The organism is Zhongshania antarctica (assembly GCF_014202945.1).
GTDB classification, from domain to species: Bacteria; Pseudomonadota; Gammaproteobacteria; order Pseudomonadales; family Spongiibacteraceae; genus Spongiibacter; species Spongiibacter antarcticus.
The window spans coordinates 1-115,343 of sequence record NZ_JACHHW010000005.1; the positions used below are offsets into that span (position 1 = coordinate 1).

The window sequence follows — 115,343 nt, forward strand, 5'->3', positions numbered from 1 at the left end:
CTGCATTTATGTAGGTCACTTGTTTCTGAAAATTGCTGTCGCAATCTCAACCAACAAGCACCCACACGAATTGTCTAATCTTGTCTTGTTAAATAACTCAAAACCGCCGGGGTTTTGATATCCGCTTAAGCTCTTGTCCTTAAGCGAGGAGGCGTATTATATACATCTCAGCCTCCGTAGCAAGTAGTTTTTTAAACTTTCTCACCACCTCAACCGCTTCGTTTTACTGCTTGCTCCACCTCGGTGAGGTCCGCGTCAGCTGTTGAGGAGGCGCATTATAGACGCGCAGCTTTAGGAGTCAACACACTTCTGCAATCATTTTGAAATACTTGCAAAGACGTACACTTAACGAACAAATCGGCTAAATATCATGCAGTTATCCGCAACAATTGATCACTTAAAGACCAGCATTTGATACTTCTTTTTACCGAGCTTAATAACGTAGTACTTATCAAACAGCGCATTAGCTGCTGCAAACACCGATTCGGCAGCCATATTGTCTTCCAAACCTACCGCCATAGCATTCACCTGAACCGCATTGCGACCTAGGGCGTCTTTAATTTGCTTACCTGCCCCCATACCGATATCAGCCAATAGCTGAGTAAGCGGCCGATCAAGCAGCTCACTTCTGTCTAATATAGCGGTAGGCAAACCATCTAATTGCAATTGCGCGAGGTCGCTGGCCGACAACTCTGCCAAATCACCCGAGAACAACGCTTCGGTTATACGCTGCGCGCCAGCCAACTCCTCATCACCATGGATCAGGCTCGTCATCTGCTCAGCAAGAATGCGCTGAGCACCGGGGCGACCCGCTTCCTTATCCGCCTGTTCTATTGCGTCAATCTCTGCGAGCGACAGAAAGGTAAAGTAACGCAAGAATTTATACACGTCGGCATCTGCCGTCCCCAACCAAAACTGGTAAAAGGCATAAGGAGAGGTTTTGGCCGGATCGAGCCATACGGTGCCTGATTCCGTTTTACCGAATTTGGTGCCGTCGGACTTCGTCACCAACGGCATGGTTAAACCATGAACTGCAACGCCGTGTTGACGACGAGTGAGGTCCACCCCCGCAATGATATTGCCCCATTGATCCGAGCCGCCCAACTGTAAGGTGCAACCATTACGCTTATACAGCTCGGAAAAATCCATGCCCTGCAATAAGGAGTAACTGAACTCCGTAAAGGAGATCCCGGAGCCCTCTCTATTAAGGCGCTGTTTAACCGACTCTTTGGCGATCATATTATTAATAGTAAAGTGCTTACCGATATCCCGCAAAAACTCCAGCGCCGACATTTGACCAAACCAATCTAGATTATTAGCTACTTCCGCCGCATTCTCGCCGCTGTCAAAATCGATAAAGCGCGACACCTGGCCTTTTAGCCTATCCGCCCAGTTAGCGACAATATCCGGCGTATTCAGCTGGCGCTCCTGAGCCTTAAAGCTTGGATCACCTATTAAGCCCGTAGCACCGCCCACCAAGGCGATCGGCTTATGGCCAGCCTGCTGGAAGCGTCGCAGCGCCAACAAAGGCACTAAGTGACCGATATGAAGACTATCCGCTGTTGGATCAAAGCCACAATAGAGGGTGCGCATCTCACTGGACAAATACTCTGACAGACCATTTTCACCCGTCATTTGCGCGACCAAGCCGCGCGCTTCTAATTCCGTGAGTAATTCTGCATTTACCGCTGTCATACCGTCGACCTTCATCAAAGGAAAAGCGCAAGCAACCTACACATAAGGCGCTTGCGACACCAAGAAACTGATTGAGAAGGCGGCAAGATACAACAACCAAACTGAAATGCAAACCGAGAAAGGCTGACAGGCCCGCGCCCACAAGCTAGAATCTACTTTAACTTTCGGTTAATACGAACTTTTGCAGCACTGTACATTTGTTATACTGAGCAAAAAATCACCAGCAAGGTATGAAGTAGCGAAACTATGCAGAACTGGATTCCCAAACGGCATGCCATGCGCAAATCACCCGCAGGCAAGTTTCCCCGTCGCCATTTAGCGCTGGCAGCATCGACACTTATTGCCCTAGGGTTAGCGCTACTCTTATTGCCGGGCGAAAATGCCGAAGCCAAGCGCACCGCCATCCCCCTCGACTTGGAACTCACACCAAGCAGAGTCAGCACCGCGCCTGAAGTAGCACCCGTTGTTACAGAACAAGCGTGGAAGGAAATCCCAGTTAAAAATGGCGACTCTCTCTCAGCCATATTTAGTCGCGCCGACCTCAGCCCCCAAGACCTCCACGAACTAGTGAGCAGCTCCGCCAAAGCCAAGGCCCTCAATAAAATTCGGCCGGGCCAAAAGCTGTCTTTCAAAATTAGCGACGACGGCCAACTTGAGGCAATGAGCTTCCAGATAGACAAGCTAAACAGTATTGTCTTTGAACGCGGTGTCACCGGCTTCACCACCACCAAGATGACCGAAACACCGGAAATTCGTCAACGCGTTGCCAGCGCCACGATCACGTCTTCCTTATATAGAGCCGCCCAAGATGCAGGCGTTAGCCAAGGCATTATCATGGAACTCGCCAATATTTTTGGTGGGGTTTTAGACTTTGTTTACGATGTACGCAAAGATGACTACTTTATTGTTATCTATGAAGAGCTGTACTTAAACGGCGAATTACTGAGTAGTGGCCAAATTCTCGCCGCGCAGTACTTTAACCGCGGTAAATCCTTTGAAGCCTACCGCTATATCAACAAGCAAGGCGAAGTCGACTACTTCTCCGAAGCGGGCGAAAGCATGCGCAAAGCCTTCTTGCGCGCCCCCCTGGATTTCACCCGCATCAGCTCGGGCTTCAACCCCAAACGCCTGCACCCGGTATTTAAAACCGTGCGCCCCCACCGAGGGGTTGATTACGCAGCCCCCCGAGGCACACCCGTGTACGCCGCCGGCGATGGCCGCGTCGCCGACGCAGGCTATTCAAAAGCCAATGGTAACTACGTGTTTATTAAGCACGGCGAAGCGTATATGACCAAATACTTGCACCTGCACAAACGGGCCGTCTCGAAAGGCGATCGCGTTCGGCAGCGGGAAACAATCGGCTGGGTTGGATCAACCGGTTACGCCACCGGCCCCCACTTACACTACGAATTTTTACTCAACGGCGTGCACCGCAATCCAGCGACTATCGTAAAACAATTGCCCGCGCCCAAAAAAGTGGCCGCTGGCGCCATGCCTGAATTCAAAGCGCAAATAGCTGGCATGCAGCTGCAACTCAGAACCTATGCGGCGCAGCGCAACTACACCGGCGTTGATGCAGGCTAATGAGCAAACACTACTATATTGGCCTCATGTCGGGCACCAGCCTAGATGCGATTGACGCCACATTAATCAGTAGCGATGAAGACCACATCGAGCTGGTGCACAGCATTTCGAGCGCATTACCGCTGGCTGTCAAAGCGCAAATACTTGAACTCTGTGACGGCACCAGCAAAGAAATTGAATTACTCGGCAGGCTTGATCGTGAATTGGGCAGCATTTTCGCGCAAGCCGCGCTCGATTTGTGCCAATCCGCAGGAATCTCTCCCTCAGCAATACGCGCCATTGGCAGCCATGGCCAAACCGTTCGTCACCGGCCACCCGACGAGCAGCGCGCTAGCGACATTGCGTTTACCCTGCAAATTGGAGACCCCAATACCATTGCTGAAATTTCGGGTATTACCACTGTTGCCGATTTCCGTCGCCGGGATATTGCCGCTGGCGGCCAGGGCGCTCCGCTAGTCCCCGCCTTTCACGTTGCCGCATTCGGCCAAGCAGGCATAGAGCGCTTGATTGTCAATATTGGCGGCATGGCGAACATTAGCCTACTAAAAGCCGATGGCAAGGTAATTGGTTTTGACACTGGCCCCGGCAATATTCTAATGGACAGCTGGATAATGCATTGCCAAGGCCATGCCTTTGATCGGGATGGCGCATGGGCGCAAAGCGGAAAACTGAATCAAGACCTCTTAGAGACCTTGCTACAAGACCCTTATTACGCGGTGCACGGCCCCAAAAGCACTGGCCGCGAACAATTTAATTTAGTGCAACTGCTTAACGCTCTGGAATCACTTCCACGCATACCGCCAGCAGATGTTCAGGCGACATTACTCGAACTCACTGCGCGCAGTATTTGTGACGCCATAGGCCGATGCAGCCAAAAGGATTCTGAGGTTTTTATTTGCGGGGGCGGCAGCGCCAACCATGCACTCTTCTCTCGAATTCAAGCGCTCTTAGCTGACCGTAAAGTGGCTACAACAGAAGCCTTAGAAATTCACCCAGACTGGGTAGAAGCTGCGGCCTTCGCCTGGCTGGCAAAACAGAATATTATGGGTTTAGCTGGCAATGTGCCCGCGGTGACGGGCGCCAAAGGACCGCGCATATTAGGCGCGGTGTATCCCGGCTAACGATACCGAGAAGTTAAACCGAGAACGAAGAGCCACAGCCGCAGGTTGTACTGGCATTGGGATTGCTAACTACAAAGCGCGAACCCTCTAAGCCTTCGGTATAATCTAGCTGAGCACCATCTATATACTGGTAGCTCAGAGGGTCAACCAGTACCACAACACCATCTCGCTCCACCAAGGTATCGTCTTCTTCAGCGAGTTCGTCAAAAGTAAAACCGTACTGAAAACCCGAGCAGCCACCACCGGTGACGAACACGCGTAACTTTAGATCGTCATTGGCCTCTTCAGCCACCAAATTTTTTACCTTCGCCACAGCCCGATCCGTCAAGGTCAGCACTGTGGGGGTAAATTGTTCAACTGCAGACATAGTCCACCTCACAAACCAACGACGCCGCTTGGCGTCGTAAATAGGGTGATTATCCAATTCCCGACTAAATCAGTCAAGAATTAACCACCACTACTTTCCTTGTAGCAGGCCCTAAGCCGGTTTTAAGGGAACCGCCTATGGCATCAAGGCCAAACCCTGTAAACCCATGGTTTCGGGTAAACCGAACATCAAGTTCATATTTTGAATAGCCTGCCCCGAAGCTCCTTTAACCAAATTATCGATCGCCGAGAGGACCACAAGCGTGTCCCTATTTTGAGGGCGATACAGCGCTATGCGGCACATATTACTACCACGCACCGTGCGCGTCTGAGGCGTGCTCCCCAGGTGCATCACATCAACAAAAGGTGCATCTGCGTAGCGCTTTTCAAACAAAAACTGTATTTCATCTAAGGGCACCGCTGGGTCGATCATCTCAGCATACATGGTGGCGTGAATACCCCGCACCTGAGGGAGCAGATGTGGCGTGAACGTTAAACCCACTGGCCCTTTCGCCGCGAGCGCCAATTCTTGTTCAATTTCAGGCAGGTGACGATGACCGCCAACCCCATAAGCCTTAAAACTCTCTGACAATTCCGTAAACAAATTATCGATCTTAGCCTGACGCCCAGCACCGCTAACCCCTGAGGCCGCACTGACAATTAAGCGACTAGGATCAACCAGCTTCTCTTCCAGTAGCGGAATGAGACCTAACTGCACCGCCGTGGGGTAGCAGCCAGGACAAGCAATTAACTTCGCGCTGCGGATTTTTTCAGCGTTGCGCTCGGGTAAGCCGTAAACTGCAGTGGCCAGAACATCGGGGCAAACATGCGTTTCGTGATACCACTTAGACCACAAGTCAGCATCAGTGATACGGAAGTCAGCGGACAAGTCGATAACACGAGTTCCCGCCGCCAGTAATTCCGGCACCATATTCATGGCAACATTGTGGGGCGTCGCAAAGAACACCACGTCGCACGTCGCAAGCAATTTCACATCTGGCGTCGAAAACCGCAGGTCCATCGCCCCGCGCAAACTGGGGAACAGCTCGTCAACCGACACACCCTCTTCCGCGCGCGAGGTAATCATCACCACTTCGGCCTCGGCATGCGTCGACAACAAACGCAGCAACTCCACGCCGGTATAACCCGTACCACCTACAATTCCGACTTTTAACACCTAAACTCTCCTTCATTCACCGAATATTATTTAGTGATTTGCACTTCTTCTACCTGCGCTGCTGGCAACGGCTCCGCTTTATCGCGAAGTAAATGCTCCCAGCCACGCAGCAAATCCTTAGCCAATACATGATAGACCGGTTCTGGCATAATTAATTTCGATACCGCCGTTGCCGTCAGCGCGCTCACCATTAGCGCCGGCAGTATATCGTGGTTATTGCCGGTCAACTCCAGCACAATCACAAAGGCTGTAATTGGCCGCTGTACAACACCTGCAAAGTAACTCGCCATGCCCACCAAAATCAATGACACCGCAGGCACCTGCGGGAACAGCGTACCCATTGCGGAACCTAACTCCGCCCCCGCCGCCAAGCTTGGCGAAAAAATCCCGCCGGGAATACCACTAAAATAGGTTAGCAAGGTTGCCAGCATTTTGCCGACAGCCGTGAGCCAGCTTGCCTCGTCCTCTCCCGCCAGTAGCGCCTTAGCTTCCACATAGCCACTACCCATGGTTAAACCGCCAGATAAAATGGCCATCACCGCGAGCACCAAACCGATGCAAAACGCGACCCGCAGCGGCCATTGCTGAACCAGCGGCGCAATGGCACGGTTACCCTGCACCAGCAGCACACTAAACAAACCGCCCATTAAACCGCAGGCCGCGCTTACACCGATAATATAGGGGTAATAAGCAAACGGCATGGCGGAAACTTCTGGCACGCCAAAGTAGCTGTAATGCCCAGCAAAGGCCAATACCACCACCCCCGACAGGATGATTGCCATGATAAAGGTACCCGTGGTACGCGCCTCCATCGACTGCTGCAACTCTTCAATGGCAAATACAATACCCGCCAAGGGCGCATTAAAGGCTGCCGACACGCCCGCCGCGCCGCCGGCAACGATCAAACTGCTTTCCACTTGCCGCTGCTTGAGTTTTGCCCAGCAGCCAAATTTATACATGATTGCCGCACCAACATGCACGCTTGGCCCCTCTCGCCCCACCGTCGCCCCAACCAACAAGCCGGCGCAGGTAAGCAAAACCTTTAGCGTTGCCACCCGCAGCGATAAGAATGGTCCTCGCAACCAGTGGTAGCTTTGCTTGTGGGCGAGTAACACCTGGGGAATACCGCTCCCCCGCGAAGCCTTCCCGCCTTTATTCATCACCCACACAATCCCGACCAAGCCCAGCGGCGTAATCAGCAAAAACAGGTAGGGGTTATAGGCAAACATAGTTTCAGTGAGGCCGTAGCTTTCTTCTGACAGCCAAGCAAAGCCCTGAATGACTAAGCCAACGGTTAAAGCGCCCAACCAAAAAACCCCACGGGTTTTCCAGTCTTCAACCGTACCGAGTTGACGACGAGTATGCCGATTGCCCAAAACCCACCACAGACGAAGCCTGCGAGCAGTTCGGGTGCGTTTCCTGTTGGTCGTCATAATATTAAGGGGCCTGTGCAGGCAGTAGCGCAAAAACCAACGCTCAGAATGAGATTCAGCACGAAAAAAACTTGCGGCGGGCCGCATTTGGCTAAGGGATATTGTATGCTAAATCACTTGGCACACCCAGCGCCGACACATGTAATTTTGCCACCCCAACAGGATGCCTCCGATGCTCTGGCTGAAGGCCTTTCATATCATTGCCGTTATCTGCTGGTTTGCCGGTATTTTTTACCTGCCCAGATTATTTGTTTACCACGCCATGAGCGAGGATCAAGCCACCCGCGATCAACTCAAGATCATGGAGCGTAAGCTCTATCGCTTTGTCACTCCCTTTGCCATTTTAACCGTGGTCTTTGGCGCACTCATGATTTATCAGCAGCCCAACTATTATCTCCAAGCTGGCTGGCTGCAGTTAAAACTGGTGTTTGTCGTCGGGCTGATCGCCTACCACCTGTATTGCGGTCACCTTGTTAAAGTCTTTGCCAGCGACCAAAATCAGCGCCGACATGTTTTTTATCGATGGTTTAACGAAGCACCAGTTTTCGCCTTGTTTGCCATTGTGCTACTCGCCGTGCTGAAACCCTTTTAAGCCAGCGCTCGGCGCGGGATAATAGCCTACCGATGTCGCCGAATTTCATTTATTTAATACAAGAAGCCTTTTTATGAGCAGCTCAGAACAGTTATTTGAAGTCGCACGCCAATTTATCCCCGGCGGTGTTAACAGCCCGGTCCGCGCCTTTAAAGCCGTCGGTGGTATCCCGCGCTTTATCGACCACGCCAAAGGCCCTTACCTTTTTGACGTCGACGGCAAAAAATACATCGACTACGTACTGTCATGGGGTCCAATGCTGCTCGGCCACGCCCACCCCGCCATCATTGCAAGAGTCACCGAGCAGTTACAAAAAGGCCTGAGTTTCGGCGCCCCCACTGAAATCGAAACCCAACTCGCCGCTAAAATTTGCGGCATCATGCCCGGCATGGACATGGTGCGCATGGTGAACTCCGGCACCGAAGCCACCATGAGCGCAATTCGTTTGGCACGGGGCTACACCGGCCGTGACAAAATTATAAAATTTGAAGGCTGCTACCACGGCCACTCAGACTCGCTGCTAATTAAAGCCGGTTCTGGCGCGCTAACCCTTGGCGTGCCCAGTTCGCCCGGCGTTCCGGCCGCATTGGCAGAGCACACTATTACCCTCACCTATAACGACATTGAGGGTGTGCAAGCTGCTTTCAAAGAATTCGGCGAGCAAATAGCCTGCATTATTGTGGAACCCGTCGCCGGCAATATGAACTGCGTGCCGCCGATTCCGGGCTTTTTAGAGTGCCTGCGCGAGTGCTGCGACAAAAGCGGCAGCGTGCTGATTATTGATGAGGTGATGACCGGTTTCCGCCTAGGCCTGCAAGGTGCCCAAGGTTATTACGGTGTGACCGCCGACATCACCTGCCTAGGCAAAGTTATTGGCGGTGGCATGCCAGTCGCAGCCTTTGGCGGCAAGCGTGAAATCATGAGCCATATCGCCCCCAGCGGGCCGGTGTACCAAGCGGGTACCTTGTCCGGCAACCCCGTCGCCATGGCGGCGGGCTTATGCATGTTAGAACACATCGAGAAAGCCGGGTTTTACGAGCCACTTTTCCAGCAAACCGACAAATTAATTAAGGGCCTGCGCGAACGCGCTTCGGCCGCTGGCATCGCCATGACCAGCAACCATGTGGGCACTATGTTTGGGATGTTTTTTACCGACGCCGAGCACGTCACTAATTATCAGCAAGTCATGGCCTGCGATATCGAGCGTTTTAATCGCTTTTTCCACGGCATGTTGGCAGGCGGCGTTTATCTGGCCCCTGCATCCTACGAGGCCGGCTTTTTATCCGCCGCTCACAGCGACCAAGATATTGCCGACACACTGAATATAGCCGAACGCGTTTTCGCCAACTTAAACTGAGAGCCAGCTATGAGTAAGTCACTCCACCGCGGCGCCTTCCCCGCCACTCGCATGCGGCGCCTGCGCGCCAATGATTTCTCGCGACGTTTAATGCGCGAAAACCAGCTTACTGTCAACGACCTAATCTACCCCATGTTTGTTTGCGAGGGCAGCAATGAGCGCCAAGCCGTCGGCTCCATGCCTGGCATTGAGCGTTTAAGCATCGACTTACTGGTCGCCGAAGCCAAGCAGCTAGCCGCGCTGGGCATTCCCGCAATTGCCCTGTTCCCCGTGGTTGGCGCCGACAAAAAGTCCTTATTCGCGGAAGAGGCATACAACCCCGACGGTTTGGCGCAGCGGGCCATCAAAGCCATTAAAGACGCCACACCAGAACTCGGCATTATCACTGACGTTGCCCTCGACCCCTACACTACCCACGGCCAAGACGGCATCATTGACGCCAGCGGTTATGTACTCAATGACCGCACCGTCGAAACCCTGTGCAAGCAGGCGGAAGCCCAGGCCAATGCCGGCGCCGATATCGTTGCCCCCTCGGACATGATGGACGGCCGCATCGGCGCCATTCGTCACACCCTTGAGAGCAACGGTCACATCAACACCTGCATACTGAGCTACGCCGCCAAATACGCCTCGGCCTATTACGGGCCCTTTCGTGACGCCGTCGGATCAGCAGGCAATCTCGGTAGTGGCAATAAATACAATTACCAAATGGACCCCGCCAATAGCGACGAAGCCCTGCACGAATGCGCGCTAGACCTTGCCGAAGGTGCTGACATGATTATGGTCAAACCCGGCATGCCCTACCTCGACATAATTCGCCGAGTAAAAGACGAGCTGGCAGTACCCACTTACGCCTACCAAGTGAGCGGCGAGTACGCCATGCACTGCGCAGCATTTCAAAATGGCTGGCTCGACAAAAACTCGGTCATGGCTGAGTCCTTACTCGCCTTTAAGCGCGCTGGCGCCGACGGCATTCTGACCTATTTCGCCAAGGACATGGCATTATTACTGAACAACTAGTATTTACCCTGTCACAGACAGGTACTATGGTTGGAACAACGCGAAATAATTAAAGTATTAAAAAAATACCAAGGGGAATAAATCATGCAAAAAAGACTTATCGCACTGGCCATACTTGCCGCTAGCGCTTCAGTAAGCAGCCAGGCCGATATTGTTGGCGCTACCGCCGGCGCCTATATGTGGAAGCAGAGCTGGGACGGTGATGTGAAAGCAGGTTCACAAAGCATTGATATGAATGACGACCTCGGCTACGACGACGAAACCGGCAAAAGTTTTTACGTTGCGCTAGAGCACCCCGTGCCCGTACTCCCAAATATCCGCCTGCAGCACACCGCCTTAGACATATCTGAAACAAACACCCTAAACCGCAGCTTTACATTTGACGGCAAAGGCTATGCCGCTACAAACACCGTCGACTCCACAACAGACCTAACTCACACTGACGGCACATTTTACTACGAAATCCTCGACAACTGGGTGAACCTAGACGTCGGTTTAACCGTGCGTATGTTCGACGGCGAGGTTCGTATTAAAAATCAAACCACTGGTGACGAGGGCTCTATCGAAATCGACGCGCCACTGCCCATGGCCTATGTAAACGCCCGTTTTGAATTGCCGCTAACCGGCCTCTACGCCTCAGCCCTTGGCAATGTTATTGCCTACGGCGACAACAAAGTCACCGACATGACCCTAGCCCTAGGCTATGAGCTTGGCATTTTGGGTCTTGAGCTGGGCTACCGCAATTTTGACGTTCAGCTAGAAGACGACAACGAAGAAGCCAATGTGACTGTTGACGGTTACTTCCTTGGCGTTGTGATCGACATCTAATACCGGCCGAGCACAACGACAAAGGGTGTAGCGCTGGCTGCACCCTTTTTTATTGGCCCCATTAAAATACCCGTCTAAGCAGTATATTATTGGTATTTGCGTCAACCAAATCAAATCAATCAGTTCGAGGAAAACCATTGAAGATCGCGGTCGCCATTATCAGCTTACTCTTTAGTGCGACCACCCTCGCCTGCGAATGTCTGTGGCAGGGGCCTTTTAAGACCGTTTATACCAACGCCGATCTCGTGGTTTATGGCGAAGTTGAACGCAGCCAAGGCAACGGCTTTGACTTAAACATCAAAGAAATTATTCAAGGCAATGACTACCGCGAGCAAATTCGAATTTGGGGTAAAAAAGACAATTTATGCCGCCCCGAGGCCAAAGAGTTCCCCCCCGGCAGTCAATGGATTATGGCGCTACAGCGCATCGACAACCCACCAGAGGACGCCTTCAATCCGTTCAAGGCCAATATCAGCTTTGGTCGCCAAGACGACTTTAGTCTGTCGAGCTGCGGAGTTTACTGGCTTCCGGTAAAAGAACAGCGAGTGTCTGGCAATATTCTTGATGGCTCACGCTGGCAATACCTCGACCCCAAGAAAACCCCGGTCATTATGGCGGTGTTTAAAGCGTGGTTACAAAAACTGCTGCCAGACGAGGCCATCACTGAAGCCGCTAGACCCCAAAGCGAGGCGCGCAAATTACTCAACGAGACGAAAATGTTTCTATGGGAAGACCAGCGCAACCTCCTTCCCGAACCGGAGCAAGAAAGCGACGAGCAATTCAGCCCAGTGCGGCCAGATCTTCGCTCGGGCTTAGAGACCCATGGTGCAACAGACAACACCGGCGAACAAAGCTCAGATCAGGCCGAGTAGCTCATCGAGCATTTTCAGCGACATGCCCCAGATCCGACGCTTTTCATAAAAATAACAGGGGAGAACCAGGTGTAATTTGCCCCGGCCCCACTCCATAGTCTCGCGATTACCGCTCGCCATCAAAAACCGCAGCGGCACCCACACGGCCTCAGCGACCTCATGGTTTGGCTCAATACTGACCGCTGTGTGCAAGCGAAAAACATAGGGGGTGACGACCATAGGCTGACGACCAGAATGCGGCCGACTAACGATGTCAGACAGTCGACCAATGCAGTGCCCAGCCTTGTCGAGATAAATACCGGTCTCTTCTTCGGTTTCGCGAATAGCGGTGCGCAAACCCGTCACGTCTTGACGATCCATGCGGCCGCCGGGAAACGCCATATGCCCAGACCACGGGTCGCCCTCGCGGTCAGCGCGTTTAATCATTAGCACTTCAATATGGTCGTCTAATTCACGTAATATCAGCGCCACGGCTGAACGCTTCACCCAGCGCCGCCACCAGCGCTGACGAGGTTTAAAACCATCTAATCGCGTTATTATTTGCTGCAGAGCAAGCGCTTCTTCGCTGCTTCTTTTCAAAGCCTACTCCTCTATTTTGCTGCACGAATCCTCGACCGCTAAGCCGCACTCAGTTAGGCAAACAGTATATGATACGCCAAGACCAACTCTGCTTTGCTCAATAACAACATTATGACTGACAACCGCACGCAAGACATCTGCAGCCGCAGCGATATCGAAATGTTGCTCAGGCACTTTTATGAGCAGGTACTCAGCGACAAGATAATTGGTTTTTATTTCACCGATATCATGCACTTTTCGCTAGAGCACCACCTACCGAAAGTCACTGATTTTTGGGTGCAGCAATTACTGTCGGAACGGGTTTATCACGGTGAATTATTTAAACGTCATCAGCAGCTACACCAGCAAGCAGCGTTGGGTCCACACCACTTTCACCGCTGGCTGCATTTACTCAACCTCAGTATTGACGCGCAATTCTGCGGCCCACGCTGCGACGCGATGAAACAGCGCGCCACTGCGATTGCCCAGTCTATGGCCACCGCCCTCGCCGAGCGTGCAGATAATGCCCCTGGCGAGCTAGGCGTGCAATTCTATGACAAGCCTCAGCCGTAAAGCTTACGCAAACGCGCCACGCCCTCAACCAAACGCGGCATGCCGGTGGTATAGGCAAAGCGCACATGCTCGTCAGCGCGATAGCGCCCAAAGTCCTCGCCTGGGGTAATAGCGATCCCGTGATCTTCAAGCAGTGAACGACAAAACTCTGGGCTCTTCATCTTAAAGCGTTTAATTCCGGCATAGAGGTATAAGGCCCCGTCCGGACAGTGGGGAATTTCAAACCCTAGGCTCCTGAGCTCCGGCAGCAAATAATCCCGGCGCCGAGCAAATTCATCGCGACGCTCGTTGAGAATAAGCCGCGTCTCGGGTTCAAACGCAGCCAGCGCCGCATGCTGAGCCATAGTCGACATAGAGATAAACAGATTCTGAGCTAACTTCTCCAGTTCGGGCACGGCCGCTTCCGGTGCAACCAGCCATCCCAAGCGCCAGCCAGTCATACCAAAGTACTTAGAAAAACTATTAATAACAAAAGCTTGGTCGGTAATAGACAAAATACTCGGCGCATCTACTCCATAATTCAGGCCATGGTAGATTTCATCAACAATTAAATAACCCTCTTTGCGCTCGCACAGGCTGTGCAAATCGCGCAACTGCGGCGCGGTGAGTATTTCTCCACTCGGATTGGCGGGTGAAGCCACCATAATGCCCTTGGTATTCGGCTGCCAGTGCTGCTCAGCTTTTTCGGCGCTGAGCTGAAAACGATCTTCTGGCCCCACTGGTACCAACTGCCCCTCCCCCTCAACCAAACGTAAAAAATGGCGATTACAGGGGTAACCGGGATCCGTCATCAACATGCCATCACCGGGGTTAATTAATAAACCCGCCAGCAGCAACAATGCGCCAGATGCCCCTGGGGTGATCATAATTCGCTCGGGAGCAATATCTAAGCCGTGATCCTGCTTGTAGTATTTGGCAATTGCTTGACGCAGCGCAGGAATACCCGCCGCCGGGGTATAACTCGTTTCCCCTCGGTCTAACGAGGCCTTGGCGGCGCGAATAATCGGCTCAGCGCTACTGAAATCAGGCTCGCCCGCCTCCATATGAATAATATCTCGCCCCGCAGCCGCCAATGCCTTAGCGCGGGTCAGCACCTCAACCACTCTAAACGGCTCAATATCAGCTAAACGACGCGCAAAGGATTTACTCACCTATACTCTTCCTATGACAAAAAATAGGAGTGTAACTTTATCCCTCGCGGCTTAACATCATCACAACAGCGTAATGAAATATTCAGATCACGCCTTAATCCGCAATTTCGTGTGGCGTAGCTGGCCCATATCTGGTAGTTTTGCCGATTTGGCGGCACAGCGTCGCCGCGCATGCCCGCGGTTTGCGGTTAACGGCTTGTAAAAAGAGGGCCAACCATGCCTGCACAGCAGAGTACAACTGAGAATTTGAAGACCTTCGTTCCTTATGTAGAAAAAAAGGGCGAAGAGTATATGAACGACAAGCAGAAGGAACACTTCCGCCAGATCCTGCTCAATTGGAAAGCAGAATTAATGGAAGAAGTGGATCGCACTGTGAGTCATATGAAGGACGAAGCGGCTAATTTTCCTGACCCTGCTGACCGTGCCACACAAGAAGAAGAGTTCAGCCTTGAGCTCCGAACACGTGACCGCGAACGCAAATTAATCAAGAAAATCGACTCGACCATCAATTTAATTGACGAAGACGATTACGGCTACTGCAATACCTGCGGCGTTGATATCGGTATCAAGCGGCTAGAAGCACGCCCTACGGCAACGCTATGCATAGACTGCAAGACCCTTGATGAAATCAAAGAACGCCAGGAACGCGGCTAAAACTGCTGGGCGGCCCGCCGCCCACAACACCCTGAATGTCATCCCCCTATAGCACGTATATGGGCCGGTTTGCGCCGTCGCCCAGCGGGCCACTGCATATCGGCTCACTCGTTACTGCACTGGCCAGCTATTTAGACGCTCGCGCCAATCGCGGCCAATGGCTGCTGCGTATGGAAGACATTGACCCACCTCGAGAGCAAGCGGGCGCCGCCCAGCAAATCATCAACAGCCTCGTTAGTCATGGCCTAATATGGGATGGTGACATCTTCTGGCAAAGCCAGCGCAGCGCAGCTTACGATACGTATCTGCAACAACTTCTCGACAACAACCTAGCTTATTACTGTAACTGCTCCCGTCGCCAGCTCGCTCCGAGTCAGGGACTACACATTGGTGCCTGCCGCCATCCGGGCAACCCCGGCAGCTCAGCTATTCGCCTGCGCACACCCAATGAAACAATCCATTTTGAAGATCGCATCCAAGGCAGCCAGCGTCGCGCCCAAGCGGACATCGGCGACCCCGTCTTAAAACGCAAAGACGGCCTCTATGCCTACCAGCTCGCCGTCGTGGTCGACGATGCCGAACAGGGGATTACCGATATCGTGCGCGGGGTAGATTTGCTCGATGCCAGTGCCTGGCAAATTCACCTACAAAAAGCCCTTGGTTTTAACGCGGCTCGCTACTGCCACATACCTGTCATTGTCGGCAACGATGGCCAAAAGCTTAGCAAGCAAAGTTTTGCCCCCGCGCTCGATGACAGCCGCGCCATCGACAATCTCCGCAGCGCACTACGCTATTTACAGCAAAGCTCGGCCCCCGACACCATCACGGATAGCGCTGCACTACTGGCCTGGGCCACCGCGCACTGGCGCCCCCAAGACATACCGGCCAGCAGACACATCGATGCTGTTTAACAACACAAAATAACCACCATGCGCAGCATTCTTTGCAGTTTCCGCGCACCTCCAGTAACATCATGCCGACAGTGAACGCGTCTCGGTCGCCATGCAAATTCAGTCTCCCCTGCTTTTATTATCAATTTTTGCTTTTGTGTATGCCCCAACGATGGGCCGCTGGCTCTATGAGGGCAGCAATCTTTGGTATCGCCACCATTTAATCTGGCTATTTATTATTGGCTTTGTGTTTATCAGCCTCCGTCAGCGACGCCACAATGACCTTTAGTATCAACACCCTATTTTTAATAGGGCTTAGCTATTTACTGCTACTTTTCGCCATCGCCTACGCTGCAGAACGTCATCTACTGCCGAGTAAAATCATCAACCATCCCGCCACCTATGTTCTGTCTCTGGGGATATACGCCAGTGGCTTTGCCATCTATGGCGCCGTGGGCTTTGCCAAGAATTACGGCTACAGCTTCCTGAATTATTATATCGGCCTGTCCGCGGCAATGATTTTATTGCCCATAATGCTTCTACCCATTCATCGCATATGCAAAAACTATCGACTGAACTCACTCGCCGACCTTCTTAGTTTTCGCTTCCGCAGTTCCTGGGTGGGCTCACTGGTCACACTTTTTACCGCTATCGCTATCTGGCCACTGCTCGCCATTCAAATACAAACCGTTTCGGAATCGACCCTTATATTGAGTTTAGGCCACGCGCTGAGCCAGGAAGACGATGGCTACCGAAGGCTTACCGCTCTTGGTTTTTGCGTGATTATCACGGCATTTACCATTTTATTTGGCTCGCGCAATCTTACCTCCAAAGATAGCCACCGAGGCTTACTCACTGCACTGGCCTTTGAATCGCTCGTTAAAATGTTTGCCCTGCTGCTGGTGGGTATTATCAGCACCTATGCCGTATTTGGCAGTTTTGGCGGTCTGCAAAGTTGGCTAGACAGTAGCCCCGATGTTTTGGCCTCGCTCAACAAGCCCCACGCCGCCGACAGCAATCGCTTGATGCTGATTATGTTTTTTGCCGCCGCCGTGTGCATGCCCCATATTTTTCATATGCTCTTTTCGGAAAATCCCAGCGCAAAAAATCTCGCCACCGCGAGCTGGGGCCTACCGCTATTCTTATTGATTATGAGCTTGCCAGTTTTACCCATCCTCTGGGCCGGAAGCGCTAGGGGCATTGCACTGCCAGCCGACTACTATGCGCTTGGCCTATCACTCGAAATCGGCAAGCCGTGGCTGTCGGTGCTGCTCTACTTAGGGGGCTTATCCGCCGCCAGTGGCGCCATCATTGTCACCACCTTGGCACTGGCCTCAATGAGTCTCAACCATCTCGTATTGCCGGTATTGCGCCCCAAAAACTCAAAAGGCCGCGATATCGATATATACCGCTGGCTACTCACCACTCGTCAACTGCTGATTTGCGTCATCATTCTTATTGGCTTTGTATTTTATGAACTAATCGGTGCATCGCAAAGCCTCAGCCGCTTAGCCATGACCTCAGCCAGCGGCTGCGTCCAGTTTCTGCCCGGCGTATTGGCCGTGCTGTACTGGCCTAAAGCGAATCGCAACGGGTTTATCAGCGGCTTATGTGCAGGCTTTAGCCTCTGGATAATAGGCATCATTTTGCCCATGTTTAGCGGTGTTCATCCCAGCTTTTTAGAGCACCTTTATTTATACCCCATTGAGCGAGATCAGTTCTGGGTAGTCATCACTGGATTATCGCTAGCCCTGAACGGCATTGTTTTCATTATCGTGTCGTTACTGAGCGAAACCTCCGCCGAAGAGCGCCGCGCCGCCGAAGCCTGCACTATCGGCGACCGCGCCGCCACGCAAGAATTCCAGCGCGCGCTCGACGAACTGCAAATGAATGAACAGGAAACCCGACCCTATGCTCTGCGCCGAATTAGAGACCGAATAGAAGTTAACCTATCCTCGCTAGTCGGCCCGTCCAGTGCTCGCCGGGTAATAGATCGCGCCCTGCCCTATACCGATAATGTCATGGGCGACAGCGAAGACATTACCTATATTGAAAAGCGACTCGAGAACTACCAGACCCACCTCACCGGCCTCGCCGCCGATTTAGATAGCCTGCGCCGCTACCACCGGCAAACCCTAGAAGACTTACCCATCGGCGTGTGCGCTCTTGGCCGCGACCAGGAAATACTGCTGTGGAATATGTCCATGGCCGACATTACTCACATCAACGCCAATACTGTCACTGGCTCCCGCTTAGCCGGGCTACCAGAACCTTGGTCAACGTGCCTGCAAGACTTTTTAGCCAGCAGCGATCTACACCGCAGCAAGTTCAGTGTCGAAACCGACGGTGGCCTGCGCTGGTTGAATTTACACCGCACCGAATCGCAGATGCTTGGCCGTGACGAATTAATTGTCGTCGTTGAAGACATCACCGACACCCAGTTACTGGAGCATGAGCTCACGCATCAAGAGCGCCTAGCCTCAATTGGCCGACTGGCCGCCGGAGTCGCCCACGAGATCGGCAACCCGGTTACTGGGATCGCCTGCCTGGCTCAAAATTTACGTTACGAAAGTGACAACGCCGACACGTTGGAAGCCGCCTCGCAAATCGTTAAGCAAACCCAGCGTATAAGTAGTATTGTGCATAGCTTGGTTAACTTCGCCCACACCGGACGCCAAGACCCGACCCAAGCTACTGAAGCGGTGTCTGTGCGCAACTGCGTCAGCGAAGCCGTGCAGCTGCTAAGTCTCGACCCCGAAGCCCGCCACATTCACTACAACAACAACTGCCCTGAGCATATTGTTGTGGCTGGCGACAATCAGCGCCTAATGCAGGTGTTCATCAATTTACTCTCCAATGCCCGCGATGCCAGCCCCGAGGACGGCATGATCACCGTGGATGCTGAAGCTGAACAAGATAGTGCCCACATTACAGTGACCGACCACGGCACCGGGATAGACGAGAAATTACAGAAGCAAATATTTGAACCATTCTTTACGACCAAAGAGCCAGGTAAAGGCACTGGCCTCGGCTTAGCGCTGGTGTATAACATTATCAGCGATCTTGGCGGCGATATTAGTATTGAAAGCCCGGTCACGGAATTTAGCCGATCCGGCACCCGATTTCACATCCACCTCAGACTGAACCACCCTGAGGTACTCTAGAAATAATTGGCTGATCGCGTTATGTTGTTCGGTTACACGTATCGACGCATTGCCCGTACCCAGCAACGGAGAGAATTATGCCCAGAATCCTTTTAGTCGAAGACGAAGACGTTATCCGTCTAGCACTGCGTCGCCTACTAGAACGCAATGACTATCAGGTGGACGAAGCCGATTCAGTTTCAAAGGCACTGAGCACCTATAAAGTTGACGATTACGACTTAATTATCAGCGACTTACGCCTACCTGGTGCCCCGGGAACAGACCTTATCAGTAAAACCGACGCACCCGTGTTGATTATGACCAGCTACGCCAGCCTCAAATCTGCGGTCGACTCCATGAAAAAAGGCGCTATCGACTATATTGCCAAGCCCTTTGACCACGACGAAATGCTAGAAACCGTCGAGCGCATCATTCTCAGCACCGCAAAAGAGAGCACCCCGGGCGATAAGCCAGAGCCCAGCAGCAGCCAGCGCAAACAGATCGCCGACGCTAACGGCATGATTGGCAGCTGCAAAGCTATGCAGCAACTCTACGATCACATTCGCCGCGCCGCGCCCACTGACGCCACCATCCTGGTACACGGCGAAACCGGCACCGGTAAAGAACTCGTGGCCAGAGCGATACACAACCAGAGCACCAGAGCGACGAAAGCTATCATCTGCGTGAACTGCGCCGCAATTCCAGAAACACTGATTGAGTCGGAGCTATTCGGTTATGAAAAAGGCGCTTTTACTGGCGCCAACGCCAGCCGCATTGGCCTAATTGAGGCCGCCGACGGCGGCACTTTATTCCTGGACGAAATTGGCGAATTGCCCCTTGAGGCCCAAGCTCGGCTTCTGCGCTTTATCCAAGAAGATGAAATTCGTCGCATTGGTTCCGTGGAGTCCAGCAAGGTCAATGTTCGTCTTATTTGCGCCACTCACCGCGACCTCAAGGAAATGGCTCACGCTGGGCGCTTCCGAGAAGACCTTTACTACCGCATTAATGTCATGAAACTCGAGCTACCGCCCTTAAGAGAGCGCGGCAAAGACATTCTTGAACTTGCCGAAGCGTTGCTAAAACACCGCTGCGAAAAAATGAAAAAGCCCCTAATGCACTTTAGCCCCAAGGCCATTCAAGCAATCACCACCTATATCTGGCCCGGCAATATCCGCGAACTGGAAAATGCCATCGAGCGCGCCGTAATCCTGTGCGATCGCAAAGAAATAGATAACGAATTACTCGATATCGACCTCGAACTTGTCGACATTGGCCAAATTAGAGGCCGCAGCAACGAATTTAACAATCGCCCCGGCAGTGTTAACAACAATGGCGCAATTGAGCGTAAAGATAACCGCAGCAAACCAAGCCGCGCCAATGACCCCAGCGAAGACTTATCCCTCGAGGACTACTTCCAGCGCTTTGTCCTCGAGCATCAAGACTCCATGAGCGAAACGGAGCTAGCCCAAAAGCTCGGTGTTAGCCGTAAATGCCTATGGGAGCGCCGCCAGCGATTGGGTATTCCGCGCAAAAAAGTGGCCGCCAGAAGCAACGCCTAAAAAGACATGGGCACCGTTACCCAATCCAACGGAATGTAACAAAGGGCGTTTACTAGGGTAACAAGTCGCAAATGTGTAAGGGGTTTCCACGACGAGGAAAATACCTAAGTGATTGAAATTAAAGGATTTTTAAAACATGGCACGGCATATGCTCTCTCTACGTACAAACAACAATAAGAAAACAAAATAATAATAAGAAAAGATAAACAATAATAATAATACAACAGCAAAGAGACCTGGGTGGGGAAGACAATGTTTTCCCCTTCTTCATTTTAAAAACCCCTAAATTACGAAAACCACCAAAAAATTCCTCCTCCGCATTTCCCGCACACACCAAAGCCCTGTGCTAGAATGCTGCCTTTATCATTAACGGCCGACCCTAAAACGCAATGACATCAAGCTCTGTTACCGGTCTGTGGAAAAAGCTAACCGGCAAATTCTCCAAATCCAGCCAAGGCGCCGCGCACCACGTGGCCATTATTCCTAGGGATCAACACACGGTATCGCGCAGACACATTAGCGAAGCTGCGCTAAAAGTCATCCGCAAACTAAACGACGAAGGTTTCGAGGCGTTTCTAGTCGGCGGCGGCGTCCGCGACCTGTTGCTCGGCGGCCAACCCAAAGATTTCGACATCGCCACCGATGCAACCCCCGAGCAGGTTCGCAATGCCTTTCGCAATAGCCGCATTATTGGTCGGCGTTTTCGTATCGTGCACGTCCGTTTTGGCAGGGAAATCATCGAGGTCACCACTTTCCGTGGCAACCACAGCGCCCCGGCTAGCAACCCGCAGCGCAACAAACATTCTGCGCAAACTGAATCGGGCATGCTCACCAGAGACAATGTTTACGGCTCAATCGACGACGATGCCGCGCGTCGCGACCTCACCATAAACGCCCTGTATTACTCCAGCCGCGACTTCTGCGTTTACGACTTTGTTGGCGGCCTAGACGACCTCAATAACAAACTCATTCGCATCATCGGCGACCCTGAAACTCGCTACCGCGAAGACCCGGTGCGGATGCTGCGCGTAGTGCGCTTTGCCGCCAAACTCGACTTTGATATTGAAAAGCACAGCGAAGCGCCCATCAAACGCCTTGCCCCACTGCTGAACGATATTGCCGCCGCCCGCATGTTTGACGAAGTCATCAAGCTTTTCATGTCCGGCCAGGGTCTGCACACTTACGCACTCATGCAGCGCTACGAGTTATTCGCCCCGCTTTTCCCCGCCACTCAAAAAATGCTTAGCCAACGCGAGCCAGCCGCCGAAGAAATTATCAAACAAGGCTTGATAAACACCGATGCTCGCATCGCTGACGGCAAGCCCGTCACCCCTGCGTTTATCTATGCGGTTATTTTGTGGCCGATGGTCAAACACCTGCACAAAGAAATCATGGATGCCGGCACACCGGAAATTGCCGCCCTACATCAGGCCGCGGAGCGGGTTCTTCACAAGCAACAACAGACCGTCGCCATTCCCAAACGTTTCTCGCTACCCATGCGCGACATCTGGGAACTTCAATGCCGCTTAACGCGGCGCTCCGGCAAGCGTCCCGAGCAACTCTTAGAACACCGCTATTTCCGAGCGGGCTTTGACTTCTTATTATTACGCGAGCAAGCGGGCGAAATTGAACCCGGACTCGGACAGTGGTGGCTGGCGTTCCAAGAGGCCCACGTCGATACCCGTGGCGCCATGCTTAGCCAGGTTCCGACCGGCGACAAACCACGAGCACCGCGGCGGCGACGCGGCCCTCGCAAACCAAGATGATCCGCTGCTATATCGCCCTTGGCAGCAACCTTGGCGAACCCCAGAAGCAAGTTCGCTCCGCGCTCAGCGCGCTAGCGGCGCTGCCTAACTCCGCGCTGGTGAACTGCTCACGACTCTACGGCTCCATCGCCGTCGGGCCGGGGCAGCAAAACGATTACGTGAACGCTGTTGCCGCACTCGACACCACGCTGACGGCAGCGCAATTACTGGCCGCCATGCAGCGTATCGAAGCCCAGCACCAGCGTCGCCGCGCCGAGCGGTGGGGACCACGCACACTAGACCTAGATCTGCTACTTTACGGCGAATCCCGCATCAACACTGACACCCTGTGTGTGCCCCATCCACGCATGCATCAGCGCGACTTTGTTTTGCGTCCACTGACCGATATCGCCCCCCAAAAACTGTTACAGTCCGAATTCGACGGCATCAATAGCGGCACATTCAAGGACACCGACGATCTGTGGGTTTTAAACGAAAATGACCAATCACAATCTGCTTAACGAACCCATTATCAATTTACGGCAGCCACCACGCTTCATTGCTGTGGAGGGACCAATTGGCGTAGGTAAAACCACATTAGCGCGGCGCCTAGCTGAATCCCTCAATTTCCACCAGCTATTAGAAAAAGCCGAAGACAACCCTTTTTTAGAGCGCTTCTATGCCAACCAGCGCCATGCCGCCTTGTCTGCCCAGCTATTCTTTTTGTTTCAACGGGCCCAACAGCTCAGCGATTTACGCCAGAGCGACCTCTTTGAACAAACCCACGTCGCTGATTTTATCTTTCAAAAAGACCCACTTTTCGCAAAAATAACATTAGATAGCAATGAGTTAGAACTTTACAACAAGGTTTACGAGCAAGTGCAAGTCGACATACCGACACCCGACTTAGTGATCTACCTGCAAGCACCCGTCAAGGTGCTGCGGGATCGCATTCAGCAGCGCGGCGTAAATTTTGAACGCAGCATCGACACCGATTACCTGGAAAAAATAAACGGCGCCTACAGCGAGTACTTCCACTCCTACCATGACTCACCACTGCTAATTATTAATGCCAGCGAGATCGACTTTGCCCACAACGACCAGCAATATGAACAATTATTGCAATATCTACTGGAAATACGCAGCGGTCGCCATTACTTTAACCCCACTTTTTTTTAAGCACCAATGAGGCGCGCCATGAGTAAGGTCAACATCCTCAGTTTGCTAGCCAAAAAGCAGAGCCAGCAAAAATTTGCCGTAGTCACCTGTTATGACGCGAGCTTTGCCAAATTGGTTGAAAACGCCGGTATCGACGCGATTTTAGTCGGCGATTCGCTGGGCATGGTTTTGCAGGGTCACGACTCAACGCTACCGGTGACGATCGCCGACATGGCCTACCACACCGCCTGCGTCAGTCGGGGTTGTAATCGCCCACTGATTATTAGCGACATGCCCTTTGGTAGCTACAACACCACCACGCAATGCCTCGATAACGCCACCACCCTAATGCGCGCCGGCGCACAAATGGTCAAACTCGAAGGCGGTGACTGGCTCTGCGAAAGTATTCGCCAGCTCAATCACGCCGGCATACCGGTCTGCGGCCACCTAGGCTTAACCCCCCAATCCGTCAATGTACTTGGTGGCTATCGGATACAGGGCCGCGATGACAACCAAGCCCAAGCGATACTGAAAGACGCTCTCGCCCTAGAGGCCGCGGGCGCCGCACTGCTGGTGCTGGAATGTGTGCCTCGCAAACTTGCCGCCGAGATCAGTCATGCACTGAAAATTCCCGTCATTGGCATTGGCGCGGGTAACGAGACCGATGCGCAAGTATTGGTCTTGCACGACCTGCTTGGCGTAACCGAGAAAACCGCCCGCTTTGTCCGCAATTTTGCTGAGGGCAGCAGTAGCATCGCCGATGCCTTAGGTCGGTATAATGACGCGGTGGCAGACGCCAGCTTCCCTGCCGATGAGCATAGTTTTGACTGATAGCAAAAAGGTGTAAACTGTTACCTCGGGGAACATTTTGCAAGGTAACAAAGTAATGAATTTTTTGTTACCAAAGCATTGAACGGCCATTCCGATTGGGGCATACTTGCCCGCCACTGACCCAACTGCTCAGATTGTGAGCAATCTTTCAGTTTTTAAAAGGCCTAAGGTCAGTGTTTTGGTCGCCAGCCCGCGGTGTGCGCGGACTGACTTCACAGCAAACTACCTTCGCAGTTAGCGAAGTATGAGATTGGGAAGTTAGGGGTATGAAAACGTATAGCACAGCCGCCTCCTTAAGGGCCGCCCTCAATGTAGGGAAACGCGCCGGTAAAACGGTCGCCTTTGTTCCTACAATGGGTAATTTGCATGAAGGCCACCTGCGCTTAGTTCGCCGGGCCCGGCAATATGCCGATATTGTGGTTGTCAGCATCTTCGTCAACCCGTTGCAGTTCGGTGCTAACGAAGACTTGAGCAACTACCCGCGCACTCTCGCCGCAGACAAAGAGAAATTGTTTGCTGAGGGCGCACAGTTTTTATTCCTCCCTCAGGTAGACGAAATCTACCCAGAGGGAATGGACAGCCACACCAAGGTATCGGTACCGGAGCTGTCTGAAGGGCATTGCGGTGCAAACCGACCCGGTCATTTCACCGGCGTTACCACCGTGGTGGCCAAGCTTTTCAATATTGTCCAGCCAGACACCGCGGTGTTTGGTGAAAAGGATTTCCAGCAGCTTAGCGTTATCCGTAAAATGGTTCGCGATTTGTGCATGCCTATCGACGTAGTTGGTGTTGCCACCGCCCGCGCCGCAGATGGCTTGGCACTTAGCTCTCGCAACGGCTACCTAAGCCCTGAGCAACGTCAAATTGCACCTATTTTACACCGTGTATTACAGGAGTGCCGCGAGGCAATTGCCTGTGGATACGACAGTTATTGCAAATTAGAGCAGCACGCCAGAACCAGCCTTATTCAAGCTGGCTTGGAAGCGGATTACTTCAATATTTGCGATGGTCGTACCCTGCGTCCGGTTACAGCGGACACCGAAGAAGTTGTTATTCTGGCGGCGGCCAAACTTGGCACCACCCGTCTGATTGACAACGTCACCCTGAACGTTAACTCCAGCACCGACTGGGGAATGTTGGCGGCTAATTAAGCCAGCGAAGACCGAAGAGAAAGGAACAGCGTTATGCAGTCCGTTATGCTGAAAGCGAAACTCCATAAAGCCTGCGTGACTCACGCAGTGCTAAATTATGAAGGCTCCTGCGCAATTGATGGCAAGCTACTCGATATGTCGGGTATCCGTGAATTTGAGCAAATTCAAATTTACAATGTCACCAATGGCGAGCGCTTCACCACTTATGCAATCCGTGGCGAAGACAACAGTGGCATTATCTCTATCAATGGCGCGGCGGCTCACAAGGCCAATGTCGACGACATTATTATTATCTGTGCCTACGCTAGCTACTCTGAGGTTGAACTCATCAACTTCAAGCCCCGCTTGATTTACATGAATCAAGACAATACGGTTAGTCACGCCAGCAACGCCATCCCCGTTCAAGTCGCCTAATACGCCGCGCGATTTTAGCCACAAGCCGAAACTCGCGCGAAAACTCCCCAAAGCCGCTTTTGCCATATCCATCCTGGCGCATGTCCTCGCGCCTGAAATTAAGTGCCTAAACGTCCGCGCCAAGACCCGACTTTAGTCGTAAGGGGCTTCAATCACTGCCGCCAAGCCGCTATTCTGCAAGATTGAAGCTAGCTATGCGACGTGCCCAAGCCGTCTAACGATAACAATCGCGCCATTGAGAGTTTTGCTATGAGTAAAGTCAACGTACACCCTGTACCCCCAAATTTCGCCGCGAACGCCCACATCAATCGTGAACAATACGAGACGATGTATGCGCAATCGCTGGCTGATCCAGACACCTTTTGGACAGAGCAAGCAAATACCTTTTTAAGCTGGGACAAAGAATGGCACACCGTCAACAACTATGACTTCCGCAAAGGCGAGGCCAGCTGGTTTGAGGGCGGCGAACTCAATGTCGCTTATAATTGCATAGATCGTCACTTAGCCACCCGCGCCGAACAAACCGCCATCATCTGGGAAGGCGACGACCCCAGCGAGTCTAAGCACATTAGTTACCGTGAACTTCATCAAGAAGTCTGCAAGCTTGCCAATGTATTGAAATCCCAGGGCATCACTAAGGGTGACCGAGTTTGCCTGTATATGCCCATGATTCCGGAAGCGGCCTACGCCATGCTGGCCTGCGCCCGCATTGGCGCTATTCACTCGGTAGTATTCGGCGGCTTTTCGCCAGAGGCCCTGAAAGATCGTATTCAGAACGCCGACTGTAAAATGCTCATCACCGCCGATGAAGGCTTGCGTAGCGGCAAAACCATTCCATTGAAAGCCAATGCCGACAAAGCACTTGCGCACTGCCCCAGCATTGAAAAATGCTTAGTCGTAAAACGCACTGGCGGCCAAGTTAATTGGCAGGATGACCGCGACCTCTGGTATCACGATGCAATGGCCAAAGCCAACGCCGACTGCCCCGCCGTCGCCATGGCCAGCGAAACCCCTCTCTTTATTTTGTATACCTCAGGCTCCACCGGCAAACCCAAGGGCGTCATGCACACCAGTGCCGGCTACTTGCTGCAGTCGGCCATGACCCATAAATATGTTTTCGACTACAAAGATGGTGACGTATTTTGGTGCACCGCTGATGTGGGGTGGATTACCGGCCACAGTTATATTGTCTACGGCCCACTGGCCAATGGTGCAACCACCCTGCTCTTTGAAGGCGTGCCCACCTACCCCGACGCCTCACGGTGCTGGCAGGTGGTAGACAAACATAAAGTAACCATCTTCTACACTGCACCCACCGCACTGCGCGCCTTAATGGGCGCCGGCGACGAATACGTGGAAGGTACCGATCGCTGTAGTTTGCGCTTGCTCGGCTCCGTGGGCGAACCCATAAACCCCGAAGCTTGGGAATGGTATCACCGCGTAGTTGGCGAACATCGCTGCCCTATCGTCGACACGTGGTGGCAAACCGAAACCGGCGCCATGATGCTAACACCGCTGCCCGGCGCCATTGATATGAAGCCCGGCTCAGCCACCAAACCGTTTTTCGGCGTGGAACCTGCCCTGCTCGGTAATGATGGCAATGAAATCAGCGGTGCAGGCGAAGGCCTATTGGTTATCAAGCGCTCTTGGCCTGGACAGATTCGCAGCGTCTACGGCGACCATCAGCGCCTGATCGAAACCTATTTCAGCACCCATCCCGGCTATTATTTTACCGGTGACGGCGCTCGTCGTGACGCCGACGGCGACTACTGGATCACCGGTCGGGTCGACGATGTACTGAATATTTCCGGCCATCGCATGGGCACCGCCGAAATTGAAAGCGCCCTGGTACTCCATGAAGCCGTTGCGGAAGCAGCCGTGGCGGGATACCCCCACGACATTAAAGGACAAGGCATTTATGCCTACGTCACTCTGATGCATGATGTTGAGGGTAGTGAAGCGTTACTAAAGGAATTAACGGCACTTTGCGTCAAGGAAATTGGCCCGATTGCCAAGCCAGATTTAGTGCAGTGGGCGCCGGGTTTACCCAAGACTCGCTCGGGCAAAATCATGCGCCGGATTTTGCGTAAGATCGCCGCCAATGAGCTAGACAGCCTCGGCGACACCTCAACGCTTGCCGACCCTTCGGTTGTCGATCAATTAATCGACAACCGCTTAAACCGCTAGCAAGCGGCCCCTAGGTGCGAGAAAGAGCCACACCTAGGGGTAACACTTAGCAAATAAACTCAGCCTCGCTCATATCCATTAGCGAATCCGCGCCAGCGAGCATGGCGGCCTTGTGACTCGCAGTTCTCGGTAGTAGACGCTGAAAGTAGAAACGCGCGGTCTTAAGCTTACTGCTATACAGCGGATCATTTGAACCGGCGTCCAGCTTTTGCTGCGCGACCTCGGCCATTTGTGCCCACAGGTACGCAAACGTTATATAGCCCGAGTACATGAGGTAATCCACCGAGGCTGCGCCCACTTCGTCGGCATTTGCCATCGCCTTTTCACCGACGGCCAGAGTCACTTCGCCCCACTCTTTATTCAACGCCGCCAATGGCGCAATAAACTCGGCCAGCGCAGCATTGTCTTCATTTGCCTTACAGTACTTATGAATAATCTTAGTGAAATTATTCAGTACAGCGCCACCGCTGCCCAACACTTTACGACCAATAAGATCGAGCGACTGGATACCCGTGGTGCCTTCATACACCGTAGATATACGATTATCCCGCGCAATGCGCTCCATACCGTTATCGCTGATATAACCGTGGCCACCATATACCTGCACGCCAAGGTAAGTAACCTCCTGAGAAGTTTCAGTACAAAACGCTTTAGCAATGGGCGTTAATAGCTCCAGCAGCTGAGTTGCTTCAGTCTTCTGTATATCACTGCCGAATTGAGTTAAGTCCACCTGCTGCGCCAACCAGTAAATCAACGCGCGCTGCCCCTCAACAAACGCTTTCTGGGTCAGTAGCATGCGGCGAACATCAGGGTGCACCATAATTGGATCAGCTGGGCCATCTGGGTTCTTTGGCCCGCTCAATGAACGCATCTGCAGCCGCTCACGAGCATAACTTAGCGCACCTTGATAAGAAATCTCGCCCATCGACAGCCCCTGCATTGCAGTACCTAGGCGAGCCGCGTTCATCAACTTAAACATGATTTCTAAACCACGATTCTCTTCACCCAAGAGTACCGCACGAGCGCCGTCATAATTCATAACGCAGGTCGCCGAGGCTTTTAGCCCCATTTTCTTTTCAATAGCACCGCAGCTAATATTGTTGAAATCGCCCATTGAGCCGTCTTCATTAACCCAGTACTTCGGCGCGATGAAAAGGGAGACACCTCTAGTGCCGGCTGGCGCACCTTCTACCCTAGCCAAAATCGCGTGGATGATATTATCGGTTAAATCTTGTTCACCGCCGGAGATAAAGATTTTGCTGCCTTGCAAAGTGTAGGTGCCATCATCATTTTTGACGGCCTTAGTGCGCAACAAACCAACATCGGAGCCGCAGTGCGCCTCGGTCAAACACATAGTGCCCGCCCACTCGCCAGTCAGTATTTTAGGTATAAAGCGTTGTTGCTGCGCCGCTGTTCCGCCATTAATTAAGCAGGTCACTGGCGCCAATGCCAGGCCACCATACATGGTGAACGCCCAGCAGGGCGCGCCGGCCATTTCGCCAATAACCGAGCCCAAAGACGATGGTAAACCCTGGCCACCGTGCTCGGCTGGAATACCGAGAGTTTGCCAGCCACCCTCGCCCCACTGTTTAAAAGCTTCCTTAAAGCCCACGGGCGTCGTCACTTTGCCATCGACTAATTTACAGCCCTGTTCGTCGGCGATTTCGGCCAGAGGGTTAACCACATTCTCAGCGAACTTTGCGCCTTCGCTGATAATCGCGTCCATTAAATCGACACCAAGCTCTTCGCATCCCTGTAAGCCGGCGTAGTGCTGCTCGCAGTTTAAAAACTCTTTAAGGACAAAATCAATATCGCGCAGGGGGGCTTTGTAGTCGACCATCACGAACCTCAGATACAGTGTTCAAATAAAATTCAGAACACCATAACAGCTTTGTGCTCAGGCTTTAGTGACATCGGAGGTCAATTGACGTGCAGATCATTCACCGCCAAAAATTATGGCCGCGAGGCAAGCCAGCAGTAAGCATAGGGCGGCAAGAGGATATCACCCGCCTCGGCGTGAATATCAATATCACTGAGCAGTTCGCGCCAGTGCTTATCCGCATCCAAGTTCAAACTACTCATAGACAGGGTTTGGGCGTAGGCGCTGATATTATAAATCGCCAACAAGCTTTGCCCAGCACCACCCTCGGCGTGCCTCTCTCGGCGCAAACCAAACACCTGGTCACCCAAATGCAAAGGGTACTGCGCGGCGTTGGGGTGGAAAGCAGGCTGCTTAGCGCGCAACTTAATTAGGTCTTTAAGCACGGCAAAAATCCGCGCGTGATGACTCGCCGTGGCGAGCTGCTCTTCTAAATCATCCGCCGACCATTGATGACGATTAATCGCGCGGTTGTGGCTGGTGTGCAAAATGCGATTCTCATCGTTTTCGGTTGCTAACAAACTGTGAATATAGAACGCCGGCACCCCTTGTACCGCTAGCATTAGCGCATGGGCGCAAATAAAACGCTGCTCTTGGTAACCATCCTCGCCATCGCTATCATCGATGCGGCGCCGCATGGCATCGAACAAACTGATGTTTATTTCATAAGGCCGGCTTTCACCATTGGCTAATGCCCGCCACGACACCCTACCGCCACTTTTTTGCATTATGCCCACCAACTCTTTAATTTCCTCATCGTCGAGCAAACCTTCCGCTGGGCGCAAGCCAATGCCGTCGTGAGAGGCTATGAAGTTAAAATAAGTGGTGCCGTCTTGGGCCGCGGGCATGCCCATCATCCACGTTTTTAAGGCGCGACTACTGCCAGTAACCAAGGTGTTAATTAATAGTGGCGGCAGCGAAAAGTTGTAAACCATATGGGCTTCATTGGCATTGCCGAAATAGGCCAGATTCTCGCGCAGTGGAATATTCGTTTCGGTAATGATAATTGCATCGGGCACGGCATGTTCAATTAAGCTACGCAGCAAGCGGACGGCCTCGTGGGTCTGCTCTAAATTCAAGCTACTGGTACCGGGAACTTTCCACAAGAACGCCACTGCGTCGAGGCGGAAAATTTTAACGCCCATATCGAGGTAATGACGGATAATTTTAATAAATTCCAGCAATACCTTGGGGTTTTCGAAGTTAAGGTCAACTTGATCGTGACTAAAAGTACACCAGACATGGCGTTTGCCATCGAGGGTTTGCACCTCGCTCAGCAAGGGGCTAGTACGGGGCCGTACTACCGCGCTTAAATCTACGCTGGGATCAACCTCCACAAAATAATCTTGGCCCGGATCGCGGCGCTGTTTAAAATTTTCAAACCACAGACTGCGACTGGAGCAGTGATTAATCACCAGGTCGGCCATTAAATCAAAGTCACGAGCAATGGCGCTGACATCCGGCCAATCGCCAAGTGAGGGATTCACCTCCACATAGTTAATCACCGAAAAACCATCGTCGGAGCTATAGGGATAAAAGGGCAATATATGAACGCCACTTACCACGCCCAGCAGTTCACGCCGAAGAAAATCATGCAAGGTATGCAGCGGCCACTCGCCGTCGCGCAGAATCGAGTCGCCATAGGTAATGACTAGCGCGTCATTCTCATCCCAGTGGTTTTTATGGGTCTCGGGCATGAAGCAGCGCTGGTCCAAAGCCATTGCCGCAATCATGTCGTCAATTAACCCCGCATTACCTAGGTGCGGATACAAAACCTCTACGTGGGCGGCAAGTTGATTGCGCAAATGTTGCGCGGGGCTTAATTCCGTCATTACTCTGCGAATTCCTCGTTGTCAGCCTCCACCGCGGCCAGCATGTCGGCCAACAAGGTCGGTTCAGCACTGCCCACCCGATTCCAGCTCGGTATAAACGGTGTTTCCATGGGATTTTCCAGAAACATATTGCCCGCCTTTACAATATTTTGAGCAAACAACTCAACCGCCTGCTCTTCCCGATGAAGGTCCAAATCAAGACCATTCATCACCGCGTCGGCCCGATAGCTGTCGACAAAATCCAAGGCCACCCGATAATAAGTCGCCTTAATAGTGCGAAAGGTTTCACTATTAAACACCACCCCATTAGTCGCCAATTTGCGGAAAATCGCCTTAGATATATCAATCGACATTTTTGACAAACCACTGCTGTCATCCGCTGCCGACAGGGATTGGTGTTTATGATCGTAAACATCGGCAATATCGACCTGGCACAGACGGTTAGTGGAGTAATTGCGGTACATCTCCGACAACACACCAATTTCCAAGCCCCAGTCACTGGGAATACGCAGATCATTTAACACATCCATGCGCATCGAAAATTCCCCCGACAGCGGGTAGCGATAACTGTCTAAATACTCGAGATAATCCGAGCCACCTAGAATTTTCTTTAAGGCGCGAATCAGCGGCGTCACCAACAAGCGGCTCACCCGACCATTAATTTTTCCGTCCGCGACCCGCGCGTAATAGCCCTTACAAAACTCGTAGTTAAAGGCCGGATTAGCCACCGGGTAAAATAATTGGGCGAGTAAGCGGCGGTCGTAGGTCAGAATATCGCAGTCGTGCAGGGCGATTGCCTCGGCGCGCCCCGACGCCTGGATAAAACCAAGGCAGTACCACACATTGCGGCCCTTGCCGGGCTCTTCCGGCGAAAGACCACGCTTTTGCAGGCGGGCATCAATGGCTTGCAGCCGCGGACCATCATTCCACAGCACTCGGTGACGCTGGGGTAGCCGACTAAAGAATTTTAAGGCGTAGCGATACTGAGCCTCATCGGCCTGATCCAAGCCAATAATAATTTCGTCGATGTAATCGACCTTGGCGATTTCATCAATAATAGCGGCCAACGCCGGGCCTTCTAATTCCGAAAACAGCGAGGGCAGCATCAAGGCCATTGGCCGTTGTTTAGAGAATTGTTTCAGCTCAGCCTCGATGTCACTCACGGGCCGATCAATCAAATTGTGTAAGGTGGTAATGATGCCGTTCTGGTAAAAATCGCCCATATTATTGCCTATATTATTTTGAAAACGTCAGGGTGCTAACGCGGCTTAATCGCCCGCACCCAATATGTCTATTAAGGCCTCGTTCCAACCCACCGGACCAAGACCTTCAGTAATGCGCAATTCTCCCTGTGGCGCCGTAATCTGCGGCGGTAAATGATGTGGCGAGCGCACCACCACAGCAATATCTGCTCGCTCTAGCATGGCAACATCGTTGCCACTGTCACCCAGCGCGATCAACCGAGGCGCAGGCCCTGTTGGGTATAAGCAAGAAGCCAGCCACGCCATCGCCTGGCCCTTATCTGCCGTGCCCATAATATGAATAAAACGGCCGCCTTTTAGGGCCTGCAAGCCTTCTGCGGCAAGCAGGCCAGCAAACTCCCGCCAGCGCTCATCAGTGTCGTCCCAATGAATAGGCTCCGAATACTCACGCTGCAGTGCCAATTCGGCCTCTATCAAACTTAGCCCGGTTATATTGCACAAAGTTGGTGCATCAAAATCCGCAAAGCCAGAAAACTGATAGCCGCCCTGTACCCGCCAAGCACGCAATAGTTTTAGGATCTCCTCACGTCGCGGCGCAAACTCCTTCACGCGCTGGCCATTGATTAAGCTCAAATCAATATCTGCCAGCAAATCACAGCCTGCCGGTACAACCACCGCAGCGCCATTTTCAATAATAAAGGGATAGGGGTTATTTAGCTGGGCGGCCAATTGATGAAGCTCAGCCTGGGTTTTGCTGGTATTGAGCACCCACACCACCCCGAGGTCGGCTAAGCGAGCAAGTGCTTGGGTCGCTGCACTAAAGGAGTAATTATCATGATCCAGCAGCGAGCCATCTAAATCGGTAAAAACCAGACTCTGACGAGCGTGATCATTGCCGCGCCGAGGGTAGTTCACCGCACGAATACGCCGATCTGCGGCCATCGTCATCACGCAATCCGCATGGAGAGGGAGGTCGTGCAGACACTGGCGAGTAATCCGCTCGTAGTGCTGGATAAAGCGTTCAATGTCCTCCGCATTCATTAAAGCTGGTGCGGCAGCCGCATCCACCGTCGCCGCCAGTTTTTGCTCCTGTTCAAGCCGCCAGCCCTGCACGCAGTCAAAGCTGGGCGCCGCCAGCATCAACAAATAATCTATTTTTGCAAAAAGGCGGCGATACTCCCCAGCAAGCGCGGCATTCACATAGGCCCGCCAAACCCCGTTGCGGTCTTCTTCCGCTTCAAGTGAGTTCACCGGTGTGGCCAAGGCAGATTCCTCGCTGGGCTCCGCCCCTAAACACCAACCCTCGAAAATAATTAGATTAACTGGACCGTCAATTCGCGGCCACGCGATGCGCTGAGCCCGATCGTCACAGCGCTTATCAAACCGCGGTAAATCCAAGCCCTGCCCCGACTTTAAGGCCAATAAGGCAGCCAAGGTTTGCTCGGCAAGCGGCACGTCATGACTGCCCGGCACACCGCGCGTGAGAAGTAATGGGTGCACATTCGCCGCCAAATCTTGGCGTTCAGCACGGCGTAAATAGAAGTCGTCTATCGACACCACAGCCACCGTCATGCGATGTTCTCGCTGCAGATACCATTGGAAGAAAGCGGCCAAGGTCGACTTGCCGCTGCCTTGGGCGCCGTGAATGCCCAATACACGCAAGTCACCCGCGCGAATACGCGGCAACACCTCATTAATGAAGGGGATAAAATAGGCGTGTATCTGCTGGCGATATTGCTCCGGCAAACGTTCTTGCAATAAAAACTCAGTCAAGTCGGCGCTCATATCCGGCAAATAAACCTCCTAAAGCCGTCGATGCTTAGGTCAAAAAAAATCGAGTATGTCGTTTAGGTATAGCACAGGCCTAAGCCTGTCCCGTTCCAAACACATCAATATTCATTAAGCAGGTTTCTTGCCAATAGACCGTTAGGTTCTAGCTTTGCGCGAAAGGGCGCCAATAAAACAAAATTACAGGCAAAAAAAAGAGGCCAATTGGCCTCTTTTTAAAACTCATGGCAAATCAGTGCTGATGACCACCGGCGCCGTGGACATGACCATGGCTGAGTTCTTCTTCACTGGCAACACGAACTTCTTCAATGCTGACGTCAAACTGCAATACCTGACCTGCTAAGGGGTGATTAGCGTCAACGGTAACAGATTCGTCATCAACGGCCTTAACAACAACAGTTTGCACTTGACCCTGCGCGCCTGAAGCTTGGAATTGCATGCCGACTTCGATTTGATCGACGCCTTGGAATGCTTCACGGGGTACCGCTTGAATCAATTCAGGATTCAGCTCACCGTAACCGTCTTCAGGCTGAACAGTGACTTTCATGGCATCGCCAATGGTTTTACCGGCCAGCTCGCGCTCTAAACCGGGGATAATACCGCCGTGACCATGCAGATAGGCCAGTGGCTCTTGACCTTTAGACGTATCAATCTCTACGCCAGCTTCGTCGGTCAGGGTGTAGTGAAAAGCCACTACGCAATCGTTAGCAATAATCATGGGAGCCTCCCGTTAAAATAAGCCGGCAAGCATGACAGTTTTGACCGGCAAGGTCACGCCGAGCAACCAATTTATTGCTTATTTGGCGAGATTCGACGACCAGCGGCCAATATTAGGGAAGTTATCTAACCCAACGCCGCGCTTATTTAAGCTCGACCAGAAATCTCTTCACCCACCTCGACAATACGACGGCGCAGCCAAATATGACCCGGATCATGCTGTAACAGGGGGCTCCACGCGAGCTTAAGCTCAATAGGTATTATCATAAACGGCGGTTTGCGCACGGCTAAACGCGGGTCATCCACGTACAAATTAGCCACTTGGGTCGGTAGGGTAGCAATTAAATCAGGGTGTTTCGCCAGTAATGCCGCTACCTGATAGTGACGGGTAAACACGCGAATTTGACGCTCGTGACCACACTCAGCCAATGCCTCGTCGACCCAACCCAGGCGCTGACTGTCGCGCTGGCTCATGCCGCGCCCAACCCCCATGCCCGTCTTACTAACCCAAATGTGCGGGGCGGCAAGAAAGGCGTCCATATCAAAGTTTCCTAGCGCTGAATTACCGCTGCTCATCAGGCAAGAAAAGCTATCGCGCCACACCGTAGCTTGGTGAAAAGACTGTGGCAGGCGGTCAAAGCGATTGATCGCCATGTCGATCTTGCCCTGCTCCAAGTCCTGAAAGGTCACGTCACTGGGAGTCAAAATATCTAAAGTGATATTCGGCGCCTCGTCGCGGAGCTTAAACAGCAGCGGCATCAACAGCGTGGACTCGGCGTAGTCGCTGGCCATAATCCGAAACACCCGGCTACTCTTAGTGACCTCAAAATCGGAGACCGGCAATACCGCCTGCTCCACCGCCGACAAAATAGTCCGCACCTGAGGCTGCAGCTCCAAAGCCCGCTCAGTCGGCGTCATACCCTCGCTGGTGCGCACCAGCAGCGGATCATTAAACAAATCCCGCAAGCGCCGCAGGCCATTACTCAAGGCTGGCTGGGTAATACCTAATTGCTCCGCCGCACGGGTAACATTCTTCTCTCGTAACAACACGTCGAGATAGACCAGCAGGTTTAGATCGATTCGCGATAGATTCATACTAAGAATAACTCCGCAGGGCTTTATAGTTTGGCGTGATTATGGGCGTTTTTAAGCTTTGCTACCAGCGGCAGCAAATTAGGTCTGGCGTCGGACGCCTGATGTCGGACGTAAAGGCCGCAATACCTTCGTCTGACGTCAGACTTCCGACACCCGACTTCGCAATAAAAAAGGCCCGGATAAATCCGGGCCAAGCCTCACTGACAGGAAAGGAATCGTTTAAAAACTTAAGCCTTAGCTTGAGCTTTGTATTCAATACGACGGCGATGGAGTACTGGTTCGGTGTAACCGCTAGGCTGTTCGCAGCCTTTAAAGACCAGTTCACAGGCAGCCTGGAAGGCCACGCTGTCGTCAAAGTTGGGCGCCATTGGCGTGTAGCTCGGGTCGCTGGCATTCTGCCGATCAACCACTGCAGCCATACGCTTGATGGTTTCCATAACTTGGGCTTCTGTACAAACGCCGTGATGTAACCAGTTGGCGATGTGTTGGCTGGAGATACGCAGGGTCGCGCGGTCTTCCATCAGGCCAACATCATTAATATCGGGCACTTTAGAGCAACCTACACCGGCGTCGATCCAGCGCACCACATAGCCGAGCATGCCCTGGGCGTTGTTATCCAATTCTTGCTGGATTTCTTCAGCGCTCCAATTGGGGTTCTGCGCAACCGGAATACTTAAAATATCATCCAGTGCAGCGCGCTGGCGGCTCGCCAACTGGGCTTGCACTGACTTCACGCTGACTTGGTGATAGTGCATAACATGCAAGGTAGCAGCCGTCGGTGAAGGCACCCACGCGCAGTTAGCGCCCGCCTGCGGATGGGCAATTTTAGCCTCCATCATCGCGGCCATTTCATCGGGCATGGCCCACATACCTTTGCCGATTTGGGCGCGACCACTCAGGCCACAGGCCAAACCGATATCAACGTTCCAATCTTCGTAGGCGCTAATCCACGCCTGCTTTTTCATGTCGGCCTTGCGCACAAACGGGCCGGCTTCCATGCTAGTGTGAATCTCGTCGCCGGTGCGATCCAAAAACCCGGTATTGATAAAGATGACTCGCTCAGGCACCGCAGCAATACAGGCCTTAAGGTTTACCGTCGTGCGGCGCTCCTCGTCCATAATGCCGATTTTCAAGGTGTTACGCGGCAGACCAAAGGCATCTTCAACCCGTGAGAAAAGCTCACCCGCAAAGGCCACTTCTTCAGGGCCGTGCATTTTGGGCTTAACAATGTAAACACTGCCTGTGCGAGAGTTGCGCAAGGAGCCTGTCTGCTTAAGATCGTGCATCGCCGCCAGCACAGTGACCATGGCATCCATAATCCCTTCTGGCACTTCAAAGCCATCGGCGTCAATAATCGCTTCGTTGGTCATCAAGTGACCGACGTTACGGACCAGCAGCAAGCTGCGGCCATGCAATACTTTTTCGCTACCGTCAGCAGCCGTAAAGACACGGTCGCCAACCAAGGTACGAACCAACTCTTTACCGCCTTTGTTGAGTTTTTCCTGAAGGTCGCCCTTCATTAACCCCAACCAATTGCGATAAACCTCAACTTTGTCGTCAGCGTCTACGGCGGCAACCGAGTCTTCGCAGTCTTGAATCGTGGTGAGCGCTGACTCCAGCACCAGATCTTTAACCCGCGCAGGGTCGTCCTTGCCAATAGGGTGCTGATCGTCTATTTGAATATCGATGTGCAGACCATTGTTCACCAGCAACACATTGCTGGGGCTGGCGGCATCACCGAGAAAGCCCACAAACTGCTCGGGCTTTTGCAAAGCGGCAACAGAACCATCTGCCATGCTAACGGCCAAGGCGCCATTTACGACGCTATAGAGTGTTGCGTCAGCGTGACTGCCTGTAACGAGCGGTGCGCTTTGATCTAAAAATTGACGAGCGTAAGCAATAACCTTCGCGCCGCGTGCGGGGTTGTAGCCCTTGCCCTTATCCGCGCCATCGGCTTCTGAAATAACATTGGTGCCATAAAGTGCATCATATAAGCTACCCCACCGCGCATTAGCAGCGTTCAGGGCGTAGCGAGCATTCATTACGGGCACAACAAGCTGAGGACCGGCCAAGCTGGCGATTTCCTCGTCAACATTCACGGTGCTAACCGCAAAATCAGCAGGCTCAGGAAGCAGGTAATTAATTTCAGTTAAAAAGGCTTTATACTTCGCCGCATCGAACTGACCGCGATTAGCGCGATGCCAGTCGTCAATTTGGGCTTGAATCTGCTCGCGCTTAGCCAGTAAGGCGCGATTTTTCGGGGCGAGGTCTTTGATCACCGCCGCCATGGCGTCCCAAAACTGCGTAGAACTAATGCCCGTGCCTGGAGCGACCTCCTCGTTGACCAAGCGATAAAGTACATCGGCAATCTGTAAGCCTGCGTGCTGCACCCTAGAATTGGCCTGCGAAGACATAATCACTCCTTAATAAATTAATACTTTCTGTTTAAGAATTAGCTGCGTGCAAATAACTCAAATGTAGACCGACATCCTAGCACTTGAGGATAATTCTGCAAATTTATCCATATTATCTTTACTATTCTTTTCGTGAATGTAAAAATTATATTGTGCAACTATAATGAGGAAATTCGGCGCATTCCCAAAAGCACTTCTATTATTGTGTAGCTATATAGCTGCTCATTGGCGATCAAGCAAACGTCATTCATTCATTCAATAAATAACCGACATAATATCTATAAATTAGAAAAATTTAACAGTCACGCGTAAACTAGCCAGCGTTAACCACCCAAACGCACAAAATAGGGACCACATATGTCAACTCTTCAAGCAGACATCCAGGCAGTTGCCTCACTTAAGGAACAAGCTGGCCACAGCTGGGACGGAATCAACCCCGAGTATGTAGCACGCATGCGCGCCCAGAACAAATTCAAAACGGGTCTAGACATAGCCAAATACACTGCCGACATCATGCGTGCAGACATGGCCGCGTTTGACAAAGACAAAACCAAATACACTCAGTCTCTGGGTTGCTGGCATGGTTTTATTGGCCAGCAGAAGATGATTTCTGTTAAGAAACACTTCAACGGCAAAACTGATCGCCGCTACTTGTACCTGTCTGGCTGGATGGTTGCCGCTCTGCGCTCTTCTTTCGGTCCCTTGCCTGACCAATCAATGCATGAAAAAACCGTTGTTGCCGACCTAGTACGCGAGCTCTACACCTTCCTGCGTCAAGCCGATGCACGTGAGCTGGGCGGCCTGTTCCGCGCTCTGGATACTGCTCGTGAAGCTGGCGACACCGCCGAAGAAGCCAAGATCCAAGATCAAATCGACAACCATGTTACTCACGTAGTACCTATCGTTGCTGACATCGACGCTGGTTTCGGTAACGCTGAAGCGACTTACCTGATGGCCAAGCAAATGATCGAAGCTGGCGCTTGCTGCCTGCAGATCGAAAACCAAGTTGCTGACGAAAAGCAGTGCGGTCACCAGGACGGCAAAGTAACCGTACCTCACGCCGACTTCCACAATAAGCTGCGCGCATTGCGTTACGCTTTCTTGGAGCTGGGTGTCGACAACGGCGTTATCGTTGCACGTACTGACTCTGAAGGTGCTGGCCTGACTAAAGAAATCGCGGTTGTTAAAGAGCCAGGCGATCAGGGCGACATTTACAACTCTTTCTTAGACGTTGAAGAAATCAATGTAGCTGACATGGCTGAAGGCGATGTTTGCTTCAACCGTAACGGCAAGCTCGTTCGTCCCAAGCGTTTGCCTTCTGGCCTGTACCAGTTCCGCGAAGGCACTGGCCACGAGCGTTGCGTATTCGACTGTATCGAAGCAATCAATGCCGGTGCTGACCTGCTGTGGATTGAAACTGCAGTGCCAACCGTTCACGAAATCAAAGGCATGATGGACGAAGTTCGTAAAGTTCACCCAGATGCGAAGCTGGTTTACAACAACTCGCCTTCTTTCAACTGGACACTGAACTTCCGTCAGCAAACGTTCGATACTTGGGCTGCTGAAGGTAAAGACGTATCTGCCTACGATCGTGCGAGCCTCATGTCAGCTGAATACGACGCAACTGAATTGGCTGCAGTTGCCGATGAGCGCATCAGAACTTTCCAGGCAGACACTGCCCGTGAAGCGAACGTATTCCACCACCTGATCACTCTGCCGACTTACCACACTGCAGCGTTGTCTACCGACAATCTCGCAAAAGAGTACTTCGGTGAGCAGGGCATGCTGGGTTATGTTGCTGGCGTACAGCGTAAAGAAATCCGTCAGGGTATCGCCTGTGTTAAGCACCAAAACATGTCTGGTTCAGACATGGGTGACGACCACAAAGAATACTACGCTGGCGAGCTTGCACTGAAAGCAGGCGGCGCGAAAAACACTTCTAACCAGTTCAGCTAAGTTGAACTAAGGTGTAAGTGACGTGCCCTGACGATTGCATACGCATAAGCAGGGCACCGTTCAGTGCAGTACAAAAAGGCGACCCTTGCAAAAGGTGTCGCCTTTTTTATGAATAGAATATGATTGTTACTCACTATTTCGGCAAAAGCAGCCAATGGCTTTAAACTCAGCATTCCAGCTCCTCGCCATCTCAAACTGACTAAGTGACTTCGAATATGACTGATACACCCACTTTCCTTAAAGACGCTAAAGACTTATTAGGCAGACAAGGCTTTGCGACAAGTAATGTCTGGTATCACGGCACTTCGTCGGCGCTAGTCGACTCCATCAAAACACAGGGCCTGAAGCGCTCCGGTGACAAAGTACTCAAGAATGCCGCAAAGCAAACCATGGCGACCATCGGCAATAGCTATACCGAATCGATTGAGCCGGTATTTTTGACTCAAAGCAAAGAGCTGGCATTTTATTGGGCGCAGCAAACGGTAAGAAACCGCAGTGTGCGCGTTGAGGGCAATGAGCACGCTGTCGTTTTTGCCGCAACCCTCTCAGAAGACCTAAACGCCAAAGTAAAGCCCGATGTCGGTGCCGCGAGTTTGCTGCTACTCAAAGAAGGCGAAGACTTTATGGCTTATTTGGCGGGTATTTATCAGGAAAATGGCTTCGGCATACCCGATATCGACCTGATGAAAGCGGATCGCATGGAGTACTTAACCGTACTGGGCATGGCCTATCTCAACGCCGATATTGCCCCTAATTGTCTCGACATGGTGAGCGAATAAATAAGCCTATTGCTTGACGGGAGACGGGAGACGCCAAAAAAGGCATAGTAGTTTTTCAAGCGTTCCGCTACCCCACCATCAACCACTGCAGGAGTTACTATGAATACGATATCCACCCCCGATCTCTGCGATGAACATGGCGACGACGTGCGCGTACTAGAGGCTAACTTCCGCCACTATGGCGGTAAACAGCACTTCTGGGGCGAAATTGTTACCATTAAATGCTTTGAAGACAACTCCAAAGTTGCCGACATGGTCAAAACACCGGGCCATAATCGCGTGCTCGTAGTCGATGGCGGCGCCTCACCGCGACGCTCATTACTCGGCGACAATCTTGCCCGCGCTGCAGCCGATAACGGCTGGCGCGGCATTGTAATCTACGGCTATCTGCGTGATGTGGAAGAACTGGCCAATATGCCCATTGGCATCATGGCACTTGGCAGCGTACCCCGCAAAACGGAAAAATTGGGCGACGGCCGCTGCAATATTGCGCTGGAATTTGGCGGCACTACACTATACCCAGGCGAGCACCTATACGCCGACCTGAGCGGCGCAATCATTTCAAACCAGCCACTGACAGACACGCTGTAATCTACTAGGCTGTGGCAATCAAATAAAAGGATAAAATAATGAAGCTAGGACTACTACTGGGCTACTCTGGCGCAAAGCTCTCTATCCCTATGGATACGGTTAAGCACGCCGAAACACTGGGCTTTGACTCGGTATGGACCGCCGAAGCCTACGGGTCTGACGCTGTTACCCCAGCCGCGTGGATTTTAGCGCAAACGACCAAAATTAAAGTCGGCACCGCCATTATGCAAATGCCGGCGCGCACCCCAGCCATGTGCGCCATGACCGCCATGAGCCTAGACCAACTCTCTGGCGGCCGCTTTATTGTCGGCCTCGGTGCATCAGGCCCCCAAGTCGTTGAAGGCTGGCACGGCGTGCCCTACGGTAAGCCGGTGACCCGCACCCGTGAATACATCCAAATTATGAAGGAGATTTTTGAGCGCAAGGGCCCGGTTACCTTCGACGGTAAAATGTATCAAATGCCTTATAATGGCCCCGGCGCTACCGGTCTTGGCAAGCCCCTGAAGTCTATACTTCACGGCGACCCGAGCATCCCGATTTACACCGCCTCAATTACCCCCGCTGGCGTGAGCGCATCCGCGGAAGTCGCCGACGGCGTATTCCCAGTGTGGATGAGCCCTGAAAAATACTCCGTACTAGAACCCAGCATCGACAAAGGGCTCGAAAAAAGCGGCCGCAAAAAAGCCGACTTTAATGTTGCGCCCTTTGTTGGCGTCATTATGGGCGACGACCTCGACGGCTGCCGCGTATTTATTAAAGACTTTCTCGCGCTTTACATTGGCGGCATGGGCGCCAAGGGCAAAAACTTTTACACTGATTACGCCACGCGTATGGGCTATGGCGATGCTGCTGAGAAAATCCAGGACCTTTATTTAGCGGGCAAAAAAGAGGAGGCTCGCGCCGCCGTACCCGATGCATTAGTGGACGAAGTCGCGCTAGTTGGCCCTGAAGCGAGAATTCGTGAACGCGCTAAAGACTGGAACGCCGCATCCAGCCGAGGCGAAGTCGATACCATGCTGCTGAATTGTCAGCAGCCAGAAGCCATGGAAATTTTGGCGGATTGCTTCCTTTAGCGGGAGACGCTTGATGGGAGACGGAAGACGCTAGGGCATTCGCTACGCTCATGTCGGATGTCGGAAAATATCAGCTCACGCACATAGTACGATTAAGCGTTGCTGTTGATTTTTCGCCTGACGCCTGACCTCCGACTTGGTTTTAGCGTCTCCCGTCCAGCATTCTGCCAAACTAGGCTTACCAGCAAACAGAAATAAACTCAGGAACCACACGCATGACCGCAGTTACCCGTCGCCTAGCCATGGCCATTCTCAATGGTTTCGATGCCTTTTTTGCCGAGTACAAAAACATTACCCTCGGCGCGCAAGCGCGTTTTGAAGGGGCCGACTGGCACGGCGCACAAAAGGCAATGCGCGATCGATTAGATTTGTGGAAGCAAAAGCGCCGAATCGTTGCCGAGGCTGCGTACACCATTACTGGCGGCAGTGTTGAAGATCGGGACAACTGGGAAATTGCCAAGCAGGAATACGCGGAGCTCATACAAAATCACGACAATTTTGAAATTGCGCAATCGTTTTTCAATTCCATTTATTGCTACATCTTCAAACATGAAAAAATCCGCGATGTGCATACCTTCGCCCTGACTTCAGTCGAACACTGCGCTCCAGTCTCAAGCGAGTCCATACTGCGCAGCTACCGCTTTGACGGTGATAATGCCGTCGATATCACCAAGTCAATGCTCATTGACTGCGAATTCAACATCCCCTGGGAAGATCTCGACCGCGACGTTGGCTTTATCATGAACGTCGTTAACCGCGAACTTATTCCCAAAATTCGAGATCGCAGCAAAGACATTTATGTCGAAACATTAGAGTCATTGTTTTTCCGCAACAAAGCCGCCTATTTGGTAGGCCGCATCGTCAGCGGCGACTTCAACATGCCCTTTGTACTGCCTATTTTACACAGCGAAAACAACTCTATATTCGTCGACACCGTACTCTCTGACCCCGATGACATCTCAATCTTATTTAGCTTTAGCCGAAGCTATTTTATGGTCGACACCTCGGTGCCATCATCGTACATCTCCTTCCTACACCGGCTAATGCCCCACAAGGAAATTTTTGAACTGTACATTGCCATAGGCATGCCCAAGCACGGTAAAACCGAGTTTTATCGCTTTGCTGTAAACGAGACTGCCAATAGTGAATCACCCTACATCATCGCACCGGGCATTAAGGGCATGGTCATGCTGGTATTTACCCGACCGGACTTTGGCTATGTATATAAGGTGATTAAAGATCGCTTTACGCCGCCCAAAGACATGAGCCAAGAGCACGTTCGCAAATGCTATAGCTTGGTAAAGCGCTGGGATCGCGGCGGGCGCATGGCTGACACACAAGAATTCAATAATTTGGCGTTTGATCGCCGCCGCTTTTCCGACGAGCTTATCGCCGAATTAGAAAAAGAGGCGCCCTCAAAAGTTAGCGTTAGCGGCAATGCGCTACTCCTAAAGCACGTGTACATCGAACGCAAAATGATTCCACTCAATCTTTACCTCAAAGACTGCAATGAACAACAGCTCGACAGCGTAATGGGCGAATACGGCAATGCCATAAAGCAATTGGCGGCAGGCAATATCTTCCCCGGTGATATGTTACTCAAAAACTTTGGCGTCACCCGCCACGGCCGCGTGGTGTTTTACGACTACGATGAAATTTGCCCTCTGACCGACTGCAACTTCCGCTCACTGCCCGAGCCGAAAAATGACGAGCAAGCCATGGCCAGCCAACCTTGGTACGAGGTCAAGCCAGAAGATGTATTCCCCGAGGAATTCCGTTTGTTTTTCTCTGGTAACCAGCGTGCTAAAAAGGTGTTTGATTCATTGCACAGCGACCTCTACGACCCCGCCTACTGGCGCGGTCTGCAGGAAACCATACGCAATGGTTACGTCGCCGACGTATTCCCTTACCGGAAAAAGCAGCGTTTCCAACAGCGGCCACATTAAACGGCAGCTAAGGGTGGCGACACATATTATAACGAGCAACAGCTTCTTGTGGCGGCACCCAAACCGGCGACGCCAGTCGATGAGCGACAGCAGCCTTGTCCAAGAACTTGTATTACCGGCCGTTGAACGCTAGCGAAAGGCTACTGCGGATGAGGAGCTGCAGAGATACGCATGATTCGTATAAAAACTAAAATATAATTATTGTAATGCCAGCATTAAATGCGACTTTCAACATAGCTTCTCGACTTCCGGTGCGCAGGACATATCGAGAAGGTATTTTGTAAACGTTTGGATTGAATCGCCATTGCTAGGCAAAAATGATTCAACAAAATAGTTAGTAGACTGCCCCTCATCAATCGACGCATAAAAACTACTGGTGATGTGTGTGAACTCGGCGTTCATCTCGTCACTACCAACAAAGATATTGTTGCAACCATGCACATTTGGCTCAACCCGCAAGGCATCACGCACGCCGTCGGCAGCAAAAGCCTCCCGCTCCAACCGTTCAAACGGCTCTGGGTCGGCAGCCTGCTGGGCCTGAAGACGCAGCCGCCAAACCAGACTCCTAACAACATCCTCCCAATTAAACATATACCGTTTTAGGCTGTCGTGCTGAGTGATCGACAGTAATAAATTTGGCCTGCCATCGAACAACGGCAATTCGACCGAAAAATACTCCAGATACAATTGCGATACTTTATTTACCGACAAAATATTAAGGTGTTGGTCTAACAAATACGCAGGGTAAGGGCTGTACATATCCAACACTTGCTGAATTGGCCACGGCAGCAATCCAAGTATATTCAAGTGATTTGAGGCGGCGCTAGATGCAGCAAAACCCGCCAATTGCAGGAGCATATCTTCTTGACTCACCGACAGTTCTAATACGTCAAAAATTCGCAGCAAGGTTTTACGACTAACACCCGCTTTATTGCACTCGACAAAACTGAGGTGGCGGCTCGATATACCGGCTCCGGCTGCAACAAGTTGCTGTGAATAATTACGCTGTTTTCGGCATTTGCGCAGTGATGCACCGAATAAAACATTACCCATATACTTAGACAAGACCTGTTCCGCATTACAATTTGGATTGAACTGTATCAATTATCTATCGGTATAAGTCGAATTACATTCCGCCTCAAAACAAATACTACCTTAAAGGTCAGCCCCCTTATTGGCGGCAGTATCCACTTAATGCTATCGTTATAGTAGCGTTTTTCAAGCTCATTCGAGAATAATCACCCCAAGCCAGAACACAAGTCATTATCGAATGAATAATGACATTTTAGATGCTCGCAACGCCTATCAAACCAATTCCTCGAGATACAATTACGACACTGACGCTTGCCCACCACAGCACAACGCCCATCAACTAACGTGCCATACCGTACGAAGCGACTATACTTCCTCTATATATCTGTATTTGACACCGCACTTTAACGCTATAAAGTATGACGGCTATTTTCTTAAGTTAGAGAAACGTGCCGCCTGGGGCGCCGAGGATACCTCCCATGAATAATAAAATGCTCACTATAATCGCCCTGATAAGCTTAACTGCTTGTGGTGGTAGCAGCTCACGTAGCGGCTCGGCCACAAGCCCTAATGAAAGTGGCACGAGTACCGATAAAGCGATTGTCCAAGTGATATCGAATCGACCAGATCTGGTTTCAGCTGGCGATGTGCTTGTCGAGGTGGTACTAGCTAGCCCTGAAGCGGCCGATGAGCTCGTATTACTCCGTAACAACATCGATGTAACCAGTGTGCTGCAAAGCACCGCGGACAAGCCCTTGCGCCTTTTAGGCGTGGTCGAGGGCTTAAGTGTCGGTGAAAATACCATCAGCGCCAATATCGGTAACAGCATCACCGTGGTGAACCACCCCTCGGGTGGGCCTGTGTTTACCGGGCCACACATCCAACCCTGGGAATGCCAAGAGGGCGCAACAGACGAGGATTGCAACCAAACCGCAACATACCAATGGCTGTATAAGTCGACCAATCCATTGCTAGCGGGCTTACAGCCATATGACCTTGAAAACCCACCGACCGATGTGGCTACCACCACAACCGATAACGGTGAAACTTTACCGTTTATAGTACGCCAGGAAATCGGTTATCAAGCGCGCGACCAATACACCATATTCACCTTACACAAGGCCGATGAAGGCTGGACACCAATACAACCCCAGTCACAGTGGAATCGCCGCCTACTCGTAACCCACGGCGGCAATTGCCGTGGCGATCACGACACCAGCTCAGCACGCACCGACGACTACGCGGGCACCATTCCCGGCAACCCAGCAATAGAACAGTCCTATATCACCGCGCTGAGCCTGGGTTGGTCGGTACTGTCCACCGCCCAACTCAACCTGGGTCACAACTGTAATTTGAGCTATCAGGCCGAATCGCTAATGATGGCCAAAGAGCGCTTTGTCGAACAATACGGTGAACTGCGCTACGCCGTGGGCACTGGCTGCTCTGGCGGCGCGATTACCCAGAATATGATTGCCAATGCCTACCCAGGCTTGTACCAAGGCTTATTGACTACCTGCACCTACCCCGACGTCATGAGTACCGCAACTCAGTTTGCTGACTACCACATTTTACTGAAGTACTTCGGCCTGAAGGCCGAAAATCCGGTGGCGCCAACCACCCGCGACGGAACAATATTTACGCCAAACCAGCAGAACGAGATTTACGGCCACCTAAACGGCATTGTGAATGCCTCACTTGCTGATTCGGCGCTATTTGGCGAAGCGGTAGAGCCGGCCTCAAACTGCGGCGGCATCACGCCCGAAGAACGTTTCAATAAAGACACAAACCCCGGGGGCGTGCGCTGCGATGTACTCACCTTTATGGAAAATATGATCGGCGCGCGCGAGCGCTTCCCGGCAGAAGACCCACTGCGCGACCATTGGTCAAAAATAGAACAGGACCTTGGCTATGGCTTTGCTGGATTCCCTCTGGGCAACGAAGGTGTGCAGTATGGCCTACTGCCCCTGCAACAGGGCATTATCAGCCCCGCCCAGTTTTTGGCACTGAACACCAATATAGGTGGCCTAGACCCAAGCCTCAACGTGACTCAGGCGCGCTTAAAGCCTGACTATCCGGCACTCCCCAACGCCTATCGCACTGGCATTTTAAATACCATTGTGAACATGGATACCGTACCCATTATTAATATGACTGGCCCCGATCCCGGCGCGGCGCACGACAGCGTGCACGGCTACTGGGTACGCTGGCGCCTTGAACGCGAGCTTGGCCACCGCGACAATTTTGTCCACTGGGGCGGCGCCACGGCCTTAATCGGTGACGCGAATTACATGAACCAATCACTTATTGCGATGGCATCTTGGCTAGACGCCATCGAAGCCGATACCAGCGCCACGCCACTGGCGCAAAAAATCATCATCAACAAACCGGCCGATGTCCAAGACCAATGCAACGGCGTGCCCGGCGTAATGTGCCCGGAAGCCGCTATGCTGGTATTTGGCACACCGCGCACCCAAGCGGGCGCCGACAAGTATGGCGACCAAGTGCAGTGCCAGCTCAAGCCCTTTAATCGCGCCGACAACTACGGTTTAGGCAACACGGTGTGGCAGGAAGAAGACTGGGCGGCGCTAGAGCAAACCTTCGCCACCGGCGTTTGTGACTGGTCTAAACGGCCACTGGAATGGCAGCGCACAGTTACGTGGCTGAATTATCAAGATGATAAGGGCGATGTGATTACCGGTGGTCAGCAAATGGCACCGGCCAAGTTTCCTGCCGGCTGGGCTAGCCCCGCGTTCAGCAAGACCTGGGAACCCACTTGGCAGCAACCCTAACGTAGGCAGTGCAATAGCGTAAAATAAAAACGGGCGAGATAGAAAACTATCTCGCCCGTCTTATCGGCTCCCATCGCGCGAGCCCTTTCTAGCAACATAGCACGTCGACTAAAACTGCAAACGCGCACTCACACCAATTTCATCAGTATCTAAGTCACCAATAAAACTTCTGCTAATGTTAGCCGCCAAAGAAAACTGAGGCACAACATACACCCGCACACCGGCACCCAATATTGCACCCGTGTCAGTACCGCCGAAGTCAGCATCTTGATGGGCCAAGCCACCCATTAAATTACCTTCAACATTATTAGTCAGCCATGTACGGCTCGTCACACTGCCGGTCAAGGTGTCGATATCAGCGTTATCCCACGCCGGATTTTTACTGTCTGACTCGGCAAAGCTGTAATCCAGCGCCAACACTAAATCGCTGCGCTCCGACATTTTCATAGGGTGCCCTACACCGATACTCACCGTGTCAAACTCAAGGTTTTTATTCACATCGAGATTACCCAGCGAACCACGAACGAAGATATTTCTATCCAGCGCCAGCGAACCGCCGCCATAAATGTAATCGGCATCAGTATTGTCTATATCGACATCAGAAAAGCCACCTTCTACATAGGTGTAGCTAAACTCTTTAGCATTAGCTTGCACTGATGCAATCGCCGCCACTAAACCAAGTCCCAAAAGCTGCTTCTTAGATATATTCATCACAATGTCTCTCCGTTGGATTGATGCAGATTTAGACTGGGCTTTGGCAAACAGTTCCTCGAAAGCAGCAACTTGTGCACTATGCACACTCGCGCAACTTTTCCAGCTATAACATGTCTGTGCGCACACTAGGCCCTTCTAAAAACACCAATGGGCAGAACTCAAGTGGTAATCATCGCCAATTTTGGGTAAGAGTAAAACGCTAGAAGAGTCGTCACTCCTGACGAGGCAGGAGCCTGACCGGAAAGTTACTGGCAAAGCGTCGAGGAAATCGATAGCTTTCGCCATCAACGGCGATGTAGCAAGCGGAAGATCGAGCAACAATAACTGAACCCGTACAGCGCCAATATTGCTCCCACTTCAATGCTCACAATAAAATATTAGCCATTTATGGCCCCAAATAAGGCCACACCTGTCTTGCAGCCCGAGCGCAAGCAATATACGATTCGTATACACATCGTATAATCAGAGTCTGTTATGGGTATCGTTAAAATAGGTGACGAGCTGCACGAAGAAATTCGCAAAGCCAGCTCAGTCATGGTTCGCTCTATCAACGCGCAAGCGGAATTTTGGATAAAAATAGGCATGCTCGCCGAGGCCAATCCAAGCATATCGTTTACCCAAATTATGCGCGAAGAAATGAAGCGTGCCGACGTTGAGCTAAAGGAAATAGTCGGTGGCTGAGCTAAGACTAAAAAGCACAGCCGAGCTACAGTTAATGCGCGAGTCTGGCCGGCTACTCGCGTGTGTATTTGGCTATCTCGACCGTCAGATTGATGTTGGCATATCCACCATGGACATTAACAACTTGGCGGAAAGGTATATTATTGAGCAGCTTAAAGCGCGCCCCGCCAGCAAGGGCCAATATGGCTATCAATACGCCCTCAACACCTCAGTAAATCATGTTGTTTGCCATGGCGTGCCCTCAGATAATCAAAAGTTGAAATCTGGCGACATCGTTAATGTGGACATCACCCTAGAGCAAGGCGGCTTTATTGCCGACTCTAGTAAAATGTATATGGTCGGCGAGGTAACACCGCTGGCGAAGCGCTTGGTGGATAAAACCTATGAAGCAATGTGGGCAGGAATACGAGCAGTAAAGCCAGCCGCGTCACTCGGCGATGTTGGCCACGCCATCCAACGCCATGCCGAGAAACACGGTTACAGCATTGTTCGAGAATACTGCGGTCACGGCATTGGCCGCGAAATGCACGAAGAACCGCAGGTTTTGCATTTTGGTCAGCCCGGCAAAGGCCTAGTCTTACGCGAAGGCATGACTTTCACCATCGAACCAATGCTTAACCAAGGAAAGGCGAAAGTTAAGCTGAAAAAAGATGGTTGGACAGTCGTAACAAGCGATAAAAAATTATCTGCCCAATGGGAGCACACCATCGCCGTGACATCGACCGGTTATGAAGTGCTTACACTTCGAGACGAAGAGCAGCTATAACATACCTCTGCGATCAAATTGCAAATTTTAAATTAAAGAGGCCAGAGTCCTTAAATCATGAATTGTGACTCTGACCTCAAAATCCTTAAACCTGTAAAATCACACTAATAAGCCCCCTCGCTATACACTAATTCATAGCTGTGACTGTATATTTCCAAGATATTACCAAACGGGTCTTCCATGTAAATCATGCGATAGGGCTTGCTGCCAGGATAATAGTAACGTGGTTTTGGCATACGCCTCTTACCGCCAGCCGCAACAATTCGCTCAGCTAATTCCTCTACATTCGGATCTTGAACACAAAAGTGGAACACGCCCGTTTTCCAGTACTCAAAATTATTGTCGGGGTTAATCTGCCCTTTAAATTCAAAAAGCTCAACACCAATACGATCACCGGTTGACAGATGAGCGATCCGAAACTTATCCCAGTTACTACCAAATACGTCGGTACACATCTCTCCAATCGGGCTGTCGTCTTCCACAACCTCAGTGGGCGCCATAATTAAATACCAGCCCATGACCTCGGTATAAAACTTAACGGCGGCCTCCAGGTTGGGAACCGATATGCCTATGTGCGAAAAATTGCGTGGGTAGGTGTTACTCATAATCTACTGACCTCTGATTGCTGTTGTAAGTAGATTACAAAGCAGGCAGTATTAAGTAAAATTATCATTATTAATTATTATGAGTACAAATCGTAATGATAAACCCCACATGGCTACGTACATTTTGCACGCTTGTAGAGATTGGCCACTTCACCCGTACCGCAGAAAGTCTGCACATGACCCAGTCAGGGGTGAGCCAACATGTGCGCAAGCTAGAAGCGCAATTAGGTCAACCACTGCTCATTCGACAAGGCAAAAGCTTCACGCTTAGCAGCACCGGTGATCGGCTCTACAAAGAGGGCCAGAAGCTTATTCTCTCGCTAAATGATCTCGAAAAACGACTAGGCCTAGACCCCAGCCACGAGGGCACCGTTAAACTCGCATCACCAGGCAGTGTAGGCTTAAAGCTCTACCCGCATTTATTACATCTACAAAAACGTCACCCAAAACTGGTCATCGAATATCGATTTGCTCCGAACAGCGAAATAGAAAAGTTGATTGCCGACCACAAAGTCGATATTGGTCTTATGACTTGCCTATCAAAACTCGGCGAGGTAAACCTCAAACCAATCGCAGAAGACGAACTCTTATTAGTTACGCCGCCGGCAATTATAGCGCCGAACTGGGGGCAACTACTGGCACTGGGATTTATCGATCACCCGGATGGTCCCCATCATGCAGCACAGTTGCTAAGTGCAAACTTTCCAGAGTTCCAAAATTCGAGCCAGCTTACAATCTCGGGTTTTTCAAACCAAATTAATCTCATTCTTGAACCCGTAAGCATGGGCCTTGGCTTTACGGTTTTACCAAGTCACGCAGTAGGCGCATTTAAAGACAGCAGTAAAATAAAAGCACATCGGCTCAGCAATAGAGTCAGTGAGACGCTGTACTTGGGGGTTCATGCAAATAGGTTTACGGAAAACAAAGTGAAGACCGTAATAAGCGAAATCAAAAAATGCCTCCAGGATAGATTGGAAGAAGAGAAAAAAGCTTAACTGACATAATCTGGCAAAGCCCAGCGCATGAACTAGAATCAAGATTAGCGCTCAGTGCAATCTTGCGGCACGCCATAATTAGCCACCGAAATGCGTTCAAATCGCTTGGCTTTGCAGTGGCCGACCACTCGATGCCAACCAGTAAAGGTCACAATATGGACAAAGACAAACGCAAAGGCGACGAACCAATTCCGTCTAATTTAAACACGCTACTGAATGACGCTCAGCGCGCAGGCTTACGCCAGCTTGAGAGTTTTGGCTGGCAACTTCAATTTGTTCGCCACCCCTTATTTCAGGAGCCGGTTGTGGTAGTAGTAAACCCCGAAGGGCGAGAGTTCGGAGTACTTGAGGACGATGGCCGCATCAACATGGAGGCGCACATCGCATTTCGCGAAAAAAACTAAAATACTAAGATCAGGCAATAAGGTAGCTATTTAAAAATAGATCCGCGCTCACGCTAAAGCATCATGACAAGCCAGTCATTATCCCCGGCAAAAGTGCGGAACGTGGATATGGAGGCTCAAGTTAATTTAGGTGGGCCATTTGGCGCTACGCTGGCGCGATATAAATAGACACGAGAGTGCAAACAGTCTTTTCATTGCCTTGGCAGAACTACCTCAAAAATGAATATGAGCAATTGCCTTAGCCATACTCAACATAAGCCGGGCGCCGCCATTAGCATCAATTTTTCAGAAATTGAACTATCTGCTCTGCCCTCAACAATCAAACCCCTTAGCACCTATACTGTGTCGCGATAAAATTCGAGAGGCACCTCCCAAAGAAGCCCTCCCGTTAAACCTCGTTCAGCAAAGGTAGAGATGCACGATTTTAAGATTTTCTCCTTACGCGCATCGGTAGCCATCCGCTTTTCTCACCACTTACCGGCACTCTGAAAAAGACGCTTATCGACTCACCTCTTCACACAAACACCTGAAAGCAATCCACCATTATAAGTCGAGTAAAAATGTTACCGGCCCATCATTTAGCAGGCTGATTTGCATATCAGCGCCAAACTTACCGCTGGCAACTTTACCATATTGTTGAGCCAGCTCACCCAAGGCGAAACGGTATAGCCCCTCAGCAACACCTGGCGCCGCCGCCGTTGAAAAGCCAGGCCGCAAGCCTTTTTTCGTCTCGGCCGCGAGGGTGAATTGCGAAACTAATAATACGCCACCACCAACATCCATAACTGATTGGTTCATTTTGCCATTACTATCAGAAAACACCCGATAATGAAGCAGACGCGTCATCATTTTAGTAACGGCCGCTTCGTCATCGTGTTTCTCCAGGCCTAAAAAAACTAAAAGCCCCTGCGCAATCTCCCCGACACACTCGCCCTCGACTTCCACTCGGGCAAATTTCACGCGCTGCAATAATGCTTTCATTTAGATCCAGACTTTGAATATTGGGTAATTAAATAAATTATACGCGTACGTTTGGATACCTGCCCTCGCAGGTTTAACAACAAACCGTGATGACTCGGCAGCCACACGAAGCATGGCTACGGTGTCGCTATTTGCGCGGCGAAAGCAAAGATCATTTTTTGCGTCTACCGTCTCCCGTCAAGCATTCAGCAGCCACAGGCAGGTCTTGCCTCTTGCCTCGTCAATAACTCAACTCACCACCACTGAGCAAGTCTGCAACATCATTACTGGCATGCACCAAGGCATCGGCAATACTCGGCTCGAAAGCCGAATGCCCCGCATCCCGAACAATATGCAACTCAGCGCTAGGCCAAAGCGCATGTAATTCTACGGCGCTTTCGAGCGGGCAAATCATATCGTAACGACCCTGCACAATGATGCCCGGAATCCTTTCAATACACGACATATTCGCCAAGATTTGATTATCAGTTAAAAAAGCCTGATTAACAAAATAATGGGTTTCTATGTGCGACATAGACACCGCCGTGTGTGAGTTCATCAAATGATCTTCGACATCGTGATTTGGCCGCAAGGTCGAGCAGCGCGCCTCCCAGAGTGACCACGCCTTGGCGGCGGCCATCCGTGCCAACTCATTCTCGCCATGGAGCACACGGTGGTAAGCTTCAATCCAATTTTCACCGTCGCGACGCGCTACCGCCTCACTAAAATCTCGCCAGTAATCGGGGAAGACCCGGCTAGCCCCGCCTTCGCTGTAAAACCACGCCAATTCCTTTGGGCGACACAGAAAAATGCCCCGCAAGATCATCGCAGCCACCCTCGCCGGATACGCCTGCGCATAGGCCAAACCGAGGGTTGAGCCCCAAGAGCCGCCAAATACCACCCACTTATCAACCGCCAGGAATTCGCGAATGCGCTCCATATCGGCGATCAAGGCTTGGGTGGTATTGTCTTGCAAGCAAGCATGAGGCTCAGAATGGCCACAGCCGCGCTGATCAAACAGAATGATGCGGTAGCGCTCGGGGTCAAAAAAGCTCCGCGCCTTGGGACTACAGCCAGCGCCGGGGCCGCCGTGAACGAAAATCACTGGGATACCGTCGGGGTTACCAGACTCTTCTATATACAGGATATGAGGGTCTTGAACCGGCAAACGATGTGTTTTATAGGGCTTTATATCTGGGAATAATGCGAGCATAGCGTCACAACCATATCCAATTAGTGCACTGGATTAGTGTAGCGCAGACAGCGACTTAACGCTTGAGGGGAAACTGGCGGCCTTGAACCGGCCGCCAGAGGACTAGCTTAGCGACTTACTTAGGAGCGCGTTTACGCTCATTTTCTTTCAGTAGCTTTTTACGCAAGCGGATGCTTTTCGGCGTTACTTCAACCAATTCATCGTCTTCGATGAATTCTAAAGCCTGCTCCAAAGTGTGCTTGATGTGCGGCGACAGAGTCAGTGCTTCATCAGTACCGGAGGCGCGAACGTTAGTCAGCTGCTTGGCACGAGTCGGGTTAACCACCAAGTCGTTGGCACGGTTGTGCAGACCAATGATCTGACCTTCATACACTTCAGCCGCGTGGCCCATAAACAAACGACCGCGATCCTGAAGGTTAAACAAACCGTAGCTCAGGGTTTTACCACCGACCATCGATACCATTACACCGTTCTGACGACCAGCTAATTCGCCGCCCTTCACTTCGCCGTAATGATCGAACACGGTGGTCATGATACCGCTGCCGGAAGTCATGGTCAGGAATTGGCCACGGAAACCGATCAAGCCTCGGGCAGGCGCGATAAACTCGAGTTTAACGCGACCTTTGCCATCGGGCTCCATATTGCTCATCTCGGCTTTACGCAGACCGAGTTCTTCCATGACCGAGCCCTGGTGCTGCTCTTCAACGTCGATTACCACGTGCTCAAAAGGCTCTTGAACCACGCCGTCAACGATCTTCTGAACAACTTCTGGGCGAGAAACACCCATTTCGAAACCTTCGCGACGCATAGTTTCGATCAGTACCGACAGGTGAAGCTCACCACGACCAGATACTTTGAATTTATCAGGAGTTTCGCCTGGCTCAACACGCAGAGCCACGTTGTGAATCAGCTCTTGGTCTAAGCGGTCACGAATATTACGCGAGGTAACGAACTTACCTTCTTTACCAGCAAACGGTGAATCGTTTACCTGGAAAGTCATGCTGACCGTTGGCTCGTCTACGCTCAATGGCGGCAGGGCTTCTGGGTGGCCTGGCGCACACAAGGTGTCAGAAATATTCAGGCCTTCAATACCGGTTACACAAACAATCTCACCGGCCTTGCCTTCAGGTACTTCAACACGCTCTAGACCGTAATAGCCCATAACGGTTAGCAATTTACATTTGCGGCTCTTACCGTCAGCACCAACCACAACCAGCTGGTCATTGGCTTTCATGGTACCGCGGGTAATACGACCAACACCGATAACGCCAACATAGCTGTTGTAGTCGAGGGCTGAGATTTGCATCTGCAGCGGACCATCAGCATCCACCTCTGGGGTTGGTACTTTGTCGACGATCATTTGGAACAAGGGCGTCATGTCTTCGGCCAGATCATTAAAATCTAAACCGGCAACACCATTAATTGCCGAAGCAAACATAATGGGGAAGTCTAACTGCTCGTCGGTAGCGCCAAGGCGGTCAAACAGATCAAAAACCTGATCCACAACCCAGTCTGGACGCGCGCCGGGGCGGTCAACTTTGTTAACGACTACAATCGGGTTTAAGCCTTGCTCAAACGCCTTTTGGGTTACAAAGCGAGTCTGTGGCATGGGGCCATCGACCGCGTCAACCAACAATAATACGCTGTCGACCATCGACAATACGCGTTCAACCTCACCACCGAAGTCAGCGTGCCCTGGTGTATCAACGATATTGATACGGTAGCCGTTCCACTCAATGGCGGTGTTTTTGGCAAGGATGGTAATACCGCGCTCTTTCTCCTGGTCGTTGGAGTCCATGATCCGCTCGGAATCTTGGTTACGGCGATCAAGGGTTCCCGATTGACTCAACAGTTTATCCACTAGCGTGGTTTTACCGTGGTCAACGTGGGCGATAATAGCGATATTGCGCAGCGTATCAATCATGGAGGGGCTTCGTTGTTGGATAAAATGGCCGCGCATTATACAACAAGCACACCCCTCTTAGCAGCAGGAAGTCACATATCTTCTTGGCAAAATATACTAATTAGCAATAAAAGAACAAAATCAACGTCTTGGGCATCCACCAGATACCCGCTACAATCAATCCACGTGTATTTTGCCCACTTCCCTACGGATAGCTCTGCAATGACCACAGCAAATGTGACCTGGAAAAGCCGCTGGACATTTATATTAGCCGCCACTGGTTCAGCAGTCGGCCTGGGTAATATTTGGAAATTCCCCTATATCACCGGCGAGTACGGTGGTGGCGCCTTTGTATTAGTCTATCTTGGCTGCATATTATTAATTGGCGTTCCGGTCATGATTGCGGAAATCATGGTCGGTCGCGCGGGGCGCAGCGACCCGGTGCACAGCATGAGCAAGCTCGGTCGGGAAGCCGGCAAGTCCTCGTACTGGGGCGCGGTGGGCGCCGTTGGCATTATTGCCGGCCTAATGATTATGATGTTTTACAGCGTTGTCGCGGGCTGGGCGCTAGAGTACGTCGCTCAGAGCATAACCGGCCTCTACAGCGACGCCTCGACCGACGAAATTGAAACCAACTTCAGCAACCTGCTTAGCGACAATACTCAACAGACCATCTGGCATAGCCTATTCACCCTCGTTACCGCGAGTGTCGTCGCTGGTGGCGTTACCAAGGGCATCGGTAAGGCTGTAGAGATTCTCATGCCAATTCTGTTTGGCTTTTTACTGCTACTGCTCGGTTATAGCTGGGTAAACGGTGATTTTAGTGCTGGCCTGCACTTTATGTTCGACACCGACTTCAGCAAATTAACCGGCGAAGCCATATTAGTAGCCATGGGCCATGCCTTTTTTACCCTCAGCTTAGGCATGGGCGCCATTATGGCCTACGGCGCTTATTTTCCGGGTAAAACCTCGATTGGCAAAACCGTACTGACCATTGCCGCCCTTGATACCGTTATTGCGCTGGTCGCTGGCATGGCCATGTTCCCGCTAGTCTTTGCCAATGGCCTCACCCCCGGCCAAGGCCCCGGCCTGATGTTTGTCACCCTACCCATTGCCTTTGCCAATATGAATGGCGGCCTGTTTTTTGGCACCATCTTTTTTAGCTTGGTGAGCATTGCCGCACTCAGCTCATCAATCTCGCTGATTGAGCCCGGCGTGGCCTGGCTAGAAAAATACGGTGTTAAGCGGTCGCTATCGACCTTTGGCTTGGCCGGCATTGCTTGGCTGGGCGGCTTAGCGAGCATTCACTACGGCGCAGTGTTTAATGCACTTGACTATATTACCGCCAATATCATGCTCCCCATTGGCGGCTTATTAATTGCCATCTTTGTCGGCTGGGTACTGCCAGCCAACATCACCGCGACCGAAGTCAATATGGGCGAAGGCCTTATATTCAAATGCTGGCGAATAGCGCTGCGCTATATCGCGCCAGCAGGTATTCTGCTGGTCTTTTTAAACAGCCTCAAACTCATCTAAACAGGAACTGATCTGTGCGCAACCCGCTTTTAAACATTTTTATTATTGCCAGCCTGATTTTATTTGGCGGCCTTTACTATTACAGCGGCCAAGTTGAAGAGCACTACAGCGAAAACGCTGAGCGTTATCTAAAAACGGCCCTTGTTAGTATTTCTAGCTGGCAGACAGAAGATTTAAAAGCGCAGCTCTCCGCCGCCACCCTCGCTCAGGTTGACGACCAACAGCTACGTAAATTATGTACGGAATACGCCCGCCTAGGTGAATTTCAACGTATGGGTGAGCTGCAGTTTTCACGTTTGAGCGGCGCGCTATCACTGTTTAGCGAGCCGCCGCGACTCAGCTACAGCAGCAATGTTCATTTCGAACACGGCAGCGCGGTCATGACCGCCACCTTAACCTTGGAAAACCAGCGCTTTAAACTTTACAACTTTAACCTGGGCAAACCCGAGCAGGCAGCAAGCCAATAAGCCCCACCTAGGGTACCAATAAGTGTGCCTGCAGATGGCCGCGAGCAGACTCTGGCAAGGGTATTGGTCGGTGCTCGCGATTGACACAAACCAGAGTTGACTCGCCATCAGCCACTAACTCGTTGCCATCTTCAGAATAAAGACACTGCTTTAAGCTGAAGCTGCTATTACCAATGCGCAGCACCCAAGCCTTGCCTCGCAACAGACCGGGATGATGCCACTCTTTGCGAAAATTCAAACCAACAGCAGCCATAATCAAGCCGAATTCATCTATTCCACCGCCCATGCCAAAACCAGCTTGCTCCAGCCATTCCACCCTAGATTCTTCGAGGTAGCGGAAATACTGAACATGGTTAATATGGCCCATGCTGTCTTGGTCGGCCCAACGCGGCTTAATCAATACGTCAAACAGGGGTTCAATATTTGCTTCGCTCATGACGGACGATACACCTTTACGTTTTCAAAGCCCTGCTCTACCAAATGCGAAGCATGGAGACGACTCATCACGCCTTTATCGCAAAACAGCATATAGGTGCGCGATTGGTCCAGCTGCGCGAAACGGCTGTGCAACTCGTAAAAAGGAATAGTCTGCACCTCGCTCGTCGACAGTTTCAGAGGCTTGCGATCAACCTCGTCTGGGTGACGAACATCCACAATAACCGCGTCAGGCAGTGGAATAGGTAAAGACTCGACGGCGGCTACGCTTAAATCTTCGTCGGCGAGCGCGTCGATATTAATGTAGTTGGCAGCCGCGATGGCGCGCTCCAGTACAGCAAAATCGAAATTGGCCTCTTGGGCGGCAATTTTTTCTGGCTTGGCGCGCGTAGTGGGCTTAACGGAAATCACACCGCAATACTCGGGCATATTCGCCGCAAACGCTTCCGTGCCGATTTTGGCCGCTATATTAATGATGTCCAGTTTGTCGGCGCAAATCAGCGGACGCAGCACTAAGGTATCAGTGACCTGATCGATTACCGAAAGGTTCTGCAAGGTCTGGCTAGAAACCTGCGCCACCGCCTCGCCGGTAACGAGCGCAGACACTTCCAACTGAGCCGCTACCTCCGAGGCTGCGCGCAGCATCATACGCTTGAGGATTACACCCATTTGCGAGTTCTCAACATTTTTCAGAATCTCGCCAACCACATCCTCAAAGGGCACACTCACAAACTTCACCCGATGGGAGGCGCCGTATTTAAGCCAAAGATACAAGGCGACTTCTTTTACCCCAACCTCGTGCTCGCGACCACCGAGATTAAAAAAGCAAAAATGGGTGCGCATACCGCGCTTCATGGTCATATAACTGGAAACGGTGGAATCGAAGCCCCCAGAAATCAAAGATACCACCGCATCAATAGTGCCCAGCGGAAACCCGCCCAAGCCCTCGATACGACGGTTAACGATATAAACTAGGTCTTGGCGCACTTCAATACGCACGGTTACATCCGGATTGTGCAAATCGACGCCCGCTGACTCAACGTGCTGATTCAGACCACCCCCAACATAGCGCTCAACTTCACTGGAATTAAAATCGTGGGTACCCACCCGCTTGCAGCGCACCACAAAGCTTTTACCACGCAAACTGTCGCCAATGGCAAGCCGAGTTTTCTCAAAAATATCGTGCACATCCACCAGTGGGTATTCCAGCACCTCAACAATGTGAGCGATACCTGGCGTATTACTGAGCACCGCCACAAAACCCGCCAAAACTTCAGGGTCGTTACTAGCAGTCTCTACGGTTATCCGGTCCCAATCGCGAATAATCTCCAAGTTGGGATCTAAAGGCAGCAGTAATTTGCGCAAATTATCGCGCAGCTGCTTGGTGAATTTCTTGCGAACAGGCTTACTCTTGATGATGATTTCAGGAAATAATTTAACGAGGAATTTCATTTAAAGAATCGCGACGATGAGGGGCCAAGCATTATACCCCCTCCACCTCTCAGGTGGCAGCCCAAGGATTTTGCGCCAAAATAGAGCCAAAATATAAGGAAGGCACCATGTTGGTGCGATTGTTTTGTTGCCATGCACTAGGTTTAAGCAAAAGAAGAGCAATCCACAGCAGCACTATGCAGTAAAGCAACTGAACCGGCATGTTTTTTGCTTTTTCAGTTCGCAGATTGCGCCGCTATGCTGCACAATACAATACGAATATAATCGATGACCCTTCGGCGATGCCGAACTCAAACTTACTCTCTCTATCTGGAGGACGAAAACAATGTCAGAGATCACTCTGCAGTTAATCGCCGAAAATGACGTGAAGTGGGCGGACATGCGCTTTACCGATACCAAGGGCAAAGAGCAACACGTCACCATTCCGGCCACTGAGGTCGATGTAAGCTTTTTTGAAGACGGCAAAATGTTTGACGGCTCATCCATTGCCGGCTGGAAGGGCATTAACGAATCCGACATGATCCTGATGCCTGATGACACCGCATCGGTTCTTGATCCCTTTACCGAAGAATCCACTATTATCATCCGCTGCAACATCGTAGAGCCATCTACCATGCAGGGTTATAACCGCGATCCACGCTCCATCGCCCAGCGCGCTGAAGACTATATGCGCGCCACTGGTATTGCCGACAACGCACTATTTGGCCCCGAGCCAGAATTCTTCGTGTTCGACGACGTAAAGTGGAAAGTCTCCATGGAAGGCGCGAGCTATGCGATCGCCTCTGACGAAGCGGCGTGGAAATCAGGCGACAATTTCGAAGAAGGCAACACGGGTCACCGTCCAGGCGTAAAAGGCGGCTACTTCCCAGTACCACCAGTCGACAGCCTGCACGACCTGCGTGGCGCGATGTGTAATGCCATGAGCGACATGGGCCTCACTATCGAAGTCCACCACCACGAAGTGGGTACTGCTGGTCAGTGCGAAATCGGCGTTGGCCCTAACACCTGCGTTAAAAAAGCTGACGAAGTACAGATCCTCAAGTACTGCGTACACAATGTAGCCCACGCCTACGGCAAAACGGCAACCTTTATGCCCAAGCCGATTGTTGGCGATAACGGCAGCGGCATGCACGTTCACATGTCACTCAGCAAAGACGGCACCAACCTGTTTGCTGGCGACGTTTACGGCGGCCTGTCTGAAACCGCACTGTTCTATATTGGCGGTATCATTAAGCACGCTCGCGCGATCAACGCCTTCACCAACGCCTCTACTAACTCGTATAAGCGTTTGGTTCCTGGCTTTGAAGCACCGGTAATGCTGGCCTACTCGGCCCGTAACCGCTCTGCGTCAATTCGTATTCCCTTCGTGCCGAACCCTAAAGCTCGCCGCGTTGAAGTGCGCTTCCCTGACCCCTCAGCCAACCCTTACCTCGCGTTTGCGGTAATGCTGATGGCTGGTCTTGACGGCATTCAAAACAAGATCCACCCCGGCGACGCAGCCGACAAAGATCTGTACGACCTGCCAGCAGAAGAAGCTGCAGCCATCCCAACCGTTGCCTCTAGCCTAGAGCAGGCTCTGCAGGCACTGGATGCGGATCGCTCGTTCTTAACTGCCGGCGGCGTTTTTGACGACGATACCATTGATGCTTATATCGCCCTTAAAGCTCAGGAAGTTGAGCGCCTAGCCATGACAACTCACCCTGTTGAGTTCGACATGTACTACAGCGTTTAAACCGCACTACGCTTAAAAAGCCCGCTTTATGCGGGCTTTTTTGTGCCTGTGCGCTTTTCTATATTTACGGCTGACGTGCAGCGCAAAGCTTGCACTCCAAAGCGCTTCACCACATCATAGAACCCTTAAACACCGAGGTGCTGTATGGCTCGCTACCTATTCCTACTTTGCTTCATGCTGCTTACCAGCCTTAGCTTTGCCACCGAAATTTACCGCTCTACCGACCAGTACGGCAATACCGTGTTTTCCGACAAAGCGCCAAAAAACAGCAGCCCTGTAGAACTCCCGCCCATCAACACCACCCCAGCGACCGAGGTCAGCGACACACCCCCTCGCCAGTCAACTAAACCCACGGCGGTTCACAGCAATCGAATCACCATTCAAAGCCCTGCCAATGGCGCCATTATTGCCAATGGTCGCATCCCCACGACCGTCCGGGCAGCGACCAAGGAAGCCGTAGACCCATCTCTTCGTATTGCCTTTGAACTAGACGGCAAGACCTTAAGCAGCTCCAGCAGCACCCAGCACACCATTCCCCGCCTCAGTCGCGGCCCACACCGCATCAGCGTTAGCCTTATTGACCAAAACAGCAAAACGCTTAGCAAGGATGCCGTCGACATTATGGTCTACCACCCAGGCAACTAAGCCCAAGTCACAAAAGCGCACCATTATAGTGCTTTATCACCTATACTGGGTGCAGGCGCGTCCAACAATGTTGCGCTCGGCAGCAACTACCACTGCACTATATTGGGACTTAGCTCCCACTATGACCAAGAAATCTGCCAATTTTACCTGAACACCCACCTCAACCCGCTTGGCCTAGAAATTGCTTCGAGCTAAAGCATAACGAACACACTGGCGACGCTATGCCCCCGAATAATATCCACCACCAAATCCTCGACAACTTGAAGACAGCCATTTTGTTGGTCGAGCCGAACCTGACCGTGAGCTATATCAACCCCGCGGCAGAATCGCTATTGGCGGTATCCGATCAGCGCATCCACGGTGAAGCAATTACCAAGCTATTTCACGAACAAGAAGACACCCTCGTCAAATTGCTCGACGCCATCAACAACTGCGAGGCCTATACCAAACGCGAGACCGTGCTCACCCTGCGCTCAGGCATTGAAATCACGGTAGATTACGCCGTTACCCCAGTTACCGAAAACCGTCGCACCTCTTTAATCATAGAATTACAGCCGCTAGATCGACTGATTAGAATCAGCCGCGAAGAAGGTTTATTGTCGTCACAGCAAAACAGTCAGGCCCTAATTCGCGGCATTGCTCACGAAGTTAAAAATCCACTTGGTGGCCTGCGTGGTGCAGCCCAACTGCTGGCTCGCGAACTCAGCGACCCCAAGCTCCACGACTACACCAATATCATTATTGAAGAAGCCGACCGCCTGCGTAATTTGGTCGACACCATGCTTGGCCCGCATCGCGCGCCAGAAAAGCAAATGACCAATATCCACGAAGTATTAGAACGCGTACGCCAGCTCGTCGAAGCTGAAAGCGAAGGTTATATCCGTATTATTCGCGACTACGACCCCAGTATTCCCGATATTCTCGGCGACCGCGAACAACTCATTCAGGCGTTCTTAAACGTCACCCGCAACGCCCAGCAAGCATTGCGCCAAAACAGCAACCAAGACAGCGATCCAACGATTATTATTCGCACCCGCACCCTGCGCCAGCTCACCATTGGCAGCCATCGTCATCGCTTGGTGTGCAGTGTCGACATCACGGATAACGGCCCCGGTATACCTCAAGACCTGCGCGCCTCCATTTTTCTGCCCATGGTCAGCGGCCGCGCCGAAGGCACAGGACTGGGCCTATCAATTGCACAATCCATACTTAATCATCATAACGGACTAATCGAGTGTAGCAGCGAGCCCGGTAACACCACCTTCTCTCTGCACATTCCGCTGGAGCAAGCCTCATGAGCCAAACCAATGCCGTCTGGATAGCTGACGACGATCGATCGATACGCTGGGTACTTGAAAAAGCCCTGAACCAAGCCGGTATCATTACCCGCTGTTTTGAAAATGGCGACGGTCTACTCAGTGAACTAGAATCTGAAGTCCCCGACGCCATCATTAGCGATATTCGCATGCCCGGTATCGATGGTCTTAAATTACTGTCGCGCATTACTGCCGCCCACCCCGGCTTGCCGGTGATTATTACCACCGCGCACTCCGACTTAGACAGCGCGGTGGCCTCTTACCAAGGTGGCGCCTTCGAATATTTACCCAAGCCCTTTGACGTTGACGACGCGGTTGCCACTACCCAGCGCGCATTGCAGCACGCCAACAAAAACCGAAATTTACTGCCCGAGCAGGCACCGCTGGAAACCACCGAAATCATCGGTGAAGCCCCCGCCATGCAAGAAGTATTTCGGGCCATTGGCCGCCTCGCCCAATCCAATATTACCGTGTTAATTAACGGTGAATCCGGCACGGGCAAAGAACTCGTCGCACAAGCGCTCCACCGCCACAGCCCTAGGGCAACCAAGCCTTTTATTGCGTTAAACATGGCGGCCATCCCCAAAGACCTAATGGAATCAGAACTCTTTGGTCATGAAAAAGGCGCGTTTACCGGTGCCAGCGCCCAGCGTCGCGGCCGCTTTGAACAAGCCAACGGCGGCACCCTGTTTTTAGATGAGATCGGCGACATGCCTGCCGACACCCAAACTCGCCTACTAAGGGTATTAGCTGACGGTGAGTTTTATCGCGTTGGCGGCCACACCCCAGTCAAAGTCGATGTGCGCATTATTGCAGCAACCCACCAGAATCTCGAAAAGCTGGTGAAGAGCAATCATTTCCGGGAAGACTTATTTCACCGCATCAATGTTATTCGTATCCACCTGCCCAAACTCTCTGAGCGCCGAGAAGATATACCCAAACTCATGCAGCACTTCTTTACCCGCGCCGGTAATGAGCTGAATGTTGAGCCCAAGCGCCTGCGCCCAGAAACCGAAGAATACCTCTGCCAAATGGAATGGCAGGGCAACGTTCGCCAGCTCGAAAACACCTGCCGCTGGCTAACGGTGATGGCCTCAGGCCGCGAGATTCACGTTAACGACCTCCCGCCAGAGTTACTCGAAAGGCCCCAAGGCGAAGCCGCCCCCGCCTCAAACTGGCAAGACAACCTCAAACGCTGGGCAGATCAAGAGCTCGTGCTGGGTCGTGAAAAACTGCTCGACCGCGCCGTACCCCAGTTTGAACGCATCATGATCGAAGCCGCCCTGCACCACACCCATGGCCGTCGTCGCGATGCAGCCAATCTACTCGGCTGGGGACGCAACACCCTGACTCGCAAGATTAAGGAATTGGGGATGGGCGGAGATGATGAGGATTAACCGACGCTAAATGCGTTACGGGAGACGGGAGACGCTTAAAATCAAAAGCCCGCACTGGCGTCGCTTTTGCGTTTACCGGACCCTAGCACCGGTTTGTACCGGCTTACATGGATACCTGCCTGCGCAGGTATGACTTCATAGCAATAGATATTTTTAATATCGTCGCCCCTGCGCAGGCAGGGGCCCATCTCAGCAACGGAGTACACGCCAGCACTGCGCTTACCATCTCTCATCAAGCGCCTCCCGCTTAGACCTGCGCCCCCGCAAAGCCCACTTGCCGCCACGCCTCGTAACTCACCAGCGCGACCGTATTCGACAAATTCAAGCTCCGGGCTTCGGCCATCATGGGGACGCGCAGGCAATGCTCTTGGCCTAAACTTTCTCGCACTGCGGGCGGTAAACCCGAGGTTTCTGAGCCAAACAACAGCACGTCCTCGGCTTGAAATTTAGCGTCCGCGTAATTGCGGGTGCCTTTGGTAGTGAGCGCAAATATCCGCCGCTCGCCCATCGCCGCTAAAAAGCTCGGGTAGTCGGCGTGGCGTGTTACCCGCGCTAGCTCGGCATAATCTAAGCCTGCCCTGCGCAATTTTTTCTCTTCCATGTCAAAGCCCAGCGGCTCGATGAGATGGAGGTGACAACCATTATTGGCCACCAGTCGAATTATATTGCCGGTATTAGGGGCGATGCGCGGTTCGTACAAAGCGATATGGAACATAGCTGGGCACCAGGAAAGCCAACAAGGCCTGACAATATAGGAGATAAAAAAATACCGCATACTGAGCTATCAGCAGGCGGTATTTCGGTCGGCGCTACAAACCTAGTGGGTGGTAGCAGCAGCGGTCTCGGCCTGACGCGCAGCCTGTGCCTCTTCAGCCTGGCGATAGAGCGCTTCAAAATTCACTGGCTGCAATGCCAGCGCGGGGAAGCCACCCTTAACCACGAGCGCATCGACTGCTTCACGCAAATACGGGAACAGCATATTTGGGCAGGCGATGCCTAATAACTGGCGCAACTGCTCGCCTTCAATGCCCTCGGCAACAAACAAACCGGCTTGGTGAATTTCAACCAAGAAGGCCGTTTCGTCATCTTCAAGCTTGGCGGTAATCGTCACCGTCAGAACAACTTCAAAGGTATTGTCGGCAACCGCTTTACTGCGCGTATTAAGATCAACCTGTATTTTTGGCTTCCACGCCTTGGTAAAAATCACCGGGCTAGCAGGAGATTCAAAAGACACATCTTTGGTGTAAATACGCTGTAGGGCAAATTTCGCTTGGACGGGCGTTTCTTCTGGCATTGTTTTCCGCTTCCTAAACTAATTTAAAGGGGTCATAAACGTATATAAGGCCTAAACCGAGTTTCACAAGGCGCTAATTGACTATTATTCCGTCACTGCGAGGCAATTAACGCATCTAACTTAGCGCTGCGCTCTAGGGCATACAGTTCGTCGCAGCCGCCAACATGGGTATCACCTACCCAAATTTGCGGCACCGTGCGCTGACCGCTGCGCTTGGCCAAATCGCTACGCAGATCATTGCGACCGTCGACCGGAATTTCATCGAAGGCAACGCCCTTGCTGCTCAACAACTGCTTGGCGCGAACACAAAAAGGACAAAATCGCGTTGTGTAAATTGTAACCTTGGCCATCTCTACCTCTTATAACATTTCCACTTACGCGAAAGACAGTAACGCAAATCACCGGCTAGCTTTATTTCTTCACCAAGGGCAATTGCATTATCTGCCACTCAGAGATTCCACCCTTAAGCCGGTTAACCTGAGTGTAACCGAGAGATCCTAGCTTTTTGCCTGCAGCGCTGGAGTGCTGGCCCATTTTGCACACTAAGACTAAGGGTTTGTCTTTTTCAGCGTGATCGGCGATCTCTTTCTCTAGCTTAGAGAACGGCAGGCTGACTGAATCCAAAATATGACCCTTGCTAAACTCGGCCTTGTCACGCAAATCGATCACGACGGCGCCTTGCTGATTTACCAAATTTACCACTTGCTGAGGCGTAAGCGCCTTACCTGCGCGGCGCTGCTCATGAAAACTCAGCAACAGCAGGCACGAAATTAATGCCGATATCAGTACCCACTGTTCAGCAACAAAGGGGATTAATTTATCCATGGAAACATCTCTTTATGCCATGTGCGCTGCACAATTCGCGAAAAAAGCGAGAGTATACACTGCCAAGCCGTAATTCTCACCCACCCCCGCATAGCCTCAACTGTGCTAAAAAGCTACAATGTGACGCTTATCTCCAGCGTCCAGAAGTGTAAATTTTATGGCCAACACCCTAGCAAAAAAACCAGTCGTACTTGTCATTCTCGACGGCTTTGGCTACCGCGAAGACCCTAAAGACAACGCCATCTTCCACGCCAACACCCCCAATTGGGACCGCCTCTGGCGTGACGCCCCCCACACCCTTATATCTGGCTCAGGCCTTGATGTTGGTCTACCTGATGGCCAAATGGGCAACTCCGAAGTGGGTCACATGAGTCTCGGCGCTGGCCGCGTGGTTTACCAGAGCATTACCCGCATCGACAAAGCCATTAGTGACGGCGACTTTTTCAGCAATCCGGTTTACACCCAAGCCGTAGACAAGGCCGTGCATGCCGGCAAAGCCGTGCATATTCTCGGCTTACTCTCAGCCGGTGGCGTACACAGCCATGAAAACCATATTCTGGCTATGATTGAACTCGCCGCCCAGCGCGGCGCCAAGCAGGTTTATGTCCATGCATTTCTTGACGGCCGCGACACCCCGCCGCGCAGCGCACTTGGCTCGCTCGAAAAGCTCGACACTAAATTTAAAGAGTTAGGCTGCGGTCGCACCGCGACAATGATTGGCCGCTACTTTGCGATGGACCGGGACAATCGCTGGGACAGGGTCGAGAAAGCCTACAACTTACTGACCAGCGCTGACGCTGACTATCGCTACGACACCACCAGCAGCGCGCTGCAGGCCGCCTATGAGCGCGACGAAAACGATGAGTTTGTCAGCGCCTCCATCATTCAGAGCGCCGGTGATGCCGACGCCAAAATCAGCGACGGTGACAGCGTCATTTTCATGAACTTCCGCGCCGACCGCGCTCGCGAAATAACCCGCGCCTTTGTCGACTCAGGTTTTGATGATTTTGAACGCAAAGTGCGCCCTGCACTCGGCGAATTTGTAATGACCACCGAATACGCCGACAGCATTCCAGCCGCGGTCGCCTACCCGCCCAGCACCATGCACAATAGCTTCGGCGAGGTCATGGAAAAGCAGGGTAAAACTCAGCTGCGCATAGCCGAAACCGAGAAATACGCCCACGTCACCTTCTTCTTTAGCGGTGGCCGCGAGGCACTCTATAAGGGTGAAGACCGTAAGCTGATCGCCTCGCCCGATGTCGCCACCTACGACTTAAAGCCCGAGATGAGTGCCCCAGAACTGACTGACAATCTGGTTGCGGCCATTCACAGTGGCAACTACGACACCATTATTTGCAACTACGCCAATGGCGATATGGTTGGCCACACCGGTGTATTTGAAGCCGCGGTAAAAGCCGTTGAAGCACTAGACACGTGTATTAAGCGGGTCACCGATGCGGTAGTAGAAGTTGGCGGTCACTGCCTAATCACCGCCGACCACGGCAACTGTGAACAAATGGTGGACTACGACGCCGGCCAAGCCCACACCCAGCACACCACCGAACTGGTGCCGTTAGTCTACGTTGGCAGTCATAAACAGCGCCTCTTGGAGCAAGGTGGCAAGCTTGCCGATATCGCCCCAACCATGCTGGCACTTATGGCGGTGGAACAGCCCGCAGAAATGACCGGCATCAACCTGCTTCAGAACGCTTGAAACTGCCAATGGCCTTGTTCACCCCCGTGAACCTTTGCCACGCCCTGCTGCTTGCCCTGCTTTTAACGGCTGGGCTTGCCGGCACGGCTGTGGCTGCCGATGGTGACGCCAACAAACAACAGCTGCGCGAGCTCAACCAAAAAATTGGCAAGCTTAAAAAATCTATTAGTAGCCAGCAGAGTGAACGCAGCAATGCAGCTAAAGCGCTGCAACGCATTGAAAAAGATATTGGCGTAACCGCGGCCAAACTCCATCGCACAAAAGAAAAATCTCAGCAGCAGCAGCGCAAACTAAACGAACTAGAAAATCGGCAGCGCCAATTGCGCAGCCAGCAGCAAAGCCAAAAAGCCCTTATCGCCGAGCATGTGCGCAATGCCTACGCACTGGGCAAAGAAAGCCAAATGAAAATGCTGCTCAATCAAGAAGATCCAGAAAAGCTCAGCCGCACCCTTACGTATTTTGACTATTTTAACCGCGCCCGCAGTGCCGAGTTGCGCAAATACCGCGACACCCTGACAGAGCTGGACACCATCAAACCCGCCATCAGTGCCGAGGCCGAAGCGCTCGCGCTTAGTCGACGGGAGCTTGAGCAACAACAACAAGCCTTGCTTGAACAAAAACAACGCCGCGCCAAGGCGCTAGCCGGTCTCGACAGTGAAATATCCAATAACACGAGTTCACTGACCAGCCTAGATAAGCAGCGCAAAGATCTTGAGAGCATACTGCAAGCAGTCGAGCGCGAAGTGACCAACATCGCCATGCCTGCTAACTACAAACCCTTTAAAGACCTGCGCGGCAAAATGCCCTGGCCAATAAATGGCAAACCGCTAAATCGCTACGGCGCCTCGCGCCAGGGCAGCGCGGTAACCTGGCAGGGCATACAGCTTAGCGGCCAGGAAGGCGATGCTGTGAAGGCTATTCACAATGGCCGAGTGGTCTTTGCCGATTGGTTGCGTGGCGCGGGGCTATTAATAATAGTCGACCACGGCGGTGACTATCTCAGCCTCTACGCCCACAATCAGAGCCTATTGCGCAGCGAGGGCGACTGGGTGCGCGGCGGCGAGGGCATTGCCACCGTCGGCAATAGCGGTGGTCAACGCCAAGCCGGGCTGTATTTTGAAATTCGCTACAAGGGCCGCCCTACCGACCCCCGCAGCTGGTGCCGCTAAGCCATCGGCAGCATTCGCCGGCAAAGCAAGATACAATAAGTTTCGTTTAAAGGACGCTCTGGGAATCCACGTATGCCTGATATGTTTCGCCACACCTTTTCTGCGCTGCTAATACTCATGCTCGCCGCACCAGCAGCCGTATTAGCCAGCGAGGACAACAACACCGAGCAAGCGGAGCAACTCGCAGAAGCCAACAGCCAAGGGCAGCTGCCCCTTCAGGCATTGCGCAATTTTGCCGATGTGTTTAACCAGATTCGGCTGAGCTATGTTGAAGAAATCGACGACAAAACCCTACTCGAAAATGCCATTCGCGGCATGCTCAGCGGCCTCGACCCCCACTCAGACTACCTCGACGCCAGCTCTTTTGAAGATCTTCAAAATCATACTACCGGTGAATTTGGTGGGCTGGGAATTGAAGTCGGCATGGAAAACGGTTTCATCAAAGTTGTTACCCCCATCGACGATACTCCCGCTGAACGCGCGGGCATTCAGCCCGGCGACTTAATTATTCAAATCGACAACAAGCCCATTAAAGGCATGAACCTGCAAGAAGCGGTGACCCTGATGCGCGGCCCAGCAGGCAGCAAAATCGTGCTCACCATTTTGCGCAACGGTGTAAACGCGCCCTTTGACGTCAAACTCAAGCGTGACGTTATTACCGTGGCCAGTGTGCGCGGCGAAATGCTCCAGCCCGGCTATGGCTATATTCGCATCTCCCAATTTCAGAGCCGCACCGGCCAGGATCTAAAAAAGCAGCTGGCTACCCTCAAAGCGGGTCGCGAGCCACTGAAGGGCTTAATCTTGGATTTACGCAACAACCCCGGCGGCTTGCTACAAGCCTCGGTGCAGGTTGTCGACGAATTTATCAATGATGGCTTAATTGTCTATACCGAGGGCCGCCTGCCCAATGCCTATAGCCGCTTTATGGCAAGCGCTAAAAATCCCGCTGACGATACCCCTATGGTGGTGCTAATTAATGGCGGCTCAGCGTCGGCCTCCGAAATTGTCGCTGGCGCTCTGCAAGATCACCGCCGCGCCATTATTGTCGGCACCCAAAGTTTCGGTAAGGGTTCAGTGCAAACCGTGTTGCCGCTCTCTGAAGACAGCGCTATTAAACTCACCACCGCCCGTTACTACACCCCTAGCGGAAGCTCTATTCAGGCGCAGGGAATTATTCCCGACATCGTGGTAGAGAAAGCGCGAATCGAAGCAGTGAATGCAGGCATTCAAGTAACCGAAGCCGACCTAGCGGGCCACCTTGGCCGTGGTGATGGCGCTGAGAGCGACGGTAAGAGCCGCAAAAAGGAAAAAAATGACGGCAATGAATTGGCCGCCAATGACAATCAGCTTTATGAAGCGCTGAATTTATTGAAAGGTTTATACATTATGTCGAGTGCCAAGAAGGCATTAGCGGAAGCGGAAGGCGTGACCCAGTAAGCGGCAGATATTTGCGACAAAAAACGGGCCAAACGGCCCGTTTTTTATAAGCGAACTTCTATTCCCCGCGCCGCCATATAAGCTTTGGCTTCCGGCACGGTGTACTCACCAAAGTGAAAAATACTGGCGGCCAATACGGCGTCGGCGCGGCCTTCGATAATCCCCTCAACCATGTGATCGAGATTACCCACCCCGCCAGAGGCAATCACCGGCACCGGCACGGCATCAGATATTGCCCGCGTCAAAGCCAAGTCGTATCCCGCTTTTGTGCCATCGCCATCCATGCTGGTTAACAGCACCTCACCGGCGCCGTTATTGACCATTTTTATCGCCCACTCCACCGCATTTATGCCGGTGGGCTTACGACCACCGTGGGTAAAGATCTCCCAGCGCGGGCGACCATCGGCTTCGTCGGCAACGCGTTTGGCGTCGATCGCAATAACAATGCACTGCGAACCGAAACGGTCAGCCGCCTCTTTAACAAAATCCGGGCGGTGAATGGCTGCCGAGTTAATGCCAACTTTGTCGGCACCGGCATTAAGCATGGCGCGAATATCTTTTATTTCGCGAATGCCACCGCCAACTGTCAGCGGTATAAATACCTCTGTCGCTATTTGCTCCACGATATGCGCGGTGGTTTCCCGGCCTTCATGGGTGGCGGTAATGTCGAGAAAAGTGATCTCGTCAGCGCCCTGCTCGTTGTAGCGCTTGGCCACCTCAACAGGGTCGCCAGCGTCGCGAATACCGACAAAGTTGACGCCTTTCACTACGCGACCTTTGTCGACATCGAGACAGGGAATAATACGTTTAGCCAAAGCCATGATGCTGTCCTGTTCGGGTCTATTTAGCCTTGCCGTCGCAATAGCTTTGGGCTTCGCGCAAGTCGAGTTGGCCTTCGTAAATCGCGCGGCCAGTGATCGCGCCGAGAATACCGGCATCCGCCACCGCTTGCAGCGCGCGGATATCATCCATATTCGTCACGCCGCCAGAGGCGATCACTGGTAAACCTGAGGCCTTGGCCATCGCAACAGTCGCGTCAATGTTCACGCCCTGCATCATGCCGTCGCGGGCGATGTCGGTATAAACAATAGAGTCGACGCCATCTTGCTCAAAGCGCTTTGCCAGTTCAGTGGCAAGCAAGGTCGAAACTTCTGCCCAACCATCAGTGGCGACCAAGCCGTCTTTGGCATCTAGGCCGACAATCACTGAACCAGGAAACGCCTTACACGCCTCTGCAACAAACTTAGGCTCTTTAACGGCCTTGGTGCCGATAATCACGTAATTCACACCGGCATCCAAATACTGCTCGATGGTATGCAAAGAGCGAATACCACCGCCAATTTGAATCGGCAAATTCGGGTAGGCCTTAGCAATGGCGCTAACCGCCTCGCCATTCATGGGCTTGCCTTCAAAGGCGCCATTAAGATCGACCAAATGCAGACGACGGCAGCCTTCTTTCACCCAGCGCGCAGCCATTTCAACGGGATCGCTACCGTAAACAGTTGCATCATCCATTTCGCCCTGACGCAGGCGCACGCAATGGCCGTCTTTTAAATCAATCGCGGGAATAATCAGCATAGTGAAACCTTAATATTAGTCAGTCACTGGGAAGAAGGCCGCAGGGCGATCCCAGTTCAAAAAATTGCTCAGTAAACGTAGGCCCATATCACCGCTTTTTTCAGGGTGAAACTGCACGGCAAATACATTTTCGCAGGCCAGTGCCGCGTGTACTTGCACGCCATAATCACAGCTACCCGCCACAAATTCTGGCGCATCGACGTAATAGCTATGCACAAAATAAAAGCGGCTGGCGTCGGGAATACCCGCCCACAACGGGTGTTCAATGGCCTGAACGACATTATTCCAGCCCATGTGCGGGACTTTAAGGCGGCCGCCGGTGCTGTCGCGCAGATCGCTACCAAAGAACTTAACCGCGCCCGGCAATACATCTAGGCATTCAACGCCACCATTCTCTTCGCTGTTTTCAAGTAAAGCCTGCATGCCCAAGCAAATACCCAGCAATGGCTTTTGCGCCGCCACTTCCTGAATCACTTCGTCTAAGCCACGGGATTTCAGCTCTGCCATGCAATCGCGAATCGCGCCGACCCCGGGGAAAATCACCCGATCAGCGCTTAAAATTGTTTCGGGGCAATCGGTGACCATGACCTTAACGCCATCGCCAACCTTCTCGAGGGCACTGGCCACCGAGTGCAAATTACCCATGCCGTAATCGATTACGGCAACGGAAGACTTACTCATATCGAAAAATCCTAAAGACTACCTTTGGTAGAAGGCGTAATACCCGCCATCCGCTCGTCGGCCTGCAAGGCCATGCGCAAGGCGCGGCCAAAGGCTTTAAACACGGTTTCGGCCTGATGGTGAGTGTTTTTACCGCGCAGGTTATCGATATGCAGCGTTACTTTGGCGTGATTCACAAAGCCGTGGAAAAACTCAGAGAACAGATCCACGTCAAAGCCACCCACACTGCCACGGGTGTAAGGCACATGGTATTCAAGTCCCGCGCGACCAGAGAAGTCGATCACTACTCGCGACAAAGCCTCGTCCAGCGGCACATAGGCGTGACCGTAGCGGTTAATGCCTTTTTTGTCGCCAACTGCCTCGGCAAAAGCCTGGCCCATGGTGATGCCAATGTCTTCAACGGTGTGATGAGCGTCAATATGTAAATCACCAACCGCGTGAACGTCTAGATCAATTAGACCGTGACGGGCGATTTGGTCCATCATATGATCAAGAAACGGCACACCCGTTTCAAAATGGGATTTACCAGTACCATCTAGATTGACGGTCACAGTAATCTGCGTCTCTAGGGTATTACGGCTGATCGTAGCTTTGCGCTCGTTCATCGACGCCTCATCGGTTATTTGCTTACAATGAGGTATTATAAAAAATCCCGAACCGTATTACACCAAGCAGAAGCGTCATAAATGCCCGTATACGCAGAAATCATCACTAAACCAGACCCGCAAGACAGCAATGATCTGGAAATCCTCTACCCCGGCACCAGCACCAAGCTGGTGGCGCAGGCGGCAGCAGGCAAAATAATCCTCTTTGGCGGCCGCTTTAATGGTCGCCTATTGTCGGCCTGCACTCTTACGCCGATATATGACGGAGATTATCAATTAGCCCAACTCTCGGTGCGCGAAGTTACCCGCCGACGAGGGGTCGCACGGCAATTAATCATTCAGGCCATGAAACAACTGCCCGATGACCTGCAGTCAATTTCCGCTGATTTACAGCACGCGCCGGAACTCATCAATCTGTTTTCAGAGCTGGGTTTCACCGCCACCCACAACTTTTGGCAGTGGCAACGCCCAACAGCATGAGCAAACAGCTGTTTAGCGAGCAATTGCTGCAATGGTTTGATATTGCCGGCCGCAAAGACCTGCCCTGGCAACAAGACATCAGCCCCTATCGGGTCTGGGTCTCAGAAATCATGCTGCAACAAACCCAGGTCAGCACCGTAATTCCTTATTACCTGAGGTTTATGGCGCGCTTCCCCGACATTGTCAGCCTTGCGCTCGCGCCTAATGATGAGGTCCTCGCGCTGTGGACGGGACTGGGTTACTACGCCCGCGCACGCAACCTGCACAAAGCCGCCAAAGTGATTTGTGAAGACTTTGGCGGGGTCTTTCCCAGCGACCCAGAGACCATCCAAACATTACCCGGTATTGGCCGCTCAACCGCCGCCGCAATCTACTCTATCGCCATTGGCGGCCGCGCGCCGATCCTCGATGGCAATGTAAAACGGGTACTCAGTCGCTATGCCGCCATCGATGGCTGGCCGGGAGTCAAAGATGTAGAAAGCCAATTGTGGCTACTCGCCGAAGACCTCACCCCCCAAAATCGCGTTGCCGATTATACCCAAGCGATCATGGATCTCGGCGCCACGCTCTGCACCCGCAGCAAGCCCAAATGCCCTGAGTGCCCAGTGCAATCTGGCTGCGCAGCCTACGCCGCAAGCACCCAGACCAATTACCCCGGCAAAAAACCAAAGAAAGTAACACCAGTCCGCGAGGTTCACCTGCTCATTATCGAAAACCCTGCAGGCGAAATTCTACTAGAACAACGCCCCAGCAGCGGCATTTGGGGGGGGCTGTGGAGCCTGCCCGAAGCTATCGACTTTGACGCTGCCGCCCATTACCTCGACAACACCCTCAATGCCAAAGGCCAAACCCAGGCCTGGCCAATTATGCGCCACACCTTTAGCCATTTTCATCTTGATATCACCCCGCTGCACGTCAAACTCAAGGCCGATATCAGCACGACCATGGAACCCCGCGAGATGCTCTGGTATAAGGGGCACAGCAATCAGCAAGTCGGCTTGGCGGCACCCGTCAAAAAACTGCTCGACGCCGTATTCAGCCAAGATTTACTAAGGAAACACAGCGCATGACCCGCACCGTATTCTGCAAAAAATATCAGCAAGACCTCGAAGGCCTCGACAAAGCGCCTTACCCCGGCCCAAAAGGCCAAGACATCTTCGAGAACGTCTCTAAAAAAGCCTGGGAAGAATGGCATGCCCACCAAACCATGCTCATTAACGAAAAGCACCTGAGCATGATGGACCCAGCCTCGCGTAAATTCCTTCAGGCCGAGATGGAAAAGTTCTTCTCCGGTGAAGAATACGAGAAAGCGGAAGGCTACGTACCCCCCAGCGAATAAGTCATTGTTTTTGGGGCTTGACTCGCAGATTAGGAACGGGTTTAATACGCGCCTTCTGAGAAGCAGCCAAAGCTCTCAAATATGCCCAGATAGCTCAGTCGGTAGAGCAGAGGATTGAAAATCCTCGTGTCGGCGGTTCGATTCCGTCTCTGGGCACCACTATTTTCCTGTTCAAAATCAACAATTTACTACCAATCGCAATCGGCTATACCCAATTAACGGGGGATGGCACTCATCAAACCCTGTTTATAAGCCCATCCCACCCAGCAATCAAAACATCGAACGAGATATTTAAGTATCCGTTTGAGTCACAAACAACCCGCACGAATATTGTCACAACGCTGGGTATTGCCTGAGCGGTCAGAGTAATCTCGTGCCGACAAATAGCGGAAACTCATTTTAATTGCCCCCTGAGGGCCCGCATCATCGATCAAGCGCTGATCTGCATCCTCATAACCTAGCTCGTCAGGCAATTTCAGCCAACGGTCAAACCACGCAACGCTGTAGTGCACAATTGCGGGTGCACCCCAACCATCCTCACAACCCCCGCTCGCCGGCTCAGGACACCAACTAGTTGATGGAAAGGTGGGGATGAGTGAGTAATCAAAATGCGTCGTGCCTTGAAACGTTAATGAATAAAACGGAATACCCTCTTGCTGCCACAACAACATGGCGAGGTTATGGCTCTCTGGATCAGGCGGGGAAGTGTAAAGCAGCGGTGCAAAACCATAGTCTGCACTGAAACTTAACGCAGGCACACGCGGACCGAACGCAGGCAAATCGCCGCCGGTCAAAGCCGACGACAACACGCCGTTCAACGGATCAGGGCCACCAATATTTGTCAGTGGCGCAAGCCCCTCTCCATCGGGTGTAACGAAACTATCCCAAGCGACCGCCACTTTCACAGGGTTTTCAATGTCAAGCTGCCCCGGCCAAGACTCCGCATCACGAGCACCGTAACCCTGCACGACAGAGACCCCAATGGCACCGGCCGAATGCCCTGCGATACCCAGGCGCTCTGAATCTTGATAATTCCAGAAGGGGTTAAAGTCGGTAACCGTCGTAGGATAGGTCCCTTTACAGGTGATGTTGTGAGGGTAGGGTGTACTAGGTGACGAACGAAAGAAGTCGATTGCATCAACTTGTCCTTCCCAGAACACGGCCAAGTTGGCATTACTACCCTGCTGACCATTTGGCGCTTGCTGATCTGAACGCCCTTGACCACGAGGGTCAAACGTTAAAACCACGTAACCGGCCCGCACCAACGGCTGCACCACAAACCAGTACGCGGCCTGCGGAGCTTGCACAGAGCCGTTAGTAATAACGATATTCGGTAGTTTGGCGTTTTCAGCAATATTCCTAGGCCGCCAGACTTGGCCACTTAAACGGGCACACTCGCGATCATAAAAGACCACCGGTACCACCTCGGCTTCGTCGGCATAAAATGGCGCGCCGTTTGCTCCCGTCGCGGCGGGATAACGAAAAGGATCAGCTGCACACTGCAGCCCCCCAGTAGTGCACAGCGGCAGCAACGCGGTATTAGCTGATTGAGGGCTCAACCAACTCGGATCGGAAACGCTGCGCGCCACCCATTCTTGGGTATTGGACAATGACTGTTCAGTAAAACGCTGCAAAAATACCGGATCGGCCTGTTCAAGCAGCGCTTCTGACGTTTTTGCAAAATTAGCCAGCTCACATTGAGTCCATTCCGCGCTCGGATACTCCGCAAGATCACAACTCCGGTCTAAATTCTGAGGTAGCGTAGCGACCGGAGCTGACGAGTCAGTACCTGTAGTCCGCTGCGGTGTCGATGAACCCGAGCGGCAAGCAACGAGGGCAAGGAGCGCTAACGCAAATATCACAGCAATTTTTAGTTTTGGCCTACTCACTACTCTCACATGACTATCTCAATTATTAAATTTTAAAAAGCCCTCAAGACTTCTCCAATTTCTTAAGTATCGCATACATCAAATCAGCTCATACGCGGCAAAGTCTACTTTTCCTCTATCAACGGCGCCAGTAATACCTAAGCGCTCCCAATTTAGCGTGGCAACAACTTTCGTTGCCAGATTTGAGTTTTGAACGACAACTACCACGCCAAATTCTCTGCCGCTCCGAGATAATGCTAAACGGCGGGTAAGCCCCGTTACGCGCAATACAATTGGTTAAACTTGGGTTGTTATACCCAACATTTCTGCAACTTGTTCACGCTTCAAATAGTCAGGCATAGCGAATTACTCCTAGCAAGTAGTTAAGCTAAACTAACGGTGGGCGAAAGAGGAACGGGGATGTGACAATACACCCGACAGCAGCGACGATGAACCCAAACTTAAAGAACGAAGAACGAACACTGCGCCCCGAATTAATACGAAGCCGCGACGTAGCCGCTAATGCGGCGCGTTAATGCCCGAATGCAGTGCATTCGCGCACCGCAAATAACAACCGGCAGAGACTTCTACCAGCCCTGCCGGTATTATTGACAAAGCGTCGCCCTATAATCATTACAATCGGCGACACATTATAAAAACCTGCCGTTCACAAACCTGCTAATTCAGGTAGAGAAAGAGACACCATCATGACCCGCCGCTTTCATACCGCCTTTGCCTTCTCTTTACTGTTAATACTGAGCGCCTGCACCCCCAGCCCAAATCAAGGCAGCGCCATTAGCAATACTAGCGGCGGCGCCGCCATTCCTGCCGAAGCTCAATGCTTAGCCAAAAGCCCATGGCTGGAATATGGCGAAGGTTTACAGGCTTCATCAGCTAGCAGTATTCCTACTGCAGCGGCCAATAGTGGCGTTAACTCCGTTCCGGCCTGCGACGGCAACAGCAACTTTTTATTTGGGGCTGCTAAGGCAGATATTACCGGCCCTGCCGGCGGCAAAATCCATATGGGCAACGAAAGCCCAGAAAACTACTCGGCTGGCATTTATATGCGCCAATACGCACGTAGTTTTGTGGTGGTCTCGCCCTGCAATAACAAACGTGTGGTGCTCGCAATTACCGACACTGGCATGTTGTTTGAGTCGGTTCGCAAAGCGGTACTTGACCTTATTGCTGCCGATCCTGAGTTAGCCCCGCTCTACAACCAAGAAAACATCATGATGAATGCGACCCACACGCATTCCACCCCTGGCGGCCAAGCTCACTTCACTGCCTTTAACGCCTTGCGTTTTGGTCATGACACACAAACTTTCGACATCACCGTAGCCGGTCTCTTTAAATCCATAAAAGACGCACATCAAAACCTTTTGACTAATCCCGACAGTGGCCAGATCCTTTTGAATCAGGGCGAACTGACTGGCGCCAATAAAAATCGTGCTATTCCGGCTTATATGCAAAACAGCGACGTCGAACGTGCGCTATATCTAGACAAAGATGGCAATGACGTTGATACCCCTCGTCTTATGACCTTGCTGAAATTCGTACAAAACGATGGCTATGAAATTGGAAGCATGAACTGGTTTGGCGTACACCCGACCTCCGATGCTATTTCTAGCTACGGCCTTGGCGCTATTCCTATCAGCGGTGACAACAAAGGTTATGCGGCTTACCTGTTTGAGCGTTTTAAAACAGCGCAAAACCCTAACTTTGTGTCGGCCTTTATGCAGGCTGAAGAAGGTGACTCGTTCACCCAAATGTGGTTTGACGACGATCAAAAACGTGCCGAACAAGATGCCGTATTGCCGCCCAACGAACCTAATGCGGTAACCGTCGCTAACGGTCAGAAACAACTTCTGAAAGCGCTCACACTTTACGCCAATGCAAGTGACGCCATTAACGGCCCCGTGGACTACCGTTTTGGCTATGTGCAAATGGACCAAGTCGAAGTTACCGACCAAGTGGTGCTTGAATCCTTGATTCACCCGGCCGAATTAGATGCCACGCCTAAGCGCACCTGCAACCCCGCTATGGGCGTGTCCTTTCCTGCGGCAGGTCACGGGGCACAGCCGGGTGAACAAGGCCAATTTACCGAAGCGGGCATTACCTGCTCTGACCCTGATGCGGCTCAGCTTGCCGCCGACGAATTTCGCGCCCTCACCAATGGCAATGTGCCCGCAAGTTTATTTGCCGCTACGGTTGGCTGTAATGCCGGTGTAGGGCCTGATTTATTGAACCTGAGCTGCCATGCCGAAAAACCAATTTTATTGATTTTTGGGCCGCCCTTAAATGCGTCAGCCACCGTCGTGCCGTTTCAATTATTCCGTATTGGTAATTTGGCCATTGTCGGCTTGCCTTGGGAAATAACCACCATGGCGGGTAGACGTATACGCCAAACCTTAATTGACGTTTTAAAAACCGATGGCGTTGATTACGTGGTGATTAATGGCCTCAGCAACGACTACGTCAGCTACCTCACCACGCGTGAAGAATATGCGCTGCAAATGTACGAATCGGCATCTAATCAGTTTGGCCCTTGGTCTTTAGCTGCGGTGCAACAAGAAACTCGTCGCTTGGCTTTAGATATGGTTAATGCGACCAGCACCGCTGCTGGCCCCACTCCGCCTGTAACTTCACCACAACTTTATCAAGTACAACCCAGCCAAGGCACCGACCAGCCCAATGGCAACGCCTTTGGTGATGCGCTATTACAACCGAATGAAAGCTACCAACCAGGTGACACCGTGCGTGTCGACTTCCAATCATCTGGCCCTAATAGCGACTTAAAAACCGATAGCAGTTTCTTATTTGTTGAACATAAAACGGCAACCGACAGCTGGGAAATTATTTACCGCGATGCCGACCCAGAGACTACTTACAACTGGCGTCCTGATAACCCAGCGCCTCAGTCCAGCCCGTCGTCATCACATATTGCAGAAATACTTTGGCGCATCCCACGCAACACCCAGCCCGGCACCTATCGCATTCGCTTTGAAGGCGTGGCTAACCAAGCGTTGTCACTAATGCCTTATGAAGGCAGTAGTAAGGAATTTGAAATTGCCGGGCCGGTCACCGACTGCCCTTAAGCGCGTTGCGTTAGCTTGTAGTTGTGCAGCCAAGCGTTGTAATTGGGTACGCTGGGCAAGTTATTAGGATGAAAACTCGGCCTATAATATTTGGCAATGCTCGGCAGCAGACGTAAAAAATCCCGCGGCGCAGGCCAAACATCCACACTAAACCTTGTGTGTGAAATTTCGCTGCAATTTGAAGCAATTATCGCTATTAATTGCAAGGTCGCATGCCCCTTCAAAGTTCGTAGGGGACAAGTCGCTCAATGACTTAAGGTGATAAGGACAGTTCAATTTCCGGAGCAATTGGCGAGTCAATTTAAGATGGAAATTAACAGATAATACTCTTCGCTATTACTTGCCGACCAATATAGCCTTACTTTTCAGGTTAGGATTGCACGGATAAGCGCGTTTATGATCTGCCGGCCTTTGTAAAAATCAGATTTTAGTGTAAATATTGTTAGGCGGCGCTGTTTTGTAACAGCGCAATAGTCATCGGCTTCCACACCCACCTTAAATGACAGCCATACACACAAGGATCTCGACCATATGGAAATGCTTTACTGTAGCCACTGCGAAAAAGAATTACCGTTTTTAGACGAGGTCGAATTTGGCATTATCTCACCCCTTCTGAGCGTTAACACGGCAACTCCGCCCAGTGCAGCTGATAATGGCGAGACTGCGCTTCTACAGCGTATACCCATAGATATTTTTGAAAGCATCACTGGTCATCGCCTGCTATGCAGGTCGGAAATACATCATCATCGACTTGCCGTTTACAGCGAGGAATGACCGGAATAGCGCCAAGTTGCAAAGTAAAAATCGCTATTGTTAATCCAGTCACACAAACGCAACAATCCTCAGATAGAATCTTCTGTTGTTTTTTGCCTTAAGAGCACTCGATATGGCTTTACGCCCTTCTTTTACGATACTTGCCTGCGCCGCGCTATTCATTAGCGCCTGCGGCGGCACATCAAGTACCACCACGCCTAAAGCAAGCGCGCCAGTCGTGGCGCAGTGCAATAACACCGAAAATTACAGCGAAGAAAATCCACCGCCTATTGAGCATGTCTTTGTAGTGGTACTGGAGAACAAAAGCTTTGACGAGATTTATGGCCCGGGCTCACCGGCAGTGTATTTACGCGAAACCTTAGTGCCCTCGGGCCAGCTACTAACGCATTTTTACGGCACCTCTCACGCGTCTACCGGCAATTACATTTCTATGATTGGTGGTCAGGCCCCGAATGCGGCGTCTCATGGCGACTGCGCGGTGTTTGCCCAGTGGACTGAGTTCAACCCCCTGCAACCCGTTTTGGAATATGGTCAAGCCAATGGCGTCGGCTGCGTTTACCCCGAGCGCTTCCCAACCTTAGTCGATGAGCTAGAGCTAAATAATGCGATTAACGGCAGCCAATATACGTGGCGCGGTTGGATGGAGGATATGGCACTGGAGCAAAGCGGACAAGTTCGCGCCCAAGGTCGTCCCGCCGACAATAGCTGCACTGGGCCAGCCTTAAACGACATAGACGGCACCAACGGCTCCGACACCACCGAGCAATACGCCGCGCGCCACAATCCGTTTTTGTTTTATCGCAGCATACTCGGCAACGCCGAAACGGCTGACGATTTTGCTCGCTGTGATCGCAATGTAGTAGACCTTCAGGTCGGATCGGCAATTCAAGGCGTTGCAGGCTTACAAACCGCACTGCTCAAACGTAATACCACACCCAACTACAATCTGATTGTGCCCGACAACTGCCATAACGGCCACGACAGTGGTCAACAGTGTACCGACACCAGCGGCGGCCCCGGTGGCTTGGCCGAAGCCGATCAGTTTTTACAAACCTGGATACCGCGAATAATGAATTCGCCTGCCTATAAAGAGGCAGGCATGATTGTGATTTTATTTGACGAGTCTAATTTTGGCACCGGCGGCGCTGAAGATTATGACGGCTGTTGCGGCATGGAACTGGACGGCGGCCTAAAACACCGAGGTGCCGACACCGGTCTCAATGGCCTGTTGGGACCCGGTGGCGGGCGTTTTGGCGCCGTGGTGTTATCGCCATTTACCAAAGCAAATACCGAAAACAGCACCCCCTATAACCACTATAGTTTTTTGCGAACTTTAGAGAATCTATTCGGCTTAGACAAGGTGCACATTGACCCCAACACCCCCGACACCGAAGCAGCCGTGCAAGCCAAGACCGCTGGCTATATTGGTTATGCTGGCCTGCCTACAGAAGAAGGTATGCACGCGTTTGGTAGCGATGTTTATAACTGCCAAAAATAGCAATACGCTGGACGGAAGACGCTAAGTCAAAAGCGCTAAAGATCAACCTTAAAACGTTTTTCTTTAGCGCTCCTCAGTTAGACAAGTGCATTGCGCCTGCCGTCACTCGTCTCTACAACGATTTCAAAAACCAAATTAATTTTTCGCGCTCTTCCTTAGAAAGCGAAGCCCACGCGTCTCGAGATACTTTAGCTTCGCCGCCGTGCCACATAATCGCTTCTTTAAAATTTCGCGCGCGGCCATCATGAAGAAAGCCAACGGCACTGCCACCAACTACCTTTGCTAAATGAATCCCCCAAAGCGGCGCCGTGCGCCACTCTCTACCTTGGGCGCTAAATTCATTCACACCGTCAGCCAATCCTTCGCCCATATCGTGTAATAACATATCGGTATACGGCCAGATTAGCTGCGCGCTTAATGATTGTCCGACGCCCTGCTCTGCAGTGCGCCATTGCGGACGATGACAAGCTGCGCAACCCAATTGGTGGAATAAGCGCTTCCCCGCCAAAACGTCTTCGCGGTCGTGCCATCGCCGGGCGGGAACCGCTAGATGCTGCGCGTAGAATATTAACGCAGTTTCCACGCTTTCACTTAACTCCGGATTTCCGGCCGATGGCAAGGCCAGACAGTCAGTTTGTGCCGCGCTGCATTGCGGATTTGGGTAAAGCCCAGAACTGATACCGATATCCTGACTAAACGCCAAAAGGCTTTGCTGACGTACAGTGGGTTGTCCGGCTTTCCAACCGAAGCGACCTATCACAATGGCCTGCGCCTCTTCACTCCAAACCCGATTTACTCGGCCAGAAATCCCGTCACCATCGCGATCATGACTATCTTCGCCTGCAGCTATATCCGCTTCGGCAATGCTCTCTAGCAGACCAAGCCCAATCATGGCAGGCGCCACGCGCAAGCTCAGCGCCGCACCATCTGCGAGTGGACCGTAATTCAATTGTGCCATGGTGATCTGTGGCTTGCGCAGACTCAGCGTCTCACCACCGGCCAATTGCAGCGACTGGTGGTGCCAATAAACTGCTGGCGCCGCCTCTGACGCGAGGCCCGGCAGTGCGCGGGTTTGAATTTGCGCGCCGTAAACAGGATCGGGTTCACCGCCGGCGATAGCGATGCGCAGCAATGACGAGTCGCCGAGTACTGCGCCGGGCGGATGACCACGACCATCGCGAATATGGCAGTCCTGACACGCAGCGGCATTAAACAGCGGCCCCAAACCGACGCGATTACTCCCCTTGGATAACGGAGGTAGCCACGGCGCTGTAAAAAACGCATTGCCCACCGCAAATAAGCTGCGCTGTTCAAAGGACAAATTCACCGCCGCTTGGGAGTAGGCATCGCGCGACAGCGACACGTCGGGATTTAATTTTTGAAACGTGGTCGCGCCGCCCGACAGTGCTTCATTTTTTTCTGGCTTACTAAAGTTAAGATCGCGAGAACACCCTGAAACGAAAACCACAAAGAAGATGACTGCAAACATCGATGGCACGAAAATAAATTTCATAGCGCTACCTGGGCGACACTCGCGGGACTGGTTAATGACAGGCCCAGTTCATTGCCCAATTTTTTTAGCAGACCCGCCTGTGCCTGCAATGCCATTATCGCACGCGTTAATAATTGATGACCCGCATCATTACCCGGCGCAATGAGTTGATCAATATACTGCTCGCCGCTATTGCCGGCGTCTAAAATTGCACGCATCGCCGCCTTGGTTTCGCTAAAGCCAGCGTCGATATCACGAGCCAATTCCGGATAATATTTACTCGCCAACGCTGCCAAAGAAGTCGATTGCAACCGAATACTGTTGCGTCCGTCGTAGCGACCATAATAAAAATTTTCAATTCCTAGCGCGTTATACCACAGCGAGTGGTGGGTATCGTCGCTAAAACAATCTTGCTCTTCCTCCGGTGAATTACTCATTAAGGCGACCTGCATACGCTCACCGGCAAGCTCCTCAGCAGACATTGCAAGCAAGCCAAACAATATTCTATTCAAGCCCTCATTAACATCGGCCTGCTGTAAGCGCGCACCCGCATTCCCATTGCCCGGCGCCCAATAGCCGCGCATATCGCGCAGCTGACTCAGAACATGCATACTTTGCGCTTGCAGAAACTCGCCGCGTTTACGACAAGGCGCTATTGTCGTTGCCAGGTGTTCGCCATTGCTGCACAGCGATGGGTCTTGCGAAAAATCAGTCCATGGCCGCTCACCCGCACCCGAGGCATAACCGTGTTTATCTTGCCCCCACAACATAAATTCTAATGCGTGATAGCCGGTGGCAATATTGCTTTCAATACCGCTAGCAGATTCGAGCATTTGCAATTGCTTATTAACGATATAATTTAGCGGCACCGAACGACCAGCAACAATAATGTGTTGCGCACCCATCAAATTCGCCCGGGCCCAATTGTTACTCGCCGACGCCTGATAATTCTCATCGACATAATCAATAAAACCTTCATCTAAGGGCCAGCTGTTAACCCCCTTCTCCCAGTCGTCGACAAACCAATTGCCGAAACGCAGCGCCTCCGACTGGGAATAGGGAACCCGCGCTTGACGCCAGGCCTGCCTCGCTTTGTCGAGGGACGTCTGCGAAGGAGATTTTTGTAAATCGCTTGCCGCAGCGTACAGTTCCTTGGCTGCCATATAGGCGTCGTCGTACACCGCATACGCTTGCTGGCGATATGCCGTCAATATTGCGCGTTTTTCATCCTCACTCGGCACTGGGCTGCACGCTGCGTTCAGTAACACCACAATTACAGCAAAAATAGAGCGCCAATGCGGCCAAGTTAAAATTGCGTTCACACGTTCCTCAGTACTATTTTCTTACGGTTTAGCGAATATGTTCGGGCGATCTCAGTTAACAAGCACAGGGTCAGGCGCAATTGTTCTTGCATTGTGCAGCATCAGCCGCCGATATTGCCTTGATATACTAAACCAATTTAACAGGTCTTCGCGTCGGCATGGCGCTAATGATGCCGACGTTTGCTTTTATATAATGTGGTGCGTGATTTTATCTGCTGCGATAAAAATCGAAGGGGGGACATGGCCTTTTCAGCCCAGCGCAAATGCTAGGCATTTCAAGCTTTCTCATTCAGCGACTGTTATTGCGTGTATTTACTGAGCATTTCAATTAGCTGATCCTTTCTAAACGGCTTCAATAAATAATCATTCATACCAGCTACTAGACAACGCTCACGATCACTCGCCAGCGCATTTGCGGTCATCGCAATAATGGGCAAATCGGCCAGCGCCGGATTAAGGCGAATATTTTCAGTCGCCACAATGCCATCCATTTCTGGCATTTGCATATCCATAAACACCAGATCAAATTGCTGCGCCTTCAAACACGACAAAGCCTCTAATCCATTTGCAGCAATGGTTGTTATACAGCCTATGCTTTCTAGCATGGTATTGATAACGTACTGGTTCACCTGGTTGTCTTCCACCAGCAAAACCCTGACATCAAAATCTACTGCCGACACCGCTTCTGTCACTGATGCCAGCGCGCGATGTTCGCTCGCATCAGCCCACTGCAGGGGCAGTAGCGCGGTAAATTCTGATCCTAGGCTCAGCTCACTTTTAACACTGAGGCTACCACCCATTAACTCGGCCAATTGGCGGCTAATCGTTAGCCCCAAACCACTGCCACCATAGCGCCGTGTAGTTGTACTGTCGGCTTGGGTAAATTTCTCAAACACTTTTGCAATATGCTCAGGACTCATACCAACACCGGAGTCTTGCACCACAAATCGAATTGGCCCGCCCTTATCGCCGTCGCAATGCAAAGACAAGGTCACAAAGCCCTCGCCAGTAAATTTCAGCGCGTTGCTAAGCAAGTTGTTCAGTATTTGTTTTAAACGGCCCTCGTCACCGTTCACATGTGCTGGCACATGACTGTCGCAATAGGCGGTAAGCTCGACGCCTTTTTCCGCAGCAAGGGCCTGAAAAGTGTCAACGGTGTCACGGATACAGGTATTTAAGTCAAATACCTTGCACTCAAGCTCGAGCTTGCCAGCCTCAATTCTGGAGAAGTCGAGGATATCGCTGATAACCGACAGCAAGGCCTGCGACGAGCGCTGCATGGTATCGAGGCGCTCGCGCTGCAAATCGTCAGCGGGAGACTCCCGCAGAATTTCCACCAAACTCATAATGCCGTTTAAAGGGGTGCGAATTTCATGGCTCATGGTGGCCAAAAATTCAGACTTCGCTAAATTGGCACTCACTGACTCGGCGTGGGCGTCACTTAATGATTGCTGATTCTGTTCCCGCTCAATTTCGCCGCCCAGCCAATGTGCCGCCAACTGCATGAGGTTCTTATGAATATCGGTGAACCGCGACACGGCTGACGAGGTATGACAAACCGTGCCAAATAGCTCGCCGTGTACGTAAATTGCGGCGCCAATATAACTCTCTACCCCCATGTGCTTACGGGCAGGGTGCTCTGCAAGGCCAGATTTACTTAAGTCGGGAATCAAACGCACCCGATTCGCCGATTCCACACACGCAGAACAGAGTGTGTTGTCGAATTTACTCACGGTGCCGGGCACCATTTTCGAGGCCGCTCCGGCGGTGAACAAGACCTTAATCATCTCCCCTTCAAGGGCGTTAATACGACCAAAATCGGTGCCGATAATATTATTCAGCAGAGCCAATAATTGCTGACACTTTTGCTCCAAGCTTAAATCAACTTGCCCCGATAAGCGGCTTAGTTTCTCTAATGCCAATTCGTAGGCCACTTGGTCGTTGAGATCGACTAACGTGCCAGCCATACGCAGCGGCGCCGCGCTCTCATCACGCTCAATGACCTTGCCACGCATTAGCACCCAGCTCGCTTCGCCGCTGGGCTTGCGGATATTTACCCGTGTTTCAAAAAGACTGTCGTCCGCACGAATATGGCTGAACATGCGCTTCTCAAGGGATTTAAAATCCTCATCGAGAATATTCGCCAACATAAACTCCGCCACACTTAGCCCGCAGTTAGCCGGGTAGGCAATAATGGCTTTGAACCCTGCATTACAATCAATAACGCCCTGCGGTATCTGCCATTCCCACAAGCCTAAATCTGCACTGTCTACCGCGTATTCATAAAACTCTCGAAGCCTCACTGTTTCGGCTCGCAGGGCTTCATTCGTCGCGCCCAACTCATCAGACATCAATGTTAGTGAGCGCTGACTGCGATCCGCCACAGAGTCATAATCGTCATACGCCGCCGCCACCAGCTCTAGCAGCTTCTCAATATCAACTGCGTCTCCAGTACTAGCGGCGCGCAATTGGCGCTGTAACAAACGGTGCCTAGACATAGCGATCTAGTCTTCCCAAATAGTGGTAATCGTCATAGTTTGATTATGCAGCTGGCAATTACCAGTAACGCCGTGAGGGGCAATTTCCCCATAAGAGTAAAAGCCCGTGATATTGGCCTCCGACGGCAGAACATCTTTCACCGCCTCAACTTCGTCGGCAACCATTTGCCCCATGAGTAATTTACGGCCAATACAGCTTACCAGTATGGCAAGGGTTTCTTTATGATCGCTACTTACCTGGGTCTGCTCTGCCGACTGTTCGGCGCCCCGGGCGAGCTGCGCGAAGCTAGCGCTCATTAACTTGGCGCTGTAGCCCTCTGGCACATCACCGGTAAAAATCAGGCTCTTACTCGCTTCGTCTACACCAACAATGGTGCGCACAACGTCTTGACTGGTCTGCCCCGGCGCCCAAATTGCCAAAGGGTATAACAGCGCACTCCTTGGCAAATTTGCCGCCTCGGCACCGAGATAATGCTTGTATAAATCCAGCGCAGGGGCGCCATCTAACTCGTAGAGTATATTCCCTTCAGAGCGGGTAATTCGGCGCGGCGGACCAAACACTTGCCAGCCGCCCATACTACCGCTACTGCAGTGCACACCGCTGCCATAAACCCCAAGGGCCAAAACCTGCAAAGCCCGCGGCGGGCCATCCAAACCCACATAGCTTTCGCCAAAGCCGGGACTGCCCCCAGCCAAGCCGCCCGTTAGCAATACGTCATCCGGTAGCACCTCAGCGAAACCGCGCACGAGCTCGCTACCGTTGACCTTTATACCATCGGATAACACAAACACCCATTTCAGGTCATCGCGCAGCAATTGGCTGGCAAGCTGAACGCCCGTATTATGATCTTCACCGGAACGTACCTTCGCACTGGCAATGCTGAACTCCGCTCGCTCAAAACGCAGCGCCACCCCAGAAATACTGCCATCCAATACTTCTGCATCATAAATCTCACCGCCACTGGAGCAGCCTATTTGACGAGCCTGCGGATAGCGTTCACGTAAAATTGCAGAGATATCATGATCACGAAGCGCGGTTGGGGCGGCAAAATAGATCACCAGCGCAGCATCAGACAATCCACTGTCACCGCGCCAGGACGTTTGCCACATGAACAACTCTGACTTCACTACCTAGCCCCTTATGTGGAATGTATTTATCGTCCATCGTAAACCGCCATTCAATATGACTGTATACGGTAATACCCATAACAACAAATTGGCGCGACGATAAATACCGCCCTCAGAAGGGCACAAAAAAAGGAGCCGCAGCTCCTTTTTAATGCAACCGTGGCCTCGTTTACATACCGGGAATCATCATAACCAGCAACGGGCCCGCTGGCAGCGTAGCGTTACAAGTTTGTACCGCGTCGATTTGGGCCGTTTAAAAAGGCAGACAGACCTCTCCTGCTTCTGCAGCAAAAGGCCAGCATGGGCTATCTGGCAATGCATCTGAACTACACGCGGCCACGTCATTGTCGCTCAAAAATTGCGCTAAGCATGCGTCAATCTCATTCGAGGCCCTGTGCGAACGGATCGCACAGCTGGCTGCCATTGTCGCCCAAATACGCTTGGCATTGGTCAAACAAAGCGCCCTGCAAAAATGCCGCGCAGGCTTGGGAATCTCCTGCGCAATCTTGCAGCCCCGCTAAATTTTCATTATTGACAATGTCGCCCACAAACGCGGCGCATTGTTCGGTTACGCCCTCGGCCGCCAAACTGGCGCAGAAATCATTGCCGCAGCTTTGCGCATCGAAACTGGTGGGCTGACAAGCACTAAAGGCTGCAGGCTTTGGTGTTACCGTAATCGTAACGCCATCGCTGTCACTTAAGTCAGCGTCGCTAATAACAAGGCTAAAAGTCAATGCAGTGACATCGTCCACGTCTGGCGCGGTAAAACTTGGCTGCACTGAATTTTGATTAGTTAAGGTAACGGTGGGACCGCCATCTTGACTCCAGGTATAGCTCAACTCATCACTGACATCTGGGTCGCTACTTGCGCTGCCGTCAAGGCGGACCACACTGCCGGACTCTACATTTTGATCTGGGCCAGCGTCAGCGACTGGCGGTTGATTGCTCTCGCCACCGGTTTCACCGCCGGTGCCCTCTTCCACCTTCACCAGTATCGATACCACTGCACTCGCGCTGGCGCCCTGATCGTCGCTAACCGTTAGCGTAAAATGCAGATTAACGCTCTCTGCTGGGCTTGGTGCAGTAAAACTCGCCACCGCCTGCCCGCCATTGACTATGCCCACTGGCTCACCGTCACCGGTTTGCAGCCAGCTATAGCTAATTTCGCCATCGGCGTCGCTGCTTGCGCTACCGTCTAAAATCACGGTGGCACCAGGACTCACAATCTGGTTATCACCTGCTACCGCAACCGGCTTTTGATTTATCGGCGCGCTGTCGTTGTCTAGCACCAGTACATTGACAATATCGCTACCCTGTCCGCCTTGATCATCGGTCACGGTAAAGCTGAAATACAATATAGTGTCGGCAACCACTTCTGGCGCCACAAAACTCGCCTCGACTTTGCCAGCATCAGTGATCTGCACGGGATTGCTTTTTGCTATGCCATTACGGTCAGTGTGCTGCCACTGCATGGCAATTATGCCACCCTCGTCATCGCCAGCGACGCCTGTCAGAACCACGGTTTCGCCTTCAACCAATGTTTGGTCGTCACCTGCCGACGCAACCGGCAAGCGATTAAGCGCAGCGCCCGAGGCGACCGCCGCTTCGGTTTCACTCAGCTCTTCGGTCGCCGCTGCAACGCTAACGATATTCGCCAGACCGCAGTTCGCACGCCCACGCGCCTGCTGCACCTCACAAATATACTTCACTGCAGGACTGTCTTCGCTCACAAATAAATCACTTACCGAAAATTGAATTTCGCTTGCGTATGTGGCTATCAACTGCGCCGCCTCTTCTGGAATGGCAATGCCATTAGCGGTATTGCGATCAACATCAAGGCTCTGCAAAAAACGCGCGGTATTAATAATAGCGGGGTATTTAGCGAGCACGTCATCGAAACTCATGCCCGCACTGTAATCGGCCCGCGCACCAGGGACTAAATCGAGTAGGGTTAGAATCGGCGCAGCTGCACTGCTGCCCACGCTCAAACCAGCAATACTAAAATTTACGATTTCCGCTTCACGATAAAGAAATCTGCCATCGATATCAGTAAAGCCACTATGGGTTCTCGTTGTCGCTTTAAGGCCCATCACCGGGCTGTCTATTAAACGACCACTACTGGCGTCGGCAAGCACTGTAGGGCTGTTGTTGGCCCGCCCAGATGATGAAGTAGAACTGCCACCACAGGCAGTGATAAAAACAGCCACGAGCAATATTGCCGGGGTCAAAATTCGCATAAAGAATCCTTACTTATTGTAAATATCGCCCGGCCACATGCGTGCGCCAAGAAATGAGTTCATGCTTTTAATTTAATAGAGAAGAATAACCGAGTTGACACTAACAGGAAAACCGATTGGGGTGGTAAATCACCCCATTTTACATTGCGGCGTATTAAACTTCCAAGCTACGCCAGTCTACTTTGAGTTCCTGCGCCCAGTTTTTAATGACTTTATCCACCTGTGGCGCGCGAGTTTTAGTCATTTCACCGGTTTTAGGGTTTTTAAAGCTCCGCAGTGGTCGTGGCGCCATTTTCTTACGAGCCTTTGCAGGCGCGGCGGCAGCACTGGTCTTTTTGATGCTTGGCGCGGCCTTTTTAACACCCGCTTTGCGGCCACGCTTTTTAGCTGGTGGGGTATCGGCGGCAGGTTCAACGGTTAATATAGCGACTAACTCTTCTGCACTTTGACCATATTTAGTCATGAGCGCCTGAAGCTCTGAGATGAATTTAAATTTTTGATCTAATGCTTTGTGCTCAGCTTGTAATTGCTTCTGCAGTTTTGCGATATCCATAAACACCTTTTCGATAAACATTAAAACACAAGGTCCAAACGGACCTTATTTTAACATACATAAAATAGGAATTTATAACGTAGAAATGCCGGAAATTATTAGCAATAAAAATAATATTTCGGGACGAGCAAGGAAGAAAACAATAAAGAGGGCAGCCAACTGGCTGCCCTCTAATACAGCTTATTTAATTTTTGGATTTAAACGGCCAGAGTCGTATTCCATATACATGGCTTCGAGACTCATGGGTTTAATTTTAGACGCATTACCCGCAGTGCCAAACGCTTCGTAACGAGCAATACAAATTGCCTTCATTTCTTTAATGGTTTCTTGCAAGTATTTGCGCGGATCAAATTCGCTAGGATTCTGCGCCAAGAAACGACGAATAGCGCCAGTGCTGGCCAAACGCAAATCAGTGTCGATATTGACTTTACGCACGCCGTACTTAATTCCTTCAGCAATTTGCTCTACCGGCACGCCGTAGGTCTCGGGAATTTCACCGCCAAACTCATTAATAATAGCCAACCAATCTTGGGGCACACTTGAGCTGCCGTGCATGACCAAATGGGTATCAGGAATACGTGCGTGGATCGCTTTTATACGATCAATTGCTAAAATATCGCCCGTGGGTGGACGGGTAAATTTATAGGCGCCGTGACTGGTGCCACAGGCAATGGCCAGCGCATCAACGCCAGTTTTAGCAACAAAGTCAGCGGCTTCTTCTGGGTCGGTTAGCATTTGATCGTGAGACAAAATACCCGCCGCGCCAACGCCATCTTCTTCACCAGCTTGCCCAGTTTCCAATGAGCCTAGGCAACCCAATTCGCCTTCAACTGACACGCCGCAGGCGTGAGCCATTTCGACTACGCGACGGGTAACGTCGACGTTGTAGTCATATTCAGCGGGGGTTTTACCGTCTTCAAGCAGCGAGCCGTCCATCATTACTGAGCTAAAGCCCAGCTGCATAGAGCGCTGGCAAATGGCGGGGCTGGTGCCGTGATCCTGATGCATAACCACCGGAATTTCGGGGAACTCTTCAATCGCCGCTAAAATCATATGGCGCAGAAAGGGCGCACCAGCATACTTACGCGCACCAGCAGAGGCCTGCATGATGACGGGGCTATTGGTTTCACGCGCCGCTTCCATAATCGCGCGGGTTTGCTCTAAGTTATTTACATTGAACGCCGGAACGCCGTAACCGTATTCGGCAGCGTGGTCCAGCATTTGGCGTAGACTGATAAGTGCCATGGTAATTTCCTTTAAAGTTTCTAATTGTTTGCTAGATGCCGGACGGGAGACGGGAGATGCAAAAGCACAGCGTCTTACGTCTCCCGTCCAGCGTCTCCCTTAAGCTTTTGCGCGTTCTTCTAGTACTGCTACTGCCGGCAATACCTTGCCTTCTACGTATTCCAAAAAGGCGCCGCCGCCGGTAGAGATGTAAGACACTTGATCGGCGATGCCAAATTTATCGACAGCGGCAAGGGTATCACCACCCCCGGCAATGGAGAAAGCCGACGACTCGGCAATTGCTCTGGCGATGTCTTCAGTGCCGTCGGCGAATTGATCGAACTCAAACACGCCAACGGGGCCATTCCAAATTATAGTGCCCGCTTGTTTCAGTATTTCAGCCAAGCATGCAGCAGAAACTGGGCCAATATCAAAAATCATATCGTCGTCGCCAACAAATTCAACGGGGCGCAGGGTAGCAGGCTCGTTCTCGTCAAACTTTTTGCCAGTCATCACATCGCTTGGTAGCGGGATATGACACTTTTCCATAAGGGCCTTAGCGCTGGGAATCAAGTCGTGTTCACACAGGGACTTGCCCACGTTAAAGCCTGCCGCCGCCAAGAAGGTATTGGCAATACCGCCACCAACAATCAATTGATCTACCTTGTCAGACAGGGTTTCTAGCACGGTGAGTTTGGTCGAGACTTTGGAGCCACCAACAATTGCCACAAAAGGCCGTGCAGGATTAGCCAGCGCGCGCTCTAGGTTTTCTAATTCGCTAGCCAGCAGTGGCCCAGCGCAGGCGACCGGCGCGTATTTGGCCACGCCGTGAGTAGACGCTTGGGCGCGGTGTGCGGTGCCAAAGGCGTCCATCACAAACACGTCGCAAAGCGCAGCATAGGCTTTAGACAAGGACTCTTCGTCTTTTTTCTCGCCCTTGTTAAAGCGCACATTTTCCAGCAGCGCAAGCTGGCCATTAGCCAAGCTCACGCCGTTTTGCCAATCGCTGAGCAGCGCTACATCTTGGCCTAAGGCCTCGCTTAAATAGTCGGCAACGGGCTTTAAAGAATACTGCTCTTCAAACTCGCCTTCGGTGGGGCGACCAAGATGAGACATAACAATGACCTGGGCACCTGCTGCCAAAGCCAATTTTAATGTTGGCAATGCGGCGCGCAAACGCGCATCGGAACTCACCACACCATCCTTGATTGGTACATTAAGATCTTCGCGAATCAGTACTCGCTTACCGCTGAGATCCACATCACTCATTTTGATGACTTTCATCTTTTGTTCCCTGCTCGTTTCGCCACGCCCTCGAAGGGCCTTACTGATAGTAAAATTTGCTGAGGCCGGTCACTTCAACCAGTGAGCCACCACATCTAACATCCGATTTGCATAGCCCCATTCATTGTCAAACCAACTGAAAATACTCACCAAATCACCCACTACTCGGGTTTGCCCCGCATCAACAATGGCCGAACGCGAGTCGTGGTTAAAGTCACATGAGGCCAATGGCTCATCGCTATACCCGAGGATTCCCGACAATCTTCCCTCAGCCGCCATACGCAATGCCGCGTTAACGTCGTTAACCGTTACGGCGGCCTCAAGACTCACCGTCATTTCCATCGCGGAGACATTGTGGGTGGGAATACGCACTGCCCGCGCCGCAAAGCAGCCATCTAACTCGGGAATAATACGACCAATACCCGCTGCCAAACCGGTGTCTACCGGAATCATCGACAAACCCGCCGCCCGCGTTTTGCGCAAATCGGTATGGTGATACGCGTCCAACACGGGCTGGTCGTTCATCGCAGAGTGAATAGTGGTAATACAGCCCGAACGCACCCCAAAGGCCTTATTCAGCACGTCGATAACCGGCACAATGCCATTGGTCGTACACGAGGCATTGGAGACAATACGCTGTTCAGGGTCCAACTCACTGTGGTTCAAACCATAAACAATCGTCGGTGTGCCTGCTTCGCCGGGTTGCGACAACAGCACATGACGCGCGCCCTGCACAATATGCGCCTCAAGGTCGTCGTAGCGACTCACCACCCCCGAGCACTCCAACACCACATCAACATTGTGACGGGTCCAGTCGAGCTTATTGATTTCTTCGTGGTGGCTTACCGCAATCACATCGTCGTTGACCAACAAACTGCCGTGACGGTATTCCACTTTACCCATAAAACGACCGTGGGTGCTGTCGTAGCGGGTGAGGTGGGCAATCGTTGCCAGGTCAGCCGGTTCATTAATGGCGACAATCTGCATGGTTTCACGCAGCGGTGATTCATATAGGGCGCGCAGTACGCAGCGCCCTATGCGGCCGTATCCGTTTATGGCCAGTCGCAGCATTAGCTCAAGCAATCCTCAACGGCTTCAACAACCGCTTCGGTGGTAATGCCAAAATACTCAAACAGAGCTTCGGCTGGAGCGGACTCACCAAAGCTGTCCATGCCAACAATACGACCATCCAGACCAACATATTTGTACCAGTAGTCGCGGTGTGCCGCTTCCACTGCCACCCGAGCGGGAATATGGCTAGGCAATACTGACTCGCGGTAATCGCCGTCTTGGCTGTCGAACACATCGGTCGAGGGCATGGAGACAACGCGAATCTTTTTGCCCTTAGCAGCGAGAGTCTGCTGAGCCGCCATCGCCAATTTCACTTCTGAACCGGTGGCAATAATGATGGCTTCAGCCTCGCCTTCGCAGTCGCTCAACACATAAGCGCCACGAGCGACATTGGCCAGTTGCTCGGCGTCACGCTGCTGGTGTGGCAATGCTTGGCGAGTAAAAATTAAGGCGCTAGGGCCGTCAACACGCTCAAGAGCAGACTTCCATGCTACTGCAGATTCAACCATGTCACAGGGCCGCCACAGTGACATATTCGGTGTACCGCGCAGGCTGGCGATTTGCTCAATGGGCTGGTGAGTCGGGCCGTCTTCGCCCAGACCGATGGAGTCGTGAGTGTAAACATGAATCACCCGCTGGCCCATAATGGCGGCCATGCGCACGGCGTTGCGGGCGTATTCCATAAACACGAGGAAAGTTGCGCCGTAATTGATGAAACCACCGTGCAAGGCAATACCGTTCATCATTGCCGACATACCAAACTCGCGAACACCGTAGTGCAGGTAGTTGCCGCTGGCGTCTTTAGCGCTAATTGGCTTGGCGCCGCTCCACATGGTTAGGTTAGAGCCGGCCAAATCGGCTGAACCGCCCAGAATTTCAGGCAACATTGCACCGTAGGCTTCAATGCACAGTTGCGAGGCTTTGCGGGTAGCCACTTCTTTGGCGTCGGCCTGACACTGGGCAATAAAAGCAGTGGCCTTTTCGGCAAAGTCGGCGGGCAAATCACCCTTAACACGACGGCTAAGATCCGCGGCCAACTCTGGGTATTCAGCTGCATACTTAGCAAAGGCTTCGTCCCAAGCCGCTTCTGCCGCTTTGCCCTTTTCCTGAGCATTCCAACCTTCGTAAATTTCTTCAGGAATCTCGAAGGGGCCGTGGGCCCAACCGAGGCTTTCGCGAGTCAGGGCAATTTCGGCATCGCCTAGCGGTGCGCCGTGGCACTCTTCTTTACCTTGTTTGTTTGGCGAGCCTTTACCGATCACAGTTTTACAGCAGATCAAGGTAGGCTTGTCACTTTCATCGCGGGCAGCATCAATTGCGCGGGCGATCTCTGCGCTATTGTGACCGTCAACATCGGCAATAACATGCCAGCCGTAGGCTTCAAAACGCGCAGGGGTATCGTCGGTAAACCAACCCTCTACTTCGCCGTCGATAGAAATACCGTTGTCGTCATAAAAGGCGATCAGCTTGCCCAAACCGAGCGTCCCGGCCAGCGAGCACACTTCGTGACTGATACCTTCCATCATGCAGCCATCACCCATAAAGGTGTAGGTGTAATGGTCAACAATATTGTGGCCGTCGCGGTTAAACTGCGCCGCCAGAACCTTCTCAGCGACAGCCATGCCCACGGCATTAGCCAAGCCCTGACCTAAGGGGCCAGTGGTGGTTTCTACACCGGGGGTGTAACCGTATTCTGGGTGGCCGGGGGTGCGGCTGTGTAATTGACGGAATTGCTGTAAATCTTCAATGGCCAGATCGTAGCCGCTGAGGTGCAGCAGCGAGTAAATCAGCATAGAGCCGTGACCGTTAGACAGCACAAAGCGGTCGCGGTTAGCCCACTCAGGGTTATTTGGGTTGTGCTGTAAATAGTCGCGCCACAGAACTTCGGCGATATCTGCCATACCCATTGGAGCACCGGGGTGGCCGGACTTGGCTTTTTGAACGGCATCCATACTTAAGGCGCGAATGGCATTGGCGAGATCACTACGTGAGGGCATCGGTGGCTCCTAGATCTGAGTGGTGACTTAAGCGCTAACTTAAGCGGCTATATAAAGAGGCGGTATTTTCCCCTACCGGCGCCCAGACAGCAAATGGCAGAACCGTAAAAATGGCCATTTTACTTGCACCGCGAGCAGCTGACGGCGAAAATCATCGGCTCAAGGAACGATTCAGGTCGCAAACCCCATGTTTAACAATATATTGATGGTATGCATCGGCAATATTTGCCGCAGCCCCACCGCCGAATACCTGCTCAAACACAAGCTCGCTCACAAACCCGGCCTGACCATACACTCGGCCGGACTCGGCGCCCTGGTCGACAAGCCGATAGACCCAAGCGCGGGTCAATTGCTCAGCGCCAATGGTGTCGACGCCAGCGGTCATGCGGCACGGCAAGTTACCGCCGAGCTGTTATTAAAAGCAGATTTAATTCTGGTGATGGAACAACGCCATATCAAAGGCATTACCGAACTCGCCCCTCAAGTCAGCGGCAAGACCTTTTTGCTGGGCAAATGGTCGCAAAACCAGGCCGTGCCCGACCCCTACCGCAAGAGCATGGAAGCCTTTGAACACGTTTACGGTCAAATTGACCAATTTACCAACGATTGGCTGAAGTATCTTTAAACAAGCCTGACGCCAAAGAAACCTATATCAATATATTTTGATATAGATTAAAAGCCTGCTACACTGCGCGGCATGAACACTGCCAGCCAACCACTCACCGCGATTTCTGCGAGCAACGACCAGCTACTGCAACTCTGCAAAGCCGGTAGCGATATGTTGCGCCTGCAGGTTTTGCGGGTACTGAGTCGCGACGCCTACTCGGTCCAGGAGCTTTGCCACATTCTCGATTGCCGGCAGTCCGGCATGAGCCACCACCTTAAAACCCTGACTTCCGCGGGTTTAATTACCAAGCGCCGCGAAGGCAATAGCCTGTTTTATCGCCGCAGTTACGCCCCCGCTCTCGCCGATTTAGCGCCGCTACACGACGCCTTACACAGCAGCGCCGATCTCATTCAATTGGATCTTGATCAGCAGCACCGCTTAGAGCAGGTCTACGCCGAGCGCGCCGAACGTTGCCAAGCTTTTTTTGCCGAGCACGCCAGTGAATTTGGCGAGCAGCAAGAGCAAATGGTCGCCTTTAATGTCTACGGACACAGCTGCATGGAATTACTGCGCAGCAGCCAGAACCAAGGCGGTGAGCTCGCCATTGAGATTGGCCCTGGCGAAGGCGCATTTTTAGCGGAATTGTCGCCTTATTACACCAAGGTCGTCGCGGTAGACAATGCCCAAGCGATGCTGAATCGCGCCGGAGAATTTGTAAACCAACAGGCGCTGGAAAACGTAGAGCTGGTGTTAGGCGACAGCCGCAGCGAGCAGCTACAGCCAAATAGCGCTGACTGCGTGGTGTGCAATATGGTCTTACACCATGTACCGTCACCCGCCGACATCTTTAAAGACGCCGCCCGCTTACTAAAACCCGGCGGCCTTTTTTGCGTTAGTGATTTATGTCGCCACGATCAAAGCTGGGCCAGAGAAGCCTGCGGCGACATGTGGCTAGGTTTTGAACCCGATGATTTAAGTGAGTGGGCAGCGGCCAGCGGATTACAAGACGGCGCCGCGGCCTATTTAGCCCAGCTCAATGGCTTTCGCGTACAGGTTCGGCAATTTATTAAAGCCGAGCCTTACACCTTACCTACCCCGAACCCCAGCGCCTGAAATCGCGTCGGTAATTAGCAGAGGACTTTTGCAACCATGTCTGAATACAGTATTTTCACCTCGGAGTCGGTGTCTGAAGGACATCCCGATAAAATGGCCGACCAGATTTCTGACGCCGTACTCGACGCGATTATCGCCCGCGACAAACACGCCCGCGTTGCCGTAGAAACACTGGTTAAAACCGGCATGGCGATTGTTGCCGGTGAAGTCACGACCTCGTGCTACGTCGACCTAGAAGACATTATTCGCGACGTGATCACTGGCATTGGCTACAACAGCTCAGACGTTGGTTTTGACGGCGCCAGCTGCGCGGTATTAAACGCCATCGGCAAGCAGTCAGTTGACATCAACCAAGGTGTCGACCGCGCCCGCCCAGAAGATCAAGGCGCTGGCGACCAAGGCTTAATGTTCGGCTACGCCACCAATGAAACCCCGTCGCTGATGCCTGCGCCGCTGTTTTACTCTCACCGTTTGGTAGAGCGTCAGGCTTACTTGCGCAAAAACGGCGTGTTGTCTTGGTTACGCCCAGACGCTAAAAGTCAGGTTACTCTGCGCTATGAAAATGGCCTACCTGTCGCGGTAGATGCCGTTGTACTGTCTACTCAGCACAACCCTGAGATCTCGCAAAAAGACCTGCAAGAAGCGGTGCGTGAAGAAATCATTAAAAATGTCATTCCAGCCGAATTACTTCACGCTGGCACCCAATACCACATTAACCCAACGGGCAAATTCGTCATTGGCGGCCCCGTTGGTGACTGCGGCCTGACTGGCCGTAAAATCATCGTAGACACCTACGGCGGCATGGCGCGTCACGGTGGCGGCGCGTTCTCAGGCAAAGACCCCTCAAAGGTTGACCGCAGCGCGGCGTATGCAGGCCGTTATGTTGCTAAGAATATTGTTGCCGCAGGTCTTGCCGACCGCTGCGAAATTCAAGTGAGCTACGCCATTGGCGTTGCCGAGCCCACCTCAATTTCCATCAACACCTTTGGCACCGGCAAAGTCAGCGACGCCAAATTGGTAGCCGCGGTGCGCGAAGTATTCGACCTGCGCCCCTACGGCATCACCAAAATGCTGGACCTGGCTCACCCCATGTACCAACCCACTGCCGCCTACGGCCACTTCGGCCGCGACCCTTATGAGCTGACCTATAACTTTAAAGAAAATGGCGAGCAGAAATCTGAGACTGCGACCGCGTTTAGCTGGGAGAAGACGGATCGGGCTGAAGCCTTGAAAGCAGCTTTATAGCGCGGGAGAGGCTGGACGGGAGACGGTATACGCAAAAGCCTAAACCCCGCTCAAAACTATTTGGAGGGTTGCCATGGAGCGGCGACATATACGAATGGATGTTTGGCAGGACGCTGTCGCACTGGTTCATCATGTTTATGAATTCAGTGCAGCGTTTCCGCAAGATGAACGATTCGGGCTTATCAGCCAGATGCGACGCTCGGCCATTAGTGTTCCGAGCAATATCGCAGAAGGCGCCGCCCGAGGATCAGATAAAGATTTTTTGCGTTTTTTATATATTGCGAGAGGTTCTCTAGCAGAACTAGAAACTCAAATAATTATAGCCACACAATTAGGCTATATAAACGAGCAAGAAAATTGGCAACCAGCGCTTGAACGCGTTTTCGCGAAACTGGCTGCATTAATTAACCGACTTCGGGCGAGTACCGAGTGAGCGCATTTGCGTCTCCCGTCTCCCGTCCAGCATTTAGCTTATAGAGGTATACACCATGAGCAACACCTTCACCGACTACAAAGTCGCCGACATCTCCCTTGCCGCTTGGGGCCGTAAAGAACTGAGCATCGCCGAGGGCGAAATGCCTGCACTCATGGCCATGCGCTCTAAATACGGCGCTGACAAGCCTCTGGCTGGCGCCAAGATTTTGGGCTGTATTCACATGACAATTCAAACTGGGGTTTTGATTGAAACCTTAATTGAACTCGGCGCCGAAGTGCGTTGGTCGTCGTGCAATATTTTCTCTACTCAAGATCACGCCGCTGCTGCCATTGCCGCTGCTGGAATTCCGGTATTTGCTTGGAAGGGCGAAACTGAAGAAGAGTATGAGTGGTGCCTTGAGCAAACCATTTTAAAAGATGGCCAGCCTTGGGAAGCCAATATGGTGCTGGACGACGGCGGTGACTTAACCGGCCTGCTTCACCAGAAATACCCACAGATGATGGATCGTATTCACGGCATCACAGAAGAGACCACCACGGGTGTTCACCGCCTGCAAGAGATGATGGCCAAAGGCGAACTAAAAGTACCCGCCATCAACGTTAACGATTCTGTAACCAAGTCAAAGAACGACAACAAATACGGCTGCCGTCACAGCCTAAACGACGCGATCAAGCGCGGCACCGATCACCTGCTGTCTGGTAAGAAAGCACTGGTTATTGGCTACGGCGATGTGGGCAAAGGCTCTGCAGCATCATTACGCCAAGAAGGCATGATTGTAAAAATCAGCGAAATCGATCCTATCTGCGCGATGCAGGCCTGCATGGACGGCTACGAAGTGGTTTCGCCTTACAACAATGGCATAAACGATGGCAGCGAAAACTGCGTTAACACCTTAGTGCTGGGCAATACCGACCTGCTGGTTACCACTACTGGCAACGTCAATGTGTGCGACTCCAATATGCTTAAAGCCCTGAAGAACGGCTGCGTAGTCTGCAACATCGGTCACTTCGACAATGAGATCGACACTGCCTTTATGCGTAAGAACTGGGAGTGGGAAGAAGTTAAACCACAGGTACACTTGGTTTACCGCAACAAGGCTGCTAACGACCATTTAATTCTGCTGTCAGAAGGTCGCTTGGTTAACCTTGGCAACGCAACGGGTCACCCCAGCCGTATCATGGATGGCTCATTTGCCAACCAAGTGCTCGCGCAGATTCACCTGTATGCGCTGCGTTTCGCCGACTTAGCACCAGAGCAAAAAGCCGCTGCGATTACCGTAGAAGTGCTACCCAAGAAGTTGGACGAAGAAGTTGCCGCCCACATGGTTGCTGGCTTCGGTGGCGTACTGACTCAGCTCAGCAAGACCCAAGCAGACTATATCGGCGTGCCAGTTGAAGGACCGTTTAAGCCTGAGAGTTATAAATACTAAGAACGAAAGACGCTTTACGGGAGACGGTATACGCAAAATTTTAGCGTCTCCCATCTCCCGTCTAGCATCTAGCCGAGCGGCTTTAACAAATACGGAAGACGCGACGCTTCCAACACACTATCGGAATACACAATGGCTAACCGCTACAGCTTTGAATTCTTCCCCCCCAAAACCGAAGTCGGTCGGGCGAAGTTAAAAGACACCCGCAGCCAGTTGGCGGCCTTGAATCCTGAATTTTTCTCAGTGACTTACGGTGCCGGCGGCTCGACCCGCGACAATACCCGCGATATCGTTTTAGAGACGAAAAAAGCCGGTTTGTCTGTTGCCCCGCACCTGTCCTTTGGTGGCGATGAAGAATCTGAAATCCTCACGCTGCTCAATGACTACAAAGCGGCAGGCATAGATCGCATCGTTGCCCTGCGCGGCGACATTCCCTCTGGTATGGGCGCAACACGCCAAGTCTACGCAAAAGAGCTGGTGGAGTTTATCCGCAAGCACACTGGTGACCACTTTCAATTGGAAGTGGCGGCGTATCCAGAGACGCACCCCGATGCCAAAAATCATCAGGCTGACATTCATTTTCTAAAAGCAAAATTGGATGCCGGTGCCAATAGCGCCATCACCCAATATTTCTTTAACGCCGATGCGTATTTTTACTTCTTAGAAGACTGTGAAAAAGCAGGCATCGACAAGCCGATTTACCCTGGCATTATGCCCATCACTAATTTTAGCAATTTAGCGCGCTTCTCCCGCAACTGCGGCGCTGAAATTCCGCGCTGGCTAGCACAAAAATTAGAAGGCTATGGCGACGACCAGCAAAGCATCGTTGAATTTGGCGCTGAGTTTGTTAGCGAGCTATGCCATATTCTAATGGAAGGCGGCGCGCCGGGAATTCATTTTTACAGCATGAATCAGGTAGAGCCGATAAAGAGTATTGCTGAAGCGGTGATGAGCTCGCATCCTGCTGGTTAACGCTTGATGCTGGACGGGAGATGGGAGATGCAAGGGCATTCGCTACGCTCATATGGATACCTGCCTACGCAGGTATGACGCTGTTGATTTCGTCACTCCTGCGAAGGCAGGGGTCCATCCCCGCAACGGAGTGGGTAGCGAACTTTGCATCTCCCATCTCCCATCTCCCGTCAAGCGTCTCCCGCCCTTAATCATCCCGTTTCTTCTGATACCGCCGATCATTCAACCGCCGATGCACGCCCTTGCGCAGCGAGTGAAAGCTGTTTTCCAGTACATCCACGCCAACTAAGACCCCCACTACCACGAACGCTATTAGCAGTGCGGGGCCATATTTATCCAGGCCGATCATTACGCCAATGGCCGCTAGCACCCAAATCGCCGCTGCGGAGGTGACCCCCAAGACCATGCCGTCGCGGGACAAAATCACGCCCGCGCCAAGAAAGCCTATTCCGGTAATCACCTGGCCAATAACCCGCGACGGATCCGTAACGCCATTACCAACCGACACCGACATAGCAATAAAAACATAGGTACCTAAGCAGATTAAGGCCGCCGTGCGAATACCAATTGGTTTACCACGGATCTGTCGTTCTAAACCAATAATCGCCCCAGCGACAATGGTGGTGAGTACGCCCGGCCATTTTAACGGTGCAATAGAGAACAAACTTAAATCTGCAAATTCTAAAGCCATTTTTTATACCTAAAGAAAACCAGCAAGCCACCAGCCAAGGCCACTAAAATGCCAATAAAAATAGCAAAGGCATAATGATTCTCGGCACCCGGAATGCCACCCACGTTGATACCAAGCAAGCCGGTGGCAAATCCCAGCGGCAAAAATATTGCCGACACAATCGACAACACATACATGCGGCTGTTGGACTCTTCCGAAATCTGATTCACCAGCTCCTCTTGGCTGACTGCAGCGCGCTCGCGAATACTGTCCAGAGTTTCAATATATTGCGCTAGGCGGTCGCCCACTTCTCTTACCCGCAGGCGCTGAGCGTCGCCAAACCAGGGCAGGCGTTCAGTCTGCACCCAGTTCAGGGCCTCGCGCTGAGGCGCCAAATAGCGCCGCAGCGCAATAGACTGCCGACGCACTTGGCCTAACTCACTACGCAATTTTGCTCTACCACTGCTCAGTAGTGACTCCTCTAACTCATCGACTTTGTCCTCTGCATTGTCGATTGGCCCAGCCATACGCCGCACTAAACGATCACACAATACCGCAACAAACTCGGCGCTGGTTTCAGGGCCTTCGCCTTCTTTAAAACTGCGAACGATATCGTCCATCGACAACAGGCGGCGCTTGCGCGAGCTTATGATACGGTGCTCATCAACACACAGGCGAATCGACACCATGTCTTCAGGGTCGGCTTCTGGGTTTAAATTCACACCGCGCAGCGCCATAAGCAAGCCGCCATTGTGGGAGGTCGCCCGTGGTCGGGTGTCTTCAGCGACCAGTGCGGCGATCGCGATGTCATCTAAGCCGCTGTGTTCTTCTAGCCATTTCAGCGTGCCGGGCTTGCTGTAGTCAAAATGCAGCCACAGCAAGCCTTGGCCCGGCTGCCATACGTCAATTTCTGCATGGCTCATCGGCCTAGCGCCACCTTTGCCATCCAGTAACATCCCGTAAACTAAAAAGTCATCCATACTGGGTATCTCATTATTCGCTCTTGTCATCGATAATCGCACAACAGGTCACCGCCTCACAATGCGGCTGTCATAAATGTCGCACAGCAATAGTGCAATAAAAATAACACTACAAGGATAGCTCATGAAAATTGGTGTTTGCCTTCCCTATATGCAGCGCGGAATTCGTCGCCAAGATTTTAAAGACTGGTGTCGCATCATTGACCAAGGCCCATTCCACAGCCTGTCTTGCGGTGAACGTATTACCGGCCACAGCTATGAGATGCGCAATATCCTTGCCTTTGCCGCGGCATCTACCGAGCGCGTTAGAATTATTCCGGCGCTTTACGTACTGCCGATGCACAGCGCCGTGCAGGCTGCCAAAGAAATCGCCACCCTCGACATTCTCTCTGAAGGCCGAGTCACCCTCACCGTGGGCGTTGGTGGCCGCGAGAAAGACTACGAAGCCCTTGGCGCGAGTATGGCAAACCGCTTTCAACGCATGGACGATCAAATCGCCACGATGAAGAAAATCTGGCGCGGTGAATTATTAGAGGGGTTTGAAGAAATCGGCCCCACCCCAATTCAGGCCGGCGGCCCACCGATTTTAGTTGGCGCCATGGGCCCGAAAAGTATTCAGCGGGTATCGAAATGGGCAGATGGACTCTACGGCTTTGCAATGGATGGCAATGCGGATCTCATCAACCACTTTTTCACCTCTGCCGACACGGCTTGGGCAAACTCTGAACGCGAACAAAAGCCTTATCGGCTTGGCGGTTTTTGGTATTCCCTAGCCGACGGCGCCCAAGGAAATCTTGAGCAATACGTTTTCGATTATTTAAAAACCTTTGGCGAAGCGGAGGCCCGCAAGGTCGCCAAAACAATGACCATGCATGACCCTATGGCCATTAAAGATGGCATTGCGGCCATCGAGGCCCTTGGCTGCGATGAAATTCAGCTCGTGCCAGCAACGGCCGACGTTGCTGAGGTAGATCGCTTGGCGAATATGCTGGCCGGGCGATAAATGGCCGGACGGAAGGCGTGCACCTCCACGCCGGCGCGTTATTTCGCATTAAGCGGCTGGGAATAGCCGCTTCGTTGCTGAGATAGACTCCTGCCTTCGCAGGAGTGACAAAAGTAATACTCTGCCGCGCTTAAATGGATAGCGGTCTGCGCAGGTATGACCCAAGTAAATTACACTGCCGTGCAGACCCCGCTCCCACAAAAACTCCCGCGTCGCCCCTGCGGAGGCACGGGCCCATCCCAGCGGCGAAGTCGGCATCACTCTGCACTTAAGACAAACTAATACACCAAGACAGACCACTACACGGCCCACCCCATTAGACATTCCGCAAAAGCAATACGCTGCCACGCGTAAACAGATAGCGGTCTGCGCAGGTATGACCCAAGTAAATTACACTGCAGTGCCGATCACGCTCCCACAAAGACTCAGGCGTCGCCCCTGCGGAGGCAGGGGCCCATCCCAGCAACGAAGTCGGTATCACTCTGCACTTAAAACAAACCAATACATCAAGGCCGACCACTAAACGGCCCACCCTATTAGACATTCCGCAAAAGCAATACTCTGCCACGCTTAAAAGGATAGCGGTCTGCGCAGGTATGACCCAAATAAATTACACTGCCGTGCAGAGCCCGCTCCCACAAAAACTCCCGCGTCGCCCCTGCGGAGGCAAGGGCCCATCCCAGCAACGAAGTCGGTATTGCTCTGCACTTTAGACACGCTAATAGACCAAGGCTGCTCTTGTGTGTCTCCCGCCAAGCCTTCGGCGGGTCACATCATATCTCGCTCCACATCCCGCAACCGCCGCGAGTAGCTGCGGCAGTGTTTCCACAGCCAATCTTCCTTTGCCCGACGCGCCTTTTTCATTGCCGCACCACTGGCGTAGCCTTTTAGCTTTTTACCCGCACCCAAGGCCTGCTCTAAACGAACAACTTCAATTTTCTTGGCTCGGCATGCTTGCCAGTCCGCGGCCTCTGCTGGCGCAGCAATAGTTAACACCGCGCTCAACAGCGCAATGGGGTATTTCATGGCGACCTCCTTGTCGACCTTGAACGGTTTCAAAACCAGAGCCTATACGTTAAAACACTGCTACAGGTCATGCAAACACGGCTTAACTGTCTTAACGGGTCCGCCAGTGGCATAATAGATCGCTGATGCCCGCTACCGGAATTTCTTGCATGAGCAGAACAGCCCTCCCCGAATTTCTTTCCAACGCCGCTGTCCCCACTGAACTTCAGTCTGTCATTCTTGGCCTTGCCGACGTCAGCGTCACCATTAGCCAAGCTTTAGCAAAAGGCGCATTGGCCGGTGTGCTCGGCGCTGCCGGTGCAGAAAACGTACAGGGCGAAGACCAAAAGAAGCTCGACGTTATCGCCAATGATTTGATTAAAGATGCCCTGGCGGCCTTACCTGCGGTTCGCGGCCTAGCCTCAGAAGAAGAGCCCGATGTGCTTGCCTGCCACACCGATGGCCAATACCTCGTCACCTTTGACCCGCTGGATGGCTCTTCTAATATCGACATTAATAGCATGGTCGGCACCATATTCTCGGTACTGCCCCACACCGGCAGCGCGGCCGTTACCGAGCAAGATTTTTTGCAGCCGGGCCGCCAACAAGCCGCCGCAGGTTATATCTTGTACGGGCCCTCGGTCATGCTGGTATTGAGTACTGGCAATGGCGTGGCCATGTTTACCCTAGACCAAGATCAAAACCGCTATCTGCTCACCGAAGCTGACATCAACATTCCGGTCGAGGCCAAAGAATTTTCTATCAATATGTCTAACCAGCGCCACTGGGTTGCTGGCATGCAGCACTACATTAGCGACCTGCTCCTCGGTAAAGAAGGCCCACGGGGCAAAGACTTTAATATGCGCTGGGTGGCTGCGATGGTGGCAGATGTTCACCGCATTCTGTGTCGGGGTGGTTTATTCACCTACCCCTGGGACAGCCGCAAACCAGAGCAAGCCGGTAAATTACGCCTAATGTACGAAGCCAATCCCATGGGCTTTTTGGTTGAACAGGCGGGCGGTGAAGTGTGGACACCTGAAGGCAAAATTCTCGACATTCAACCCGAGCATATTCATCAACGGGTTCCGGTTATTCTCGGCGCGGCAAGCGAAGTTAAAATTTGCGTTGACTACCACCAGCGCTGAGCTTTTTCAGCGCATCTAACGAGATTTACCACCATGCTCAGTTACCGTCACGGCTTTCACGCCGGCAATCATGCCGACGTGTTAAAACACCTAGTGCAGGTATTGTGCTTAGACTATTTACAGCAAAAGCCCACGGCGGTGTCTTATATCGACACCCATGCTGGTGCGGGCTTTTATCATTTTGCCAGCGCATTTAGCGCGCAAAATCGCGAGTTCGATAGCGGCATCGCCAAGCTCCGCAGTGCGGCCGCTGGCCAAGATTTTCCCGCGCCGTTACAGCGCTATCTCGACGTCATCAACGCCTGCTGCAAAGACGAGGCCGAAGGCTACCCCGGCTCCCCCGCTATCGCACTGCAATTACTGCGCGAGCAAGACAAAGCCCATTTATTTGAGCTGCACCCCAACGACCACGAAAATCTGCGCAAGCGCTTTCACCACAGCGCCCGCATCAACGACTCTGATGGCTTTGCCGGCCTAAAGGCCCTGCTACCGCCACCCAGCAAGCGCGCGCTAGTCTTAATTGACCCGCCGTATGAAGACAAAAACGACTATCGCAATGTCATTACTGCGCTCAAAGACAGCCAGCGCCGTTTCCCCAACGGGGTGTACGCGCTGTGGTACCCACTGATACCGCGCGATGAATCCACGGATTTAGGCCGGCGTTTAAAGGCACTATCACCCAAGAATTACCTCCACGTAAAACTGACAGTACAGGCGCCAGCAGGCGAGCACGGCATGTTTGGCAGCGCGATGTTTGTCATTAACCCACCGTGGCAACTGGCCACCCAGCTCGCAGAAGTGATGCCGATTCTCGAACAGCTACTTGGCAACGGTGAGCACAGTCAATTTGAACTAAATTCAGCGACCCCGTAATACTCGCCTGAAAACCCCAGCTAATTTTTGCGCCCATGCCCGCCGAAACAGGCTAAAAGTTATTACCCTATAACTTTTAGCCTCAATTGCTATACAGTTCACAGACCGCAATTGCCCCACGCTCTATAACTTATAAAAAATGAAACAAGGTTATTCCCTATGACTAAAACGAATTTTCTGCAGGCAACGGCAGCGGTATTGAGCTGCGCCATACTCGCCGCATGTGGCGGCAGCAGCACAAGTAGCACCCGAAGCAGCCCGCCAGCAAATGGCGCGAGTAATAGCGACCCGGCGTTAACAACAGACATCGCCACCTTGAACGCGGGTCTCGTTTGCGGCGAACTGAGTCACCCCGCCACCGAGGTGGTATTGCTAGTGCACGGCACCTTCACCCACGGCGAAGAGCAATACAACTGGAGCTACAAGCCATTATTGGAAGAACGCGGTTACGACGTTTGTATCGTCACCTACCCAGATCGCGGCCTTAACGATTTACAAACCTCCGTTGAATATATTGTGAATGCTGTGCGGCAAATTCACGCCGATACCGGCCGTAAAATTGACATGATCGGTCACAGCCAGGGTGGCTTACATCCACGCTGGGCGGTGACCTGGTGGCCCAGTTTACGCCCCATGGTAGATGACATTGTCAGCTTGGCGGCGCCCCATCACGGCACCCAAATGTCGCCCTCAGTCCTGACTGGCGCCCTGCCCCTACCCCTGCCCGCGGCGGCCTTCCAAATGGCTCAAGACTCGGCATTTATCACCGCCTTAAACAGCGGCGACGAAACACCGGGGAATATAGATTACAGCAATATTTATACAATGATGGATGAGCTAGTACAGCCCTATGAACCGGAGCCAACTGCCGCTCTGGACTTTGGCATGAGCAACCCCAGAGTCAGCAACACCCTGATTCAAGATGTGTGTACGGGGCGAATCGTCGACCACATAACCATTGGCCTCAGCGACCGCTTTACCTTTGAATTAACCTTAGATGCACTGAGCAATACAGGCCCGGCCAATGTTGAGCGCGCCGGTGGGGCCGAGCTATGCGGGCTCCTGCCACTACCAGATCAAGCGATCTCCGCAACACTGTTAGAAGATTTTGCCAGCGTCTTTGGTAGCGAACCGGCGCAGGGCTTCCCCGATGCTCAACTAGTAACCGAAGAACCGCCACTGCGGAGCTATGCAACAAAGCCCATACCGCGATAGTTATATAGAATTGGGCAGCGAACGGACAAAAGGCTATTCGCTGCGCTTACATGGATCCCTGCCTGCGCAGGGATGACAACAATCAATCATTCGTCACTCCTGCCAAGGTATGACGCTGTTGATTTCGTCACTCCTGCGAAGGCCGAGCACCGTCCCTGCAAAGGCAGTGGTCCATCCCCGCGCCAGAGTAAACACTCAAAGCTCATACCGACTACCTGACCAAACACCAAAGGCATTCGCTACGCTCATATGGATCCCTGCCTGCGCAGGGATGGCACCAATCAATCATTCGTCACTCCTGCGCAGGCCGAGCACCGCCCCTGCAAAGGCAGGGGTCTATTTCAACGACAGAGTGCGGATCAAGACTCAGCGATAAAGCTCTTGTGCTACGCATTCAGCACCACGACCTCCGATATTTTACGTTTTGTGGCCCCTTCATTACTGCGCGACCTCAAAACGTCTTGCGCACTTCCACGCCGTAAAAGCGTGGTTCACCTAATACTCGCGCAAAGGTGCCAAGCGATTCACCCGTCGCCACCGCGCCAATATCGTAGCGCTCATCCGTTAGGTTTTTAACATAGGCGGCAATGCTCAGGTCGTCATTTATATTGGTCCAGCTCAGACGCGCATCAAGCAATATATAATCATCGGCATAGACGGCACCGGGATTTGTTTTAGTCACTTCCCAAGAACCGTCATCAAAGCCCATATAGGTCTCGCCCTTATAGCTAAGGTCGAAGCGCGGAACAATTAAGCCAATATCGCTAACGATGGTGTATTGCACACCCAAGGAGGCAGACTGACGGGGCGACACGGCAAACTCTTCATCGCTGCGATCCAACACCACCTTTTCGCCGCTGACGGCCAGTGGCGTTAACGCGACATCGTCAAACTCCAAGAACTTATAGTTATTATTACTGTAGGTTAGCGACACCAACATTTCCGGGCTGGGCAGCCATAAAATCTCAATCTCGCCACCTTCAATCATCGACTTGCCGGCATTCTGGGAGGTCACCACTAAGCTATTGGCCGAGTCCAAACCCACGGTGATTAGCTGCATATTTTCAAAAGTCATTGAATACAGGGCAACGTTTACGCGCAGTGAATGCTCAAGTGCATCGATCTTAAAGCCAATCTCCCTGTTTTCCAGTGCCTCAGGCTCCACCACTAACAAGCCATCTACGCCGCTGGGCTCGTGAAAGCCGGATTTAAAACCATTGCTCCACGTAGCGTATGCCATACCCGAGCTAATAAAACTGCCGTCTAACCAAGCATCAGGCACCAACCAAGAACCCGAGGCCATCGGTGTAAACTCTTTAAAAGTACTATCCATATAATCTCGAACCGGCGCCCCCAGAGGTGAGCCAACTTCGCCACTGACCGATGCCTTCAAAATATCGTTAGCCAGACTGATCGGATCTTCCGCCCAAACGCCTAAATAGGTAAGTAAACCCATAGCGGGATCTAGGGTAACGAAACGTGGATCGGCGCTCACGATATCAGTGACTGCCGCCAGGTCTGAGGTGCGGGTAATCAGTTCCGACTGCCGATCTTCCTCGGTATAGCGCCCACCGAGGGTCAGTTCAAAATGCTCATTTATGTGCCATGTCGCTTGGGTAAATATGGCGAGCGTCTCACCGTCAATATCGAAATCTTGCAATGTGTCTAAGGGCACTAATGCGCCGACAATTGGCGGCGCACTGCCGCCCGGCGGAATCAGTGACGCGTCGGGTACACGGCCCGCCGCAAGCTGGGCAAGATTGATCGCGTCGACACCCACTAGCGGACTACTCAACAAATAGCGCTCAGATTTAAACTCGTCTTGCCAGAACACACCCGTGGCATATTCCACGGCGCCATCAAAAAATTGACCGTTTAATTGCAACTCTAGGGTTAAGGACTCTTGGTCGGCATCATCCAAGACAATGCCACGCAAAAAGGCCTCTGGGCCGCCTTCGTCAGCCGTCTGCTGAGGTCCCTTTTTAATGGCATCGCGGTACCCAAGAATCGTTTTCAAACTGTGATTCTCATTCAGCTCCCAATTCAGGGTCGCGCCAAACATCAAGGTATCTTGATGTTTGATTTGCCGCTGCGTTGACCCTTGATTGGTCACTAAATCTGGCAGGCTGTCGCGATCATTGGCCTTGCAGTTATCTTGATAAGCGCTGGGATTACTGGGGTCAGTATCGCCCGGCCACAATATGCCCAAGCCGTTGATGAACAAGGCGTCTTCATTAATAACCGAGCAATGATACGACGGAAACCGCTCACGCGTTTTACCCAAAAACGTCATGGTGTCTAAGGTAATTGCGTCGGAAGCCAACCAGCGAGTTTGGAATATTGCCGAGAGCCGATCTACCGATTGGTTGTTCGACGAGGACGGATCACGCAAAAAACCATCGCGGCGATGACTGGCCAGCGCCAGCCGCGTTAAGAACTCATCACTGACCGGCATATCCAGCGCCGCGCGAACTCGCTGTTCGCCGTAATTTCCCAAGGCGCCCTCAACATAACCACCGGGCTCCTCACCCGGCTTAATTAAGGTGAACACCAGCGCGCCGCCGGTATTGTTTTTACCAAACAACGTACCTTGAGGGCCACGCAGCACCTGCACACTTTCAATATCGATGGTGTCTAAAAGCTGGCCGTCAGGGCGGGGAATAAAAATACCGTCGAGGTAAACACTAACCGAGGGATCAAATCGTGCCATTGGCGCTCGCTGGCCAATACCGCGAATAAAAATCTGCGGCGCGGTGCTGTCATTTATCTGCAAACTCGGCACTGACTTGCTCAGCTCCGACGTGCTTAAAATGCCCTGCGCGCGCAAATCGTCGCCGCTGATAGCCGTCACCGCCACCGGTGTTTCTTGAATATTTTCAGCGCGCTTTCGCGCCGTAACAAGCACTTCTTCGAGTGCAGAAGATAAGCTCCTTTTTTCGCCAACTACTTCCGCCGCATGCGGCGATGACGAAAATGCGGTGACCGCCAGGCCCAATAACACCCCACGCGAAACGTGATCCATGGCCATAAACTTACCCTCGGATTCTCTGACGAACCCATTTTATTATTTGGAATGACACGAATTTACAGACATGTAGCGTAGCGACATAA

99 protein-coding genes and 1 tRNA gene are annotated in these 115,343 nt (G+C 52.1%); 55 read left to right on the forward strand and 45 right to left on the reverse strand.

Going from position 1 to position 115,343, the window contains the following annotated elements; genetic code table 11:
* Positions 1–393: 393 nt before the first annotated feature.
* The gene (gene tyrS, locus HNQ57_RS09285; RefSeq protein WP_184462449.1) at positions 394–1,695 is read right to left on the reverse strand and encodes a tyrosine--tRNA ligase; all 1,302 of its coding nucleotides are present in this window, start codon (positions 1,693–1,695) and stop codon (positions 394–396) included.
* 246 nt (positions 1,696–1,941) lie between these two features.
* On the opposite strand from tyrS, the gene HNQ57_RS09290 reads away from it, so the two are divergent.
* A complete protein-coding gene (locus HNQ57_RS09290) occupies positions 1,942–3,279 on the forward strand; it encodes a peptidoglycan DD-metalloendopeptidase family protein (protein WP_184462450.1) in 1,338 nt (445 codons plus the stop codon).
* Positions 3,279–4,400 (forward strand): anhydro-N-acetylmuramic acid kinase, encoded by a 1,122-nt coding sequence (locus HNQ57_RS09295; protein WP_184462451.1) that lies wholly within the window; start codon positions 3,279–3,281, stop codon positions 4,398–4,400. Before HNQ57_RS09290 ends, HNQ57_RS09295 begins: the two co-directional genes overlap by 1 nt.
* Before the next feature lie 13 nt (positions 4,401–4,413).
* Here the strand turns inward: HNQ57_RS09295 and erpA are convergent, their stop codons facing one another.
* The 3 genes from erpA to HNQ57_RS09310 all read right to left on the reverse strand — a co-directional run bounded on the left by erpA (position 4,414) and on the right by HNQ57_RS09310 (position 7,376).
* Positions 4,414–4,767, reverse strand: coding sequence for an iron-sulfur cluster insertion protein ErpA (erpA, locus tag HNQ57_RS09300; protein ID WP_008251315.1), 354 nt, complete (start codon positions 4,765–4,767; stop codon positions 4,414–4,416).
* A 135-nt stretch (positions 4,768–4,902) separates the two neighbouring features.
* Positions 4,903–5,943, reverse strand: coding sequence for an N-acetyl-gamma-glutamyl-phosphate reductase (argC, locus tag HNQ57_RS09305; protein ID WP_184462452.1), 1,041 nt, complete (start codon positions 5,941–5,943; stop codon positions 4,903–4,905).
* A gap of 26 nt (positions 5,944–5,969) precedes the next feature.
* Positions 5,970–7,376, reverse strand: coding sequence for a chloride channel protein (locus HNQ57_RS09310; RefSeq protein WP_226968304.1), 1,407 nt, complete (start codon positions 7,374–7,376; stop codon positions 5,970–5,972).
* 172 nt (positions 7,377–7,548) lie between these two features.
* Here HNQ57_RS09310 and hemJ point away from each other — a divergent pair, with 172 nt between their 5' ends.
* From hemJ to HNQ57_RS09335, 5 genes are all read left to right on the forward strand, one after another.
* Positions 7,549–7,968 carry a protoporphyrinogen oxidase HemJ gene (hemJ, locus tag HNQ57_RS09315; RefSeq protein WP_184462453.1) on the forward strand — a complete coding sequence of 140 codons (420 nt, stop codon included), beginning with the start codon at positions 7,549–7,551 and terminating at the stop codon, positions 7,966–7,968.
* A 73-nt stretch (positions 7,969–8,041) separates the two neighbouring features.
* Positions 8,042–9,325 carry a glutamate-1-semialdehyde 2,1-aminomutase gene (hemL, locus tag HNQ57_RS09320; protein WP_184462454.1) on the forward strand — a complete coding sequence of 428 codons (1,284 nt, stop codon included), beginning with the start codon at positions 8,042–8,044 and terminating at the stop codon, positions 9,323–9,325.
* A 9-nt stretch (positions 9,326–9,334) separates the two neighbouring features.
* The gene (gene hemB, locus HNQ57_RS09325; protein ID WP_184462455.1) at positions 9,335–10,345 is read left to right on the forward strand and encodes a porphobilinogen synthase; all 1,011 of its coding nucleotides are present in this window, start codon (positions 9,335–9,337) and stop codon (positions 10,343–10,345) included.
* An 84-nt stretch (positions 10,346–10,429) separates the two neighbouring features.
* The gene (locus HNQ57_RS09330) at positions 10,430–11,173 is read left to right on the forward strand and encodes a TIGR04219 family outer membrane beta-barrel protein (RefSeq protein WP_184462456.1); all 744 of its coding nucleotides are present in this window, start codon (positions 10,430–10,432) and stop codon (positions 11,171–11,173) included.
* A 137-nt stretch (positions 11,174–11,310) separates the two neighbouring features.
* Entirely contained in the window at positions 11,311–12,045 is a 735-nt protein-coding gene (locus tag HNQ57_RS09335) for a hypothetical protein (protein ID WP_184462457.1), read from the forward strand.
* On the opposite strand, the gene HNQ57_RS09340 is transcribed toward HNQ57_RS09335, so the two are convergent.
* A complete protein-coding gene (locus tag HNQ57_RS09340; RefSeq protein WP_184462458.1) occupies positions 12,028–12,624 on the reverse strand; it encodes an NUDIX hydrolase in 597 nt (198 codons plus the stop codon). The two genes, HNQ57_RS09335 and HNQ57_RS09340, sit on opposite strands and share 18 nt — an antisense overlap.
* 111 nt (positions 12,625–12,735) lie before the next feature.
* Here HNQ57_RS09340 and HNQ57_RS09345 point away from each other — a divergent pair, with 111 nt between their 5' ends.
* Entirely contained in the window at positions 12,736–13,176 is a 441-nt protein-coding gene (locus tag HNQ57_RS09345; protein ID WP_184462459.1) for a group III truncated hemoglobin, read from the forward strand.
* Here HNQ57_RS09345 and HNQ57_RS09350 read toward each other — a convergent pair.
* Positions 13,167–14,327 carry a pyridoxal phosphate-dependent aminotransferase gene (locus HNQ57_RS09350; protein ID WP_184462460.1) on the reverse strand — a complete coding sequence of 387 codons (1,161 nt, stop codon included), beginning with the start codon at positions 14,325–14,327 and terminating at the stop codon, positions 13,167–13,169. The genes HNQ57_RS09345 and HNQ57_RS09350 overlap by 10 nt on opposite strands.
* Before the next feature lie 216 nt (positions 14,328–14,543).
* Here HNQ57_RS09350 and dksA point away from each other — a divergent pair, with 216 nt between their 5' ends.
* The 11 genes from dksA to acs all read left to right on the forward strand — a co-directional run bounded on the left by dksA (position 14,544) and on the right by acs (position 28,059).
* Positions 14,544–14,981 carry an RNA polymerase-binding protein DksA gene (dksA, locus tag HNQ57_RS09355; protein ID WP_184462461.1) on the forward strand — a complete coding sequence of 146 codons (438 nt, stop codon included), beginning with the start codon at positions 14,544–14,546 and terminating at the stop codon, positions 14,979–14,981.
* Positions 14,982–15,016: 35 nt separating this feature from the next.
* Positions 15,017–15,892: a tRNA glutamyl-Q(34) synthetase GluQRS gene (gene gluQRS, locus HNQ57_RS09360; protein ID WP_226968305.1), complete on the forward strand. Its 876-nt coding sequence runs from the start codon at positions 15,017–15,019 to the stop codon at positions 15,890–15,892.
* Positions 15,893–16,149: 257 nt separating this feature from the next.
* Positions 16,150–19,035, forward strand: a complete 2,886-nt coding sequence (locus tag HNQ57_RS09365) for a sensor histidine kinase (protein ID WP_184462462.1) — start codon at positions 16,150–16,152, stop codon at positions 19,033–19,035.
* 77 nt (positions 19,036–19,112) lie between these two features.
* Positions 19,113–20,573, forward strand: coding sequence for a sigma-54-dependent transcriptional regulator (locus tag HNQ57_RS09370; RefSeq protein WP_184462463.1), 1,461 nt, complete (start codon positions 19,113–19,115; stop codon positions 20,571–20,573).
* 389 nt (positions 20,574–20,962) lie between these two features.
* On the forward strand, positions 20,963–22,339 hold the full coding sequence (pcnB, locus tag HNQ57_RS09375; RefSeq protein ID WP_184462464.1) for a polynucleotide adenylyltransferase PcnB: 1,377 nt from the start codon (positions 20,963–20,965) through the stop codon (positions 22,337–22,339).
* The gene (gene folK / locus HNQ57_RS09380; protein ID WP_184462465.1) at positions 22,336–22,839 is read left to right on the forward strand and encodes a 2-amino-4-hydroxy-6-hydroxymethyldihydropteridine diphosphokinase; all 504 of its coding nucleotides are present in this window, start codon (positions 22,336–22,338) and stop codon (positions 22,837–22,839) included. Before pcnB ends, folK begins: the two co-directional genes overlap by 4 nt.
* Positions 22,817–23,497, forward strand: a complete 681-nt coding sequence (locus HNQ57_RS09385; RefSeq protein WP_184462466.1) for a deoxynucleoside kinase — start codon at positions 22,817–22,819, stop codon at positions 23,495–23,497. Before folK ends, HNQ57_RS09385 begins: the two co-directional genes overlap by 23 nt.
* Before the next feature lie 18 nt (positions 23,498–23,515).
* Positions 23,516–24,307, forward strand: a complete 792-nt coding sequence (gene panB, locus HNQ57_RS09390) for a 3-methyl-2-oxobutanoate hydroxymethyltransferase (protein WP_184462467.1) — start codon at positions 23,516–23,518, stop codon at positions 24,305–24,307.
* Positions 24,308–24,573: 266 nt separating this feature from the next.
* On the forward strand, positions 24,574–25,458 hold the full coding sequence (gene panC, locus HNQ57_RS09395; RefSeq protein ID WP_184462468.1) for a pantoate--beta-alanine ligase: 885 nt from the start codon (positions 24,574–24,576) through the stop codon (positions 25,456–25,458).
* Positions 25,459–25,491: 33 nt separating this feature from the next.
* On the forward strand, positions 25,492–25,872 hold the full coding sequence (gene panD / locus HNQ57_RS09400; RefSeq protein ID WP_008251283.1) for an aspartate 1-decarboxylase: 381 nt from the start codon (positions 25,492–25,494) through the stop codon (positions 25,870–25,872).
* Positions 25,873–26,121: 249 nt separating this feature from the next.
* Positions 26,122–28,059 carry an acetate--CoA ligase gene (acs, locus tag HNQ57_RS09405; RefSeq protein WP_184462469.1) on the forward strand — a complete coding sequence of 646 codons (1,938 nt, stop codon included), beginning with the start codon at positions 26,122–26,124 and terminating at the stop codon, positions 28,057–28,059.
* Between the two features lie 46 nt (positions 28,060–28,105).
* Here acs and HNQ57_RS09410 read toward each other — a convergent pair whose 3' ends face one another.
* From HNQ57_RS09410 to HNQ57_RS09440, 7 genes are all read right to left on the reverse strand, one after another.
* A complete protein-coding gene (locus HNQ57_RS09410) occupies positions 28,106–29,899 on the reverse strand; it encodes an acyl-CoA dehydrogenase C-terminal domain-containing protein (protein WP_184462470.1) in 1,794 nt (597 codons plus the stop codon).
* Between the two features lie 113 nt (positions 29,900–30,012).
* A complete protein-coding gene (locus HNQ57_RS09415; protein ID WP_184462471.1) occupies positions 30,013–31,770 on the reverse strand; it encodes an alpha-amylase family glycosyl hydrolase in 1,758 nt (585 codons plus the stop codon).
* Positions 31,770–32,993: a glycosyltransferase family protein gene (locus HNQ57_RS09420; protein ID WP_184462472.1), complete on the reverse strand. Its 1,224-nt coding sequence runs from the start codon at positions 32,991–32,993 to the stop codon at positions 31,770–31,772. The genes HNQ57_RS09415 and HNQ57_RS09420 overlap by 1 nt, the downstream gene beginning before the upstream one ends.
* A gap of 45 nt (positions 32,994–33,038) precedes the next feature.
* Positions 33,039–34,757 (reverse strand): HAD hydrolase family protein, encoded by a 1,719-nt coding sequence (locus HNQ57_RS09425; RefSeq protein ID WP_226968313.1) that lies wholly within the window; start codon positions 34,755–34,757, stop codon positions 33,039–33,041.
* 235 nt (positions 34,758–34,992) lie between these two features.
* A complete protein-coding gene (locus HNQ57_RS09430; RefSeq protein ID WP_184462474.1) occupies positions 34,993–35,478 on the reverse strand; it encodes an FKBP-type peptidyl-prolyl cis-trans isomerase in 486 nt (161 codons plus the stop codon).
* Between the two features lie 146 nt (positions 35,479–35,624).
* Positions 35,625–36,572 carry a LysR family transcriptional regulator gene (locus tag HNQ57_RS09435; RefSeq protein ID WP_008251265.1) on the reverse strand — a complete coding sequence of 316 codons (948 nt, stop codon included), beginning with the start codon at positions 36,570–36,572 and terminating at the stop codon, positions 35,625–35,627.
* A gap of 227 nt (positions 36,573–36,799) precedes the next feature.
* A complete protein-coding gene (locus tag HNQ57_RS09440) occupies positions 36,800–38,986 on the reverse strand; it encodes a malate synthase G (protein ID WP_184462475.1) in 2,187 nt (728 codons plus the stop codon).
* A 357-nt stretch (positions 38,987–39,343) separates the two neighbouring features.
* Here HNQ57_RS09440 and HNQ57_RS09445 point away from each other — a divergent pair, with 357 nt between their 5' ends.
* The 5 genes from HNQ57_RS09445 (at position 39,344) to aceK (ending at position 45,331) form a co-directional block, all read left to right on the forward strand.
* Positions 39,344–40,942: an isocitrate lyase gene (locus tag HNQ57_RS09445; RefSeq protein WP_184462476.1), complete on the forward strand. Its 1,599-nt coding sequence runs from the start codon at positions 39,344–39,346 to the stop codon at positions 40,940–40,942.
* A 215-nt stretch (positions 40,943–41,157) separates the two neighbouring features.
* Positions 41,158–41,721 (forward strand): hypothetical protein, encoded by a 564-nt coding sequence (locus HNQ57_RS09450; RefSeq protein ID WP_184462477.1) that lies wholly within the window; start codon positions 41,158–41,160, stop codon positions 41,719–41,721.
* Between the two features lie 99 nt (positions 41,722–41,820).
* On the forward strand, positions 41,821–42,312 hold the full coding sequence (gene rraA, locus HNQ57_RS09455) for a ribonuclease E activity regulator RraA (protein WP_184462478.1): 492 nt from the start codon (positions 41,821–41,823) through the stop codon (positions 42,310–42,312).
* Between the two features lie 38 nt (positions 42,313–42,350).
* Positions 42,351–43,385 carry an LLM class F420-dependent oxidoreductase gene (locus HNQ57_RS09460; protein ID WP_184462479.1) on the forward strand — a complete coding sequence of 345 codons (1,035 nt, stop codon included), beginning with the start codon at positions 42,351–42,353 and terminating at the stop codon, positions 43,383–43,385.
* A 215-nt stretch (positions 43,386–43,600) separates the two neighbouring features.
* Complete coding sequence (aceK, locus tag HNQ57_RS09465) at positions 43,601–45,331, forward strand: bifunctional isocitrate dehydrogenase kinase/phosphatase (protein ID WP_184462480.1); 1,731 nt, start codon at positions 43,601–43,603, stop codon at positions 45,329–45,331.
* Between the two features lie 228 nt (positions 45,332–45,559).
* Here aceK and HNQ57_RS09470 read toward each other — a convergent pair whose 3' ends face one another.
* The gene (locus HNQ57_RS09470) at positions 45,560–46,396 is read right to left on the reverse strand and encodes a helix-turn-helix domain-containing protein (RefSeq protein ID WP_184462481.1); all 837 of its coding nucleotides are present in this window, start codon (positions 46,394–46,396) and stop codon (positions 45,560–45,562) included.
* 446 nt (positions 46,397–46,842) lie between these two features.
* Here HNQ57_RS09470 and HNQ57_RS09475 point away from each other — a divergent pair, with 446 nt between their 5' ends.
* Complete coding sequence (locus tag HNQ57_RS09475; RefSeq protein WP_184462482.1) at positions 46,843–49,152, forward strand: DUF6351 family protein; 2,310 nt, start codon at positions 46,843–46,845, stop codon at positions 49,150–49,152.
* A 108-nt stretch (positions 49,153–49,260) separates the two neighbouring features.
* Here the strand turns inward: HNQ57_RS09475 and HNQ57_RS09480 are convergent, their stop codons facing one another.
* Positions 49,261–49,863 carry an outer membrane beta-barrel protein gene (locus HNQ57_RS09480; protein ID WP_184462483.1) on the reverse strand — a complete coding sequence of 201 codons (603 nt, stop codon included), beginning with the start codon at positions 49,861–49,863 and terminating at the stop codon, positions 49,261–49,263.
* A gap of 477 nt (positions 49,864–50,340) precedes the next feature.
* Here HNQ57_RS09480 and HNQ57_RS09485 point away from each other — a divergent pair, with 477 nt between their 5' ends.
* Entirely contained in the window at positions 50,341–50,547 is a 207-nt protein-coding gene (locus HNQ57_RS09485) for a ParD-like family protein (protein ID WP_184462484.1), read from the forward strand.
* Positions 50,540–51,313 carry a type I methionyl aminopeptidase gene (gene map / locus HNQ57_RS09490; protein WP_184462485.1) on the forward strand — a complete coding sequence of 258 codons (774 nt, stop codon included), beginning with the start codon at positions 50,540–50,542 and terminating at the stop codon, positions 51,311–51,313. Before HNQ57_RS09485 ends, map begins: the two co-directional genes overlap by 8 nt.
* A gap of 104 nt (positions 51,314–51,417) precedes the next feature.
* On the opposite strand, the gene HNQ57_RS09495 is transcribed toward map, so the two are convergent.
* A complete protein-coding gene (locus tag HNQ57_RS09495) occupies positions 51,418–51,918 on the reverse strand; it encodes a lactoylglutathione lyase family protein (protein ID WP_184462486.1) in 501 nt (166 codons plus the stop codon).
* 95 nt (positions 51,919–52,013) lie between these two features.
* On the opposite strand from HNQ57_RS09495, the gene HNQ57_RS09500 reads away from it, so the two are divergent.
* Together HNQ57_RS09500 and HNQ57_RS09505 are read left to right on the forward strand one after the other, a co-directional pair.
* Positions 52,014–52,913, forward strand: coding sequence for a LysR family transcriptional regulator (locus tag HNQ57_RS09500; RefSeq protein WP_184462487.1), 900 nt, complete (start codon positions 52,014–52,016; stop codon positions 52,911–52,913).
* A 155-nt stretch (positions 52,914–53,068) separates the two neighbouring features.
* A complete protein-coding gene (locus tag HNQ57_RS09505) occupies positions 53,069–53,317 on the forward strand; it encodes a hypothetical protein (RefSeq protein WP_184462488.1) in 249 nt (82 codons plus the stop codon).
* Positions 53,318–53,860: 543 nt separating this feature from the next.
* Here the strand turns inward: HNQ57_RS09505 and dtd are convergent.
* The 3 genes from dtd to typA all read right to left on the reverse strand — a co-directional run bounded on the left by dtd (position 53,861) and on the right by typA (position 57,414).
* Entirely contained in the window at positions 53,861–54,298 is a 438-nt protein-coding gene (gene dtd / locus HNQ57_RS09510; protein WP_184462489.1) for a D-aminoacyl-tRNA deacylase, read from the reverse strand.
* Positions 54,299–54,518: 220 nt separating this feature from the next.
* Positions 54,519–55,490, reverse strand: coding sequence for a prolyl aminopeptidase (gene pip / locus HNQ57_RS09515; RefSeq protein ID WP_184462490.1), 972 nt, complete (start codon positions 55,488–55,490; stop codon positions 54,519–54,521).
* A gap of 115 nt (positions 55,491–55,605) precedes the next feature.
* Complete coding sequence (typA, locus tag HNQ57_RS09520; RefSeq protein WP_184462491.1) at positions 55,606–57,414, reverse strand: translational GTPase TypA; 1,809 nt, start codon at positions 57,412–57,414, stop codon at positions 55,606–55,608.
* Positions 57,415–57,615: 201 nt separating this feature from the next.
* Here typA and HNQ57_RS09525 point away from each other — a divergent pair, with 201 nt between their 5' ends.
* Positions 57,616–58,929 carry a sodium-dependent transporter gene (locus HNQ57_RS09525; RefSeq protein ID WP_184462492.1) on the forward strand — a complete coding sequence of 438 codons (1,314 nt, stop codon included), beginning with the start codon at positions 57,616–57,618 and terminating at the stop codon, positions 58,927–58,929.
* Between the two features lie 14 nt (positions 58,930–58,943).
* A complete protein-coding gene (locus tag HNQ57_RS09530; RefSeq protein WP_184462493.1) occupies positions 58,944–59,396 on the forward strand; it encodes a hypothetical protein in 453 nt (150 codons plus the stop codon).
* Between the two features lie 7 nt (positions 59,397–59,403).
* Here the strand turns inward: HNQ57_RS09530 and HNQ57_RS09535 are convergent, their stop codons facing one another.
* Positions 59,404–59,832 carry an acyl-CoA thioesterase gene (locus HNQ57_RS09535; protein ID WP_184462494.1) on the reverse strand — a complete coding sequence of 143 codons (429 nt, stop codon included), beginning with the start codon at positions 59,830–59,832 and terminating at the stop codon, positions 59,404–59,406.
* Positions 59,829–61,283 carry a tRNA uracil 4-sulfurtransferase ThiI gene (thiI, locus tag HNQ57_RS09540; RefSeq protein ID WP_184462495.1) on the reverse strand — a complete coding sequence of 485 codons (1,455 nt, stop codon included), beginning with the start codon at positions 61,281–61,283 and terminating at the stop codon, positions 59,829–59,831. Before thiI ends, HNQ57_RS09535 begins: the two co-directional genes overlap by 4 nt.
* Positions 61,284–61,608: 325 nt before the next feature.
* Between thiI and glnA the strand changes: the two genes are divergently transcribed.
* The 4 genes from glnA to ntrC all read left to right on the forward strand — a co-directional run bounded on the left by glnA (position 61,609) and on the right by ntrC (position 66,373).
* Positions 61,609–63,015 carry a glutamate--ammonia ligase gene (gene glnA, locus HNQ57_RS09545; RefSeq protein WP_184462496.1) on the forward strand — a complete coding sequence of 469 codons (1,407 nt, stop codon included), beginning with the start codon at positions 61,609–61,611 and terminating at the stop codon, positions 63,013–63,015.
* Between the two features lie 144 nt (positions 63,016–63,159).
* Complete coding sequence (locus tag HNQ57_RS09550; RefSeq protein ID WP_184462497.1) at positions 63,160–63,660, forward strand: DUF4124 domain-containing protein; 501 nt, start codon at positions 63,160–63,162, stop codon at positions 63,658–63,660.
* Between the two features lie 221 nt (positions 63,661–63,881).
* Complete coding sequence (gene glnL / locus HNQ57_RS09555) at positions 63,882–64,958, forward strand: nitrogen regulation protein NR(II) (RefSeq protein WP_184462498.1); 1,077 nt, start codon at positions 63,882–63,884, stop codon at positions 64,956–64,958.
* Positions 64,955–66,373 carry a nitrogen regulation protein NR(I) gene (ntrC, locus tag HNQ57_RS09560; RefSeq protein ID WP_184462499.1) on the forward strand — a complete coding sequence of 473 codons (1,419 nt, stop codon included), beginning with the start codon at positions 64,955–64,957 and terminating at the stop codon, positions 66,371–66,373. The genes glnL and ntrC overlap by 4 nt, the downstream gene beginning before the upstream one ends.
* 41 nt (positions 66,374–66,414) lie before the next feature.
* Here ntrC and HNQ57_RS09565 read toward each other — a convergent pair whose 3' ends face one another.
* From HNQ57_RS09565 to HNQ57_RS09585, 5 genes are all read right to left on the reverse strand, one after another.
* The gene (locus tag HNQ57_RS09565; protein WP_184462500.1) at positions 66,415–66,606 is read right to left on the reverse strand and encodes a hypothetical protein; all 192 of its coding nucleotides are present in this window, start codon (positions 66,604–66,606) and stop codon (positions 66,415–66,417) included.
* Between the two features lie 14 nt (positions 66,607–66,620).
* Positions 66,621–67,088: a tRNA (cytidine(34)-2'-O)-methyltransferase gene (locus tag HNQ57_RS09570; protein WP_184462501.1), complete on the reverse strand. Its 468-nt coding sequence runs from the start codon at positions 67,086–67,088 to the stop codon at positions 66,621–66,623.
* A gap of 102 nt (positions 67,089–67,190) precedes the next feature.
* Entirely contained in the window at positions 67,191–67,667 is a 477-nt protein-coding gene (gene secB / locus HNQ57_RS09575; protein WP_184462502.1) for a protein-export chaperone SecB, read from the reverse strand.
* Positions 67,668–67,759: 92 nt separating this feature from the next.
* The gene (grxC, locus tag HNQ57_RS09580; RefSeq protein WP_184462503.1) at positions 67,760–68,017 is read right to left on the reverse strand and encodes a glutaredoxin 3; all 258 of its coding nucleotides are present in this window, start codon (positions 68,015–68,017) and stop codon (positions 67,760–67,762) included.
* 61 nt (positions 68,018–68,078) lie between these two features.
* On the reverse strand, positions 68,079–68,492 hold the full coding sequence (locus HNQ57_RS09585; RefSeq protein WP_184462504.1) for a rhodanese-like domain-containing protein: 414 nt from the start codon (positions 68,490–68,492) through the stop codon (positions 68,079–68,081).
* A gap of 157 nt (positions 68,493–68,649) precedes the next feature.
* Here HNQ57_RS09585 and gpmM point away from each other — a divergent pair, with 157 nt between their 5' ends.
* The 3 genes from gpmM to HNQ57_RS09600 all read left to right on the forward strand — a co-directional run bounded on the left by gpmM (position 68,650) and on the right by HNQ57_RS09600 (position 72,812).
* Positions 68,650–70,206: a 2,3-bisphosphoglycerate-independent phosphoglycerate mutase gene (gpmM, locus tag HNQ57_RS09590; protein WP_184462505.1), complete on the forward strand. Its 1,557-nt coding sequence runs from the start codon at positions 68,650–68,652 to the stop codon at positions 70,204–70,206.
* A gap of 8 nt (positions 70,207–70,214) precedes the next feature.
* Positions 70,215–71,375, forward strand: coding sequence for a murein hydrolase activator EnvC family protein (locus tag HNQ57_RS09595; RefSeq protein WP_184462506.1), 1,161 nt, complete (start codon positions 70,215–70,217; stop codon positions 71,373–71,375).
* 72 nt (positions 71,376–71,447) lie between these two features.
* Positions 71,448–72,812, forward strand: a complete 1,365-nt coding sequence (locus HNQ57_RS09600; RefSeq protein ID WP_184462507.1) for a S41 family peptidase — start codon at positions 71,448–71,450, stop codon at positions 72,810–72,812.
* Positions 72,813–72,856: 44 nt separating this feature from the next.
* Here the strand turns inward: HNQ57_RS09600 and hisF are convergent, their stop codons facing one another.
* From hisF to hisB, 4 genes are read right to left on the reverse strand one after another with little or no spacing between them, the layout of a single operon-like run.
* Positions 72,857–73,633: an imidazole glycerol phosphate synthase subunit HisF gene (gene hisF / locus HNQ57_RS09605; protein ID WP_184462508.1), complete on the reverse strand. Its 777-nt coding sequence runs from the start codon at positions 73,631–73,633 to the stop codon at positions 72,857–72,859.
* Positions 73,634–73,652: 19 nt separating this feature from the next.
* The gene (hisA, locus tag HNQ57_RS09610) at positions 73,653–74,390 is read right to left on the reverse strand and encodes a 1-(5-phosphoribosyl)-5-[(5-phosphoribosylamino)methylideneamino]imidazole-4-carboxamide isomerase (RefSeq protein ID WP_062382741.1); all 738 of its coding nucleotides are present in this window, start codon (positions 74,388–74,390) and stop codon (positions 73,653–73,655) included.
* Positions 74,391–74,405: 15 nt separating this feature from the next.
* Entirely contained in the window at positions 74,406–75,071 is a 666-nt protein-coding gene (gene hisH, locus HNQ57_RS09615) for an imidazole glycerol phosphate synthase subunit HisH (RefSeq protein ID WP_184462509.1), read from the reverse strand.
* A gap of 11 nt (positions 75,072–75,082) precedes the next feature.
* Positions 75,083–75,676 (reverse strand): imidazoleglycerol-phosphate dehydratase HisB, encoded by a 594-nt coding sequence (hisB, locus tag HNQ57_RS09620; protein ID WP_184462510.1) that lies wholly within the window; start codon positions 75,674–75,676, stop codon positions 75,083–75,085.
* A gap of 81 nt (positions 75,677–75,757) precedes the next feature.
* Here hisB and HNQ57_RS09625 point away from each other — a divergent pair, with 81 nt between their 5' ends.
* The 4 genes from HNQ57_RS09625 to HNQ57_RS09640 all read left to right on the forward strand — a co-directional run bounded on the left by HNQ57_RS09625 (position 75,758) and on the right by HNQ57_RS09640 (position 77,654).
* Positions 75,758–76,156, forward strand: a complete 399-nt coding sequence (locus HNQ57_RS09625; protein ID WP_184462511.1) for an acetyl-CoA sensor PanZ family protein — start codon at positions 75,758–75,760, stop codon at positions 76,154–76,156.
* Entirely contained in the window at positions 76,153–77,226 is a 1,074-nt protein-coding gene (gene mutY, locus HNQ57_RS09630; RefSeq protein WP_184462512.1) for an A/G-specific adenine glycosylase, read from the forward strand. The genes HNQ57_RS09625 and mutY overlap by 4 nt, the downstream gene beginning before the upstream one ends.
* Positions 77,223–77,495 carry an oxidative damage protection protein gene (locus HNQ57_RS09635; protein ID WP_184462513.1) on the forward strand — a complete coding sequence of 91 codons (273 nt, stop codon included), beginning with the start codon at positions 77,223–77,225 and terminating at the stop codon, positions 77,493–77,495. The genes mutY and HNQ57_RS09635 overlap by 4 nt, the downstream gene beginning before the upstream one ends.
* Before the next feature lie 83 nt (positions 77,496–77,578).
* Positions 77,579–77,654, forward strand: a tRNA-Phe gene (locus tag HNQ57_RS09640).
* Between the two features lie 149 nt (positions 77,655–77,803).
* Here HNQ57_RS09640 and HNQ57_RS09645 read toward each other — a convergent pair.
* Positions 77,804–79,384 carry an alpha/beta hydrolase family protein gene (locus tag HNQ57_RS09645; protein WP_184462514.1) on the reverse strand — a complete coding sequence of 527 codons (1,581 nt, stop codon included), beginning with the start codon at positions 79,382–79,384 and terminating at the stop codon, positions 77,804–77,806.
* Between the two features lie 686 nt (positions 79,385–80,070).
* Between HNQ57_RS09645 and HNQ57_RS09650 the strand changes: the two genes are divergently transcribed.
* From HNQ57_RS09650 to HNQ57_RS09660, 3 genes are all read left to right on the forward strand, one after another.
* Positions 80,071–82,461 (forward strand): neutral/alkaline non-lysosomal ceramidase N-terminal domain-containing protein, encoded by a 2,391-nt coding sequence (locus HNQ57_RS09650; protein ID WP_184462515.1) that lies wholly within the window; start codon positions 80,071–80,073, stop codon positions 82,459–82,461.
* A 531-nt stretch (positions 82,462–82,992) separates the two neighbouring features.
* Complete coding sequence (locus HNQ57_RS09655) at positions 82,993–83,235, forward strand: hypothetical protein (protein WP_184462516.1); 243 nt, start codon at positions 82,993–82,995, stop codon at positions 83,233–83,235.
* Positions 83,236–83,347: 112 nt separating this feature from the next.
* Positions 83,348–84,733 (forward strand): alkaline phosphatase family protein, encoded by a 1,386-nt coding sequence (locus HNQ57_RS09660; protein WP_184462517.1) that lies wholly within the window; start codon positions 83,348–83,350, stop codon positions 84,731–84,733.
* Positions 84,734–84,845: 112 nt separating this feature from the next.
* On the opposite strand, the gene HNQ57_RS09665 is transcribed toward HNQ57_RS09660, so the two are convergent.
* The 10 genes from HNQ57_RS09665 to tkt form a co-directional block, all read right to left on the reverse strand.
* The gene (locus HNQ57_RS09665) at positions 84,846–86,246 is read right to left on the reverse strand and encodes a di-heme oxidoreductase family protein (RefSeq protein ID WP_184462518.1); all 1,401 of its coding nucleotides are present in this window, start codon (positions 86,244–86,246) and stop codon (positions 84,846–84,848) included.
* On the reverse strand, positions 86,243–87,547 hold the full coding sequence (locus HNQ57_RS09670; RefSeq protein ID WP_184462519.1) for an imelysin family protein: 1,305 nt from the start codon (positions 87,545–87,547) through the stop codon (positions 86,243–86,245). Before HNQ57_RS09670 ends, HNQ57_RS09665 begins: the two co-directional genes overlap by 4 nt.
* Positions 87,548–87,846: 299 nt before the next feature.
* Positions 87,847–90,045: a hybrid sensor histidine kinase/response regulator gene (locus HNQ57_RS09675; RefSeq protein WP_184462520.1), complete on the reverse strand. Its 2,199-nt coding sequence runs from the start codon at positions 90,043–90,045 to the stop codon at positions 87,847–87,849.
* Positions 90,046–90,051: 6 nt separating this feature from the next.
* Complete coding sequence (locus HNQ57_RS09680) at positions 90,052–91,155, reverse strand: FIST signal transduction protein (RefSeq protein ID WP_184462521.1); 1,104 nt, start codon at positions 91,153–91,155, stop codon at positions 90,052–90,054.
* Positions 91,156–91,553: 398 nt separating this feature from the next.
* Positions 91,554–93,410: a PKD domain-containing protein gene (locus HNQ57_RS09685; protein ID WP_184462522.1), complete on the reverse strand. Its 1,857-nt coding sequence runs from the start codon at positions 93,408–93,410 to the stop codon at positions 91,554–91,556.
* A gap of 154 nt (positions 93,411–93,564) precedes the next feature.
* Entirely contained in the window at positions 93,565–93,984 is a 420-nt protein-coding gene (locus tag HNQ57_RS09690; RefSeq protein WP_184462523.1) for a hypothetical protein, read from the reverse strand.
* Positions 93,985–94,143: 159 nt separating this feature from the next.
* Positions 94,144–95,208 (reverse strand): class II fructose-bisphosphate aldolase, encoded by a 1,065-nt coding sequence (fba, locus tag HNQ57_RS09695; RefSeq protein ID WP_184462524.1) that lies wholly within the window; start codon positions 95,206–95,208, stop codon positions 94,144–94,146.
* 99 nt (positions 95,209–95,307) lie between these two features.
* Complete coding sequence (locus HNQ57_RS09700; RefSeq protein WP_184462525.1) at positions 95,308–96,471, reverse strand: phosphoglycerate kinase; 1,164 nt, start codon at positions 96,469–96,471, stop codon at positions 95,308–95,310.
* A gap of 69 nt (positions 96,472–96,540) precedes the next feature.
* A complete protein-coding gene (locus tag HNQ57_RS09705; RefSeq protein ID WP_184462526.1) occupies positions 96,541–97,542 on the reverse strand; it encodes a type I glyceraldehyde-3-phosphate dehydrogenase in 1,002 nt (333 codons plus the stop codon).
* Entirely contained in the window at positions 97,542–99,539 is a 1,998-nt protein-coding gene (gene tkt / locus HNQ57_RS09710) for a transketolase (RefSeq protein ID WP_184462527.1), read from the reverse strand. Before tkt ends, HNQ57_RS09705 begins: the two co-directional genes overlap by 1 nt.
* Positions 99,540–99,726: 187 nt before the next feature.
* On the opposite strand from tkt, the gene HNQ57_RS09715 reads away from it, so the two are divergent.
* The 6 genes from HNQ57_RS09715 to metF all read left to right on the forward strand — a co-directional run bounded on the left by HNQ57_RS09715 (position 99,727) and on the right by metF (position 105,341).
* A complete protein-coding gene (locus HNQ57_RS09715; protein WP_184462528.1) occupies positions 99,727–100,164 on the forward strand; it encodes a low molecular weight protein-tyrosine-phosphatase in 438 nt (145 codons plus the stop codon).
* A gap of 72 nt (positions 100,165–100,236) precedes the next feature.
* Positions 100,237–101,259, forward strand: a complete 1,023-nt coding sequence (locus tag HNQ57_RS09720) for an ArsR/SmtB family transcription factor (protein ID WP_184462529.1) — start codon at positions 100,237–100,239, stop codon at positions 101,257–101,259.
* 36 nt (positions 101,260–101,295) lie between these two features.
* Positions 101,296–102,504, forward strand: coding sequence for a methionine adenosyltransferase (gene metK / locus HNQ57_RS09725; RefSeq protein ID WP_184462530.1), 1,209 nt, complete (start codon positions 101,296–101,298; stop codon positions 102,502–102,504).
* A 94-nt stretch (positions 102,505–102,598) separates the two neighbouring features.
* On the forward strand, positions 102,599–102,937 hold the full coding sequence (locus tag HNQ57_RS09730) for a four helix bundle protein (protein ID WP_184462531.1): 339 nt from the start codon (positions 102,599–102,601) through the stop codon (positions 102,935–102,937).
* 55 nt (positions 102,938–102,992) lie between these two features.
* Positions 102,993–104,369, forward strand: a complete 1,377-nt coding sequence (ahcY, locus tag HNQ57_RS09735; protein WP_184462532.1) for an adenosylhomocysteinase — start codon at positions 102,993–102,995, stop codon at positions 104,367–104,369.
* 132 nt (positions 104,370–104,501) lie between these two features.
* On the forward strand, positions 104,502–105,341 hold the full coding sequence (gene metF / locus HNQ57_RS09740; RefSeq protein WP_184462533.1) for a methylenetetrahydrofolate reductase [NAD(P)H]: 840 nt from the start codon (positions 104,502–104,504) through the stop codon (positions 105,339–105,341).
* 187 nt (positions 105,342–105,528) lie between these two features.
* Here the strand turns inward: metF and HNQ57_RS09745 are convergent, their stop codons facing one another.
* Positions 105,529–106,032 (reverse strand): MgtC/SapB family protein, encoded by a 504-nt coding sequence (locus tag HNQ57_RS09745; RefSeq protein WP_184462534.1) that lies wholly within the window; start codon positions 106,030–106,032, stop codon positions 105,529–105,531.
* Complete coding sequence (locus HNQ57_RS09750; RefSeq protein ID WP_184462535.1) at positions 106,023–106,991, reverse strand: zinc transporter ZntB; 969 nt, start codon at positions 106,989–106,991, stop codon at positions 106,023–106,025. The genes HNQ57_RS09745 and HNQ57_RS09750 overlap by 10 nt, the downstream gene beginning before the upstream one ends.
* Before the next feature lie 124 nt (positions 106,992–107,115).
* Between HNQ57_RS09750 and HNQ57_RS09755 the strand changes: the two genes are divergently transcribed.
* Complete coding sequence (locus HNQ57_RS09755) at positions 107,116–107,994, forward strand: LLM class flavin-dependent oxidoreductase (protein ID WP_184462536.1); 879 nt, start codon at positions 107,116–107,118, stop codon at positions 107,992–107,994.
* 768 nt (positions 107,995–108,762) lie between these two features.
* Here HNQ57_RS09755 and HNQ57_RS09760 read toward each other — a convergent pair.
* Positions 108,763–109,020: a hypothetical protein gene (locus HNQ57_RS09760; protein ID WP_184462537.1), complete on the reverse strand. Its 258-nt coding sequence runs from the start codon at positions 109,018–109,020 to the stop codon at positions 108,763–108,765.
* 149 nt (positions 109,021–109,169) lie between these two features.
* Here HNQ57_RS09760 and HNQ57_RS09765 point away from each other — a divergent pair, with 149 nt between their 5' ends.
* The 3 genes from HNQ57_RS09765 to HNQ57_RS09775 all read left to right on the forward strand — a co-directional run bounded on the left by HNQ57_RS09765 (position 109,170) and on the right by HNQ57_RS09775 (position 112,232).
* Positions 109,170–110,144, forward strand: coding sequence for a class 1 fructose-bisphosphatase (locus HNQ57_RS09765; RefSeq protein ID WP_184462538.1), 975 nt, complete (start codon positions 109,170–109,172; stop codon positions 110,142–110,144).
* A gap of 33 nt (positions 110,145–110,177) precedes the next feature.
* Positions 110,178–111,017: a 23S rRNA (adenine(2030)-N(6))-methyltransferase RlmJ gene (locus HNQ57_RS09770; RefSeq protein WP_184462539.1), complete on the forward strand. Its 840-nt coding sequence runs from the start codon at positions 110,178–110,180 to the stop codon at positions 111,015–111,017.
* Between the two features lie 159 nt (positions 111,018–111,176).
* Positions 111,177–112,232, forward strand: coding sequence for an esterase/lipase family protein (locus tag HNQ57_RS09775; RefSeq protein WP_184462540.1), 1,056 nt, complete (start codon positions 111,177–111,179; stop codon positions 112,230–112,232).
* A 451-nt stretch (positions 112,233–112,683) separates the two neighbouring features.
* On the opposite strand, the gene HNQ57_RS09780 is transcribed toward HNQ57_RS09775, so the two are convergent.
* The gene (locus tag HNQ57_RS09780) at positions 112,684–115,260 is read right to left on the reverse strand and encodes a TonB-dependent receptor (protein ID WP_184462541.1); all 2,577 of its coding nucleotides are present in this window, start codon (positions 115,258–115,260) and stop codon (positions 112,684–112,686) included.
* Between the last annotated feature and the right edge of the window lie 83 nt (positions 115,261–115,343).

Bases quoted from the DNA above. Each gene is read 5' to 3' on its own strand.
- hisB (WP_184462510.1), bottom strand. From the start codon at position 75,676: ATGAACGAGCGCAAAGCTACGATCAGCCGTAATACCCTAGAGACGCAG.
- HNQ57_RS09410 (WP_184462470.1), bottom strand. From the start codon at position 29,899: ATGGTCGACTACAAAGCCCCCCTGCGCGATATTGATTTTGTCCTTAAA.
- HNQ57_RS09430 (WP_184462474.1), bottom strand. From the start codon at position 35,478: ATGATTATTGCTAACGATTGCGTAGTGGCTTTTCACTACACCCTGACC.
- folK (WP_184462465.1), top strand. From the start codon at position 22,336: ATGATCCGCTGCTATATCGCCCTTGGCAGCAACCTTGGCGAACCCCAG.
- HNQ57_RS09705 (WP_184462526.1), bottom strand. From the start codon at position 97,542: ATGCTGCGACTGGCCATAAACGGATACGGCCGCATAGGGCGCTGCGTA.
- HNQ57_RS09685 (WP_184462522.1), bottom strand. From the start codon at position 93,410: ATGCGAATTTTGACCCCGGCAATATTGCTCGTGGCTGTTTTTATCACT.
- hemB (WP_184462455.1), top strand. From the start codon at position 9,335: ATGAGTAAGTCACTCCACCGCGGCGCCTTCCCCGCCACTCGCATGCGG.
- metK (WP_184462530.1), top strand. From the start codon at position 101,296: ATGTCTGAATACAGTATTTTCACCTCGGAGTCGGTGTCTGAAGGACAT.
- HNQ57_RS09345 (WP_184462459.1), top strand. From the start codon at position 12,736: ATGACTGACAACCGCACGCAAGACATCTGCAGCCGCAGCGATATCGAA.
- erpA (WP_008251315.1), bottom strand. From the start codon at position 4,767: ATGTCTGCAGTTGAACAATTTACCCCCACAGTGCTGACCTTGACGGAT.
- secB (WP_184462502.1), bottom strand. From the start codon at position 67,667: ATGCCAGAAGAAACGCCCGTCCAAGCGAAATTTGCCCTACAGCGTATT.
- HNQ57_RS09425 (WP_226968313.1), bottom strand. From the start codon at position 34,757: ATGAGCGCCGACTTGACTGAGTTTTTATTGCAAGAACGTTTGCCGGAG.
- hisH (WP_184462509.1), bottom strand. From the start codon at position 75,071: ATGAGTAAGTCTTCCGTTGCCGTAATCGATTACGGCATGGGTAATTTG.
- typA (WP_184462491.1), bottom strand. From the start codon at position 57,414: ATGATTGATACGCTGCGCAATATCGCTATTATCGCCCACGTTGACCAC.
- HNQ57_RS09765 (WP_184462538.1), top strand. From the start codon at position 109,170: ATGAGCAGAACAGCCCTCCCCGAATTTCTTTCCAACGCCGCTGTCCCC.
- HNQ57_RS09460 (WP_184462479.1), top strand. From the start codon at position 42,351: ATGAAGCTAGGACTACTACTGGGCTACTCTGGCGCAAAGCTCTCTATC.
- gpmM (WP_184462505.1), top strand. From the start codon at position 68,650: ATGGCCAACACCCTAGCAAAAAAACCAGTCGTACTTGTCATTCTCGAC.
- acs (WP_184462469.1), top strand. From the start codon at position 26,122: ATGAGTAAAGTCAACGTACACCCTGTACCCCCAAATTTCGCCGCGAAC.
- ntrC (WP_184462499.1), top strand. From the start codon at position 64,955: ATGAGCCAAACCAATGCCGTCTGGATAGCTGACGACGATCGATCGATA.
- gluQRS (WP_226968305.1), top strand. From the start codon at position 15,017: ATGTCATCCCCCTATAGCACGTATATGGGCCGGTTTGCGCCGTCGCCC.
- glnA (WP_184462496.1), top strand. From the start codon at position 61,609: ATGTCAGAGATCACTCTGCAGTTAATCGCCGAAAATGACGTGAAGTGG.
- HNQ57_RS09415 (WP_184462471.1), bottom strand. From the start codon at position 31,770: ATGACGGAATTAAGCCCCGCGCAACATTTGCGCAATCAACTTGCCGCC.
- dtd (WP_184462489.1), bottom strand. From the start codon at position 54,298: ATGAAAGCATTATTGCAGCGCGTGAAATTTGCCCGAGTGGAAGTCGAG.
- HNQ57_RS09635 (WP_184462513.1), top strand. From the start codon at position 77,223: ATGACCCGCACCGTATTCTGCAAAAAATATCAGCAAGACCTCGAAGGC.
- HNQ57_RS09650 (WP_184462515.1), top strand. From the start codon at position 80,071: ATGACCCGCCGCTTTCATACCGCCTTTGCCTTCTCTTTACTGTTAATA.
- HNQ57_RS09730 (WP_184462531.1), top strand. From the start codon at position 102,599: ATGGATGTTTGGCAGGACGCTGTCGCACTGGTTCATCATGTTTATGAA.
- rraA (WP_184462478.1), top strand. From the start codon at position 41,821: ATGAATACGATATCCACCCCCGATCTCTGCGATGAACATGGCGACGAC.
- panB (WP_184462467.1), top strand. From the start codon at position 23,516: ATGAGTAAGGTCAACATCCTCAGTTTGCTAGCCAAAAAGCAGAGCCAG.
- HNQ57_RS09365 (WP_184462462.1), top strand. From the start codon at position 16,150: ATGACCTTTAGTATCAACACCCTATTTTTAATAGGGCTTAGCTATTTA.
- HNQ57_RS09500 (WP_184462487.1), top strand. From the start codon at position 52,014: ATGATAAACCCCACATGGCTACGTACATTTTGCACGCTTGTAGAGATT.
- dksA (WP_184462461.1), top strand. From the start codon at position 14,544: ATGCCTGCACAGCAGAGTACAACTGAGAATTTGAAGACCTTCGTTCCT.
- HNQ57_RS09495 (WP_184462486.1), bottom strand. From the start codon at position 51,918: ATGAGTAACACCTACCCACGCAATTTTTCGCACATAGGCATATCGGTT.
- hemJ (WP_184462453.1), top strand. From the start codon at position 7,549: ATGCTCTGGCTGAAGGCCTTTCATATCATTGCCGTTATCTGCTGGTTT.
- HNQ57_RS09370 (WP_184462463.1), top strand. From the start codon at position 19,113: ATGCCCAGAATCCTTTTAGTCGAAGACGAAGACGTTATCCGTCTAGCA.
- HNQ57_RS09440 (WP_184462475.1), bottom strand. From the start codon at position 38,986: ATGTCTTCGCAGGCCAATTCTAGGGTGCAGCACGCAGGCTTACAGATT.
- HNQ57_RS09565 (WP_184462500.1), bottom strand. From the start codon at position 66,606: ATGAGAGATGGTAAGCGCAGTGCTGGCGTGTACTCCGTTGCTGAGATG.
- HNQ57_RS09485 (WP_184462484.1), top strand. From the start codon at position 50,341: ATGGGTATCGTTAAAATAGGTGACGAGCTGCACGAAGAAATTCGCAAA.
- glnL (WP_184462498.1), top strand. From the start codon at position 63,882: ATGCCCCCGAATAATATCCACCACCAAATCCTCGACAACTTGAAGACA.
- tyrS (WP_184462449.1), bottom strand. From the start codon at position 1,695: ATGACAGCGGTAAATGCAGAATTACTCACGGAATTAGAAGCGCGCGGC.
- ahcY (WP_184462532.1), top strand. From the start codon at position 102,993: ATGAGCAACACCTTCACCGACTACAAAGTCGCCGACATCTCCCTTGCC.
- HNQ57_RS09585 (WP_184462504.1), bottom strand. From the start codon at position 68,492: ATGGATAAATTAATCCCCTTTGTTGCTGAACAGTGGGTACTGATATCG.
- hemL (WP_184462454.1), top strand. From the start codon at position 8,042: ATGAGCAGCTCAGAACAGTTATTTGAAGTCGCACGCCAATTTATCCCC.
- HNQ57_RS09505 (WP_184462488.1), top strand. From the start codon at position 53,069: ATGGACAAAGACAAACGCAAAGGCGACGAACCAATTCCGTCTAATTTA.
- HNQ57_RS09780 (WP_184462541.1), bottom strand. From the start codon at position 115,260: ATGGCCATGGATCACGTTTCGCGTGGGGTGTTATTGGGCCTGGCGGTC.
- panC (WP_184462468.1), top strand. From the start codon at position 24,574: ATGAAAACGTATAGCACAGCCGCCTCCTTAAGGGCCGCCCTCAATGTA.
- HNQ57_RS09525 (WP_184462492.1), top strand. From the start codon at position 57,616: ATGACCACAGCAAATGTGACCTGGAAAAGCCGCTGGACATTTATATTA.
- pip (WP_184462490.1), bottom strand. From the start codon at position 55,490: ATGCTCGCATTATTCCCAGATATAAAGCCCTATAAAACACATCGTTTG.
- pcnB (WP_184462464.1), top strand. From the start codon at position 20,963: ATGACATCAAGCTCTGTTACCGGTCTGTGGAAAAAGCTAACCGGCAAA.
- HNQ57_RS09570 (WP_184462501.1), bottom strand. From the start codon at position 67,088: ATGTTCCATATCGCTTTGTACGAACCGCGCATCGCCCCTAATACCGGC.
- HNQ57_RS09625 (WP_184462511.1), top strand. From the start codon at position 75,758: ATGCCCGTATACGCAGAAATCATCACTAAACCAGACCCGCAAGACAGC.
- HNQ57_RS09290 (WP_184462450.1), top strand. From the start codon at position 1,942: ATGCAGAACTGGATTCCCAAACGGCATGCCATGCGCAAATCACCCGCA.
- HNQ57_RS09475 (WP_184462482.1), top strand. From the start codon at position 46,843: ATGAATAATAAAATGCTCACTATAATCGCCCTGATAAGCTTAACTGCT.
- aceK (WP_184462480.1), top strand. From the start codon at position 43,601: ATGACCGCAGTTACCCGTCGCCTAGCCATGGCCATTCTCAATGGTTTC.
- HNQ57_RS09675 (WP_184462520.1), bottom strand. From the start codon at position 90,045: ATGTCTAGGCACCGTTTGTTACAGCGCCAATTGCGCGCCGCTAGTACT.
- HNQ57_RS09435 (WP_008251265.1), bottom strand. From the start codon at position 36,572: ATGAATCTATCGCGAATCGATCTAAACCTGCTGGTCTATCTCGACGTG.
- HNQ57_RS09600 (WP_184462507.1), top strand. From the start codon at position 71,448: ATGCCTGATATGTTTCGCCACACCTTTTCTGCGCTGCTAATACTCATG.
- HNQ57_RS09715 (WP_184462528.1), top strand. From the start codon at position 99,727: ATGTTTAACAATATATTGATGGTATGCATCGGCAATATTTGCCGCAGC.
- panD (WP_008251283.1), top strand. From the start codon at position 25,492: ATGCAGTCCGTTATGCTGAAAGCGAAACTCCATAAAGCCTGCGTGACT.
- HNQ57_RS09480 (WP_184462483.1), bottom strand. From the start codon at position 49,863: ATGAATATATCTAAGAAGCAGCTTTTGGGACTTGGTTTAGTGGCGGCG.
- metF (WP_184462533.1), top strand. From the start codon at position 104,502: ATGGCTAACCGCTACAGCTTTGAATTCTTCCCCCCCAAAACCGAAGTC.
- HNQ57_RS09700 (WP_184462525.1), bottom strand. From the start codon at position 96,471: ATGAAAGTCATCAAAATGAGTGATGTGGATCTCAGCGGTAAGCGAGTA.
- HNQ57_RS09755 (WP_184462536.1), top strand. From the start codon at position 107,116: ATGAAAATTGGTGTTTGCCTTCCCTATATGCAGCGCGGAATTCGTCGC.
- HNQ57_RS09535 (WP_184462494.1), bottom strand. From the start codon at position 59,832: ATGAGCGAAGCAAATATTGAACCCCTGTTTGACGTATTGATTAAGCCG.
- HNQ57_RS09550 (WP_184462497.1), top strand. From the start codon at position 63,160: ATGGCTCGCTACCTATTCCTACTTTGCTTCATGCTGCTTACCAGCCTT.
- hisA (WP_062382741.1), bottom strand. From the start codon at position 74,390: ATGCTGATTATTCCCGCGATTGATTTAAAAGACGGCCATTGCGTGCGC.
- HNQ57_RS09445 (WP_184462476.1), top strand. From the start codon at position 39,344: ATGTCAACTCTTCAAGCAGACATCCAGGCAGTTGCCTCACTTAAGGAA.
- fba (WP_184462524.1), bottom strand. From the start codon at position 95,208: ATGGCACTTATCAGTCTACGCCAAATGCTGGACCACGCTGCCGAATAC.
- HNQ57_RS09750 (WP_184462535.1), bottom strand. From the start codon at position 106,991: ATGGATGACTTTTTAGTTTACGGGATGTTACTGGATGGCAAAGGTGGC.
- HNQ57_RS09295 (WP_184462451.1), top strand. From the start codon at position 3,279: ATGAGCAAACACTACTATATTGGCCTCATGTCGGGCACCAGCCTAGAT.
- HNQ57_RS09720 (WP_184462529.1), top strand. From the start codon at position 100,237: ATGAACACTGCCAGCCAACCACTCACCGCGATTTCTGCGAGCAACGAC.
- HNQ57_RS09690 (WP_184462523.1), bottom strand. From the start codon at position 93,984: ATGTTTATCGAAAAGGTGTTTATGGATATCGCAAAACTGCAGAAGCAA.
- HNQ57_RS09330 (WP_184462456.1), top strand. From the start codon at position 10,430: ATGCAAAAAAGACTTATCGCACTGGCCATACTTGCCGCTAGCGCTTCA.
- HNQ57_RS09680 (WP_184462521.1), bottom strand. From the start codon at position 91,155: ATGTGGCAAACGTCCTGGCGCGGTGACAGTGGATTGTCTGATGCTGCG.
- tkt (WP_184462527.1), bottom strand. From the start codon at position 99,539: ATGCCCTCACGTAGTGATCTCGCCAATGCCATTCGCGCCTTAAGTATG.
- HNQ57_RS09760 (WP_184462537.1), bottom strand. From the start codon at position 109,020: ATGAAATACCCCATTGCGCTGTTGAGCGCGGTGTTAACTATTGCTGCG.
- HNQ57_RS09770 (WP_184462539.1), top strand. From the start codon at position 110,178: ATGCTCAGTTACCGTCACGGCTTTCACGCCGGCAATCATGCCGACGTG.
- HNQ57_RS09660 (WP_184462517.1), top strand. From the start codon at position 83,348: ATGGCTTTACGCCCTTCTTTTACGATACTTGCCTGCGCCGCGCTATTC.
- grxC (WP_184462503.1), bottom strand. From the start codon at position 68,017: ATGGCCAAGGTTACAATTTACACAACGCGATTTTGTCCTTTTTGTGTT.
- HNQ57_RS09310 (WP_226968304.1), bottom strand. From the start codon at position 7,376: ATGACGACCAACAGGAAACGCACCCGAACTGCTCGCAGGCTTCGTCTG.
- HNQ57_RS09450 (WP_184462477.1), top strand. From the start codon at position 41,158: ATGACTGATACACCCACTTTCCTTAAAGACGCTAAAGACTTATTAGGC.
- HNQ57_RS09665 (WP_184462518.1), bottom strand. From the start codon at position 86,246: ATGAAATTTATTTTCGTGCCATCGATGTTTGCAGTCATCTTCTTTGTG.
- HNQ57_RS09745 (WP_184462534.1), bottom strand. From the start codon at position 106,032: ATGGCTTTAGAATTTGCAGATTTAAGTTTGTTCTCTATTGCACCGTTA.
- mutY (WP_184462512.1), top strand. From the start codon at position 76,153: ATGAGCAAACAGCTGTTTAGCGAGCAATTGCTGCAATGGTTTGATATT.
- HNQ57_RS09595 (WP_184462506.1), top strand. From the start codon at position 70,215: ATGGCCTTGTTCACCCCCGTGAACCTTTGCCACGCCCTGCTGCTTGCC.
- hisF (WP_184462508.1), bottom strand. From the start codon at position 73,633: ATGGCTTTGGCTAAACGTATTATTCCCTGTCTCGATGTCGACAAAGGT.
- HNQ57_RS09775 (WP_184462540.1), top strand. From the start codon at position 111,177: ATGACTAAAACGAATTTTCTGCAGGCAACGGCAGCGGTATTGAGCTGC.
- HNQ57_RS09420 (WP_184462472.1), bottom strand. From the start codon at position 32,993: ATGGGCGATTTTTACCAGAACGGCATCATTACCACCTTACACAATTTG.
- HNQ57_RS09385 (WP_184462466.1), top strand. From the start codon at position 22,817: ATGACCAATCACAATCTGCTTAACGAACCCATTATCAATTTACGGCAG.
- HNQ57_RS09655 (WP_184462516.1), top strand. From the start codon at position 82,993: ATGGAAATGCTTTACTGTAGCCACTGCGAAAAAGAATTACCGTTTTTA.
- thiI (WP_184462495.1), bottom strand. From the start codon at position 61,283: ATGAAATTCCTCGTTAAATTATTTCCTGAAATCATCATCAAGAGTAAG.